Source organism: Halomonas sp. LMYGS-3, assembly GCF_059509875.1.
The window spans coordinates 1-111965 of the sequence record NZ_JCAKFQ010000003.1 but is presented as its reverse complement, the minus strand read 5'-3'; the positions used below and the strand labels follow the sequence as shown (position 1 = coordinate 111965).

At 67.9% G+C, this 111965-nt stretch carries 97 protein-coding genes and 5 tRNA genes (1 of these 102 running past the window's edge); 38 read left to right on the top strand and 64 right to left on the bottom strand.

Annotation, left to right across the window (positions count from 1 at the left end):
* On the bottom strand, positions 1 to 325 hold the 5' portion of the coding sequence (locus AC5W54_RS04085) for an NUDIX hydrolase (protein WP_495960791.1). Its footprint begins 146 nt before the window's first position; the window shows 325 of its 471 coding nt (coding positions 1–325); its start codon is at positions 323 to 325; the stop codon falls past the left edge of the window.
* A gap of 121 nt (positions 326 to 446) precedes the next feature.
* Here AC5W54_RS04085 and AC5W54_RS04080 point away from each other — a divergent pair.
* A tRNA-Ser gene (locus tag AC5W54_RS04080) sits at positions 447 to 536 on the top strand.
* 94 nt (positions 537 to 630) lie between these two features.
* On the opposite strand, the gene AC5W54_RS04075 is transcribed toward AC5W54_RS04080, so the two are convergent.
* Entirely contained in the window at positions 631 to 1281 is a 651-nt protein-coding gene (locus tag AC5W54_RS04075) for a metallophosphoesterase (protein WP_495960790.1), read from the bottom strand.
* A 163-nt stretch (positions 1282 to 1444) separates the two neighbouring features.
* On the opposite strand from AC5W54_RS04075, the gene AC5W54_RS04070 reads away from it, so the two are divergent.
* Entirely contained in the window at positions 1445 to 1999 is a 555-nt protein-coding gene (locus tag AC5W54_RS04070) for a YaeQ family protein (RefSeq protein ID WP_495960789.1), read from the top strand.
* Positions 2000 to 2015: 16 nt separating this feature from the next.
* Here the strand turns inward: AC5W54_RS04070 and AC5W54_RS04065 are convergent, their stop codons facing one another.
* Complete coding sequence (locus tag AC5W54_RS04065) at positions 2016 to 3722, bottom strand: potassium/proton antiporter (protein WP_495960788.1); 1707 nt, start codon at positions 3720 to 3722, stop codon at positions 2016 to 2018.
* Positions 3723 to 3890: 168 nt separating this feature from the next.
* Between AC5W54_RS04065 and AC5W54_RS04060 the strand changes: the two genes are divergently transcribed.
* Positions 3891 to 5159: an ABC transporter substrate-binding protein gene (locus tag AC5W54_RS04060; RefSeq protein ID WP_495960787.1), complete on the top strand. Its 1269-nt coding sequence runs from the start codon at positions 3891 to 3893 to the stop codon at positions 5157 to 5159.
* A gap of 11 nt (positions 5160 to 5170) precedes the next feature.
* On the opposite strand, the gene AC5W54_RS04055 is transcribed toward AC5W54_RS04060, so the two are convergent.
* Positions 5171 to 5947 (bottom strand): alpha/beta fold hydrolase, encoded by a 777-nt coding sequence (locus AC5W54_RS04055; RefSeq protein WP_495960940.1) that lies wholly within the window; start codon positions 5945 to 5947, stop codon positions 5171 to 5173.
* A gap of 133 nt (positions 5948 to 6080) precedes the next feature.
* A complete protein-coding gene (locus AC5W54_RS04050; RefSeq protein ID WP_495960786.1) occupies positions 6081 to 7994 on the bottom strand; it encodes a propionyl-CoA synthetase in 1914 nt (637 codons plus the stop codon).
* Positions 7995 to 8365: 371 nt separating this feature from the next.
* Here AC5W54_RS04050 and AC5W54_RS04045 point away from each other — a divergent pair, with 371 nt between their 5' ends.
* Positions 8366 to 8695, top strand: a complete 330-nt coding sequence (locus AC5W54_RS04045) for an ArsR/SmtB family transcription factor (protein WP_495960785.1) — start codon at positions 8366 to 8368, stop codon at positions 8693 to 8695.
* Between the two features lie 9 nt (positions 8696 to 8704).
* Here AC5W54_RS04045 and sohB read toward each other — a convergent pair whose 3' ends face one another.
* Entirely contained in the window at positions 8705 to 9745 is a 1041-nt protein-coding gene (sohB, locus tag AC5W54_RS04040) for a protease SohB (protein WP_495960784.1), read from the bottom strand.
* 157 nt (positions 9746 to 9902) lie between these two features.
* Between sohB and AC5W54_RS04035 the strand changes: the two genes are divergently transcribed.
* The gene (locus AC5W54_RS04035) at positions 9903 to 10214 is read left to right on the top strand and encodes an SCP2 sterol-binding domain-containing protein (protein WP_495960783.1); all 312 of its coding nucleotides are present in this window, start codon (positions 9903 to 9905) and stop codon (positions 10212 to 10214) included.
* Positions 10215 to 10260: 46 nt separating this feature from the next.
* Here AC5W54_RS04035 and nudC read toward each other — a convergent pair whose 3' ends face one another.
* The 4 genes from nudC to AC5W54_RS04015 are packed head-to-tail and all read right to left on the bottom strand — an operon-like array spanning position 10261 to position 13084.
* Positions 10261 to 11034, bottom strand: a complete 774-nt coding sequence (gene nudC / locus AC5W54_RS04030; RefSeq protein WP_495960782.1) for an NAD(+) diphosphatase — start codon at positions 11032 to 11034, stop codon at positions 10261 to 10263.
* Positions 11034 to 11786, bottom strand: coding sequence for a DNA polymerase III subunit epsilon (gene dnaQ, locus AC5W54_RS04025; RefSeq protein WP_495960781.1), 753 nt, complete (start codon positions 11784 to 11786; stop codon positions 11034 to 11036). The genes nudC and dnaQ overlap by 1 nt, the downstream gene beginning before the upstream one ends.
* Positions 11787 to 11829: 43 nt before the next feature.
* Positions 11830 to 12303, bottom strand: coding sequence for a ribonuclease HI (gene rnhA, locus AC5W54_RS04020; protein WP_495960780.1), 474 nt, complete (start codon positions 12301 to 12303; stop codon positions 11830 to 11832).
* Positions 12296 to 13084, bottom strand: a complete 789-nt coding sequence (locus AC5W54_RS04015; protein WP_495960779.1) for a class I SAM-dependent methyltransferase — start codon at positions 13082 to 13084, stop codon at positions 12296 to 12298. The genes rnhA and AC5W54_RS04015 overlap by 8 nt, the downstream gene beginning before the upstream one ends.
* 160 nt (positions 13085 to 13244) lie before the next feature.
* On the opposite strand from AC5W54_RS04015, the gene gloB reads away from it, so the two are divergent.
* From gloB to AC5W54_RS03980, 7 genes are all read left to right on the top strand, one after another.
* Positions 13245 to 14012, top strand: coding sequence for a hydroxyacylglutathione hydrolase (gloB, locus tag AC5W54_RS04010; RefSeq protein ID WP_495960778.1), 768 nt, complete (start codon positions 13245 to 13247; stop codon positions 14010 to 14012).
* Between the two features lie 76 nt (positions 14013 to 14088).
* Positions 14089 to 15270 carry a transglycosylase SLT domain-containing protein gene (locus tag AC5W54_RS04005; RefSeq protein ID WP_495960777.1) on the top strand — a complete coding sequence of 394 codons (1182 nt, stop codon included), beginning with the start codon at positions 14089 to 14091 and terminating at the stop codon, positions 15268 to 15270.
* Positions 15271 to 15388: 118 nt separating this feature from the next.
* Positions 15389 to 17227 (top strand): extracellular solute-binding protein, encoded by a 1839-nt coding sequence (locus AC5W54_RS04000; RefSeq protein ID WP_495960776.1) that lies wholly within the window; start codon positions 15389 to 15391, stop codon positions 17225 to 17227.
* Positions 17228 to 17252: 25 nt separating this feature from the next.
* The gene (locus tag AC5W54_RS03995) at positions 17253 to 18326 is read left to right on the top strand and encodes a microcin C ABC transporter permease YejB (RefSeq protein ID WP_495960775.1); all 1074 of its coding nucleotides are present in this window, start codon (positions 17253 to 17255) and stop codon (positions 18324 to 18326) included.
* Between the two features lie 4 nt (positions 18327 to 18330).
* Positions 18331 to 19410: an ABC transporter permease gene (locus AC5W54_RS03990; protein WP_495960774.1), complete on the top strand. Its 1080-nt coding sequence runs from the start codon at positions 18331 to 18333 to the stop codon at positions 19408 to 19410.
* The gene (locus tag AC5W54_RS03985) at positions 19403 to 21004 is read left to right on the top strand and encodes an ABC transporter ATP-binding protein (protein ID WP_495960773.1); all 1602 of its coding nucleotides are present in this window, start codon (positions 19403 to 19405) and stop codon (positions 21002 to 21004) included. Before AC5W54_RS03990 ends, AC5W54_RS03985 begins: the two co-directional genes overlap by 8 nt.
* Before the next feature lie 142 nt (positions 21005 to 21146).
* Entirely contained in the window at positions 21147 to 22892 is a 1746-nt protein-coding gene (locus AC5W54_RS03980; RefSeq protein WP_495960772.1) for a diguanylate cyclase, read from the top strand.
* An 8-nt stretch (positions 22893 to 22900) separates the two neighbouring features.
* On the opposite strand, the gene AC5W54_RS03975 is transcribed toward AC5W54_RS03980, so the two are convergent.
* The gene (locus AC5W54_RS03975; RefSeq protein WP_495960771.1) at positions 22901 to 23602 is read right to left on the bottom strand and encodes a pseudouridine synthase; all 702 of its coding nucleotides are present in this window, start codon (positions 23600 to 23602) and stop codon (positions 22901 to 22903) included.
* The gene (locus tag AC5W54_RS03970) at positions 23602 to 24417 is read right to left on the bottom strand and encodes an amidohydrolase (RefSeq protein ID WP_495960770.1); all 816 of its coding nucleotides are present in this window, start codon (positions 24415 to 24417) and stop codon (positions 23602 to 23604) included. Before AC5W54_RS03970 ends, AC5W54_RS03975 begins: the two co-directional genes overlap by 1 nt.
* A 130-nt stretch (positions 24418 to 24547) precedes the next feature.
* Here AC5W54_RS03970 and rarD point away from each other — a divergent pair, with 130 nt between their 5' ends.
* The gene (gene rarD / locus AC5W54_RS03965; RefSeq protein WP_495960769.1) at positions 24548 to 25456 is read left to right on the top strand and encodes an EamA family transporter RarD; all 909 of its coding nucleotides are present in this window, start codon (positions 24548 to 24550) and stop codon (positions 25454 to 25456) included.
* Between the two features lie 66 nt (positions 25457 to 25522).
* Positions 25523 to 26680: an NAD(P)/FAD-dependent oxidoreductase gene (locus tag AC5W54_RS03960; RefSeq protein ID WP_495960768.1), complete on the top strand. Its 1158-nt coding sequence runs from the start codon at positions 25523 to 25525 to the stop codon at positions 26678 to 26680.
* Between the two features lie 3 nt (positions 26681 to 26683).
* Here the strand turns inward: AC5W54_RS03960 and AC5W54_RS03955 are convergent, their stop codons facing one another.
* Together AC5W54_RS03955 and AC5W54_RS03950 are read right to left on the bottom strand one after the other, a co-directional pair.
* Positions 26684 to 28282 carry a methyl-accepting chemotaxis protein gene (locus AC5W54_RS03955; RefSeq protein ID WP_495960767.1) on the bottom strand — a complete coding sequence of 533 codons (1599 nt, stop codon included), beginning with the start codon at positions 28280 to 28282 and terminating at the stop codon, positions 26684 to 26686.
* Positions 28283 to 28493: 211 nt separating this feature from the next.
* The gene (locus AC5W54_RS03950) at positions 28494 to 29768 is read right to left on the bottom strand and encodes an O-acetylhomoserine aminocarboxypropyltransferase/cysteine synthase family protein (protein WP_495960766.1); all 1275 of its coding nucleotides are present in this window, start codon (positions 29766 to 29768) and stop codon (positions 28494 to 28496) included.
* Between the two features lie 167 nt (positions 29769 to 29935).
* On the opposite strand from AC5W54_RS03950, the gene AC5W54_RS03945 reads away from it, so the two are divergent.
* The 6 genes from AC5W54_RS03945 (at position 29936) to AC5W54_RS03920 (ending at position 39207) form a co-directional block, all read left to right on the top strand.
* Positions 29936 to 31642: a SulP family inorganic anion transporter gene (locus tag AC5W54_RS03945; RefSeq protein WP_495960765.1), complete on the top strand. Its 1707-nt coding sequence runs from the start codon at positions 29936 to 29938 to the stop codon at positions 31640 to 31642.
* 328 nt (positions 31643 to 31970) lie between these two features.
* Positions 31971 to 33134, top strand: a complete 1164-nt coding sequence (locus tag AC5W54_RS03940; protein ID WP_495960764.1) for a TAXI family TRAP transporter solute-binding subunit — start codon at positions 31971 to 31973, stop codon at positions 33132 to 33134.
* Between the two features lie 239 nt (positions 33135 to 33373).
* A complete protein-coding gene (locus AC5W54_RS03935; protein ID WP_495960763.1) occupies positions 33374 to 35398 on the top strand; it encodes a TRAP transporter permease in 2025 nt (674 codons plus the stop codon).
* Between the two features lie 44 nt (positions 35399 to 35442).
* Positions 35443 to 36882 (top strand): enoyl-CoA hydratase/isomerase family protein, encoded by a 1440-nt coding sequence (locus AC5W54_RS03930; RefSeq protein WP_495960762.1) that lies wholly within the window; start codon positions 35443 to 35445, stop codon positions 36880 to 36882.
* Positions 36879 to 38075, top strand: coding sequence for an acyl-CoA dehydrogenase family protein (locus AC5W54_RS03925; RefSeq protein WP_495960761.1), 1197 nt, complete (start codon positions 36879 to 36881; stop codon positions 38073 to 38075). The genes AC5W54_RS03930 and AC5W54_RS03925 overlap by 4 nt, the downstream gene beginning before the upstream one ends.
* A 10-nt stretch (positions 38076 to 38085) precedes the next feature.
* On the top strand, positions 38086 to 39207 hold the full coding sequence (locus tag AC5W54_RS03920; RefSeq protein WP_495960760.1) for an acyl-CoA dehydrogenase family protein: 1122 nt from the start codon (positions 38086 to 38088) through the stop codon (positions 39205 to 39207).
* A gap of 82 nt (positions 39208 to 39289) precedes the next feature.
* On the opposite strand, the gene AC5W54_RS03915 is transcribed toward AC5W54_RS03920, so the two are convergent.
* The 6 genes from AC5W54_RS03915 to AC5W54_RS03890 form a co-directional block, all read right to left on the bottom strand.
* A complete protein-coding gene (locus tag AC5W54_RS03915; RefSeq protein ID WP_495960759.1) occupies positions 39290 to 40231 on the bottom strand; it encodes an electron transfer flavoprotein subunit alpha/FixB family protein in 942 nt (313 codons plus the stop codon).
* A 14-nt stretch (positions 40232 to 40245) separates the two neighbouring features.
* Complete coding sequence (locus AC5W54_RS03910; protein WP_495960758.1) at positions 40246 to 40995, bottom strand: electron transfer flavoprotein subunit beta/FixA family protein; 750 nt, start codon at positions 40993 to 40995, stop codon at positions 40246 to 40248.
* 107 nt (positions 40996 to 41102) lie between these two features.
* Positions 41103 to 42497 (bottom strand): hypothetical protein, encoded by a 1395-nt coding sequence (locus AC5W54_RS03905; RefSeq protein WP_495960757.1) that lies wholly within the window; start codon positions 42495 to 42497, stop codon positions 41103 to 41105.
* Positions 42494 to 42925 carry a PaaI family thioesterase gene (locus AC5W54_RS03900; RefSeq protein WP_495960756.1) on the bottom strand — a complete coding sequence of 144 codons (432 nt, stop codon included), beginning with the start codon at positions 42923 to 42925 and terminating at the stop codon, positions 42494 to 42496. Before AC5W54_RS03900 ends, AC5W54_RS03905 begins: the two co-directional genes overlap by 4 nt.
* Positions 42922 to 44523, bottom strand: a complete 1602-nt coding sequence (locus AC5W54_RS03895) for a class I adenylate-forming enzyme family protein (protein ID WP_495960755.1) — start codon at positions 44521 to 44523, stop codon at positions 42922 to 42924. Before AC5W54_RS03895 ends, AC5W54_RS03900 begins: the two co-directional genes overlap by 4 nt.
* The gene (locus AC5W54_RS03890) at positions 44523 to 45674 is read right to left on the bottom strand and encodes an acyl-CoA dehydrogenase family protein (protein WP_495960754.1); all 1152 of its coding nucleotides are present in this window, start codon (positions 45672 to 45674) and stop codon (positions 44523 to 44525) included. The genes AC5W54_RS03895 and AC5W54_RS03890 overlap by 1 nt, the downstream gene beginning before the upstream one ends.
* Positions 45675 to 45883: 209 nt before the next feature.
* Here AC5W54_RS03890 and AC5W54_RS03885 point away from each other — a divergent pair, with 209 nt between their 5' ends.
* Together AC5W54_RS03885 and AC5W54_RS03880 are read left to right on the top strand one after the other, a co-directional pair.
* A complete protein-coding gene (locus AC5W54_RS03885) occupies positions 45884 to 47431 on the top strand; it encodes a 3-hydroxyacyl-CoA dehydrogenase (protein ID WP_495960753.1) in 1548 nt (515 codons plus the stop codon).
* Positions 47432 to 47443: 12 nt separating this feature from the next.
* Positions 47444 to 48652, top strand: a complete 1209-nt coding sequence (locus AC5W54_RS03880) for a 3-oxoadipyl-CoA thiolase (protein WP_495960752.1) — start codon at positions 47444 to 47446, stop codon at positions 48650 to 48652.
* Positions 48653 to 48766: 114 nt separating this feature from the next.
* On the opposite strand, the gene AC5W54_RS03875 is transcribed toward AC5W54_RS03880, so the two are convergent.
* From AC5W54_RS03875 to AC5W54_RS03860, 4 genes are read right to left on the bottom strand one after another with little or no spacing between them, the layout of a single operon-like run.
* The gene (locus AC5W54_RS03875; RefSeq protein WP_495960751.1) at positions 48767 to 50704 is read right to left on the bottom strand and encodes a TRAP transporter permease; all 1938 of its coding nucleotides are present in this window, start codon (positions 50702 to 50704) and stop codon (positions 48767 to 48769) included.
* A gap of 52 nt (positions 50705 to 50756) precedes the next feature.
* Entirely contained in the window at positions 50757 to 51887 is a 1131-nt protein-coding gene (locus tag AC5W54_RS03870; RefSeq protein WP_495960750.1) for a TAXI family TRAP transporter solute-binding subunit, read from the bottom strand.
* Between the two features lie 60 nt (positions 51888 to 51947).
* Entirely contained in the window at positions 51948 to 53141 is a 1194-nt protein-coding gene (locus tag AC5W54_RS03865) for a CaiB/BaiF CoA transferase family protein (protein WP_495960749.1), read from the bottom strand.
* Positions 53134 to 54888 (bottom strand): acyl-CoA dehydrogenase family protein, encoded by a 1755-nt coding sequence (locus tag AC5W54_RS03860; RefSeq protein ID WP_495960748.1) that lies wholly within the window; start codon positions 54886 to 54888, stop codon positions 53134 to 53136. The genes AC5W54_RS03865 and AC5W54_RS03860 overlap by 8 nt, the downstream gene beginning before the upstream one ends.
* A 141-nt stretch (positions 54889 to 55029) precedes the next feature.
* On the opposite strand from AC5W54_RS03860, the gene AC5W54_RS03855 reads away from it, so the two are divergent.
* Together AC5W54_RS03855 and AC5W54_RS03850 are read left to right on the top strand one after the other, a co-directional pair.
* A complete protein-coding gene (locus AC5W54_RS03855) occupies positions 55030 to 55941 on the top strand; it encodes a LysR family transcriptional regulator (RefSeq protein ID WP_495960747.1) in 912 nt (303 codons plus the stop codon).
* Between the two features lie 36 nt (positions 55942 to 55977).
* On the top strand, positions 55978 to 56796 hold the full coding sequence (locus AC5W54_RS03850) for an IclR family transcriptional regulator (RefSeq protein ID WP_495960746.1): 819 nt from the start codon (positions 55978 to 55980) through the stop codon (positions 56794 to 56796).
* Between the two features lie 262 nt (positions 56797 to 57058).
* On the opposite strand, the gene AC5W54_RS03845 is transcribed toward AC5W54_RS03850, so the two are convergent.
* Together AC5W54_RS03845 and lhgO are read right to left on the bottom strand one after the other, a co-directional pair.
* Positions 57059 to 57892, bottom strand: coding sequence for a universal stress protein (locus AC5W54_RS03845; RefSeq protein WP_495960745.1), 834 nt, complete (start codon positions 57890 to 57892; stop codon positions 57059 to 57061).
* Between the two features lie 156 nt (positions 57893 to 58048).
* Positions 58049 to 59248 (bottom strand): L-2-hydroxyglutarate oxidase, encoded by a 1200-nt coding sequence (gene lhgO / locus AC5W54_RS03840; RefSeq protein ID WP_495960939.1) that lies wholly within the window; start codon positions 59246 to 59248, stop codon positions 58049 to 58051.
* A 153-nt stretch (positions 59249 to 59401) separates the two neighbouring features.
* Between lhgO and csiR the strand changes: the two genes are divergently transcribed.
* Both csiR and AC5W54_RS03830 read left to right on the top strand, forming a co-directional pair.
* Positions 59402 to 60088, top strand: a complete 687-nt coding sequence (gene csiR, locus AC5W54_RS03835; RefSeq protein WP_495960938.1) for a DNA-binding transcriptional regulator CsiR — start codon at positions 59402 to 59404, stop codon at positions 60086 to 60088.
* A 182-nt stretch (positions 60089 to 60270) separates the two neighbouring features.
* On the top strand, positions 60271 to 60483 hold the full coding sequence (locus tag AC5W54_RS03830; RefSeq protein WP_495960744.1) for a hypothetical protein: 213 nt from the start codon (positions 60271 to 60273) through the stop codon (positions 60481 to 60483).
* An 18-nt stretch (positions 60484 to 60501) separates the two neighbouring features.
* Here AC5W54_RS03830 and AC5W54_RS03825 read toward each other — a convergent pair whose 3' ends face one another.
* The 3 genes from AC5W54_RS03825 to AC5W54_RS03815 are packed head-to-tail and all read right to left on the bottom strand — an operon-like array spanning position 60502 to position 62932.
* Complete coding sequence (locus AC5W54_RS03825) at positions 60502 to 61458, bottom strand: 5-oxoprolinase subunit C family protein (protein WP_495960743.1); 957 nt, start codon at positions 61456 to 61458, stop codon at positions 60502 to 60504.
* Complete coding sequence (gene pxpB, locus AC5W54_RS03820) at positions 61455 to 62189, bottom strand: 5-oxoprolinase subunit PxpB (RefSeq protein WP_495960742.1); 735 nt, start codon at positions 62187 to 62189, stop codon at positions 61455 to 61457. The genes AC5W54_RS03825 and pxpB overlap by 4 nt, the downstream gene beginning before the upstream one ends.
* Complete coding sequence (locus AC5W54_RS03815) at positions 62186 to 62932, bottom strand: 5-oxoprolinase subunit PxpA (protein WP_495960741.1); 747 nt, start codon at positions 62930 to 62932, stop codon at positions 62186 to 62188. The genes pxpB and AC5W54_RS03815 overlap by 4 nt, the downstream gene beginning before the upstream one ends.
* A gap of 229 nt (positions 62933 to 63161) precedes the next feature.
* On the opposite strand from AC5W54_RS03815, the gene AC5W54_RS03810 reads away from it, so the two are divergent.
* The 4 genes from AC5W54_RS03810 (at position 63162) to AC5W54_RS03795 (ending at position 66651) form a co-directional block, all read left to right on the top strand.
* Complete coding sequence (locus AC5W54_RS03810; protein WP_495960740.1) at positions 63162 to 64166, top strand: TRAP transporter substrate-binding protein; 1005 nt, start codon at positions 63162 to 63164, stop codon at positions 64164 to 64166.
* Positions 64167 to 64233: 67 nt separating this feature from the next.
* Entirely contained in the window at positions 64234 to 64785 is a 552-nt protein-coding gene (locus tag AC5W54_RS03805) for a TRAP transporter small permease (protein ID WP_495960739.1), read from the top strand.
* Between the two features lie 16 nt (positions 64786 to 64801).
* On the top strand, positions 64802 to 66103 hold the full coding sequence (locus AC5W54_RS03800; RefSeq protein WP_495960738.1) for a TRAP transporter large permease: 1302 nt from the start codon (positions 64802 to 64804) through the stop codon (positions 66101 to 66103).
* Positions 66104 to 66132: 29 nt separating this feature from the next.
* Complete coding sequence (locus AC5W54_RS03795; protein ID WP_495960737.1) at positions 66133 to 66651, top strand: winged helix DNA-binding protein; 519 nt, start codon at positions 66133 to 66135, stop codon at positions 66649 to 66651.
* Position 66652: 1 nt separating this feature from the next.
* Here the strand turns inward: AC5W54_RS03795 and AC5W54_RS03790 are convergent, their stop codons facing one another.
* The 14 genes from AC5W54_RS03790 to osmF all read right to left on the bottom strand — a co-directional run bounded on the left by AC5W54_RS03790 (position 66653) and on the right by osmF (position 83878).
* Positions 66653 to 68509 (bottom strand): protein kinase domain-containing protein, encoded by a 1857-nt coding sequence (locus AC5W54_RS03790; protein WP_495960736.1) that lies wholly within the window; start codon positions 68507 to 68509, stop codon positions 66653 to 66655.
* A gap of 247 nt (positions 68510 to 68756) precedes the next feature.
* Positions 68757 to 70313, bottom strand: a complete 1557-nt coding sequence (locus AC5W54_RS03785; protein ID WP_495960735.1) for a bifunctional aminoglycoside phosphotransferase/ATP-binding protein — start codon at positions 70311 to 70313, stop codon at positions 68757 to 68759.
* 90 nt (positions 70314 to 70403) lie between these two features.
* Positions 70404 to 71351 (bottom strand): methylenetetrahydrofolate reductase, encoded by a 948-nt coding sequence (locus AC5W54_RS03780; RefSeq protein WP_495960734.1) that lies wholly within the window; start codon positions 71349 to 71351, stop codon positions 70404 to 70406.
* Positions 71352 to 71429: 78 nt separating this feature from the next.
* On the bottom strand, positions 71430 to 72845 hold the full coding sequence (ahcY, locus tag AC5W54_RS03775) for an adenosylhomocysteinase (protein WP_495960733.1): 1416 nt from the start codon (positions 72843 to 72845) through the stop codon (positions 71430 to 71432).
* Between the two features lie 14 nt (positions 72846 to 72859).
* On the bottom strand, positions 72860 to 74023 hold the full coding sequence (gene metK, locus AC5W54_RS03770) for a methionine adenosyltransferase (protein ID WP_495960732.1): 1164 nt from the start codon (positions 74021 to 74023) through the stop codon (positions 72860 to 72862).
* Positions 74024 to 74114: 91 nt separating this feature from the next.
* Positions 74115 to 74978, bottom strand: coding sequence for an SAM-dependent methyltransferase (locus AC5W54_RS03765; protein ID WP_495960731.1), 864 nt, complete (start codon positions 74976 to 74978; stop codon positions 74115 to 74117).
* A gap of 2 nt (positions 74979 to 74980) precedes the next feature.
* Positions 74981 to 75790, bottom strand: a complete 810-nt coding sequence (locus tag AC5W54_RS03760; protein ID WP_495960730.1) for a glycine/sarcosine N-methyltransferase — start codon at positions 75788 to 75790, stop codon at positions 74981 to 74983.
* Between the two features lie 309 nt (positions 75791 to 76099).
* On the bottom strand, positions 76100 to 77656 hold the full coding sequence (locus AC5W54_RS03755) for a dihydrolipoyllysine-residue acetyltransferase (RefSeq protein ID WP_495960729.1): 1557 nt from the start codon (positions 77654 to 77656) through the stop codon (positions 76100 to 76102).
* 45 nt (positions 77657 to 77701) lie between these two features.
* Complete coding sequence (locus AC5W54_RS03750) at positions 77702 to 78679, bottom strand: alpha-ketoacid dehydrogenase subunit beta (protein ID WP_495960728.1); 978 nt, start codon at positions 78677 to 78679, stop codon at positions 77702 to 77704.
* A gap of 1 nt (position 78680) precedes the next feature.
* Positions 78681 to 79895, bottom strand: a complete 1215-nt coding sequence (locus AC5W54_RS03745; RefSeq protein WP_495960727.1) for a thiamine pyrophosphate-dependent dehydrogenase E1 component subunit alpha — start codon at positions 79893 to 79895, stop codon at positions 78681 to 78683.
* 207 nt (positions 79896 to 80102) lie between these two features.
* Complete coding sequence (locus tag AC5W54_RS03740; protein ID WP_495960726.1) at positions 80103 to 80858, bottom strand: ABC transporter permease; 756 nt, start codon at positions 80856 to 80858, stop codon at positions 80103 to 80105.
* Positions 80851 to 81795 carry an ABC transporter ATP-binding protein gene (locus tag AC5W54_RS03735; protein WP_495960725.1) on the bottom strand — a complete coding sequence of 315 codons (945 nt, stop codon included), beginning with the start codon at positions 81793 to 81795 and terminating at the stop codon, positions 80851 to 80853. The genes AC5W54_RS03740 and AC5W54_RS03735 overlap by 8 nt, the downstream gene beginning before the upstream one ends.
* A complete protein-coding gene (locus AC5W54_RS03730; RefSeq protein WP_495960724.1) occupies positions 81792 to 82958 on the bottom strand; it encodes an ABC transporter permease in 1167 nt (388 codons plus the stop codon). The genes AC5W54_RS03735 and AC5W54_RS03730 overlap by 4 nt, the downstream gene beginning before the upstream one ends.
* A gap of 8 nt (positions 82959 to 82966) precedes the next feature.
* The gene (gene osmF / locus AC5W54_RS03725; RefSeq protein WP_495960723.1) at positions 82967 to 83878 is read right to left on the bottom strand and encodes a glycine betaine ABC transporter substrate-binding protein OsmF; all 912 of its coding nucleotides are present in this window, start codon (positions 83876 to 83878) and stop codon (positions 82967 to 82969) included.
* Positions 83879 to 83955: 77 nt separating this feature from the next.
* Between osmF and AC5W54_RS03720 the strand changes: the two genes are divergently transcribed.
* The gene (locus AC5W54_RS03720; RefSeq protein WP_495960722.1) at positions 83956 to 84990 is read left to right on the top strand and encodes a DUF1853 family protein; all 1035 of its coding nucleotides are present in this window, start codon (positions 83956 to 83958) and stop codon (positions 84988 to 84990) included.
* Here the strand turns inward: AC5W54_RS03720 and AC5W54_RS03715 are convergent.
* From AC5W54_RS03715 to AC5W54_RS03700, 4 genes are all read right to left on the bottom strand, one after another.
* A complete protein-coding gene (locus AC5W54_RS03715; protein WP_495960721.1) occupies positions 84948 to 85259 on the bottom strand; it encodes a helix-turn-helix transcriptional regulator in 312 nt (103 codons plus the stop codon). The genes AC5W54_RS03720 and AC5W54_RS03715 overlap by 43 nt on opposite strands.
* Positions 85256 to 86602, bottom strand: a complete 1347-nt coding sequence (locus AC5W54_RS03710; RefSeq protein WP_495960720.1) for a type II toxin-antitoxin system HipA family toxin — start codon at positions 86600 to 86602, stop codon at positions 85256 to 85258. Before AC5W54_RS03710 ends, AC5W54_RS03715 begins: the two co-directional genes overlap by 4 nt.
* Before the next feature lie 194 nt (positions 86603 to 86796).
* Positions 86797 to 88203 carry a cysteine--tRNA ligase gene (gene cysS, locus AC5W54_RS03705; RefSeq protein ID WP_495960719.1) on the bottom strand — a complete coding sequence of 469 codons (1407 nt, stop codon included), beginning with the start codon at positions 88201 to 88203 and terminating at the stop codon, positions 86797 to 86799.
* 1 nt (position 88204) lies between these two features.
* A complete protein-coding gene (locus AC5W54_RS03700) occupies positions 88205 to 89917 on the bottom strand; it encodes a glutamine--tRNA ligase/YqeY domain fusion protein (protein ID WP_495960718.1) in 1713 nt (570 codons plus the stop codon).
* 287 nt (positions 89918 to 90204) lie between these two features.
* On the opposite strand from AC5W54_RS03700, the gene AC5W54_RS03695 reads away from it, so the two are divergent.
* Both AC5W54_RS03695 and AC5W54_RS03690 read left to right on the top strand, forming a co-directional pair.
* The gene (locus AC5W54_RS03695; protein WP_495960717.1) at positions 90205 to 90711 is read left to right on the top strand and encodes a peptidylprolyl isomerase; all 507 of its coding nucleotides are present in this window, start codon (positions 90205 to 90207) and stop codon (positions 90709 to 90711) included.
* A 77-nt stretch (positions 90712 to 90788) separates the two neighbouring features.
* Positions 90789 to 91547, top strand: coding sequence for a UDP-2,3-diacylglucosamine diphosphatase (locus tag AC5W54_RS03690; protein ID WP_495960716.1), 759 nt, complete (start codon positions 90789 to 90791; stop codon positions 91545 to 91547).
* Positions 91548 to 91562: 15 nt separating this feature from the next.
* Here the strand turns inward: AC5W54_RS03690 and AC5W54_RS03685 are convergent, their stop codons facing one another.
* From AC5W54_RS03685 to AC5W54_RS03635, 11 genes are all read right to left on the bottom strand, one after another.
* Entirely contained in the window at positions 91563 to 92588 is a 1026-nt protein-coding gene (locus tag AC5W54_RS03685) for a CobW family GTP-binding protein (RefSeq protein WP_495960715.1), read from the bottom strand.
* Positions 92589 to 92811: 223 nt separating this feature from the next.
* Positions 92812 to 94632, bottom strand: coding sequence for a SurA N-terminal domain-containing protein (locus AC5W54_RS03680; protein ID WP_495960714.1), 1821 nt, complete (start codon positions 94630 to 94632; stop codon positions 92812 to 92814).
* A 102-nt stretch (positions 94633 to 94734) separates the two neighbouring features.
* Complete coding sequence (locus AC5W54_RS03675) at positions 94735 to 95007, bottom strand: HU family DNA-binding protein (RefSeq protein ID WP_495960713.1); 273 nt, start codon at positions 95005 to 95007, stop codon at positions 94735 to 94737.
* A 176-nt stretch (positions 95008 to 95183) separates the two neighbouring features.
* On the bottom strand, positions 95184 to 97592 hold the full coding sequence (gene lon / locus AC5W54_RS03670; RefSeq protein WP_495960712.1) for an endopeptidase La: 2409 nt from the start codon (positions 97590 to 97592) through the stop codon (positions 95184 to 95186).
* Between the two features lie 226 nt (positions 97593 to 97818).
* The gene (clpX, locus tag AC5W54_RS03665; protein WP_495960711.1) at positions 97819 to 99099 is read right to left on the bottom strand and encodes an ATP-dependent Clp protease ATP-binding subunit ClpX; all 1281 of its coding nucleotides are present in this window, start codon (positions 99097 to 99099) and stop codon (positions 97819 to 97821) included.
* A gap of 119 nt (positions 99100 to 99218) precedes the next feature.
* Entirely contained in the window at positions 99219 to 99839 is a 621-nt protein-coding gene (gene clpP, locus AC5W54_RS03660; protein WP_495960710.1) for an ATP-dependent Clp endopeptidase proteolytic subunit ClpP, read from the bottom strand.
* Positions 99840 to 99924: 85 nt separating this feature from the next.
* Positions 99925 to 101292 carry a trigger factor gene (gene tig, locus AC5W54_RS03655; protein WP_495960709.1) on the bottom strand — a complete coding sequence of 456 codons (1368 nt, stop codon included), beginning with the start codon at positions 101290 to 101292 and terminating at the stop codon, positions 99925 to 99927.
* 335 nt (positions 101293 to 101627) lie between these two features.
* Positions 101628 to 101702: transfer RNA gene (locus tag AC5W54_RS03650), tRNA-His, on the bottom strand.
* Between the two features lie 45 nt (positions 101703 to 101747).
* A tRNA-His gene (locus AC5W54_RS03645) sits at positions 101748 to 101822 on the bottom strand.
* 42 nt (positions 101823 to 101864) lie between these two features.
* Positions 101865 to 101941, bottom strand: a tRNA-Arg gene (locus AC5W54_RS03640).
* Positions 101942 to 102009: 68 nt separating this feature from the next.
* Positions 102010 to 102086 (bottom strand) — tRNA-Pro (locus tag AC5W54_RS03635).
* 209 nt (positions 102087 to 102295) lie between these two features.
* Here AC5W54_RS03635 and folD point away from each other — a divergent pair.
* The 3 genes from folD (at position 102296) to mtnN (ending at position 104466) form a co-directional block, all read left to right on the top strand.
* On the top strand, positions 102296 to 103174 hold the full coding sequence (gene folD / locus AC5W54_RS03630) for a bifunctional methylenetetrahydrofolate dehydrogenase/methenyltetrahydrofolate cyclohydrolase FolD (protein ID WP_495960708.1): 879 nt from the start codon (positions 102296 to 102298) through the stop codon (positions 103172 to 103174).
* 90 nt (positions 103175 to 103264) lie between these two features.
* Positions 103265 to 103729, top strand: a complete 465-nt coding sequence (locus tag AC5W54_RS03625) for an S-ribosylhomocysteine lyase (protein ID WP_495960707.1) — start codon at positions 103265 to 103267, stop codon at positions 103727 to 103729.
* On the top strand, positions 103726 to 104466 hold the full coding sequence (gene mtnN, locus AC5W54_RS03620) for a 5'-methylthioadenosine/S-adenosylhomocysteine nucleosidase (protein WP_495960706.1): 741 nt from the start codon (positions 103726 to 103728) through the stop codon (positions 104464 to 104466). Before AC5W54_RS03625 ends, mtnN begins: the two co-directional genes overlap by 4 nt.
* Positions 104467 to 104468: 2 nt before the next feature.
* On the opposite strand, the gene pyrC is transcribed toward mtnN, so the two are convergent.
* Entirely contained in the window at positions 104469 to 105506 is a 1038-nt protein-coding gene (gene pyrC, locus AC5W54_RS03615) for a dihydroorotase (protein ID WP_495960705.1), read from the bottom strand.
* 146 nt (positions 105507 to 105652) lie between these two features.
* Between pyrC and AC5W54_RS03610 the strand changes: the two genes are divergently transcribed.
* Positions 105653 to 106078, top strand: a complete 426-nt coding sequence (locus AC5W54_RS03610) for a hypothetical protein (protein WP_495960704.1) — start codon at positions 105653 to 105655, stop codon at positions 106076 to 106078.
* A gap of 1 nt (position 106079) precedes the next feature.
* On the opposite strand, the gene AC5W54_RS03605 is transcribed toward AC5W54_RS03610, so the two are convergent.
* The 5 genes from AC5W54_RS03605 to AC5W54_RS03585 all read right to left on the bottom strand — a co-directional run bounded on the left by AC5W54_RS03605 (position 106080) and on the right by AC5W54_RS03585 (position 110766).
* Entirely contained in the window at positions 106080 to 107321 is a 1242-nt protein-coding gene (locus AC5W54_RS03605; RefSeq protein ID WP_495960703.1) for an NAD(P)/FAD-dependent oxidoreductase, read from the bottom strand.
* Complete coding sequence (locus AC5W54_RS03600; RefSeq protein ID WP_495960702.1) at positions 107321 to 107794, bottom strand: tellurite resistance TerB family protein; 474 nt, start codon at positions 107792 to 107794, stop codon at positions 107321 to 107323. Before AC5W54_RS03600 ends, AC5W54_RS03605 begins: the two co-directional genes overlap by 1 nt.
* 75 nt (positions 107795 to 107869) lie before the next feature.
* Positions 107870 to 109165, bottom strand: a complete 1296-nt coding sequence (locus AC5W54_RS03595; protein ID WP_495960701.1) for a TRAP transporter large permease — start codon at positions 109163 to 109165, stop codon at positions 107870 to 107872.
* Positions 109165 to 109707: a TRAP transporter small permease gene (locus AC5W54_RS03590; RefSeq protein ID WP_495960700.1), complete on the bottom strand. Its 543-nt coding sequence runs from the start codon at positions 109705 to 109707 to the stop codon at positions 109165 to 109167. Before AC5W54_RS03590 ends, AC5W54_RS03595 begins: the two co-directional genes overlap by 1 nt.
* Before the next feature lie 81 nt (positions 109708 to 109788).
* On the bottom strand, positions 109789 to 110766 hold the full coding sequence (locus AC5W54_RS03585) for a TRAP transporter substrate-binding protein (protein WP_495960699.1): 978 nt from the start codon (positions 110764 to 110766) through the stop codon (positions 109789 to 109791).
* Between the two features lie 244 nt (positions 110767 to 111010).
* Between AC5W54_RS03585 and AC5W54_RS03580 the strand changes: the two genes are divergently transcribed.
* Positions 111011 to 111793, top strand: a complete 783-nt coding sequence (locus AC5W54_RS03580) for an SDR family NAD(P)-dependent oxidoreductase (RefSeq protein WP_495960698.1) — start codon at positions 111011 to 111013, stop codon at positions 111791 to 111793.
* The last annotated feature ends 172 nt before the right edge of the window (positions 111794 to 111965 follow it).

Below are 111965 nucleotides of genomic sequence, written 5' to 3'. Positions count from 1 at the left end.
CCGCCTCGGTACCGCCCCGCCACGCCATGCGGATCACCACGATGACATAATGGGCCTGCAACCGCCCCTGGTCATCATGATCGAGCACGTCGATGGCCGTCAGCACCTCGCGCGGGGCCGCGCGGATCCCGGTCTCCTCGAGCAGCTCTCGGCCCACGGCGTCCTGCAGGCTCTCGCCGGCCTCGACCTTGCCGCCGGGCAACGCCAGGCGACCGGCATTGGGCGCGTGGCCACGGCGCACCATCAGGATCCTGCCGTCTTGCACCAGCGCCGCCGATACGGCGGCGATGGGGCGAACGCCTGTCGATGGAGGGTCGAGGGCCATGCTATCTCCCGAGGGTCGTTCGCTCTCATTCTGGCCCAAACCGGTCGAACCTGCTAACGCCTTGATCCCAAGGGGCTCTTGACCCACCGCCGAAAGCTGGTAATATGCCCCACCGTGAGCCGGAGGGATGGCAGAGCGGTTGAATGCACCGGTCTTGAAAACCGGCGAAGGTGAGAGCCTTCCCAGGGTTCGAATCCCTGTCCCTCCGCCATTATGCTCCATGAATCAAGCGCCTGCGGGCGCTTTTTTCATGTGCCCAACCTCCTTCCGATGTCCGACGACAGCCTTTCGCCTGCGCCGACTCCCTACGACAGCAGTTCCCGGGCCTCGACCAGCGTCAGGCGCCCCGTACAGAAGGCTCCCGTATCGATGTAGTGGACGTTGCCCAGGGTCAGCGGCTCGTCGACGATGGTGTGGCCGACGACGACGGCATCGATCCCCGCCACCGGCGTCTCGTCGCCGCGCCGGATCCGGGAGCGCCCCCAGACCAGTGCCTCCGGGTCGGCGTTCTCGAGGCACAACCAGTCCGCTGGCGGCTCGGCGTGCACCATGCCGATACGCCTCCCGGCGACCGCGACCTCGCGTGCATGGGGCAGGTAACGCAGCGCCTCATCCAGCGCCCTGCGCGCCTCGTCCACGCCGCTCCACATGACCCAGCCGCCACCATTGATCATCCACAGCGCCCAGGCATTCCCGCCCTCCCCCTCGAGCAGCGCCGATCGGGCCAACTCCTCATGATTGCCGCGTACGGCGTGAAACCACGGCCTGGAGGCGAGCCGCAGGCAGTCGAGCGACTCGTCACCGCGGTCGACGAGATCACCGACGCAGAACAAGCGGTCTTTCGCCGGGTCGAAGGCGACACGCCGCATCGCCTCCTGCAGCAGGCGGTACTGGCCGTGAAGGTCACCCACGAAGAAATCGCGCCCCCTGGTGTTCGCTGTGTGCTCGATCAGCATGGCCTGGCCTCCCCTTGCTCCCGACTCACGTTCGACCGTTTCCGCGCCGCGCCATTCGGACGACTCGCCGGCTTCCGATTCCATGGATCTCGCCCTCGGCGCCCCCAATCTATGTCATCATGGCCGGCACTCTCTTTTTCCAGCCAGCCGGGTACTTGGACAGATGGCATTGAAGGCAGCGATTCACAAGGTGCAGTTCCAGATCGCCGACATGGACCGGCACTACTATGCAGACCACACCCTGACCGTGGCTCGCCATCCGTCGGAAACCGATGAGCGCATGATGGTGCGACTGCTGGCGTTTGCGCTCCACGCCGATGACTCACTGGTTTTCGGCCGTGGGGTGAGTACCGAGGACGAACCCGACCTGTGGCGGAAGGACCTGACCGGCGCCATCGACCTCTGGATTCAACTGGGGCAGCCCGACGAGAAGGCCATTCGCCGCGCCTGTGGTCGAGCCGGCAGCGTGATCCTCTATACCTACAGCGGTCACGGTGCCGCGATCTGGTGGGAGCAACTCGCCGGCAAGTGCGCCACCCTCGACAACCTCACGGTCGTGGACCTCGACCCGGGGTCGGTACGCGCACTGAGCGAGTTGGCGGCGAAGAGCATGACGCTGAGCTGCACGGTGCAGGACGGCGAGCCCCGGGTGACCAGCCCGGAAGCGTCGGTGGAAATGGAGCTCACCGTACGCAAGCACCCCCGGGCACGTCGCTGAAGGAGCACGAGCCGGGTCAGTAGAAGCGCAGCCCGACCCGGGTGATCCTGTCGCCCTCGACTTCGCTGACCACCCAGTGGATGCCGTGCCAGTCGACGTCGTCGCCCACCACCGGGTGGCCGCCCACTCTCAGCGAGACGAATTCGTCCAGCGTCATCTCCTTCTCGCCGGGGCTCAGGGTCAGGCCGTAGACATCGGCGATATCCTGCATCCGGGCATCGCCGTCGAAGGTGAAGGTACCGAAGAAGGCGCGCACCTGCTTGAGCTTGGCCTCACCATTGAACAGCCGGTTGAGCGCCGGCAGATCATCGGTGCGGCCGATCACGCAGACCACGTCACCGAGCTGCAGCCGGGTGCTGCCCTTGGGGTGCAGCATGGCATGCTCGCGGAACAGCGCCGAGATCAGCGCCCCGGAAGGAAAGCGCAACAGGCGGATCGGCACGTTCTCGAGATCGGCATTCTCGATCTCGTAGATGAACATCTCGTAGTCGTTCTCCGGCAACACCCCGAGCGGACCGCGCAGGTTCGGCGTCACGCTGCGGGGCACCTCGACCTTCATCCAGCGGGCCATCCAGGAGAGCGTTCCCCCCTGGATCAACAGCGACATCAGTACCACCGCGAAGGCGACGTTGAAATAGAGCGAGGCATTCTCCACCCCCCCGATCACCGGGAAGATCGCGAGCACGATGGGCACCGCCCCGCGCAGCCCCACCCAGGCGATGAATCCCACTTCACGCCAGCGGAACTTGAAGAATGGCTTGATGGTGATCAGCACCGCCAGCGGACGCGCCACGAAGATCAATCCCAGGGCCACCAGCAAGGCCGGCAGGGCGTACTCGAGCATCTCGCTGGGGGTGACCAGCAGGCCCAGCACCAGGAACAGGCCGATCTGGCTGAGCCAGGCCAGGCCGTCATGCACCGGCAGGATGAAGTTGAGGTGGCGCCCGGGCTGATTGCCGATCATCAGGCCGGCGAGGTAGATGGCCAGGAAGCCACTGCCGCCCAGCACACTGGTCAGGCCGAAGACGCAGAATCCCAGGGCCAGGGCCAACAGCGAGTAGAGACCGGGGGCCAGGTCGACCCAGCGTAGCAGCTTGGCGATCAGCCAGCCTCCGCCCAGCCCGATCGCCAGGCCGAACCCGAACTGCTGGATCAGGAACAGGGTGGTACTCAGCGCCCCACCGATCTCACCGACCAGCAGCTCGACCAGCATGATGGTGAGGAAGATCGCCATGGGGTCGTTGGTACCGGACTCGATTTCCAGGGTGGCACCGACACGCTCATTGAGGTTGATGCCGCGGCCGCTGAGCATCGAGAACACGGCGGCGGCGTCGGTCGAGCCGACGATGGCGCCCACCAGCAACCCCTGGACCAGGGTCAGGTCGAAGACCCACATGGCCAGCGCACCGACCAGGGCACTGGTGATGAACACCCCGAAGGTGGCCAGCGAGAGCGCCGGCCGGAAGCCGACCCGGAAGGTCTTCAATCGGGTACGCAGTCCGCCGTCGAGCAGGATCATGGCCAGTGCCAGGTGGCCGATCAGGAAGGCCAGGGAATAGTCGTCGAACTGGATCCCGAGCACCCCCTCCTCTCCGGCCAGCATGCCGAGCCCGAGGAAGATCAACAGCAGCGGCAACCCCACCAGGGTGGAGAGCCGGCTGGCGAGCACGCTCAGGGCGATCAGGAATCCGCTGAGCAGAAAGAGGGTATTGATGACATCCATGGCGTCCTGCCCTGACAACTGGAGGCGCAATTATCGCATGCCGCGCTGCCCGTCGCGATGACGGGCCGTCGCGCACGGCGCCCCGAGCTGGCCACGATGAAGCGCCAGAGGCTAAACTGGCGCCGCGCCACGGGCGCACCTGCCGTGTCCAGCCGCTGGAGCTCCTCGATGATCACTCGCGCTCGCCGCCTGCCGAGCTGGGGATTCGCCTTGTCGTTCCTGGTGGCGCTGCCCCTGCTGTCCTGGCACCCCGCCGGGGGCGACGATGAGCCCTTGTCGGCTCCGGTGCCGGGTTACCCACCCCTGGAAACCGACGTGATGGTGCCCGCACTGGGCGACGCGCCCCCGGCCTCCTCGCCGTCGGTGGAGGTAATCAGTGGACGGGGCGCGCCCTCGACGGCGACCGGGCCAGCCGCACCGCCGCCGGAGGTACGACGACAGCCCGGTGAGTCGCCGAGGGGGGCACTATCCGAACGGCTCGACGAGGACCCTGTCCCGCCGGTGCCCAGCATTGCCCTGGCCCCGGCCGAACCCATCGCTCCACCGCCGATGAAGGCGCTCGAGGTGATGCTCGACTGGTACCCGAGCCCCCAGCATGCCGCCCTGATCGTCGCACGGGACAAGGGCATGTTCGCGCGACGCGGTCTCGACGTACGGCTGTCGACGCCGGCCGACCCCAACGTGCCGTCCAAGCTGCTCGCCGCCGCACGGGTGGATCTTGCCCTTGGCCGCCAACCGCTCCTCCACCTGAAGGTCGATCAGGGCCAGCCGCTGATACGGGTCGCGACCCTGGTCGACGGCTCGCTGGCCGCGCTGGTCGTCCGCGACGGCCTGGCGATCGACTCACCTGCCGACCTGGCCGGGCGGCGTATCGGTCATGCCGACGAGGACAGCCTGGAGATCCTGTTCCACATGCTGCTGCGCCCCCATGGCATCAAGCGCGCCGAGGTGGAGATGCACGACGTCAATTTCGGCCTGGGCCGGGCGATCAGCGAGGGCGAGGTGGACGGGGTGATCGGCGCCATGCGCCACTTGCTGCCCCGCCAGCTCGGCGATGAGGGGGTCAGCACCCACCTGATGCGGGTGGAGGATCACGGGATACCGCTGCACGACGGCCTGATTCTGCTCGCCAACCGCGATCGGCTGAATGGCCAGCGGGAGGCCATCCGTCAGCTGGTGGAAGCGCTGGAGGAGGCCACCGCCTGGATCCTGGAGCATCCCACCGAGGCCTGGGACCGGTTGGTGACGGCCGAGCCGGGGCTCGATACGCCGGCCAACCTGGCGGTCTGGCCGGACATCCTGATGCGTCTCAGCGCCAGCCCCGCGGCCCTGGATCATGGGCGCTACGCGCGCTTCGAGAGGTTCCTGCACGAGGCCGGCCTGGTCGAAGAGGTGACCCCGGTCGAGCGCCTGGCCGTCGACCCCGGCGCCTTCTGATCGAGTGCGGTTCAGTCCCGCTCGGCGAGAAAGGCGTCCACCTCCCGGCGGAAGGCCTCGGGTTGCTCGGCGTGCAGCCAGTGCCCGGCCTCCAGGGTCACCACCTGCGCCTCGGGCAACACCTCACGCAGCTCGGGCAGCATCGCGTCTGTGACGTAGGATGAGTGCGCTCCCCGCAGCACCAGGGTCGGCCCGGCGAAGGCGCCCTCCCCGGCCGGAGCGCCCATGATCGCTTCGTAGTCCGCCTGGATCTCGTCGAGCCCCAGGCGCAGCCGCAGCCCGCCCGCCTCGCTGCGCTCCAGATTGGTAGCGAGGAAGAGCCGCACGGCTCGCTCCTCGACATGTTCGGCGAGCAGCTCGTCGGCCTCTCGCCGGTTGGCGGGCCGCCCCTCGGCGACCCGACGCAGCGCAGCGAAGACGGTGTCGTGGTCATGTCCATAGGCGCGCGGTGCAATGTCGGCGACGATCAACGAGGCCACGCGCTCCGGGGCGAGCCGCGCCAGGCTGATCGCGACCTTGCCCCCCATGGAATGGCCCAGCAGGTGGGCCCGGGCGATGTCGAGACGGTCCAGTAGGGCGATCACGTCGGCGGCCATCTCCGCATAACCCATGCCCGCGGCATGGGGAGAGCGACCGTGGTTGCGCAGGTCCACCGTGATCACCCGGCGCCGCTCCTGCCACGCCTTCACGTGGGAGCGCCAGTTGTCGGCGCTGCCAAACAGGCCGTGGATGACCACCAGCGGGATGCCCCCTCCTCCGGTATCCACATGATTGAGTGCGATGGGCATGGCGATCTCCTCGGCGGTGGTGGCATCAGGGGCGAGCAGGGCGCGCATTATACGGCCTCGCGGCGCGCCTGGCCATGTCGCGCGTCGGCGCCGCCCACCAGGGGCGGCGCGGGTCGCACGGCCGGTCCGGCCGTCAGACCTGACGGGCCTGGTGGGCCGCCCCCACGGCGCGCACCTTCATCGCCTCATGGACGTCCTGGAGGCTTGCCGGGTCGTCGATGGTCGAGGGGACGCCGAACTCCTTGCCGTCGGCGATGTTGCGCAGCAGCTTGCGCAGGATCTTGCCGGACCGGGTCTTGGGCAGCCGATCGACCACCAGTACCTGCTTGAAGCAGGCGATGGGCCCGATCCTCTCGCGCACCAGGGCGATCAGCGCCTCTTCCAGGGCCACCTCGTCCCCGTCGAAGCCATCCTTGGGTATCACCAGGCCCACCGGCAGCTGCCCCTTGAGGGCGTCATGGATTCCGATGACCGCGCACTCGGCGACCGCCGGATGCGCGCCGACCACTTCCTCCATCTCGCCGGTGGAGAGGCGATGACCGGCAATGTTGATCACGTCATCGGTACGCCCCATGATGAAGAGATAGCCATCCTCGTCGAAGTAGCCGCCGTCGCCGGTGAGGTAGTAGCCGGGGAAGGCCGCCATGTAGGCGCTGTGGAAGCGCCGCGGGTCGCCCCACACCCCCACCAGGCACCCCGGCGGCATCGGTTGCTTGATCACCACGCTGCCCTGCTCCATGGCCGCGGCCGGCTCGCCTTCGCGATCGAGGATCTGCACGTCGAAACCGGGCACCGGCACCGTCGCCGAGCCGGCCTTGGTCGGCATCGGCTCGAGCCCCTGCAGGTTGGCAGCGATGGGCCAGCCGGTCTCGGTCTGCCACCAGTGGTCGATCACCGGCACGTCCAGCAGATCATCGAGCCAGTGAAAGGTCGGCGGGTCGAGGCGCTCGCCGGCGAGGAACAGCGACTCGAGGCAGGAGATATCGTACGCCTCGAGCAACTTGCCGTCCGGGTCCTCCTTCTTGATCGCCCGGAAGGCAGTCGGTGCGGTGAAGAAACTCTTTACCCGATACTCCGCGATCAGCCGCCAGAAGGCGCCGGCATCCGGGGTCTTCACCGGCTTGCCTTCGTAGACCACGGTGGTACAGCCGCGCAGCAGCGGCGCGTAGACAATGTAGGAGTGGCCGACCACCCAGCCCACGTCGGAAGCCGAGAAGAACACCTCGCCCGGCGCCATGTCGTAGATGGCCTCCATGGAGTAGTGCAGCGCCACGGCATAGCCCGCGGTGTCGCGCACCACACCCTTCGGCTTGCCGGTCGTCCCCGAGGTATAGAGGACATAGAGCGGGTCGCCCCCCTTCACCGGCACGCAGTCGGCCGGCTCGGCACCGGCCACCAGAACCTCCCAGTCGTGGTCGCGCCCGGCCAGCAACTCGGCGGTCTCCTGTTCGCGCTGCAGCACCACGCAGGCCTCCGGCTTGTGGGTGCTCTGTTCGATGGCAGCGTCGACGATCGGCTTGTAGGGGATGACCCGGTCGACCTCCACTCCGCAGGAGGCCACCACCACCACCCGGGGTTCGGCGTCCTCGATGCGCACCGCCAATTCGTGGGGGGCGAAACCGCCGAACACCACCGAATGCACCGCGCCGAGGCGGGCACAGGCGTACATCGCCACCAGGGCCTCCGGCACCATGGGCATGTAGATCACCACCCGGTCCCCCTTCTCGACGCCCAACGCCTTGAGCGCCCCGGCGAAGCGCGCCACCTGGTCGCGCATCTCGGCATAAGTGATGACGCGCTTGCGGCCGGTGACCGGCGAGTCCCAGAAGATGGCCGCCTGGTCGCCACGCCCCTGCTCCACGTGGTGGTCCAGGGCCGCATGGCAGAGATTGAGCTCGCCATCGACGAACCAGCGGGCATGCCCGGCCTCGTCGTACTCGAGAATGGTCGTGGGTGGCGTGAACCAGGGAACCCGACGGGCCTGCTCGGCCCAGAAGGCCTCGGGTTGGTCGATGGAGCGGCGGAATTCGCTGTGATAGGGGCTCATGGGCGTCCTGTCTGGCATCGAGTGACATCGGGAATTGTTGACACTCTAGAGGAAAATCACGGCCATGCCCTCATACCATCGGCTAATCTGCGACAAAAGATGAAGAGCTTCGGTCTGCATTGTCGACAACCGCATAGGCTGGATCACAGATTGTCCGCGCTCGCCATTGAACCATCGTTAAATCTCGGCTTGGCTTGAGCCTGCGGTGGGCTATACTTGAGCAATGGTTAAAACAGGAAATGCCTGGTTGTCAGGATAGTTCGTTGCCAGGGAGGGTCGGGGAAGCGTCAGCCACGCCTCGACCGCCGGCGATTGCCGGGTTGCAAGGCTTGGTGCCGGGGCCACAGGTCTGCCAGCGTAGGGGGATCATCATGAGCACCTCTGACAGCGTCGCCTCTCGCCTGCTCGATGGCGGGGATCCGATCATCGATCAGGCCACCACACTGCTCAAGGCCATGGCCAACGACAATCGCCTGAGGATCCTGTGCCTGCTCGACGGCAACGAACTGTCGGTGACGGAGCTCAACCAGCGGCTCAGCCTGAGCCAGTCGGCCCTCTCCCAGCACCTGGCGATCCTGCGCCGCGAAGGCCTGGTCAGCACCCGGCGAGCGTCCCAGACCATCTACTACTCACTGCAGGGCGAAAGCGCCCGCACCGTGATCGAGGCACTGGGGCGCCTGGGCTTCGACACGTCGGCATGATATGCCCTGTCAGCGCTTCTGCCAGCGACTGGCGTCGAGTACTTCGAGACCACGCTCGATGGCCCGCTCCACGCCGCGCGAGACGGCCAGACCGAGGCGCTCACCCAGCTTGCGCTTCGGCTCCAGCTTCACGCTGACCACCCGGGCATCCTGCATCCGCTCGGCCAGGTAGGCCTCGCTGGTCCCCAGGGCGTCGACCAGCCCCTGCTCGAGGGCCTCACTGCCATACCACACCTCGCCGGTGGCCACCGCCTCGATATCGAGATGCTGACGACGCTCGGCCACATGGCGCTTGAACAGCGAATGAATGGTTTCCAGGTCTTCGAGAAACTTCTCTCGCCCCTCCTCGGTGTTCTCGCCGAATACCGTCAGGGTCCGCTTGTAGCGTCCGGCGGTGAGCAACTCGACGTCGATGTCGTGGCGCTTGAGCAGCCGGTGGACATTGGGTAACTGGGCCACCACGCCGATGGAGCCGAGCACCGCGAAGGGCGCCGCGCGCAGCTGATCGGCGGCACAGGCCATCAGGTAGCCACCGCTGGCCGCCACCTTGTCGACACAGACGGTGGTGCGCAACTTCGCCTCGCGCAGACGATCGACCTCGGCGGCGGCCAGGCCATAGGCGTGCACCAGCCCCCCGGCCGACTCCAGGCGTATCACCACTTCATCCTCCTCCCTGGCGGCATCCAGCAGCGCCGAGACCTCCTGGCCGAGACGCCCGGTCGCACTGGCCCGGATGTCGCCATGGAAGTCGAGCACCCAGACCGTCTGCCGCTGCTCCCCCTTGCCCTTGCGACTGCGTCGGTCACGAGACTTGTCATCCTTGCGAAAGCCCTTGAGCAGGCGCTTGCGTTCGCCGGGCTCGCTGGCGGCCATGGTCAGGCGCCGGCGCCGATACTCGCGGCTCGTGTTGAGCTCCTCGATGCGCAGCCGGGTGCGTTCGCCCACTTCGCCACGGGCCTTCACCACGACGGCGACCACCAGGCCGCCGATCACCACCAGGCTCAACACCTGGGCCAGGAACATGCCGAAATCCGTCAACCACTCGTTCACCGGGCTCTCCTCGCGTCTCGGTTCTCTCGCCTCCCAGCCAAGCATGAAGCGACAGCGGGAGCAATGCTTGATTGAAACGTCCGTTTGAAATATTCTCGGGTACATCGACGCTGGCGACCGCGCCTCCCCCTTTCCCTACCCGATCAAGGACCTTGACATGACCCCTTCCACCCTCGACAAGCTGCAGACTCGTTTCGACGCCCAGGCCGCCGGCGGCATGGACGAGGTCTTCCAGTTCCACTTCAGCGATGCCGGCAGCCACTACCTGGTGGTGAAGGATGGCAGCCTCGCCGTCGAGCAGGGCGAACACGACGACCCCTCCGTGACCCTGAGCATGAGCACCGATACCCTCAAGGGAGTCATGAACGGCGAGATCAACGGCATGACCGCCTTCATGACCGGCAAACTCAAGGCCACCGGCAATGTCATGCTGGCGACCCGACTGGGCAGCCTTTTCCCCGCCGCCTGAGCGACACGCCAGTTCGGCGGACGGGCCGCCCACGAGCGGCCCGTCGTCATGATGCTGCCCTCACCTCATTGAGGTGCGTCTCGATCAGGGCCCGCGAGATGGAATAGAGCGGTGGCAACTGCGGCAGGCGCCGCGGGCTGAACCAGGCGGCATCGACGATCTCGACGCCGTCGATGCGGATGCGCCGGCTCGCCGCCTCGGCGAAGTAGCCCAGCATCAGCGCATGGGGAAAGGGCCAGGCCTGGCTCTTGAAATAGCGCACCCGCCCCACCGTCAGCCCCACCTCCTCGAAGATCTCGCGCCGCACCGCCTCCTCGGCAGACTCCCCCGGCTCGATGAACCCCGCCAGGGTCGAGTACCGGCCGGGGGGGAACCTCGGGCTGCGAGCCAGCAGCAGCGCGTCGCCGTGGGTCACCAGGGTGATGATGCAGGGCGAGATGCGAGGGTAGTTGCGATGGCCGCAGCGTTCGCAGTGCATGGCGAACTCGGCGTCCAGCCGGGACGCGGGGGCGCCGCAGCGACCGCAGAAGCGATGGTCGCGCAACCAGGCCCCGACCTGCAGCGCCGTGGAGAGCAGGGCGAACCGGGATTCCGGCAGGCGCGCGAGCCAACCACGCCCATCGGGCCAGGCCTCGTCGGCCGCCTCCTCGAGGCTCAGTGCCACCGGTTCATCGCCCCAGTAGCAGAGTGGTTGCATCGCCGGCAACCAGGGACACGGCGGCTGGAGGATACCGCCGTCGGGGGCCGGGGCGATGCGCCCTTCGGCCAGGCGGATGACATGGCCGCGGGTGGCCCCGGCGGGAAGTTCACGCCGCAGCATCAGCTCGTCTCTCCACCCTCGGTGAGCCGATCCCAGCGGCACTCGCCGGCGGCCTCGCGGATGCGTCCCAGCTTGGCCCGGTGGGCGTCCAGCTCAGACTCGCTCGGCCGCACGACCCGCAGCCGTCCCGGCTCCAGGGCGAGCCGGCGAATGACCAGGCCGGTGCTGCCGCTCGTCGTTCCTTCGCCGCCGGCGGAGGCATCGAGCGACAGCGCGGTCTGTCCCCCGGTCATCGCCAGATAGACATCGGCGAGGATCTCGGCGTCGAGCAGGGCACCGTGGAGTACCCGGTGGCCGTTGTCGATCTCGTAGCGCTTGCACAGGGCATCGAGGTTGTTGCGCTGGCCGGGATGCTTGTCCCGGGCCATCTGCAAGGTGTCGAGGATCCGGCAATGCGCGGCGACCGGGCCCAGCCTCGGCTCGCCGCGCTGGTCGTTGAGCATCCGGAACTCGTGATCCATGAAGCCCACGTCGAAGGGGGCGTTGTGGATCACCAGCTCCGCCCCCTCGATGAAGGCCCAGAACTCGTCGGCGATCTCGGCGAAGAGCGGCTCATCGGCGACCCGCTCATTGGTGATACCGTGGACCCCGACGGCCTCCGCCTCGATCTCGCGCTCCGGGTTGATGTACTGGTGGTAGGTATTGCCGGTGAGACGGCGATTGACCATCTCGACCGCCCCGATCTCGATCAGCCGGTGGCCGTCACGCGGGTCGATGCCGGTGGTCTCGGTATCCAGGATGATCTGGCGCATGGTGGGGTCTCGTCAGCTCGGCTTGCAATCGTGTGATAGCGTCTCAGGCGCGCGCCCGCAGGTGCAGGTCGATGGCCTCGTTGGCCAGGGCATCGGCCCGCTCATTGCCCGGGTGGCCGCTGTGGCCCTTGACCCAGTGCCATTCGATCCGATGGCGGTGGGTCTCCTCATGCAGTTCCCGCCACAGTTCGGCGTTCTTCACCGGTGCCCGGCTGGCGGTCTTCCAACCGCGCTTGATCCAGCCGTGGATCCACTCGGTGATCCCCTTGCGCAGGTACTCGGAGTCGGTCCACAGTGCCACCTCGCAGGGCCGCTTCAGCTCGCGCAGGGCCATGATCGCGGCCATCAGCTCCATGCGGTTGTTGGTGGTCGTGGCCTCGAAGCCATTGAGGGCCTTCTCGTGATGCCCGCTCACCAGCAGCGCGCCCCAGCCACCGGGGCCCGGGTTGCCGCGGCAAGCACCGTCGGTATAGATGGTCACCCGCGGCAGCACATCGGTCTGGTGTGTCTCAGTCACCCTCGGTCATCCTTTCCTGTTCCCTCTCGCGTCGCTGTGGCCCGAGCCGCGTGGCACCGCCGAGTGCCGAACTGCCGAGCGGTCGGGCGAAGGTCAGGCGGGAGCCTTGGGTCTGGACCAGCTGTGGCTTGCGTCGGGCATGGATCATGTAACTGTCGCCCAATGGCAGATTATGGCGCCGCCCCAGGGTCTCCAGCATGGCATTGCGCGGCAGGCTGCCGGGCAGATGAAAGCCACAATAGTCTACCCGGTCGATCTCGAAGTCGACAAATGCCAGCCAGTCCTTGAGCCGGCCCGGCGTGCGCCAGTGGCCGCGCCAGGGCAGGCGCCTCCGCCGCCCGGGCCAGGCCCGCGACAGACCGGCCGGACCGAGCGGCACCCAGCCGAAGATGATCAGCCGGCCGTCTTCGGCCGTGACCCTGGCCGCCTCCTGCAGCATGTGGTGGGGGTCGGGCAATACCTCCAGCAAGTGGTGAATCACCACCAGGCTGAGGCTGTCGTCGCGCAGCGGCAGGGCATCGGGAGGACAGACGAGGGTCGCCTCCTGCTCGACCAGTTCCCGGGTCGGGGCCCAACGCATGGCGTGCCGAATCGGGCACATGTCGGCCAGCTTGCTGGTCATGCCAAGCTCCAGGCTATGGGCGCCGAACAATCGCTCGCACACCGGCCCCAGGCAGGCACGCTCGGCCTGCCAGACGGCTTGTCCGGCCGGGCTCGCCCAGTAACGACGACCATCCCGCACCAGTCGGGCCAGGTCGGCAACGGGTGACGAAGTTGACATGGCGTGCGCGTCCCTCCAAGATGCAGGGTTTTGCAACCCGTTCCGATTCACGGCAGCGTCTGACCATGACGAGAGCCGGCGTGGCTCTTGCGCGTTCGCCCGTCGAGAGGCAGCCCCGGTCAGCAGCGGTGACCCATGTCCAGATCAGGACTCCATGCCTATGTTGAGCGTGACACCGATCCCCGCATTTAGCGACAACTATATCTGGCTGTTGCGCCAGGATTCGACCCCGGAAGTCTGCGTGGTCGATCCCGGCGATGCGGCCCCCGTGATCGACATACTCGAACGCGAGGGGCTCACCCTCTCCACGGTGCTGATCACCCATCATCACCATGATCATACCGGAGGGCTGGCCGAGCTGATCGAGCGCTACTCTCCCCGGGTGGTCGGGCCGGACAATCCGAGCATTGCCGGTATCGATGAGACCGTCGGCGACGGCGACGAGATCCGGGTCATGGGGCGGCTTCTCGAGGTGCATGCCGTGCCCGGCCATACCCTGGACCACATCGCCTATTTCACCGCCGGGATTCCCCCACTGCTGTTCTGCGGAGACACGCTCTTCAGCGCCGGCTGTGGGCGGCTGTTCGAGGGCACCCCCGACCAGATGCATGCCTCGTTGGCACGGCTCGCCGCACTGCCCGACGACACCCTGGTGTTCGCTGCCCACGAGTACACCCTGGCCAACCTGCGCTTCGCCAAGGCCGCCGACCCGCAGAACCCGGCTGTGGAGCAGGCCATGGAGGAGTGTCAACGGGCCCGGGAACTCGACCGCCCGACCCTGCCCAGCTCCCTGGGTCGGGAGAAACGCATCAATCCTTTCCTGCGCTGTGATGCCGACAGCGTTCGTCGGGCCGCCTCGGCCCATGGCGACACCGACACCAGCGAGGCGACCTTCGCCACCCTGCGTGCCTGGAAAGACCATTTCTAACGACGACACGCAACGGACGCCTGCCGAAGGCCCGGCCAGCCGCCGGGCCTTCCTGCGACCAGGAGGCCACATAACGATGACCTATCACACCACTCGCCGACGAATTCTCGGCCTGACCAGCACCCTCGCCCTGCTCGGGTCGCTGATGGCGACCGGCACCATCACCCAGGCCTCGCCCCTGCCGGCGGCCGGCGAGACTGGCCACAGCAGCTTCGTCGCCGGTGAGCGTTTCTGGGATGCCCTGGCGCTCGAACCACGGGATGCCTGGAGCCGCCTTCGCAGCAGCTTCCAGTGGCAGGACGAGCGACACAACGAGCGGATCCGACACTGGATCGATCACTACCGGGCCAATCCCGCGAACATCGTCGAGATCACCGAACGGGCCCGCCCGTGGCTGGCCTGGATCACCGAGCAGATCGAGTCACGCGACCTGCCCGGCGAGATCGCCCTGATCCCCTTCATCGAGAGTTCCTTCGACCCCCAGGCACGCAGCCACCGCGGTGCCGCCGGGCTCTGGCAGTTCATGCCGGGCACCGCCGATGCCCTGGGGCTGCGCCGGAATGGCGCCTACGACGGCCGGCTCGACGTGGTCAGCTCGACCAAGGCGGCGCTGGACTACATTGAGCTCCAGGCCGAACAGTGGTACGACGGCGACATCGAGCTCTCGCTGGCCGCCTACAATGCCGGTGCCGGCACCGTGAACAGGGCCCGGAACGCCGCCCTCGCCCGCGGCGAACGCGGCGACTACTGGAGCCTGCGCCTGCCCAGCGAGACCATGAACTACCTGCCCAAGCTCAAGGCCATCGCCGCGATCATCGACGATCCTGACGCGTACCAGGTCGCCCTTCCCGACATCGAGGACGCCCCGGCCTTCGCCAAGATTGCCCTGACCCGCTCCCTCGACCTGAGCGAGGCCGCCCGTCTCGCCGGCGTGAGCCGCGACGAGCTGGCCGAGCTCAATCCGGGCCTGATCAATGGCAACGCCAACCCCAGCCATGCCCGGGTGCTGCTGGTACCCGCCGACCGCGAGGAGGTGCTGATCGCCCGGCTGGAGAGCCCCGTCGGGACTCCCCGCCCGAGTGACGCCCCCGCGGGGGACGGCCGCTACGTGGTGCGCAGCGGCGACAACCTCTCGACGATCGCCTCGCGTCACGGCCTCAGCGCCGGCGAGATCCGCCAGCACAACGGCCTGAGCGGCGATGTGATCCATGCCGGCCAGGTACTCGAGATACCGCAACGCAGCCTGGCCGCGCGCTGAACCCCAGGGGAGAAGCCACGCTGATCGTGGAGGTTTACAAGATGACGGCAGCCTGACACCTTATGCCGGTACCCGCCCCGGGCCAGCCGGGGCCAGGACCCGCGCAAGGATGTCATCGATGTCGATCGCCGTACGCTGTCTCCTGATCAGTGCCCTGGCCAGCGCCTGGCCGTGTTCGGCGGCGCTGGCGGCAGACGCCGACGCAGTGCCCACCGTCCATGGCCTGGCGCTCTACGACGAACCGGCGTTGCCGGAGGATTTCCCCCACTTTCCCTATGTCGAGCCGGATGCCCCCAAGGGCGGCACCCTGACCCGCGCCGCCGTCGGCTCGAGCTTCGACTCCACCAACCCCTTCATCATCCGCGGCACCCCGGCCATCGGCATCTCCCAGATCTACGACACCCTGCTCGAGGGCAACCCCGACGAGCCCTTCAGCGCCTACGGCCTGCTCGCCGAAGGCATCCGCCTCGACCCGGAGCGGCACTGGATCGAGTTCGACCTGCGTCCCGAGGCCCGTTTCCACGACGGCGAGCCGGTGACCGCCGGCGACGTGGTGTTCAGCTTCGAGCTGCTGACCGAACAGGGCAATCCCTTCTACGGCGCCTACTATGCCGATGTCGAGAGCGTCGAGGCGCTCGACACCCATACCGTTCGTTTCGAGTTCGCCAACAATCACTCCCGCGAGCTGCCGCTGATCGTCGGTCAGTTGCCGATCCTGCCCCGGCACTACTGGGAGGAACACGACTTCAGCGCCCCGACCCTGGCGCGCCACCCTGGTTCCGGACCCTACCGCATCGCCGAGGTGGAGCCGGGACGACGCATCGTCTACCAGCGAGTCGATGAGTACTGGGGACGCGACCTGCCGGTCAATCGTGGCCGTCATAACATCGACCGGCTGGTCTACGACTACTATCGTGACCGAGACATCGCCTGGGAGGCCTTCAAGGCCGGCGTCATGGACTACCGTACCGATGCCCGGGCCGCCACCTGGGCCATCGGCTACGATTTCCCCGCCTATCGCGACGGCCTGGTCAAGCGCCTCACCGTACCCGACGGCCAACCGGCGACCATGCAGGCCTTCGTCTTCAACCTGCGGCGTGACAAGTTCGCCGATTCCCGGGTGCGCGAGGCGCTGAGCCTGACCTTCGATTTTCCCTGGCTCAACGCCAACCTCTTCTACGACACCTACCGGCGTACCGAGAGCTTCTTCCAGAATTCCGACATGGCCGCCCGGGGGCTGCCCAGCGAGGCGGAGCTCGAACGCCTCGAGCCCCACCGCGAGGCCCTGCCGGAGCGGGTCTTCGACGCCGAGGTACCCATCGACCATCCGCAGGACCTCCGCGAGCGCCTGCGCCTGGCGCTGGAGCTGCTGCGCGGGGCCGGCTACGAGGTGAAGGATGGGGAACTGGTCGACGGCGACACCGGCCGACCGTTGACCCTCGAGGTCATGCTGTTCGATACCGGCATGGAGCGGGTGGTCCAGCCGATGGTGCGCAACATGGCTCGCCTGGGCATCCAGGCCTCGATCCGCATCGTCGATATCAACCAGTACCTCAACCGCCTGCGTAGCTTCGACTTCGACATGATCATCGGGCAGTTCCCGCAATCCAACAGCCCGGGCAACGAACAACGTGAATTCTGGACCAGCGAGTTCGCCGACACCCCCCAGAGCCGCAATCTCATGGGACTGGCCAACCCGGTGGTCGACGATCTGGTCGAGCAACTGATCCGCGCCGACAGCCGGGAAGAGCTCAATACCATCACCCGGGCCCTGGACCGGGTGCTGCTGTGGGGCTTCTACGTGATTCCCCAGTATCATTCCGGGGAGACGCGGATCGCCGTATGGGACAAGTTCGCCTGGCCCGAGCCCTTCCCCGAGTACGGCATGGACCTCGCCGCCTGGTGGGTCGATGTCGACCGCGAGGCCGAGCTCAACCGTCGTCTGCGCCGTCGTTGACGCCAGCCCTGCACAAGGACGCACCGTGACCCGCTACATCCTGCGCCGCCTGCTGTTGATGATTCCCACGCTACTGGGGATCATGCTGCTCAACTTCATCATCGTCCAGGCCGCTCCCGGTGGCCCCATCGACCAGATGCTGGCCCGCTTCGAGGGCATCGACAGCATGGTCAGCACCCGCCTCGACGCCGGCGGCGGGGATGTCGTGGTACGTGACGAATCCCGCGGCGCCCGGGGCATCGATCCGCGCTTCATCGAGCAGCTCGAACAGCAGTTCGGCTTCGACCAGCCGGCCCACCTGCGTTTCGCCGGCATGATCCGCGACTACGTCACCTTCGACTTCGGCAACAGCTTCTTCCGCGACCGCCCCGTGGTCGAGCTGATGATCGAGCGGCTTCCGGTGTCGATCTCGCTGGGCCTCTGGACCACCCTGCTGGTCTACCTGATCTCGATCCCGCTGGGCATCCGCAAGGCGCTGCGCCACGGCTCGCGCTTCGATGTCTGGTCCTCGGGCCTGGTGATCGTCGGCTACGCCATCCCCGGCTTCCTGTTCGCGATCCTGCTCATCGTGCTGTTCGCCGGCGGCAGTTACTGGGACCTCTTCCCGCTGCGCGGGTTGACGTCACCGGACTTCGACGAGCTCTCGACCTGGGGCAAGATCAAGGACTACTTCTGGCATATCACCCTGCCGGTGGTGGCCATGACCATCGGCAGCTTCGCCACCCTGACCATGCTGACCAAGAACAGCTTCCTCGACGAGATCCACAAGCAGTACGTGCTGACCGCCCGGGCCAAGGGGGCGAGCGATCGCCAGGCCCTCTACGGTCACGTGTTCCGCAACGCCATGCTGATCATCATCGCCGGCCTGCCCGGCGCGCTGGTGACCATCTTCTTCACCGGATCGCTGCTGATCGAGGTGATCTTCTCGCTGGAGGGGCTCGGCCTGCTCGGCTTCGAGGCGGTGATGCAGCGCGACTATCCGGTGATCTTCGGCACGCTGTTCCTCTATACCCTGATCGGCCTGCTCCTCAAGCTGATCTCCGACCTCACCTATGTGTGGGTCGATCCGCGCATCGACTTCGAGACCCGGGAGTCCTGAGCCCATGAAACCGACCTCAAGACTGTCTCCCATCGCCCGGCGGCGGCTGTCGGTGTTCCGCCACAACCGGCGCGCCTGGGTATCGCTGTGGATCTTCCTCGTCCTGTTCGGCGTCAGCCTGGCCGCCGAACTGATCGCCAACGACAAGCCGCTCGTGATGACGATCGACGGCCAGTGGTATGCACCACTGCTGGTCGACTACCCCGAGACCGAGTTCGGCGGCTTTCTGCCCACCCGCACCGACTACCACGATCCCTTCATCCAGGCCCGGATCGCCGAACACGGCTGGGCGCTGTGGCCGCCGATCCCGTTCTCCTACCAGACCCTCGACATGCAGATGATGCGGCCATCGCCGGCGCCCCCCGATGGCCGCCACTGGCTGGGCACCGACGACCAGGGCCGCGACGTCCTGGCCCGCGTCATCTACGGCTTCCGGCTGTCGGTGGCCTTCGCCCTGGTGCTCACCGCCGGCTCCCTGGTGATGGGCGTGTTCATCGGTGGCATCCAGGGCTATTTCGGCGGCAAGACCGACCTGATCGGCCAGCGCCTCACCGAGATCTGGTCGGGGCTGCCGGTGCTCTTCCTGCTGATCATCCTGGCCAGCTTCGTGCAACCCGGCTTCTGGTGGCTGCTGGGCATCATGCTGCTGTTCTCGTGGCTGGGCCTGGTCGACGTGGTGCGCGCCGAGTTCCTCCGCGCGCGCAACCTGGAGTACGTGCGCGCCGCCAAGGCCATGGGGCTGACCCCGCGATTGATCATGTGGCGCCACGTGCTGCCCAACGCCATGGTGGCGACCCTCACCTTCATCCCCTTCCTCTTCACCGGGGCGATCACCACGCTCACGGCGTTGGACTTCCTCGGCTTCGGCCTGCCGCCGGGCTCGCCGTCGCTGGGCGAACTGGTCGCCCAGGGCAAGAACAACCTCCACGCGCCCTGGCTCGGCATCACCGCCTTCGTCAGCCTGTCGCTGATGCTCTCGTTGCTCGTGTTCATCGGTGAGGGACTGCGCGACGCCTTCGATCCGCGCCATATCCAGTACGCCGCGCCTCACGCCTCGACGCCAAGGACCCCGCCCCATGCCTGACACCCTGCTGCGCCTCGATGAACTCAGTATCGCCTTCGACGACGCCGTGGTGGTCGATCGCCTCTCGCTGGAGGTACGTCGCGGCGAGACCCTGGCCCTGGTAGGCGAATCCGGCTCCGGCAAGTCGGTCAGCGCGCTTGGCACCATGAACCTGCTGCCGGCCAACGCCCGGGTCGAGGGCGGCCGTTGGTTGGGCGATACCGACCTCACACGCCTCAGACAGCGTGACTGGCAGGCACTGCGCGGGGGGCGGGTCGGCTTCGTCTTCCAGGAGCCGATGACCTCCCTCAACCCCCTGCACACCGTGGCCAAGCAGATCGGCGAGACGCTGCGGCTGCACCAGGGGCTGAGCGGCAAGGCGGCGCGTGCCCGAGCCAGGGAGCTGCTCGTCCAGGTCAAGCTGCCGCGCCCCGACGAGTTGCTCGATGCCTGGCCTCACCAGCTTTCCGGTGGCCAGCGCCAGCGCGTGATGATCGCCATGGCCATCGCCAACGATCCGGTGCTGCTGATCGCCGACGAACCCACCACGGCGCTGGACGTCACCGTGCAGCAGGAGATCCTCGCCCTGCTCGCCGAGCTGCGCGATCGCCACGGCATGGGCATGCTGTTCATCACCCACGACCTCAACCTGGTACGTCGCCATGCCGAGCGGGTCTGCGTGCTCTACGAAGGGCGCGAGCAGGAGACCGGCCCGGTCGACGAGGTCTTTCGCTCACCGGGTAGCGACTATACGCGGCTCCTGCTCGATGCCGAACCCCGGGGGCGCCCGATCGCGCTCACCACGCGGCAGCCACTGATCGAGGCCAATCGATTGAGCGTTGCCTTCCAGCGGCCCAGGCGGCTCTTCGCCCGGCGGCCGCCCCCCTTCGTCGCCGTGCAGCCGCTGGCGCTCACCCTCGCCCGTGGCGAGACCCTGGGCATCGTCGGCGAATCCGGTTCCGGCAAGACCACCCTGGCCCTGGCCCTGCTGCGCCTGACCACGAGCGAAGGCGAGATCCATTTCGGCGAGGTCCGCCTGGATCAGCTCACCGGCAACGACCTGCGCCAACAGCGTCGCCGCCTGCAGGTGGTGTTCCAGGATCCCTACGGCTCGTTGTCGCCACGCCTGCCGGTCTCCGAGATCATCAGCGAGGGGCTGCGCTTCCACTACCCGGAACTCGACGAGGCCGAAGTGACGCGCCGCGTTCAGGCCGCGCTCGCGGAGGTCGGCTTGCCGCTCGACTGCGCCTCGCGCTATCCCCACGAATTCTCGGGCGGTCAGCGCCAGCGTATCGCGGTCGCCCGCGCCATCATTCTCGAACCCGAGGTGCTGGTGCTCGACGAGCCCACCTCGGCGCTCGATCGCACCGTCCAGAAGCAGCTCGTCGAACTGCTGCGCAACCTCCAGCAGCGGCGCGGCCTGAGTTACCTGTTCATCAGCCACGATCTGGCCGTGATCCGGGCGATGGCCCATCGTGTGATGGTGCTCAAGGAGGGCGAGGTCGTGGAACAGGGAGACTGCCTGGAGGTCCTCGGGCGACCCACGACCGACTACACTCGCGCCCTGGTCGAGGCCGCCGGGCTCTCCCCCGAGGCGTCGGAGGAGCATGCCTGAGGGGTGGGATGTGGTGTCGCCAGGAACAAATGAGATAACGGTATAATCCCCGTCCCCAGCCATGGCCGCTGCCCAACGGACAGCGGCAAGGGGATGCTCTATACTGGTCGGGCTCTTCCTTATGGCCGGCTTGCGAGTCCCGATGCGTTCGACACTCCCCCTCCTGATCCGGGTCCTGTTGCTATCGCTGCTGGCCAGCTCCCCGCTGCAGGCGGGGTCGTCGACGCTCCCCCTCGACGCCGGGTGGCAGTATCGCTGGGGCGACTCCCCCGTCGATGACACCGGCACGCCGCTCTGGACACGGGAGGAGGCGCCCGAGGCGTGGCGCCCCATCGCCTTCCCCTCCAACCCGCCGGGTCGCGAAGGGCGGCACCACGCCTGGTTCCGCATCACCCTTCCCGACGGCGACTGGCGCGACCCGGTGCTCTACATCTACAGCGTCGACCTGATCGTGCAGGTCTACCTGGAGTCGAGCCTGATCTACCAGTATGGTCACTTCGACGAACGCGGAGAGGGGCGCTTCGAGGGCTGGCCCTGGCACATGATCGAACTGCCGGAAGAGTTCGCCGGCAAGCGCCTCCATTTTCGGGTCTTCTCCGACTACACCGATATCGGGCTCTGGGGCGAGGTCAAGCTGATGGAGCGGCCCGACCTGATCCTCCATGTCCTCGAGGGATCGGCCCAGGCCCTGGTGGTCAGCGGCTTCTCGCTGTCGATTGCCCTGCTCGCCTTCTTCCTCGCGCTGCTCCAGGCCAATCGCCGCAGCTTCATCGGCATCGGCCTCTTCTCGCTCGCCTCGGGGCTGATGATCCTGGCCGAGAGCCAGGCCAGCCAACTGCTGCTCGAGGGTCCACTCCTGTGGGACACCCTCGCCGCCGTCTCCTACTTCATGTTGCCGGTGGCCATGGCGCTGCTGCTCGAGCACTGGTTCGCTCGCCGGCACCCGATGCTGATGCGCCGGCTATGGCAGGGACACCTGTGCTATGCCGTGGCCGCCCCGGGGTTGGCGATGGCGGGCGTCATCAACCTCTCCAGCACCTATCCCCCCTTCGATGCCGCCCTGCTGGTCAGCCTCGCGATCATGTTCGGGGCCACCGCCATTCAGTGGCGCGGCCTGGCCGGCGAGCACAAGGTGATCCTCGCCGCCTATGCGCTCTTCGCTCTGCTGCTGATCGTCGACATGGCGGTGGCCCACGGCGTGCTGCCCTGGCAGCGGGTCCCCGTCAGCCTCGGCGCCCTGGCCTTCTCGCTCGCCCTGGTGGCGATCTCCGGGGTCGACTATGCCCGCACCCAGCGCGAGGTCCGGCGCCTCAATCGCGAGCTGACGCAGGAAGTTGCGGCACGTACCCATGAGCTCGAGGCCATGGTGACACGGCTCAGGGAGTTCTCGTATCAGGATCCACTCACCGGCCTGAAGAACCGTCGCCACTTCGACGAGCTTCTCAGCCACGAAGCCGCCGCCGCCCGGCGCAGCGACACGCCCCTGGCGCTGGTGATGGTCGACATCGACCACTTCAAGCGTTTCAACGATCGGCATGGCCACGAGGCCGGGGATGCGGTGCTGGCCGCGGTGGGCGCCCTGCTGCGAGACCATTTCCGCGATGCCGACGTGGTCTGCCGGCTGGGTGGCGAGGAGTTCGTGGTGGTCATGCCCGGCGCCACCGCGGCCAGGGCCGAGGCGCGCATCCGGGACCTGTTGCACGGCATCCGCGAGTGCCGCTTCCGGCATCGCGACACCGAGTTGGACGGCATCACCCTCTCCTGCGGCATCGCCGCCTGGCCCCAACATACCGAGGACCCGCTGGCGCTCACCCGGCTCGCCGATGCGGCGCTCTATCGCGCCAAGCGCCGCGGGCGTGACCGCAGCGAGATCTACGCCGTCTCGTGACCATCGGCTCAGAACAGCGCCACCTCCGCCTCGGTGAGTTCGCGCCATTCGCCCGGCGCCAAGCGCTCGTCGAGCACCAGCGGACCGATCGACTCCCGGTGAAGGGCCTCCACGTGGTGGCCGATGGCGGCAAACATGCGCTTCACCTGATGGTACTTGCCCTCGTGGAGGGTCAGCTCGGCCTCCGTCGGCGAGCGCATGACCAGCTCGGCGGGACGCGTCGGCTTCTCCTCGCCCTCGAGCTCGATCCCCTCGGCGAAACGCGCCGTGGCCTGCGCCAGGGCGTCGCCCTCCAGGGCATCGGCCAGCCTCACCCGGTAGACCTTGGCGCAGCGGCGGCGCGGCGAGGTGACCCGGTGAGACCACTGGCCATCGTCGGTGAGCAGCACCAGGCCGGTGGTGTCGACGTCCAGGCGCCCCACGGTCTGCAACCGCTCGACATGGGGCAGGTCGACCAGTTCCCTGACCAGCGGATAGAGACCGCGCCGGGCGCTGCACTCCACCCCCGGCGGCTTGTGGAGCATCACGTAGCGCAGCCCCACCAGCGCCAGGCGCTCGTCCTTCCAGGTGACCACGCTGCGCTCGTCGACCCGGGTCGCGGGGTTCTTGACCACCTCACCATCTACCCGGACCTCCTCACGGTGCATCGCCTTCTTGGCCAGGCTGCGCGTCAGCTCGGTGGTCTCGGTGAGGAAGCGATCCAGCCGCATCAGAAGCCGACCCCATCGGCGAGGCCGAAGTGGTCGGCATCGCGCCAGGCGGGAAACTTCTCGCGGAAGGCGTCGAGCTCGTCCCGATCGAGGCTCGCGGTCCGCACGAAGGGCGTGTCCCTCGGCTCGTCGATCAGCGCCTCGCCCTTGAAGTCGACGAGCATGGAATCGCCGGCATAGGCCAGCCCCTTGGCGTCCTCGCCGACCCGGTTGACGCCGATCACCGGGCAGAGGTTCTCGATCGCCCGGGCCTGCAGCAGGATGCGCCAGGGGTGGCGCCGCGGCGCCGGCCAGTTGGCCACGCAGAGCAGCAGGTCGTACTCGAAATGTTCGCCGGGCGCCGGCTGCTGCCGTAGCCAGACCGGGAAGCGCAGGTCATAGCAGACGCTGAGCAGGACCCGAAAGCCCTTGAGCTCGACGATCACGCGCTCATGCCCCATGGCGTAGCGCTCGTGTTCCCCCGCCATGCGAAAGAGATGGCGCTTGTCGTAGTGCACCAGGCTGCCGTCGGGCCGCGCCCATACCAGCCGGTTGAAGTAGTCGCCGTTCTCCACCACGGCGACGCTACCGGTGACCACGCAACCGCGACGGCGCGCCTGGTCCTGGAGCCAGGCCACGGTGGCGCTTTCCGCCATCGGCTCGGCCATCTCCCGGGAATTCATGGTGAAACCGGTGGCGAACATCTCCGGCAGCACGATCAGGTCGGTGTCGTCGCCCCCCAACTCACCCAGGGTCTCTTCCAGCATCCGGCAGTTGGCTTCGGGATCTTCCCAGCGCAGGTCACACTGCACCAGGGTGGTTCTCAATTCGCTCATGAGGGGGACTCCCGTCGTCCAGGTGAAGTGGCACGACCCCAGCGTAACCCAGTGGTGAGCCGACGTCAGCCGGCATGGCAGTCAGGCCAATAGCCTGCTAAGTTAACGCTTTTCTTCCGTCGAGGCCTGCATGTCCGCCACCCCCACCCCCGCCCAGGAAACCGGCAAGGGCGTCGCCTTCGGGCTGACCGCCTACGTCCTGTGGGGCTGTTTCCCGCTGTTCTTCGCCCTGTTCGAAGGCGTGCCCGCGTTCGAGGTGCTGATTCATCGGGTGATCTGGTCCTGCCTCTTCCTGGTCGGGCTGGTCACCCTGCTTGGCCGCTGGACGCCCATCCGCCTGGCGCTGCGCAAGCCTCGCCGGCTGGGCCGGGTGCTGGGCTGCGCCCTGCTGATTGCGCTCAACTGGGGGCTCTACATCTACGCCGTGGAGACCCGCCAGGTGTTCCAGGCGAGCCTCGGCTACTTCATGACCCCCCTGGTCAACGTCGCCCTCGGCGTGCTGGTGCTGCGCGAGGCGATGCACCGGTTGCAGGCCGTGGCCGTGGGGCTGGCCACCCTGGCCATCGCCATCCAGCTGGCACTGCTCGGCGAGTTGCCCTGGATCAGCCTGACCCTGGCACTCTCCTTCGGCACCTACGGCCTGCTGCGCAAGCAGGTACCGCTCGATGGGCTCTCGGGGCTGTTCGTCGAGACCCTGTTGCTGCTGCCGCTGGGGCTGCTGGCCCTGGCCTGGCTCAGCCAGGCCGGCCTCTCCCATTTCCTGGCCGGCACCGGGGTCAGCCTGCTGCTGATCGCCAGCGGCGTGATCACCGCCCTGCCCCTGCTGGCCTTCGCCGGTGCGGCACGGCGCCTGCGCCTCGCCACCCTGGGCTTTCTGATGTACCTCAACCCCAGCATCCAGTTCTTCATCGCCCTGCTGGTGTTCCGCGAGCCGCTCTCGCCGGTGCAACTCGTGACCTTCCTGCTGATCTGGGCCGGGCTCGCCCTCTACTCCTGGTCGGCGTGGCGCTCCCGCCCGCGGGAGGCGGCACCCGCCTGACCCTCACCGGCCACGGTCGAGGAGGGGGCACTCGCCCCTCCCCTCCCATTGGGCTACTATCGCGCCATGCCCTACGTCGCCGATTCGCCCCCGGTTCCGCCGTTGCGCCAGTTGCTGCTGATGGGCGCGGGCCATGCCCACCTCCATGTGGTGAGCCAGCGTCATCGCCTCGGCGACATCGGGGTGACCCTGCTCGATCCCGGCGGCTTCTGGTACTCGGGCATGGCCAATGGCGTGCTCGGCGGTCGCCTCTCCCCCGCCGAGGACCGCCTCGACCCGGCGCGACTGGCCGGACGGCATGGCGTCGCGCTGCTACGCGGGCGCCTGGGCGGTCTCGATCTCGCGGGCCGTCGCGCGCTACTCGAGGACGGCCGCGCCCTCCCCTTCGACCTGCTCTCGCTCAATCTCGGCTCCGTCTGCCAGGCGCCGCCCAGGCGGCATCCGGGACCGAAGGTCTGGACCGTCAAGCCGATTCCCTGCCTGGTGGCGCTGCGCCGCTGCCTCGAAGCCGACTTTCGCCGTGGGGCCAGGCCGCGCCTGGTCGTGGTAGGCGGTGGGGCCAGCGGTGTCGAGGTGGCCTGCAACCTCGCGGCGCTCGGCCGGCGTCATGGTGCCGCCAGCACGCTCACCCTGGTGACCCGGGGAGAACGCCTGCTCGAGGATGCCCCTCACGGCGCCAGCCGCTGGCTGTCACGCCTGCTGGCACGCCGCAGCATTCGGGTACTCACCGGTACCAGCGTCCACGGCCATGCGGCCGGCGGAGTGATGGTCTGTACCGACGAAACCCTCAGCGGCGAGGACAGCCTGTCACTGATCGAGGCCGATCACGTGATCCACGCCAGCGGCCTGACGCCCCCCGCCGTCATCGAACGGCTGGGCCTGCCGGTGCTTCCGGGCCGTGGACTGGCGGTGGAGGCGACCCTCCAGAGCAGCGGCGACCCGGACGTCTTCGCCGCCGGCGATTGCGCCGCCCTGATCAGTCATCGGCTGCCACGGCTCGGCGTCTACGGCGTGCGTCAGGGTTCGGTACTGCTCGACAACCTGGCCGCCAGGCTCGCAGGCCGCCCTCTCCGGGAGTATGTCCCGCACTCGCGGGCACTGGCGATCCTCGACCTCGGCGACGGGCTCGGTCTGGCGATCCGAGGCCAGCGCTGGTGGGCCGGACGCCTGGCACTGCACTGGAAACGCTGGCTGGATCGCCGCTTCATGGCCCGCTACCGCTGAGCCTCAGGCGGCACTGCCCTCCGGCTGATAGCCGATACGAAAGCCCCCCCAGTGGCGGCCGTTGACGAACACCGGCACCGAGAGGTCGTGCATGATCTCGCCGGTGTCGCGCTTGTAGGTCTGCAGCAGCAGGGTATCCTGATGCGCGCCGCAACGCCGCCCGGTGGGATCGTCGAAGATCCGCTTGCTGCGGCTGAACTGCAGGTCGTGTTCGGGGTCGCCGGTCGGCGGCTGGCTGACCTTCAGGTTGTGGGTCGGCACATAGCCGTGGCGGTCGCAACTGATCGCGTAGGCGAGGCGCAGACGCTCCAGCAGGGGCTCCTGGATCGCCGGCAGGTGCTCGTCGGTGAAGGCATCGAAGCCGGTACGGTACTTGGGTGGCCGGGTGTCCGGCACGGGGTCGTAGCGGGGCTCGAACAGCGCCGCCAGGGACAGCTCGCCACGCTGGACGGCCGTCTCCAGCAGGCGACCGAGCTGGTCGGCAGCCTCCCGTGCCGCCCGGAACACCTGCTGGTGACGCCCCTCGAGCCGCTGCTGGGCGAGGGCGGCATCCACGGCCTCGGCCGCCGCCATCAGGGCGCGAGCCTGGCTGGCCAGGTCGTGCATGTCGCGATTGCCCTCGTCGACATCCCCCTCGAGCGATGCCAGGGTGCCGGCGACGCGACGGCTGTGCCGGCGGGTGTCCTCCATCGCCTCGGCGATGCCGGCGATCTCGCCCTCGACACGATCGAAGTCCCCGGTCATCGTCGTGAGCTGCTCGCCCACCTGCTGCATCTCGGCGGCACGATCCCCCACCCGGGCCATCAGATGGCCGATGGTATCCACCACCTGGTGGCTGCTGCCGCCGATGTCCCCCACCAGCGACTCCACGCTGCGCGTCGCCTCGGCGGTCCGCCGCGCCAGCTCGCGCACCTCGCCGGCGACCACGGCGAAGCCGCGCCCATGCTCGCCGGCACGGGCCGCCTCGATGGAGGCGTTCAACGACAGCAGGTTGGTCTGCTCGGCGATCTCCTCGATCAGCGAGGTCACGCTGCGCACGCTGTCGGCCTTCTGCTCCAGCGCCGCGAGCAGCCCCAGGGCCTCACGCGAGCGCTCGGCCAGTGCCTGCATGTCCACCACCACCCGGCCGAGGGCTTCGCGGCTTTCGTGGCTGGAGGCGCGGGAGCGGCTGGCCACCGTCGCCAGCTCGGCGGTGCCACTGGCGACCTGCTCGATGGCGCTGGTGATGGCGCTCATGCTCGCGGAGGCCTCGCGGACCACCTCCTCCTGGCGCGCCAGGCGCTGGTCCATGCGATCGGCATGATGCGACACCTCCGCCGAGGCGATGGCCGTGCTGCCGGCACGCGCCACCAGGTCGTGGGCCATGCGGCGCAGCGACAGGTAGTCGCGCACCGGCGGCAGCCAGCCGCGCGGCCCGCCCTGCTTCAGGGCATCGGCACCGGCGGCATGCACGGCCGCCATGCCCGTGGTGAACAGCAGCCCCCCGGACAGCCAGGCAAGCCCCAGGGCGAGGTAGAACGGCCAGTCGGCGTTCAGAAGGAGCAGCGGCAGGAGAGCCGCCACGGCCGTCACCAGGGCGGCCAGAAGCATCAGGATACGCATGGTGGTCGAGACTCGATCATGAATTGGAAGGCTTGTTGTTGGAACGGTCTTCACGCATGAAGCATAACGCCTTGCCGCGCAGAGCTGTCCTGCACTTTGGCCTGACACACCATGGTCGCACTCAAGGTATCGCCGAGCCGGCCGATAACCGCCGGCTCGGGTACCCGAAACGACAGCGCCGCTGGCGTCGGCGCTGCCGGGCGGGGAGGTTTCACGCCTGGCTGGCCGCCAGGGCCTGCTCCAGGTCCTCGAGGATGTCGTCGACGTGCTCGATGCCGATGGATAGGCGCACCATGTCCGCCGTCACCCCGGCGGACTCGAGCTCCTCGTCGTTGAGCTGGCGGTGGGTGGTGGATGCCGGGATCGACGAGCAGGTCTTGGCGTCGCCGATATTGACCAGTCGCAGGATCATGCCCAGCGCATCGTAGAAGCGGGTGCCCGCCTCCCGTCCGCCCTGGATGCCGAAGCTGAGGATGCCCGAGGCACGCCCGCCCATGTACTCGCGAGCCAGGCCGTGGTCCTTGTGGCTCGGCAGGCCGGCATACTTGACCCAGGTCACCGCGGGGTGCTCTTCCAGGTACTCCGCCACCCGCAGGGTGTTGTCACAGACCCGTTCGATGCGCAGCGACAGGGTCTCCAGGCCCTGCAGCAGGTTCCATGCCGCCTGCGCCGAGAGCGCCGCCCCCATGTTGCGCAGTGGCACCACCCGGGCGCGGCCGATGAAGGCGGCCTCGCCCAGGTCCCGTGTGTAGCAGACACCATGGTAGGAGACGTCCGGCTCGTTGAGCAGCGGGAACCGCTCGGCATGCTCGGCCCAGGGAAACTTGCCCGAGTCGATGATCACCCCGCCCACGGTGGTGCCGTGGCCGCCGATGTACTTGGTCGCGGAGTGGATCACGATGTCGGCCCCCTGCTCGATGGGGCGCCACAGGAACGGGGTGGGCACGGTGTTGTCGACGATCACCGGCACCCCGTGGCGATGGGCCACCTCGGCGAGCCTCGCCATGTCCACCACGCTGCCCGAGGGATTGCCGACACTCTCGCAGAATACTGCCTTGGTGCGTGCATCGATGAGCGACTCTATACCGGCCACGTCGTCCTTGTCGGCGAAGCGGACCTCGATCCCCTGCCGCGGCAGGGTGTGGGCGAAGAGGTTGTAGGTGCCGCCATAGAGCTCGCTGATCGAGACGATGTTGTCGCCCGCCTCGGCGATGGTCTGGATGGCATAGGTGATCGCCGCCATCCCGGAGGCCACCGCCAGGCCGGCAATGCCCCCCTCCAGGGCCGCGAGGCGCTGCTCGAGCACTGCACAGGTGGGGTTCATGATGCGCGAATAGATGTTGCCCTCGACCTTGAGGTCGAACAGGTCGGCCGCATGCTGGGCACTGTCGAAGGAGAAGGAGGTGGTCTGGTGGATCGGCACCGCCACGGCGTGCTGGTCATCGGGGGCGTAGCCGTGGTGCAGGGCAATGGTTGCGGGCTTCATGGCGCGTCCTTTTGCGATGTGATGGCGCGGAGGATCATTTCGGGAGAACCGACATGATTCACCGGAAGATGCTAACCAAGTCTCAACCCGCCCACCAATATCGTTTAGTCTGGTAGCCGTTCAGCGGCCCGCGGGGCCGGGTGTTCCTTCGACGACGACGAGACCGGATGCTCAAGCGCTATCTGCCGATCCTCACCTGGCTGCCCCACTACAACCGCCGACTCTGCGGTGCCGACCTGCTCGCCGGCATCATCGTCACTATCATGGTGATCCCCCAGTCGCTGGCCTACGCCATCCTCGCCGGCCTGCCCGCGGTGGTCGGCCTCTACGCCAGCATCCTGCCGCTGCTCGCCTACACCCTGCTCGGCACCAGCAGCACCCTGGCGGTGGGGCCGGTGGCGATCATCGCCCTGATGACCGGCGCCGCCCTGGCCGGCGTCGCCACCCCCGGTACGCCGGAGTATCTCCAGGCCGCCCTGGTGCTGTCACTGCTCTCGGGCGGCATGCTCACCCTCATGGGGCTGATGCGGATGGGCTTCTTCACCAACTTCCTGAGCCACCCGGTGATCGCTGGCTTCCTTTCCGCCTCGGGGATCCTGATCGCCGCCAGCCAGGCGGCCCACCTGCTCGGCATCGAGGCCAACGGCTATACCGTGGCCAAGCTCGGGCTGAGCCTGGCCGGCAACCTCGCCGACACCCACTGGCAGACGCTGGCCATCGGCGCCGGCAGCCTGGTCTTCCTGGTCGCGGTACGCCGGCAGGGCAAGGCGACGCTGCAACGCCTGGGGCTGCCCGAGAGCCTCGCCGCCCTGCTCGCCAAGGCTGGCCCGGTGCTCGCCGTGGTCGTCACCACCCTGCTCACCTGGCAGCTCGACCTGGCGAGCAAGGGCGTGGCGGTGGTGGGCGACCTCCCCCGGGGGCTGCCCCCGCTGACCCTGCCGGGCTTCGATGCCTCGCTGTGGCGTGCCCTGCTGGTGCCGGCGCTGCTGATCAGCCTGGTGGGCTTCGTGGAGTCGGTCTCCATGGCGCAGATGCTCGCCGCCAAGCGACGCCAACGGATCTCGCCCAACCAGGAGCTGATCGGCCTGGGCGGCGCCAACCTCGCCGCCGCCTTCTCCGCCGGCATGCCGGTGACCGGCGGGCTGTCACGCACGGTGATCAACTTCGAGGCCGGCGCCCAGACCCCCATGGCCGGCGTCTTCGCGGCCCTGGGGATCGGCCTGGTGACCCTGGCCCTGACCCCGCTGCTCCATCACCTGCCGATCGCCACCCTGGCCGCCACCATCACGGTGGCGGTCCTGACGCTGGTCGACATCCCCATGATCCGCCAGACCTGGCGCTACTCGCGCAGCGACTTCTCGGCCATGGCGGCGACCATCCTGCTGACCCTGGTGGAGGGCGTGGAGGCCGGCATCGTCGCCGGGGTGCTGCTCTCCATCGCGCTCTTCCTCTACCGCACCAGCCGGCCCCACAGCGCCCTGGTCGGCCGCATTCCCGGCACCGAGCACTTCCGCAACATCGAGCGCCACGACACCGAGACGGCCAGCCATGTTGCCCTGCTGCGCATCGACGAGAGCCTCTACTTCGCCAACGCCCGCTACCTCGAGGACACCGTCTATGCCCTGGTGGCGAGCCGCCCGGAGCTCGAGCACGTGGTGCTGATCTGCTCGGCGGTCAACCTCATCGACGCCTCGGCGCTGGAGAGCCTGGACGCCATCAACGCCCGCCTCAAGGACTCCGGCGTCACCCTGCACCTGGCCGAGGTCAAGGGCCCGGTGATGGACCAGCTGAAGAACAGCGACTTCCTCGACGACATTACCGGGCGGGTCTTTCTCAGCACCTATGCCGCCTGGAGCGAGCTCAAGCGCAGCTGAATCTCCCCCCGAAGCAGGCTGCCACGCTCGCCTCCCCGTGACGCCTGCCGCCCGCCCCATCGGCGGCACGGCACTAGACCTTGGTCGCAGTTCTCCTCGCACGACGCTCGGCTCGCCTCTCCGGCGCTCCCGGGAATCACTTCAGATTCATCGGGTTAATTCACCCGTTTCGCCTGGCAGACGGCACGCTTCCCGTGAGTCGCCGAACAGGCGTTGACACCCGCGGCTCCGCTTCCCTAGTATCGACCTGTATTCGGAACAACATACCGCATAGCAAAACACCAGATATCGAGAACAACAACCCCAGCCAAGACACAGGAGCGCCCCCATGCGTCAGCTCGCCCGACACCTCGTCATTGCCACGCTTCCGCTCTCGCTGCTCACCGCCGCCGTCGGCCAGGCCAGCGAGGAAGTGGAACTGCCGCGCACCATGGCCTGGACCGCCTACGGCACCAACTCCAGCGGCTATGCCCAGGCCGTGGCCATCGGCGGCATGCTGCAGAACCACTACGACACCTCGGTGCGCATCCTGCCCGGCGATAACGATGTCTCGCGCATGACCCCGCTCAAGCAGGGGCGCGTCGACCTCTGTGCCTGCGGCATCGCCAGCTACTACGGCGCCGAGGGCGTGATGATGTTCGCCCATCCCGACTGGGGGCCCCAGCCACTGCGGGTGATCACCACCTCCACGGCCTCCTTCGGCCTCTCGCTGGCGGTGGCAGGCGACCTGGAAGTGAAGACGCCGGCCGACCTCAAGGGCAAGCGCGTCGCCTATATCCGCGGTGACGACGCCCTGAACAAGGGCACCGAGGCCTATCTGGCCTTCGGCGGCCTGACCTGGGACGACGTCGAGCGCGTCGATTACCCCGGCTACGCCCGCTCCTTCGACGGCATCATCGCCGGCAACGTCGACGCCTCCTTCACCACCACCGTCACGCCCCCCGCCCAGCAACTCGCCAGCAGCCCGCGAGGCATCAGCTGGCCGGTGCTCGATCCCGACGACGCCGAGGGCTGGGAGCGCATGACGGCGATCGCTCCCTACTTCCGCCCCCATGAAGTCACCTCCGGCGCCGGCGGCGTCAGCGCCGACAATCCGGTGCCCAGCGCCAGCTACCCCTATCCCATCGTGGTCGCCAACCAGGACCTCGACGACAAGGTCGCCTACGGACTGATCAAGGCCCTGCAGGACAACTACGACGACTACAAGGACGCGGCGCCGGGCGCGGTGGGCTACGCCCTCGAGTACCAGGACCTGCAGTGGGTGATCCCCTTCCACGACGCCGTGGTGGACTACTACGAGGAGATCGGCGTCTGGACCGAGGAGATGCAGGCGCACCAGGAATCCCTGGTCGAGCGCCAGGCCGTGCTGCTCGAGGCCTGGAACGCCTTCCTCGACGGCGCCCCCGACGACGAGGCCGCCTTCCGCGAGGCCTGGATGACCGCACGGGCCGATGCCCTGCGTGACGCCGGTTTCGACCCCGTCTTCGAGTGACCCCTCGCCGGGGCGGCTAGGAGCCCGTCGGATTTGACCGATCGTCGCGAGAGAGCCGGATTTCGAGACAAGTTTATCGATCTGATGAGGCGAATAGCGAGCTATTTAACGAATCAGATCGAATGAAATTGGCCGGAAGACCGGATCTCGCAGTAGAACAGCGTTAAGTCCGACAGGCTCCTATGGCCGCCCCGGTTCGTCCTTCCCGACAGTACCGCTCCAACGCCCTGGACCCCGACATGACCACAGCGAACACACAAGGCGGCTCGCCGCCGCAGGTCAGGGAGAAGATCAGCCAGATTCGCCGACTCCCACCCGGCCTGGGATGGCTTCCGGGTGCCGTCACGATCGCGCTGATGCTGATGACCCTGGACTACCTGTTCAATCTCGGCTGGCTGCGCTTCGTCACGGGCCTCGAGACCCGGTTCTACTATGCGGTGGTGGCGCTGCTGCTGCCCCTGGTCTACCTGCTCTGGCCGCTCCGGGCCGGCGCACAGCACGGGCCCTTGCCCTGGCCCATTCCCTGGTACGACTACCTGCTCAGTGCCGTGACCCTGGTCGTCGGCGGCTATTTCGTCTTCCACGCCGAGTCCATCCTCGAGCGCGGCTGGGCCTTTGCCGCCCCGGACACCGCCATCTGGGCCAGCTACGCCTACTGGCTGCTGATCATCGAGGCCGCGCGTCGCGCCGGCGGCTGGCCCATCGCCGTGATCGTCACCGCCTTCTCGCTCTATCCCCTGGTCGCCGATGTCATGCCGGGGCCGATCCAGGCCTTCCCCTCCTCCCTCGAGGAGACGGCCATGTACCACACCATGAGCACCGAGAGCATCATGGGGGTGCCGCTGCAGGCCTTCGCCGGCCTGGTGATCGGCTTTCTGGTGTTCGGGGTGGTGCTGCAGAAGAGCGGCGGCGGCAAGTTCTTCATCAACCTGGCCTTCGCCCTGCTCGGCCATGTGCGGGGCGGCCCGGCCAAGGTGTCGATCTTTTCCAGCGGCCTGATGGGCTCGATGAGCGGCAGCGTGATCAGCAACGTGCTGACCACCGGCGTGCTGTCGATTCCCGCCATGCGGCGCATCGGCATGAGCCGCTCCTTCGCCGGCGGGGTCGAGGCCTGTGCCTCCACCGGCGGGGTACTGATGCCACCGGTGATGGGTGCCACGGCCTTCGTCATGGCCATGTTCCTCGACGTGCCCTACGCCGCCGTGGCCCTGGCCGCGGTGATCCCGTCCGTCCTCTACTTCCTGGGTCTGTTCATCCAGATCGACGCCTATGCCGCGCGCCACCACATCGAGGGGCTCCCGGAGGCCGAGCTGCCCTCGCTGTGGGCCACCCTCAAGGAGGGCTGGTACTTCATCTTCGTCTTCGCCTTGCTGGTATGGATGCTGCTGGTGATGCAGCGCGAGGCCGTCGCACCCTTCTACGCCACCGCCCTGCTGCTGGTGCTCAACCAGCTCTCGAAGCACAACCGCTGGAACTGGCGGGACCTCGGCGACGCCCTGTCGGGGGCGGCCAAGCTGTTCGCCGAGCTGGTCGCCATCCTCGCCGGGGTCGGCATGCTCGTCGGCGCCCTGTCGATGACCGGTCTCTCCGGCACCATCGCCAACGACTTCATCCACCTGGCGGGGGGCAGCGTGCCGCTGCTGCTGATCATGGGCGCCCTGACCAGCTTCGTGCTGGGCATCGGCATGACCGTGACCGCCGCCTACATCTTCCTGGCGGTGGCCCTGGCGCCGGCCCTGATCCAGGGCGGCGGCCTCGATCCCATGGCGGTGCACATGTTCATCCTCTACTGGGGCATGCTCAGCTTCATCACCCCGCCGGTGGCGCTGGGTGCCTTCGCCGCCGCCACCGTCGCCGGGGCGCGGCCGATGGCGACCGGCCTGCAGGCCATGCGACTGGGCAGCGTGATCTACTTCATTCCCTTCCTGTTCGTGCTCAATCCGGCGCTGATCATGCAGGGCGAGCCGCTGCAGATCCTGCTGGTGTTCGTCCAGGCACTGATCGGCATCGTGCTGTTCGCCTCGGCCATGCAGGGCTACCTGATCGGGGTCGGGCGACTGGGCCAGGGCGCGATCCAGGAAACAGCGATTCGTGGGCTGGTGCTGATCTCGGGGCTGACCCTGGCCCTGCCCGGGGGCGGCATGGTGCCGCTCGGTCAGTTCGAGCTGCTCGGCATCTCGCTGGCCGCCCTGGTGCCCGCCGTGCTGCTGGCCCGCTGGAGTCGACGCCACCCTCGCAACGGCTCGCCCCAGCCGGGCCTGTGAAGCGGCCCCGCCCCACACCATGACCATCACCTGGAGCCCATTGCATGCCAGCCTGTGTTCACTACCAGCGCCATGACGACATCGGCGTGATCCGCATCGACAATCCCCCCGTCAACGCCCTCGGCCATGCCGTGCGCAGCGGCCTTCTCGAAGCGCTCGACCAGGGCCTGGCCGATGACGGCGCACGTGCCCTGGTGCTGATGGCCGACGGCCGTACCTTCATCGCCGGCGCCGATATCCGCGAGTTCGGCCAGCCTCCCCGGCCACCGCTACTGCCGGAGGTCATCGCATGCCTCGAGGCCAGCACCAAGCCTCTGGTGGCAGTACTGCATGGCACCGCCCTGGGCGGCGGCCTCGAGGTGGCACTGGGCTGCCACTACCGTGTGGCCCTCCCGGGGACCCGGGTCGGCCTGCCCGAGGTCAAGCTCGGCCTGCTGCCCGGTGCCGGCGGGACCCAGCGGCTGCCCCGCCTGGTCGGTGTGGACAGCGCCCTGGAACTGATCACCAGCGGGCGTTTCGTGCCCGCCGACGAGGCATTGACGCTGGGCATCCTCGATGCCATCGACGCGACCGATGCCCCGCTCGAGGCCGGCCTCGGCGCCGCCCGCGCCCTCCTGGCGGGCCGGCGCACCGCCCGCCGGACCGGCGAGCTGCCCGCGCCCGCCACCGACGCCGGGGCCATCGCCCGCCATCGGGCCCGGCTCGAGGCCGAGGAGCCCGACCTGTTCTCGCCATTCCGCTGCATCGAGGCCGTCGCGGCCAGCACCGAAAGCAGCCTGGCCGAGGGGCTGCGCCGCGAGCGCGAGCTGTTCCTCGCCTGCATGGACTCCCCCCAGCGGGCCGGCCTGATCCACGCCTTCTTCGCCGCCCGCGCCCCGCACCGGGTACCCGAGGCCGGCGAGCCTCCGGCGCTGACCCGCATCGCCCTGCTCGGCGAGCATCCGCTCTTCGAGCGCCTCGAGGGCCACGCCGGACGCACCGGCATCGCGCTCACCGACCGGCCGGACGCGTCGACACAGGCCTGCCTGATCGCCCCCGGCGACGCGGCTCCCGCTTGCCCGGCGGCTTGCCTGCGTATCGCCCTGCGGCCGGCCGATGCCGACGGCCGGCCGGACGACCTGGACGCCGACCTGGTCCTGGTCACGCCGCCGCAGGGCGCGCTGGCGGAGCTGGTCGCCACTCGCGCCAGCGCCGAGCAGCAGCAGGCCGCGGCCACTGCTCTCAAGGCACTGCGACAGGGCGTCGTGGTGAGCCGCCGCGACAGCCTGCTCGCCGCGTTGTACCGGGCGGCGAACGCCTCGCCCGACGACCGGTGCGCTGCCATGGAAGCGGCCAGCCTGGTCCTCGCCGAGCAGGGGTTCTGCTACCGCACCAGCGATATCGACCTGCTGGCCGTCGAGGTCCTGGGCTACCCGCGACACCTGGGCGGTCCCCACCGCCAGGCCACTCTCGATGCATCCGCCACCCCGGAGACGTCCCCATGAACCTGACCTACAGTGCCGAGGAGCAGGCGTTCCGCCAGGAGGTACGGGACTTTCTCGCCACGTCTCTCCCCGACGACATCCGCGAACGCGTGCGCCTCGGCCGGCGGATCTCCGCCGACGACCACGTACGCTGGCAGACGATTCTCGGCGAGCGTGGCTGGCTGGCCGCCAACTGGCCCAAGGAGCATGGCGGCCCAGGCTGGGGCCCCGTGCAACGGCACATCTTCGACGAGGAGTGCGCCGCCGCCCACGCCCCGACCGTGGTGCCGTTCGGCGTCAACATGGTCGCTCCGGTGGTCATGAAATTCGGTAGCGAGGCGCAGCAGCGCCACTACCTGCCGCGCATCCTCGCCAACCGCGACTGGTGGTGCCAGGGCTACTCAGAACCCGGTGCCGGTTCCGACCTGGCCAGCCTCCAGACCCGCGCGGTGCGCGACGGTGACCACTACGTCGTCATCGGGCAGAAGACCTGGACCACCCTGGGCCAGCACGCCAACATGATGTTCTGCCTGGTGCGTACCGACCCCGACGCCAGGAAGCAGGCCGGCATCAGCTTCCTGCTGATCGACATGGCGAGTCCGGGCATCACGGTGCGCCCGATCATCACCCTGGATGGCGCCCACGAGGTCAACGAGGTCTTCCTCGACGAGGTCCGCGTGCCGGTGGCCAACCGCATCGGCGAGGAGGGCCAGGGCTGGACCTGCGCCAAGTTCCTGCTGACCCACGAACGCACCGGTATCGCCGGGCTCGGCCACGCCAAGCAGGCGCTGCGCCATCTCAAGTCGCTGGCCACCCGGATGCAGCACCGCGGCCGCCCGCTGCTCGAGCTGGCGAGCTTCCGTCAGCGGGTGGTGAAGGCCGAGCTCGAGCTGATGGCCCTGGAGGTCACCAACCTGCGGGTCATCGCCGCGGCCCGGGATGGTGGCGTACCGGGGGCGGAGAGCTCGCTGCTCAAGGTGCGCGGCTCGGAGCTGCGCCAGGAGCTCAGTGACCTGACCCGCCGCGCCCTGGGGCCGGCCGCGCTGCCCTTCTTCCCTGACTTCCTCCACGGCGACGGCGAGCTCGACGATCCGGCCCTGGCCGAGAGTGCCTCGGGCGCCGCCCAGTACTTCAACCGCCGCAAGCTCTCGATCTATGGCGGTGCCAACGAGATCCAGAAGAGCATCGTCGCCAAGACAATACTCGGCATGTAAGGAACCGCCCATGGACTTTTCCCTGACCGACGAGCAGCGCATGCTCGCCGACACCCTCGACCGCCTGATTGCCGACCGGGTCGCCCCCGATCAGCGCCGTCTCATGCTCGAGGCACCGGCCAATGAACGTTCGGCGCTGTGGCAGACCTTCGCCGAACTGGGCCTGCTGCACATGCCCTTCGCCGAGGAGGTCGGCGGCCTCGGTGGTGACGGCACCGACCTGATGCTCATCATGCAGGCGCTGGGACGCGGCCTGGTGCCCGAGGCCTACCTGTCCGGCCTGGTGCTGCCCGGCGACCTGCTGGCCCGGCTCGGCGATACCGGCCAGCGGGAGCGCTGGCTGGCCCCCCTGCTGGAAGGCGAACATCAGCTGGCGTTGGCCTGGCAGGAGAGCGACGCCCGCTACGATGTCCATGGCATCGCCACCACCGCGCGTCGGGTGGGGGATGACTGGCGCCTCGATGGCGACAAGCAACTGGTGCTCAATGCCGCCTCGGCCCTCGCCCTGCTCGTCACCGCCCGCCTCGACGACGGGCGCCTGGGGCTGTTCGTGGTCCCCGCCGACGCCGCCGGCCTGTCGCGTCGCGACTACCGCACCATCGACGATCAGTCGGCCAGCGACCTGACCCTGGACGCCGTGACGTTGCGCGACGACGCCTGTCTCGGCCTGGACGCCGTCCAGGCCCTCGATGCCACCCTGGCACTCGGCCGCGCGGCGCTGTGTGCCGAGGCGGTCGGCGCCATGGAGGTCGCCTGCGAGCAGACCCTCGCCTACCTCAAGGAGCGCCGGCAGTTCGGCACCCCCCTGTCGGCGTTCCAGAGCCTGCAGCACCGCATGGTCGACATGCACCTGCACCTCGAGCAGGCCCGCTCCATGGCGATTCTCGCCGCCACCAGCCTCGATCGCCCCGCCGCCGAACGCGACTATCGCCTCGCCGCGGCCAAGGCCTACTGCGGCGAGGCCGCCCGCTTCGTCGCCGAACAGGCCATCCAGTTGCATGGCGGCATGGGCATGACCGAAGAGTGCCATGTCTCCCACTACGCCAAGCACCTGGTGATGTTCGACCACTACCTCGGCGACAGCGACCACCACCTGGAGCATGTCAGCGACCACCTCGAGACCGCTGCCTGACGGCCCATGGTGTCGGCATCGAGAAACCGGCCCCCGCGAGGGCCGGTTTCTGTTTCTTACGTCGGGAAGATCGCGATCTTCGTTACAGCTTGCTCTCGAGTTCCGGCAGCGCCTCGAACAGATCCGCCACCAATCCATAGTCCGCGACCTGGAAGATCGGCGCCTCCTCGTCCTTGTTGATCGCCACGATCACCTTGGAGTCCTTCATCCCCGCCAGGTGCTGGATCGCCCCCGAGATACCCACGGCAATGTAGAGCTCGGGCGCGACGATCTTGCCGGTCTGGCCGACCTGCATGTCGTTGGGCACGAAGCCGGCGTCCACCGCGGCACGCGAGGCGCCGATGGCCGCGCCCAGCTTGTCGGCGATGCCCTCGAGCAGTTGGAAGTTCTCGCCGCTGCCCATGCCGCGGCCGCCGGAGATCACCACCTTGGCGGCCCCCAGCTCGGGCCGGTCGCTCTGGGCGAGCGCTTCCTCGACGAAGGTCGACTGGGTGTTCTCGGCCACGAAGTCGACCGCCTCGACAGCGGCATTGCCCCCTTCGGCCGCCACCGCATCGAAGCCGGTGGTGCGCACGGTGATCACCTTGAGCGGATCGACGCTCTGCACCGTGGCGATGGCGTTGCCGGCGTAGATCGGGCGCTGGAAGGTGTCGGCGCTCTCCACGGCGATGATCTCGGAGAGCTGCGACACGTCCTTCAGGGCGGCGAGGCGCGGCAGCACGTTCTTGCCGGTGGTGGAGGCCGCCGCGAGCACGTGGCCGTAGTCGTCGGCGAGCTCAGCGAGCAGCGCGCTCAGCGGTTCGGCCAGCTGGTGGGCGTAGACGGCGTGGTCGGCGACGCGCACGCGGCTCACACCATCGAGTTTCGCGGCGGCCTCGGCGATGGCGCCGAGGCCTTCGCCGGCCACCAGGATATCGATCTCGCCGCCGCTGTCCTTCTGGATCAGCTGCGCCGCCGCGACCACCTGGGCGGTGGCGCCGGCCAGGGCGCCGTCGTGATGTTCGGCGAGGACCAGGATGCTCATGAAATCAGCTCCTTTCAAAGCACTTTGGCTTCGTTCTTCAGTTTGTCGACGAGCTCGTCCACCGAGCCCACCTTGATGCCGCCCTGGCGCTCGGGGGGCGGCGCGACCTTGAGCAGCGTGACCTTCGCGGCCACCTCGACACCCAGCTCGGCCGGGGTCTTGACGTCGAGCGGCTTCTTCTTGGCCTTCATGATGTCGGGCAGCTTGGCGTAGCGCGGCTCGTTGAGGCGCAGGTCGGTGGTGACGATGGCGGGCAGGGTCAGCTCCACGGTCTGCAGGCCGCCGTCGATCTCGCGGGTCACCCGCGCCTTGTCGTTCTCGATGACCACCTCGGAGGCGAAGGTGCCCTGGGGCAGGCCGGTCAGGGCGGCGAGCATCTGGCCGGTCTGGTTGTTGTCGGTGTCGATGGCCTGCTTGCCGAGGATGACCAGCCCCGGTTGCTCGGCCTCCACCACCTTGGCCAGCAGCTTGGCGGCGGCCAGGGACTCGACGCGTTCGTCGGTCTCGACATGCACGGCGCGATCGGCGCCCAGCGCCAGGGCGGTGCGCAACTGCTCCTGGGCGGCCTTGGGACCGACGGTCACGGCAACCACCTCGGTGGCCACCCCCCTTTCCTTCAGGCGCACCGCCTCTTCCACGGCGATCTCGCAGAAGGGGTTCATGGCCATCTTGACGTTGGTGAGGTCGACGTCGGAGTGGTCCGGCTTGACGCGGATCTTGACGTTGTAGTCGATGACGCGTTTCACCGCGACGAGGATCTTCATGGCTGTTCTCCCATGGTTTGCTCCCTATTATTTCGCTTGTCGAAATTTGATTTCACTATAATCCATAGACGATACGAAGCCCTGCCACCGGCGTCAAGCCCGACGCCTCAGCTACCGAAGCGTGCCAGCAGGAACCAGCCGGCCAGCAGCGGGATGGCCGTGCACAGAAAGGCACCGTTCCAGCGATAGCCGATCCGGGTCGAGGGCACGCCGGTGAAGCGTGACAGGATCAGCATGGAGGCCGTCATCGGCGAGGACATCAGCGCCAGCGCCCAGCCGACCATCAGCGAGGCGCCGATCAACGGTGGCGCCAGCCCCTCGATGGCCAGGGCCGGCAGGATCCCGGCCAGCAGGGTGACGGTGACGATGGGATTGATGCCGACCTGCGCCAGCACCAGGACCAGCAGCATGGCCAGCACCGCATTCCAGCCCCCCAGGGTATCGAGGAAGGTCAACCCTGCGGCCAGGCTCGCCGTGTCCACCAGGCCCACGCAGAGGTGGCCCAGGTAGCCCGCCGCCCCCAGCACCACGATCTCGTTGCGGGTCGGCGCCAGCAGCCAGGGCAACTGGCGGTGCAGGCTGCGCCCCGCGGCAACCAGCCCCAGGCCGCCGAGACGACGCCGCTGCCAGGCCAGCCATCCGAAGGCGCCCAGCGGCGCCCCCAGCAGAGCGGCGATCGGCAGGCGCACCTCGAGCCACCCGGCGAGGCAGAACACCAGCGTCACGATGCCGGCCAGCAGCAGGGCGAACCGGGCCAGCGGCAACAGGGAAGGCGCGTCATGGCCGGAGCCGGCTGCCGCAGGGTGGGGGCCGGTGAGCCGGTCGACCAGCCAGCCGGCCAGGAAGATCAGCACCGCCGCGCCCAGCACATAGGGCGCCAGCTCGCGCCACGCCACCTCGGGCATGCTGGAGAGCACCACGGCCACGCCGATGCCCATGGGCGAGATCAGCGGTGCCAGGGAAAAGCCCCGCAACAGGGCCAGCATCATCCGTCGGCGGCGCGCCCGCTGCACCCAGGCACGCCCCTGGGCGGCGCGGAGGGTGTTGCTCTTCTCGATCATCGCGGCGAAGAGGTTGAGCACGCCGATATTGAGAATGATGCCGAACAGCGCCGCGCCCAGCGACAGCATCGGATAGCGCCGACCCGGCGGCTGCAGCAGCATGCTATGCCCGCAGCGGCGCACCAGTCGCGAGCGGTAGGCGGGCAGCCGCAACAGGCCCAGCGCCACCACGAAGGTGGCGAAGAAGGCGAAACGCCCCGCCGCTTCGAACAGCAGCCGGCCCGGCGCCTCCGCGTACCAGGCGGCGACCAGCGTCAGGCCGGCGGCGACCCAGAGCAGCCCGCGCGCCATGCCCGACAACCGCCCCCGCAGGGACATCAGGTAACCACCGAGCGCCCCGATCCCGACACACTGCGCCAGTACACTGCCCCCCACCAGGGCCGTCAGGGTGGCCAGCGTCACGACCAGCAGCAGCGATGCCCGCAGCCGGTCGGCAGTCACTCGGCCACGCCCTCCGGCGACTCGCTGCCGCCGCGGCGGCGAAACGAGCCCTCCCCCAGGGCCACCAGCCGGCCATCGCCATCGACCACTTCGCCGCTGGCCATGAAGGTCCTGCGACCTCCGCCGCGCAGCGCTCCGGTGGCGTGGAGCACTCCCTGGCGCGCCGGCCCCACGAAGGTGGTGGTCAGCGACAGCGTCATCGCCTTGCGCAGCCGATCCGAAGCCTCGCAATGCAAGCCCGAAAAGCTCATGGCCACATCCAGCAGGGTGCTGAGGACGCCGCCATGCACGATCCCGCTACGGTTGAGGTGATGTGCCTCCACCACCAGCTCGAGCGTCACCCGATCCGGCTCCCAGTCGACGACGCGAATTCCCAGAAAGTCCTGGAAACCCACCATCCGCCATGACAACGGCAAGGCATCACTCATGACGGGTCCTGCCCTTGCGCCATGTCACGCAGCCGGCCCTTGAGGATCTTGCCGCTGGCCGTGGCGGGCAGGCTATCCATCAGCACGATCCGGGTGGGCCGCTTGTAGGGCGCCAGCCGCTCGGCAATGAATGCCCCGAGCGCTGCCTCATCGAGGTCCGCGCCCGGCTCGCGCTGCACGAAGGCCACGACCTCCTCGTTGCCCGCCACCTGACGCCCCACCACGGCCGACAGCGTCACGTCGGGGTGCTCGTTGATCACCGCCTCCACGTCGGGCGGGTAGATATTGAACCCGGAGCGGATGATCAGCTCCTTGCTGCGCCCCACGATGTAGAGCTGGTCGTCCTCGTCGAAGCGCGCGATATCGCCGGTGTTGAGCCAGCCGTCGCCGCTGAGACAGGCCCGCGTGGCCTCGGGCTGGCGGAAGTAGCCCTTCATCACGTTGGGGCCGCGTACCCAGAGCTCGCCCACCTCGTCACCGTCGTCGGCGGCATCGCCGCTCGCCTCCAGCGGCTCGAGGCGATACTCCAGCAGCGGCAGCACGCGGCCCACGGTATTGCTGGCATGGCGGTCGTTGATGCGGGTCTGGCTGATGGTCGGGCTGGCCTCGGTCAGGCCGTAGCCGTTGTGCAGGGTCAGGCCGAAGACCGCCTCCACCCGCCGCTTGGTATCCCCGTCCAGGGGCGCCCCCCCCGCGGAGATGTAGATCAGCGCCGGGGCCTCGAGCTTCCGGCCCTGCCGGCGCAGGAATTCCAGGGTGCGCGCGTACATCGCCGGCACCCCCTGCAGCACGGTGATCCGCTCCTCGGCCAGGGCCTCGAGCATCGCCGAGGCCTCGAAACGCGGCACCGTGTAGAGGCAGGCGCCGTTGTAGAGGGACCCCAGGCACACCGAGGAGAGACCGAAGACGTGGGACATCGGCAACACGCCGTAGACGCGCTGCCCCTCGCCGAGGTGACGCATGCCACCGGAGATCGAGGCGATGTAGAGAATGCCGCGGTGGGTCAGCATCACGCCCTTGGGCGTGCCGGTGGTGCCTGAGGTGTAGATCATCGCCGCGACCTGCTCGGCGCCACTGGCCTCGACCGGTTCCGGCTCGCTGGCGGCCAGCGCCCCCACCCGCAGCGTCCCCAGGCCGGGATGCACCAGGCGTTCGGCGCCGTGACGGTGGCCGTGGGCCTCGGCATCGGGCGATGCCTCGCTGGTATAGAAGATGCGCCGCGGCTGGCAGTCGTCGCGGATCAGGTCGACCTCCCTGGCCGACAGGCGCGAGTTGACGATAGCCACCCAGGCATCGAGCTCGCTGGCCGCCAGCAGCAACACGACCAGGGCACGGCTGTTCTCGCCGACGGTCATCAGGCGATCACCCGGGCGAATGCCCAGCGAAGCCAGCCACGCCCGGGCCTCGCGGATCTCGCGGCCCAGCTCGGCATAGCTCCAGCGCACCTCGCCATCGACCAGTGCCGCCTGGTCGGGAATGCGCCGGGCATTGTCGAGCACCCGGGTACTCAGGCGCTCGGGCAGCTCCGCCACCAAGTCGCTTGCCAGGCGTCCGAAGATGCGCTCGTCGGGTGCCCGGCGTGTCACGGACAGGACCATCAGGACGCCTCCCGTACCATGTTGCGGGCGATCACCAGTTGCTGGATCTGGGTGGTACCCTCGTAGATGCGGAACAGCCGCACGTCGCGGTAGAAGCGCTCGACGGCGTACTCCGCCATATAGCCCGAGCCACCATGGATCTGCACCGCCCGGTCGGCCACCCGGCCGACCATCTCGGCGCAGAACAGCTTGGCGCACGACGCCAGGGTCGAGACATCCTCGCCGGCGTCCTTGCGGCGCGCCGCATCGAGCACCATGGTTCGCCCGGCGTAGGCTTCGGTCTTGCTGTCGGCGAGCATCGCCTGGATCAGCTGGTGGCTGGACAGCGGCACGCCGAACTGCCGGCGCTCCATGGCGTAGCTCAGCGACTCCTCCACCAGCCGCTCGGCGACGCCGACACAGACCGCGGAGATATGCAGGCGGCCCCGGTCGAGCACCTTCATGGCGGTCTTGAAGCCCTGCCCCTCCAGGCCGCCGATGATGTTCTCCGCCGGCACCCGACAGTCGTCGAAGATGATGTCGCAGGTATGGGCGCCCTTCTGGCCCATCTTCCTGTCGGCCGGGCCGCGCTGGAGCCCCGGGGTGTCGCCTTCGACGATGAAGGCCGAGATCCCCCCGGCGCCCTTGTCGGCCGGGTCGGTGCGCGCCATCACGGTGAACAGGTCCGCCTCGGGGCCGTTGGTGATGAAGCGCTTGGTGCCGTTGAGCACATAGTGATCGCCGTCGCGCACGGCGGTGGTGCGCAGGCTGGCGGCGTCGGAGCCGGCATCGGGCTCGGTCAGGCAGAAGGCGCTGAGGAGCTCGCCGGTCGCCAGGCGTGGCACGTAGCGGGCCTTCTGCTCCGGGGTGCCGTCGATGAGGATACCCTGGGCACCGATGCCGTTGTTGGTGCCGAAGATCGAGCGAAACGCCGGCGAGGTCTTGCCGATCGTCATCGCCACCAGCGCCTCCTCCTCCATGGTCAGCCCGAGGCCGCCATACGCTTCCGGTATCGACAGGCCGAACAGGCCCATCTCCTGCATTTCCTGGCGCAGCTCGGGCGACACGGCGTCCTCCTCGGCCAGGCGTGCCTCGTTGGGAATCAGGCGTTCACTCACGAAACGTGAAAGGGTATCGAGAAGCTGATTCAGGAGTTCCGGATCGCGAATCATGGCGTGTCCTCACGGGTGAAGTGGCAGGTGGGTCTCAGGGAGTCGGCAACGTCAGGCGCAGCGGTTCTGCATCATGGAATTGACGTTCGCATCTATTGCCAGGCACTTTTGCATAGCCTAGGATGGCAGTCAATAAACGAAATCGTGTTTTGCTTTGCGAAATACAAACGCCTACTGTCCCGATACCCGAACATGAGGAGACCCTTGCCATGTCGACCGACGCCCCCCCGGAGCCCACGCCGGCCACGCCTTTCCGTCGCCTCGGCCTCGTCGGCACCGGCGCCATGGGCCGTGGCATCGCCCAGCTGGCCGCCCAGGCCGGCCTCGAGGTCATCCTCCACGATGCCCGCACGGGTGCGGTGGATGAGGCCCGTGACTTCATCGCCGGCGTCTGGTCACGCGGGGTGGCGAAGGGGCGCCTGAGCGAGGACGCCCCGGCGCGCTACCGGGGCCGACTGCACGAGGCCGCCGATCTGGCCGACCTGGCGGGCTGTGACGTCGTGGTGGAGGCCATCGTCGAGAACCTCGAGGCCAAGCAGGACCTCTTCGCTCGCCTGGAAGCGATCCTGGGCGACGACGCCGTGCTCGCCACCAACACTTCGTCGCTGTCGGTGACGGCGATCGCCTCCGCCTGCCGGGTGCCGCAGCGGGTGATCGGCTTCCACTTCTTCAACCCCGTCCCGCTGATGAAGATCGTCGAGGTGATTCCCGGCCTGCGGACCTCGCCCGACGTCGTCGCGCGCATCGAGGCGCTGGGACAGGCCATGGGCCATTTCACCGCGCGCGCCACCGATACCCCGGGCTTCCTGGTCAACCATGCCGGGCGCGCCTTCGGCACCGAGGCCCTGAGGATTCTCGGCGAGAGCGTCACCGATCACGCCACCATCGACCGCATCCTGGTCGACCAGGGCGGGTTTCGCATGGGCCCCTTCACCCTGCTGGATCTGACCGGTCTCGATGTCTCCCACGCGGTGATGGAGTCGATCTATCACCAATACTACGAAGAGGCGCGTTTCCGGCCGTCGCCCCTGACCCGGTCGCGCCTCGCCGCCGGCCTGCTGGGCCGCAAGAGCGGCGAGGGCTTCTATCGCTACGAGGAGGGCAAGGCGCTGGTGACGGAGGAACCGGCGCCGCCGGCATCCGCCCCCCTGCCGGTGTGGATCAGCCCCGAAGACCCCGAGGCCGTCCAGGCGCTCTCGGCACTCGTCGCCGCCGCCGACTGGCCGCTGGACCGTGGCGAGCGGCCCGCTGCCGAGTCGTTGTGCCTGCTCACCCCGCTGGGCGAGGACGCCACCCAGGCCGCCCTGCGGCAGGGTCTCGAGGCCCGCCGCTGCGTGGCCGTCGACACGCTGGCCGGCCTCGACAGGCGCCGTTGCCTGATGACCACCCCGGCCACCGAGCCCCGCTTCCGGGATGCTGCCTGGGCCCTGCTCGGCCATGACGGCACGCCGGTGAGCCCGCTCCACGACAGCAACGGCTTCGTGCTCCAGCGCGTGGTCGCCTGCATCGTCAACGTCGGCGCCGAGATCGCCCAGCAGGGCGTGGCCGAACCCACCACCCTCGACCGCGCCGTGGAGCTGGGGCTGGGCTATCCCCGTGGCCCGCTGGCCATGGGCGATCACTACGGGAGCCAACGCATCCTCACGATCCTCGACAACCTCTTCGCCGCCACCCGCGATCCTCGCTATCGCCCCAGCCCCTGGCTGCGCCGCCGCGCCGCCCTGGGCCTGCCGCTGGCCACCACCGAACCGACCTGACAGGAGCGCCCCATGCAAGACGCCTATATCTACGACGGCATTCGTACCCCCTTCGGCCGCCATGGTGGCAGCCTCGCCGGTGTGCGACCCGATGACCTGCTGGGCCATGTGCTCGCGGCCCTGGTCGAGCGCAACGGCTTCGCCCCCGGCGCCTACGAGGAGGTGCTGGCCGGCTGCACCAACCAGGCCGGCGAGGATTCGCGCAACGTGGCCCGCCACGGCGCCCTGCTGGCCGGCCTGCCCGTCGAGGTCGCCGGACAGACCGTCAATCGCCTGTGCGGCAGCGGCCTGGCCGCGGTGATCGACGCCGCCCGCGCTACCCGCCTCGGCGAGGGCGAGCTGTTCCTCGCCGGCGGGGTGGAGTCGATGTCGCGGGCGCCCTATGTGCTGGGCAAGGCCGACGCCGCCTTCGCCCGCAACCAGCCGCTGTATGACACCGTGATCGGCTCGCGCTTCCCCAACCCCTGGATCGCCAAGGCGTTCGGCAGCCACAGCATGCCGGAAACGGCCGACAACGTGGCCCACGACCTGGGCCTGGGCCGCGACCAGAGCGACGCCTTCGCGGCCCGCTCCCAGGCCCGCTACGACGATGCCCTGGCCCGCGGCTTCTACGCTGACGAGATCCTCGGCATCGAGGTGCCCCAGGGGCGCAAGCAGCCCCCGCTGCTGGTCGACAGGGACGAGCACCCGCGGCCCGGCACCGACGCCACCAAGCTGGCCAAGCTCAACCCGCTGTTCGAGGACGGCGTGGTCACCGCCGGCAACGCCTCGGGCCTCAACGACGGCGCCGCCGCCCTGGTCGTCGGCAGCCACGCCGCCGGCGAGCGGGCCGGGGTCCGGCCGCGGGCACGGATCCTGGCCGGCGCGGTGGCCGGCGTGGCGCCGCGGGTCATGGGCCTGGGACCGGTACCCGCCTCGCAGAAGGTGCTGGCGCGGGCCGGGCTGACGCTCGACCAGATGGATGTGATCGAGATCAACGAGGCCTTTGCCGTCCAGGTGCTGGGCTGCATCCACCAGCTCGGGCTGTCCGCCGACGACTCGCGCCTGAATGCCAACGGCGGCGCCATCGCCATCGGCCATCCCCTGGGCGCCTCCGGGGCTCGCCTGGCGCTCACCGCCCTGCGCCAGCTCGAGGCCAGCGGCGGCCGATACGCCCTGGTGACCATGTGCATCGGCGTGGGCCAGGGCATCGCCGCCATCCTCGAGCGGCTGGACGACTGATCCCGACGACGAGCCGGCCGGGCGTCTCGACACCAGGAACACCGAATGAAGCCGCCGCCCCTCTCGGGGCGGCGGCTTCTTTCCGGCCTGCACTTTCCGCTCCCGGGGGCGCCATCAGCGACCTTCGACCTGGCCCTCGAGCCGGTCGCGGGGGCGGGCCGCGGTCGGCCGGCGCCAGGCACCGCGATGGGCCAGGTAGCAGAGCCCCAGCAGCGTCAGCCCGACCGCGTCACTGCGCCACTCGGGGTAGATCAGCAGTGCCGCCGGCACCAGCAAGACCAGGCGAGTCACAGGCTTGATACAGCCGACCCGATACAGGTAGCCCTCCATGGCCGAGGCCACCAGCCAGATGGCGGTGATGGCGGTGAGCGACGACAGCAGTATGCGATCCAGGGGTCCCTGCAGGATCAGCGCCGGGTTGAGCACGAACAGGAACGGCAGCACGAAGAGCACCCCGCCCAGGCGCACGGCATGCAGGCTGGTGCGGGTATTGCTGGCCCCCGCCACGCCCGCGGCGGTGATCGCTGCCAGGGCCACCGGCGGGGTGATGTAGGAGAGCATGCCCCAGTAGAGGATGAACAGGTGGCTGCCCAGGGGGTCGAGCCCCGCCGCCACCAGCGCAGGCGCCAGCAGGATCGACAGGAAGATATAGCAGGCACTCACCGTCATGCCCATGCCCAGCACGAAGCTGGTCACCGCGCCCGCAGCCAGCATCAGCGGAATGCTGCCACCGGCATAGAGCAGCAGTTCCCGGGAGAAGGAACCGGCGACCCCGGTATAGGAGAGGCCACCCACCACCAGGCCGATGCCCGCCAGGATCGCCACCAGATTGCCGATGTTGTGGGCGAGCCGGTAGATGAAGTCGAGCCCCTTGCGGACACTCAGGCGCTGCTGGCGTCGGAACAGCGAGATCACCAGCAGCACCAGGGTGGCGTAATAGGGAGCATGGCTCTCCAGGCGCATCACCAGCAGCATGTAGATCAGCACCGCCAGGCTCAGCAGGTAGGGCCAGCCGGACTTCAGGGTCTCCAGTACCCGGGGGATTTCCGCGGGCCGCATTCCCTTGAGCCCCTGACGGGCCGCATAGTGATCGACCTGCAGCAACAGCGCCAGATAGAAGAGAATGGCCGGCAGCAGTGCCGCCATCATCACCTCGGCATAGCTCACCCCCAGGAAGGAGGCCATGATGAAGGCCACCGCGCCCATCACCGGCGGCATCAGGGTGCCCCCGGTGGAGGAGCAGGCCTCCACGGCGGCGGCATACTCGGAGGAGTAGCCGCTACGCTTCATGGCCGGAATGGTGATCGTGCCGGTCGTCAGGATATTGGAGACCGCACTGCCCGAGAGGCTGCCCATGAAGGCACTCGAGATCACCGCCACCTTGGCCGGGCCGCCGCGACTCCGGCCCATCAGGGCGGTGGCGAAGTTCATGAAGAACTCGCCGCCGCCGGTGACGGTCAGGGCGATGCCGAACACCACGAAACCGATGATCAGGTTGGCCACCACCTGCATGGGCACGCCGATGATGCTCTCGGCGCCCATCACATGGGCACGGATCGTCTCGTCCAGGGCGAAGGGGTTGCTCCACAGGAACCCCGGCATATGGCCGGCGTAGAGGGGATAGAGACCGAACACCAGGGCCACAGCGAAGATCGCCCAGCCGCCGCAGCGCCTGACCCCTTCCAGCACCAGCAACAGCGTCAGTGAGGCGACGAGGGTGGCCTCGATCGGGGCGAAGAACTCCCAGCCCTCCTGGGTCATGCGCAGGCCGTTGACACCCAGGTAGATGGCGCAGCCCAGGGCGGTTGTGGCGAGCCCCCAGTCGTACCAGGGCAGGCGACGGGCATCGGCGGCCCGGGCGGGAAAGCAGAGCAGCGCCGCGGCGAGGAAGATGCCGATCAGATAGTAGAGGAATGCATTGCCGATCGGGTAGAAACCGAACAGCTTCAGGGCGAAGGTCTGGTTGATGGCCATCAGCAGGCCGGTGAGGCCCAGGGCCATCACCACCCCCCGAGACAAGCCGCGCAACCGCAGGTTACTGATATCGCTCATGGTCATGACCCTTGAAGAGGAAGGGCCGGGCGGCAGGCGCCCGGCCATGGCATCACTGCAGTTCCGTCAGTGCCTGCTGGCGGTGCTCGTTCCACAGTGCGGCAAAGGCTTCGTCGTCCAGGTCATCGCCCTCCACCCGGGCCTGCGACCAGGCCTCGCTCAAGGCCTCCAGCCTGGCCAGGCGAGCATCGTTCCAGGCCTGCATCTCCTCGTTCCAGATACCCTGCTCCTCCAGGTAGCGCACCGCGCCGGGATGGAAGGGAATGTCGATGGGCGGCGCTCCGGCATCGGTGATGGTCCAACGATGGATCGCCGAGGTGGCATCCTTGTAGAGGTCGTAGGTCTCGTCCAGAGCCTTGATGAACGCATACACCTCGTCATCGCTCTTGTTGCCCAGGGCCACGATGATCGGGTAGCGATAGGCCAGCATGTTCGCCGGCGACGCTTCCGAGAGCCCCGCACCGATGGTCTCCTGGAAAGGCTGGAACACTGGCGCCACCCGATTCATACGCTGCCAGCCCTGTTCGTCGTCCGCCGGGATATCGACCCAGCGGATGCCGCGGGAGGACTCTTCCAGCTCATAGAGCTGACTGGCGGTGGTGGTGGTACAGGCGGCATCCGCCTGGTTCTGGACCAGGGAGCTCATGGCGGCTCCATGGGTGGGGAACATCACCGCCTCGACGTCTTCTCGGGTGAGACCACCAAAGGCGAGGATGGCGTCGCACTTGACGTTCACCGAGGGGTTGCCGGCCACATAGGCGACCCGCTTGTCACGCAGGTCTTCCAGGGTGTGGATGTCGGCATCAGCCGCCGTGGGCACCCCGAAGGTGGAGGGGCGTCCGGCCACGGCGCGCAGGTCCTGGGGCCCCCAGCGCCGCTCGGCGAAGTCGTGGATGCCTTCCGAGGCGAAGAAGGATTCGGTGGCCAGGTAGGCGTAGTCGGCACGTCCAGCCAGCAGCGGCTGCAGGCGGCCGATGGCCGAGCCGGCGGGCTGGATGCGCACCCGGGTGCCAAACTCCTTGCCGAAGGCATCGGCAATGGCAGAGGCCTCGGAGTGGCCCTGGGAGCCCACGTCGTAGGCGGTCCAGGTCATGGTGTCGGGCAGGCCCTCGGCCTGGGCGTTGCCGCCCAGGGCGATCAGGGAGGCCAGGGCGATGCTTGCCGGGAGTGTCTTGTAGTTCATGTTGTATTCCTCTCGCGGGGTCATTGTTGGTGATGGTTTGCCTTCCGGCCGGACCGGCCGTCAGGCATGGGGTTCGGGTAGCACGCCGCTCTCGCGCAGACCGGCCAATTCCGCCGCGGAGAGGCCGAGCTCGCCGGCGATCTCCTCGGTATGCTCGGCGAAGCGCGGGGGCGAGCGCCGATAGGTGCAGGGCGTGCGTCCCAGCTTGACCGGCGAACCGGTACCCCGGTACTCGCCGATGCTCACGATCATCTCGCGGTGCGCGGTGTGCGGATGGGCCAGCACCTCCGAGGTCTCCAGCACCGGGCCGCAGGGCACGCCCGCCCGGATCAGCCGCTCGGCCAGAGCGTCGCCCGGCTGGTCGGCCATGGTCGCCTCCAGCGCCTCGCGCAGGGCCTCGCGGTGCCCCAGGCGCGCCCCGTTGTCGGCGAAGCGGGGATCTGCGAGCAGCTCGGGGCAGCCCAGTTCCTCGCACAGCCTGGTGAACTGGCCGTTGTTGCCCACCGACAGGAAGAGCGGCTGGGTGGCGGTGTGGTAGACCTCGTAGGGCGCGATGTTGGGATGGGCATTGCCGGTGCGCCGCGGTGCCGGCCCCCCATAGAAGACGTTGGGGAAATGCGGGTGCATCAGCGACAGGCCGGAATCGAACAGCGCCGCCTCGACGAACTGCCCCCGCCCGCTGCGCTGGCGCTCCTGGAGCGCCAGGGTGATGCCGATCACCGCGTTCAGCCCGGTGACGATGTCGACGATGGGCAGGCCGACCCGCAGCGGATCGCCGTCCGCCTCGCCGTTGACGCTCATTAGCCCGGCCATGGCCTGGATCACCGCATCGTAGCCCGGCAGGCCGCCCAGGGGGCCGTCGGCGCCGAAGCCGCTGATCCGACAATGGATCAGCCGCGGGAAGCGGGCCTCGAGGATGTCGTAGCCCAGCCCCCACTTCTCAAGGGTCCCCGGCTTGAAGTTCTCCACCAGCACGTCCGCCTCCTCGAGCAGGCGCAGCAGCACCTCCTTGCCCGCCGCCTGGCGCAGGTCCAGCGCCATGCCGCGCTTGCTGCGGTTGAGGCCATGGAAGTAGGAGGCCGCGTCCCCGGCGAAGGGGGGCCCCCAGCCGCGGGTCTCGTCGCCGCCGGGTGGCTCGACCTTGATCACGTCGGCGCCGTGGTCGCCCAGCACCTGGGTGCAGTAGGGCCCGCCCAGCACCCGGCTGAGGTCGACGACCCGGATCCCCTGCAGTGCGCCACCCTGTTCACTCATGGTCGCCTCCCACCGCAGACGCAGACGGCCTCAGGCCGGCCGCCTGCTCGCGGGACAGCGGAGTCTCCTCGAGAAGCGCGGCGAGCAGCGCGGGGGCGGGCGCCTCGCTCACCGCCAGGGGGTCGGCGGGCAGCAGCTTGTGGCGTACCACCAGGTGCGCCAGGGCCAGGCGGCGCCAGTCGTCGCCGAGCTGACTGGCCTCCCAGGCGAGGAAGACCGCCGACACCAGGTGATAGAGGCTGCTGGCGATGCGCCGCACCTCGGCCTCGTTGTCCGGCGAGTCGGCCACCCGCTCGGCGGTGGCCACGCCCTTCGCCAACAGGGTCGTGAAGACCGCGCGCTCCCGCTCGGTCAGCGCCGCCTCCTCCAGCAACCGCTGCAGGTAGTCCCGCAGCACCGGCAGGGTCCGCTCGCGGCGAATGGCACGGAACACGTCCAGGGCCACGATGTTGCTGGTGCCTTCCCATATCGACCCCAGGTGGGCATCCCGCAGTACCCGGGCATCCGACCACTCCTCGATGTAGCCGCATCCGCCGCGCACCTCCATGCCGTCGCCGGCGACCTGACGGGCGTCGCGGGTGGTGCGAAACTTGATCAGGGGCGTCAGGATGCGCAGCAGCTTGGCCGCCTCGGGGTCGCCGGCGTCGGCCCGGCGCAGGCAGTCGGCGGTATGGAAGACCATGCTGCGGCCCTGCTCGGCGGGGAGCATCATCTTGATCAGCTGGCGCTGCATCAGCGGCATCTCGATCAGTCGCCGGCCGAAGGCCTCGCGGTGGCGGGCGATGAACAACGCCTCGTTGAGCGAACGGCGCATCAGGCCGGCGGAGCGCACCCCGTTGGACAGCCGCGACATGTTGATCATGTCGGTCATGTGCTTGAAGCCCTTGCCGGGCTCGCCGACCACATGGGCCTCGGCGCCTTCCATGACGATCTCCCCGCTGGCCATGGAACGGGTGCCCAGCTTGTCCTTGAGGCGCAGGATCCGGTAGTGGTTGAGGCTGCCGTCCTCCCGGTGGCGCGGCAGCAGGAAGAGCGTCAGGCCCTTGGTGCCGGCCTCCCCGCCCTCGGGACGCGCCAGCACCATGGCCAGCCCGGCGTCGGGGTTGGAGCAGAACCACTTGTCGCCATACAGCCGCCAGACGCCGTCCTCGTAGCGGGCCTCGGTGGTGATGGCACCCACGTCGGAGCCGGCATCCTGCTCGGTCATGAACATGGCGCCCTGGTACTGGACCTCGGGATCCTGGGAGGTGAGACGATCGAGGAAGCGCTCGACCAGCGCCGGGTCACCGAACTTGCGCAGGGTACGGGTCAGCGCATCGGTCATGCTCAGCGGGCAGCAGAGGCCGAATTCCGCCTGGACGAAGAGATAGGTCAGGCCGTACTTGACGATGGGCGGCATCGGCTCCGGCCAGCCCAGTACCCCGGCCCGATGGGACATCGCCGCCAGGCCGAAGTGGGAGTAGGCATAGTACTCGAGGCGACGGTAGGAGGGATGCTTGTGGATGCGCTGGGCATCGGCGCCGTTGCGGTGGCGGAGTTCCAGGGTCGGCGGGTTCTTGTCGGCCTCCAGCGCCAGGGTCTCCAGTTCGCCGCCGGCCAGTTCGCCCATCTGCACGAAGTGCGGCTCGACCTGATCGCGCAGTGCCGACGGCAGGTAGAGGTCCAGCAGGCGCGAGAAGCCGGGGTCGCTGCGGTAGGCGTTGTGGCCCCAGGCGTCGGGAATGTTGCGGTGGTTGGGCTCGGACACGGTATTGTTCTCCTTCTGGCTCTCGATATGCTATTGCGCATCCTAGAAGCCAATTTCCCCCACCTGCCAATACCCCTTTCCGATCCTTTGATACTATTTATCGTATCGCCCCCCCCCCGACTCGAGTCACAGGGAGACCCTATGGCCCTGACCTTTCGCCAGCTGCGCTACTTCCTGGTGCTCGCCGAGGAGCTGCACTTCGGCCGCGCCGCCCATCGGCTGCACATCTCACAGCCGCCGCTGAGCGCCAGCCTGCGCCAGCTCGAGGAGGAGCTCGGCGTGCAGCTGCTTGAGCGCAGCAGCAAGCATGTCGCCCTGACCACGGCGGGTGACGCCTTCCAGCGTCAGGTGCGACGCCTGCTGGAGCATCTGGATGAATCCCGTGCCCTGGTCCGGCGCATCGACGCCAGCGCCTCGGGCCTGGTGCGGGTCGGCTTCACGCCGGCGATGCTCTTTCGCCAGTTGCCGGCAGCCCTCAAGGCCCTGCAGGCGTCGCATCCTGGCATCGAGATCCAGCTGATGGAGCGCAATTCCGCCGACCAGGTCGAGGCCATCGAGGCCGGCCAGCTGGATATCGGCTTCATCCACTCGATGCCGCTCCCCCCGACCCTGTCCACCTTGACCATCGCCGACGAGGAGTTCCTCTGCTGCCTGCCCCTGTACCATCCGCTGGCCTCGCGCGAGGCCCTGGGTATTCGCGACCTGGCCGACGAGCCGCTGGTGATGTTCAACCGCAACCTGGCGCCCCACTACTACGATCGCATCGTCAGCCTGTTTCATGTCACCGACCAGGAGCCGTCCATCAAGCACGAGGTCTCCCACTGGCTGACCATTGTCGCCCTGATCGCCCATGGCATGGGCGTGGCCCTGGTGCCCAGGGCGCTGGCGGGAGCGATGTTCTCGAACGTGGTCTTCCGGCCCCTGGCCGACATGAACGTCAGGCATCGGTCGCACTGCATCTGGCTCACCGATACCGTCAACGCCAACCGCGATCTGCTGATCGACAGCGTCAGGGCAACGTGCAGGCAAACACCGTCTGATATGCGATACTAGATTCCGCAATTCGTGACTCGGCTCAGGACATACTGCATGAAGCACCCAACTGTCACCGATGATGACGCTGGCTCCCCCGGCAAGGATCGCAACTTCGTCACGGCCCTGGGCCGTGGCCTGGAGCTGTTGCGTGCCTTCGGAGCCGGCGAGGAGTATCTCGGCAATGCCGAACTCTCCCGGCGGACTGGCATCCCCCGCCCGACGGTCTCGCGGCTGACCTACACCCTGACACTGCTGGGTTATCTGCAACACGATCGGCATCTCGAGAAATACCGCCTGGGGGCCGGCGTGCTCGCCCTGGGCTATCGCTACCTGGCCAACATGGGCATTCGCGATATCGCCCGCCCTCACCTGCAGCGGCTGGCCGACGCCACCGACTGCAACGTCAGCCTGGGCACCGCCGATCGCACCTCGATGATGTACCTGGAGACCTGCCACGGCAGCGGTCCGCTGATCATGCGCCTCGAGGTCGGCTCGCGACTGCCCATGGCGACCTCGGCCATCGGCCGTGCCTGGCTATGCGGCATCTCCGCCGAGCGTCGCCGGCAGGTATTGGGCGAGTTGAAGGAAACCCATCGCGATGACTGGCCACGCATCGAGGCCGGTATCAACAAGAGCCTGGCGGAGTACGAGCGCCACGGTTTCTGCCTCTCCGAGGGAGACTGGCAGAAGGAGGTCAGCGCCGTGGCCCTGCCGCTGGTCCTCGAGGGCGGGGCCGAGGTCATGGCCATCAACTGCGGGGGGTCCGGCTTGAGGCTGACGCACGAGGTGCTGGTGGAGAATCTCGGCCCGCGGCTGATCCAGGTCGCCGAGCGGATCCGGCGGGAGTTCGAGCCCGCCAGGATGCCACGCTGAAAGGGGGCACCCCGGCGGGGTAACCCACGGGGCCGATCATCGACCACGGGCGGGTGACGCCGGTGCGCGGCGCCACCCGGCGCTTCTAGGAGCCTGTCGGATTTGACCGATCGTCGCGAGGAACACGGATTTCGAGACAAGTTTATCGATCTGATGAGGCGAATAGCGCGCTATTTAACGAATCAGATCGAATGAAATTGGCCGAAAGCCCGGGTTTCGTAGCAGATCAGCGTTAAGTCCGACAGGCTCCTGGTCACAGCATTCAACGATGCAACAATACCGGCTGCGCCGCCGAACGCAGGATCGTCTCGGTGGTCGAGCCCAGCAGCCACTCACGAATGCGCCCCTCGCCGAAGGCGCCGATGGTGATCAGGTCGCCCGGCCGTGCCATGTCCAGGATCACATCGGCCGGATCCCCCTTGCGTACCTCGCTGTCGACCCTGACCTTGTGGCTCGACGCATAGTGCGCCACGGTCTCCAGATGACGATGGGCGATACCGTCATCGTGATGCACGCTCACCGCCATCACCGGCAACGCGAGCCGCTGGGCCAGCTCGACGGCATAGACCATCGCCTCACGGGCCGGCTTGGAGCCATCGAAACCGAGCAGGATGCGCGCGATATCCTCCGGCTCGTCTCCGACGAGCAGCACTGGCTGGTCGGCCGTGCGCAATACCCTCTCGACCACTTCGCCCAGTCCCTTGGTGTCGCCGAGCCCCGCGGACTCGCCGCGTCGCCCCATGACGATCAGGTCGCAATCGACCGCCGCATCGAGCAGCCGCACGGCCGGGACGCCGCTGAGCCTGTCGACACGACACTCGAGGCCCGCCGCTTCGATCTCGCCCTTGACCGATGCCAGCAGCGCATCGCCTTGCTCCTCGAGCTGCTGCTCGGTCAGCCGACGCAGTTTCATGGCCTCCTGAACCACCTCCGGGCGGACGTCCTCGCCATAGAAGCCGATCTCCACCACGCGGGAATCGACCACATAGACGGCGTGGATGCCCCCCTCCAGGCGACGGGCCAGGTCACTGGCATAATGGGTCGCCACCTTGGCGGACGGTGAACCGTCCACGGCCAACAACATCGACTGAATCATGGTTATGCCTCCTGCCGGCAACGGGCATGGATGGGTGCCTCTCATCGAAGCGTAGTACTACTGCGTCAATGCACGGCAACATCTGCTCTCCGCGTCGCCGGATCAAGGCAGTGAGTGGGATGCGCCCATGACGGGTGCTTTCAGCACCGCTGGCTCTCAGGTAAAGCTCACCTGCTCCTTCACCTTGTCGACGATATGTGCACCGATGGGGATCGCCGAGGTGGCCGCCGGCGACGGGGCGTTGCAGACGTTGACGGTGCGTCGCGTGTTGACGAACAGGAAGTCGTCGATGAGTCTGCCGTCGCGGGATACCGCCTGGGCCCGCACCCCGGCCGGCCAGGGCCCCAGGTCCTCGAGGGTCAGGCTCGGGCAGTACTTGCGCACCTGTTGCAGGTAGCTCCGCTTGAACAGCGAATTCTTCATTTCCGACAGCCCCGGTCCCAGGCTCCGCCCAAGCGCCTTGAGAATGCCCGGGTTGCTGAACATCCGTGCCATGTCGGTCAACGAGACGTCTCGCTTGTGATAGCCCTCGCGCTTGAGCGCCAGTACGGCATTGGGACCGACGGTCACGCTGCCATCGATCATGCGCGTCAGGTGCACGCCGAGAAACGGCATCGACGGGTCGGGAATCGGATAGATCAGGTGATTGACGATGCGGTCATGCTTCGCAGCCAATCGGTAGTACTCGCCGCGGAAGGGGCAGATGGTGAAGCCGGGATTGCGGCCCAGCATGCGGACCACCCGATCGGACATCAGGCCGCAGCAGGTGATCAGGTAGCGAGTGGAGAACTCCCCCCGGGAGGTGCTCACCACCACTTCGCCGGGGCGCTCGTCCAGCCCGGTGACTCGATACCCGTAGCGCAGCTGGCCGCCGCGACGCTCGAACTCGCTGGCCATCGCCTCGGTGACCCGGGCGAAGTCGACGATGCCGCTCGACGGCACGAAGATGGCACCCAGCCCGGTGATATTGGGCTCCCGCTCGCGCAGCGCGCCGGTATCGAGCCACTCGCGCTCCAGCCCGTTGGCCGCGGTGCGCTCCCAGAGCGCCTCCATGCGCTCCATCTCGATCTCGTTGGTCGCCACCAGCAGCTTCCCGCACGCGTCGTAGGCGATGCCATGGGTATCACAGAAGGCCTTGGTCGCGCGGTTGCCCTCGAGGCAGAAACGCGCCTTGAGGCTGCCCGGCGTATAGTAGACGCCGGCGTGGATCACCCCGCTGTTGTGGCCGGACTGGTGGCGAGCCGGGCCCTCTTCCTTCTCCAGCAGCAGCAAGCGGCGATCGGGAAACGCCTCGGCCAGCTGCATGGCGGTGGACATGCCGAGGATGCCGCCACCGATAATGATGAAGTCGAACACTACGCACCTCGAGGGTCGGGAGTCGCGAATGGGCAACACCGGCAGAATATCCATCATCTGCCCGAGTTTCCATTATCCTGTTGAAGTGACCACGATTATCGCGAGTGGCGACGATCGGGTATCATGGCCCGCGAATCACGGAATGGCGACATCATGGAGAGCACCCCTCGACAGAACCTGGGCATCAGCGCCTATCACTGGCTCAAGCGCGACATCATCCGGGGGGCCTTCCAGCCCGGCGAGAAGCTGCTGATGAGCCGGCTCAAGGAGCGCTACGACCTGGGCATCGGCCCCCTGCGGGAGGCCCTCTCGCAACTGGTGGCCGAGCGGCTGGTGGTCGCCATCAGTCAGCGTGGCTACCGGGTAGCACCGATGTCGCTGGCCGAACTGATGGACCTCTATGATGCCCGCGCCCAGCTCGAGGCAATGATGCTGCGCCTGGCCATCGTGCGTGGCGACGACGCCTGGGAGGCCGGTATCCTCGGCCGCGCCCATACACTGGCCAAGGTGATGGAGGTGAACAGCCCCGACGAACTGCTGGACGTCTGGGATACCCGCCACAAGGACTTCCACACCGCCATCGTCGGCGGATGCAATTCGCCTCACCTGCTGCAGGCACGCGAGACCCTGTTCAACCAGGTGGAGCGCTATCGGCATCTCTGGCTACGCGAGACGGTCTTCTCCGACGAGGCCCTGGAGCGCAAGCGCCAGGAGCACGCCGCCCTGGTGGAGGTCATCCTGGCCCGCGACGCCGATCGCGCCGCCGCGATGATGCGCGAGCACCTGATGACCCCGGTTCCCATCATCACCGAGGTGATGCGCAGCCGCGGTCTGGCCTGAAAGAGGCGGTCAGCCCCAGGACTGAGCAAAGCGACGTCGGCTGTCACACTCGCGTCATCCCCGGGCATGAAACTGCTCCACAGGCATCGCCGGGGCGATCGGCGGTGTTAGACTTCGAGACAAGACCCGGTGCGCCATCGCAACGCGGCGCCAGCCGAAGGCCGGACCCTGGAGACATGCCCATGCCTCACCTGCTGCGATTTTCCCGTGACCTCGAAGCGCGCCTCGAACGGCTCAGCCGGCAGACCGGGCTGAGCAAGGCGGAACTGATCGAGCGCTGTGTCAGCGACGGCGTCGCCTCGCTCGAAGCGCAGCTGCTGCTCGAGACCGCCGGCGCCGCGCGAGTGGAGCGCCCCATCGATCAGTTGCTGCGCGAGAGCGGCCTCGGTGCCTGAGCCAACCGACGGCGCGCGTCACCCCGCGAAGCCGGCGCGAAAGCGCCGGTAGTCGGCCAGCGCCCGTTCCCGCGAGACCGCCACCAGGCGCACCTCCTGGCCCGGCAGGCACTGGGCCAGACGGCTCGCAGCCAATGGCGACAAGGCCCCCAGCCGCGGGTAGCCGCCGATGGTCTGACGGTCGTTGAGCAGGGCAATGGGCTGGCCGTCGGGCGGTACCTGGACCGCCCCCAGGCCGATCCCCTCCGAGATCATGCTGGTCACCCGGCAATGCAGCCGTGGCCCGGTCAACCGCACCCCCATGCGATCGGCGCGGTCGTCCACTCGCCAGGGGGCATTGAAGGCGGCGAACAGGCTCGCCCCGCGGAACTCACCGATCTGCGCCCCGGGCAGCAGCGCCAGCCGTGCGGCGCCTCGGTAGTCGGGGCGCTCGATCGCCGGCGTCTCTCGCTCCGACACCGCCCGGCCGGCCTCCTCTCCGACCCTCAGCCGGTCGCCCTCGGCCAGCTTGTGCCCCAGGCCATCATGGCCCCCCAGCCCCTCGCGCACCACGCAGGCGACACTGCCCAGTACCGGCTCGGCCGAGAAGCCGCCGGCCACCGCCAGGTAGGCGCGCAGGCCATGGAGCGGCTGCGCGAAGGCCAGCGCCTGCCCCTCACGGATCGCGACCGGCCGCCAGCCCGGCAGCGTCTCGCCGTCGAGGGTCGCCCCGAGGTCTGCCCCGGCGACCGCCACCGTCAGTCCGCACTCGGCGACCAGCTCGAGCCCCCCGAAGGTGATCTCCAGCGCCGCGGCCCCCCAGGGGTTGCCGACCAGGCGGTTGGCCCAGGCCCAGCCGTGCAGGTCGGCCGGGCCGCCCTGGGTCACCCCCAGGTGACGCACCCCGAAGCGCCCGGCATCCTGCAGCAGCGCCAGCGGGCCGGCACGACATACCCGCAGACCGGTCACGCCCTCGATTGCCGTTACCTGACTCATCGCTTGCCCTCCGGCGCCAGTGGCGTGGGATCGCCACCCTCGCGCTCGAATCGCCCCCGGTCGATGGGCACGAAGCGCACCCGGTCGCCCACCTGCAGCAGGCTGAAGCCCTCGCGGTCGCGGTCGAAGAGCCGGGCCGAGGTACGCCCGATCAGGTTCCAGCCGCCGGGCGTGACCGCCGGGTAGGCGGCGGTCTGCTGCCCCGCCACCGCCACGCTGCCCAGCGGTACCCGCTGGCGCGGCGTGTCCAGCCGCGGGCACTCGAGCCGCTCGTCGAGCAGCCCCATGAAGGCGAAACCGGGCGCAAACCCCAGGGCAAAGACCCGGTAGAGCCGCTCGCTGTGGCAGTCGATCACCTCCGCCACCGACATGCCGGCACGCTCGGCCAGCCGGGCAAGCTCCGGCCCGACGCTCTCGTCATACCAGGTAGGCAGCTCGCGGAGCTCGCCGCCCACGGTGGCGGCATCCGGGGTGAGCCCGGCGAGCACTTCCCCGAGGCGACGCCGGGCCAGCTCGGGGTCGATCCTGAGCGGGTCGAAGATCACCAGCAGGGTGGTATAGGACGGCACCAGGTCCACCAGGGCCTCGCCGAACGCCGCCTCGCACTGCCGGGTCAGGGCGGTGAGCCAGGGCAGGTTGGCCTCGTCGATGGTATCGAAGAGCCGCACCATCCAGCCATCCAGGCCGGCGGACTCGAGGCGCGGCAGCCGGTTCACCCGGGAGCGACTCATGACCCGTCCTCGAGCGCCGCGCGGATCGCCTTGACCGCGGCGATGGACTCGGGATTGTCGCCGTGCACGCAGAGGGTATCGGCCGCCAGCACCAGCTCGCTGCCATCGCTGGCAGTGAGGGGCTGGCCACGGGCGATGCGCCTGGCCTGGTCGACGATCACCGCCGGGTCGTGGTGCACCGCCCCGGGCTCGCGGCGCGAGACCAGCCGCCCCTCGCCATCGTAGGCACGATCGGCGAAGGCCTCGAACCACAGCGTCACGCCTTGCTGTTCGGCCTGGGCGCGCATCGCCGCGGTGTCGCGGGTCGCCATCGCCATCAGCGGCAGAGCGGGATCGTAGGCGTGCACCGCCCGCATCACCGCCGCGAGGATCCCGGGGTCGCGGGCCATGTCGTTGTAGAGGGCACCGTGGGGCTTCACGTAGCCCACCGCGAGCCCCTCGGCCCGGGCGATACCGGCCAGGGCGCCGAGCTGGTAGAGCACCAGGTTCTCGATCTCCTCGGCGGAGCAGGCCAGCGAGCGCCGGCCGAAGCCGACCAGATCCGGGTAGGCGGGATGCGCCCCCACGCTGACGCCATGCTCCCTGGCCAGGCGAACCGTCCGGCGCATCACGTCCGGGTCGGAGGCGTGGAAGCCGCAGGCGATGTTGGCGAGGTCCACATAAGGCATCACCTCGTGGTCGAGCCCCATCACCCAGGGGCCGAGGCTCTCTCCCATGTCGGCGTTGAGCAGCAGTCGTGCCATGGCGATCTCCTGAGGAGTGGTGGTGTCGGTCGAGCCATTAAAAGTAATTTATCAATAAATTGACAATACAACATAAACATTTAGGATTAAAAACGTTGATGTAACGTTCACCTTGCATGCGTGCCCCAGCGAAAAGGCCACTATGCTCAGGATGGACCCGAGCGGGCGGTGCCGCGAGTGCACTCCCGCTCATCAGCCGACAACAAGACCTCTTGAAGGAGACTCCATCATGACTGCCAGGACATCGCTGCTGGCCGGCCTCACCTCGGCCACCGCCCTGGGCCTCGGCCTGACCACCCTGAGCGTCTCGGCCCAGGCCGCCACCGAGTGGGACATGCCCACGCCCTACGGCGACCGGACCTTCCATACCGTGAACATCCGCGAGTTCGCCGACGACGTGCGCGAGCGCACCGACGGTGAGCTCGACATCACCGTGCACTCCAACGGCTCGCTGATCGGCCACCCCGAGATCAAGAACTCCGTGCGGCGCGGCATCGTGCCCATCGGCGAGCTGATCATGTCGCGACTGGCCAACGAGAACCCGATCTACGAGGTGGACTCGGTACCCTATCTGGCGGCCAGCTACGAGGAGGCCTGGGCGCTATGGGAAGCCTCCCGCGAGATCATCGCCGAGGAGCTCGCCCAGCAGGGCCTGCGGATCCTCTTCGCCGTGCCCTGGCCGCCCCAGGGGATCTACACCCAGCAGGCGCTGGAAGGCCCGGATGACCTGCGCCACCTCAGCATGCGCGCCTACAACACCGCCAGCGAGCGGCTGGCCCAGCTCGCTGGCGCCGTGCCCACCCAGGTCGAGGTGCCCGACATTCCCACCGCCTTCAGCACCGGGCGTGTCGATGCCATGGTCACCTCCCCGGCCACCGGTGCCGATACCAAGGCCTGGGACTACCTGAGCCACTTCAACCATGCCCAGCTGTGGCTGCCCAAGAACATGGTGATCGTCAGCGAGCAGGCCTTCTCGCGCCTCGACGAAGCGACGCAACAGGCGGTGCTCGAGGCCGCCGCGGCCGCCGAGGAGCGCGGCTGGGCGATGAGCCGCCAGGAGACCGACGACGCCCTCGCGGTGCTGCGCGAGAACGGCATCGAGGTCAGTGAGCCGACTCCCGAGCTGGCAGAGCTGCTCGCCGAGATCGGCGACACCATGACCGAGGAGTGGGCCGAGCGTGCCGGCGATCAGGGCGCCGCCATTCTCGAGGCCTACGAAGCCGCCCGTCCCTGATCCCACCCCGACCGCCCCGGTGCCCGCCACCGGGGTGGCCTCCGGTCCTCGCACAGGGTGAACCGCCATGCGTTACCGACTCCGTCCGCTCTACGACCTGGGCGGCTACCTGGCCGCCACCTGCCTCTGCCTGATCTGCGGCCTGATCACCGCCCAGATCCTGGGGCGCATCATCGACCGTATCGTTACCCAGTTGGGCGGCGACCGCATCGGCCTGGCCATTCCCGGCCTCGCCGAGATCTCCGGCTTCCTGCTGGTCGGCGCCACCTTCCTCGGGCTGGCCTATACCTTCATTCACGGCGGCCATATCCGCGTGACCCTGCTGATCGGCCGGCTCCCGCCCGCCCATCGGGTCTTCGTCGAGCTCTTCTGCCTGAGCATTGCCCTGGTGCTCTGTCTCTATCTCGGCTGGTACCTCTACTGGCTGCTCGAGGACAGCATCGCCTTCAACGAGACCTCCTATGGCCTGCTGCGCATTCCGCTGTGGATTCCCCAGTCGGCGATGCTCGCCGGGGTAACACTGTTCTGCCTGGCGCTGGCCGAGGCCTGGCTGGCCACGCTGCGTACCGCCGTAACCCGGCCCTCCACCTTCACCATCGACGACAGCGGCCACGAGTGAGCCCCGGAGACCGACCATGCTCCTGATGATGACGATCCTCTTCGCCACCCTGCTGCTGCTGCTCGGCAGCGGCGTCTGGGTGGCCTTCTCCCTGCTCGGGCTGGGCTGGCTGGGGCTCTCGCAGTTCACCTCGGTGCCGACCGGCGACGTGCTTGCCTCCAACGTCTGGGGCGAAAGCTACAGCTGGGAGCTCACCGCCCTGCCGATGTTCATCTGGATGGGCGAGATCCTGTTCCGCTCGCGGCTGGCCGACGACATGTTCACCGGGCTTTCGCCGTGGATGCAGCGCATCCCCGGCCGGCTGCTGCACACCAATGTGGTGGGCTGTGGCCTGTTCGCCGCCGTCTCCGGTTCCTCGGCGGCGACCTGCGCCACCATGGGCAGGATGACCATCCCCGAGCTGACCCGCCGCGGCTACGACGAACAGCTGGTCATCGGCACCCTGGCCGGCTCGGCGACCCTCGGCCTGCTGATCCCGCCCTCGATCATCCTGATCGTCTACGGCGTGGCCACCGACCAGTCCATCGCCCGGTTGTTCATCGCCGGCATCTTCCCCGGCCTGCTGCTGATCGGGCTATTCGCCGCCTACCTGATGCTCTGGGCCTGGCGCTTCCCGGACAAGATCCCCCCCGCCGACACCGGCCTGCCGCTGGGAGAGAAGCTGCGCCGGGCGCGCCGCCTGATTCCCCTGCTGGCGCTGATCGTCGGGGTCATCGGCTCGATCTATGCCGGCCTGGCCTCCCCCACCGAGGCCGCCGCCGTGGGCGTCGTGCTCTCGCTGCTGCTCGCCAGGACGCAGGGCAGCATGAACGGGCTGGTGTTCCGCGACGCCCTGCTCGGGGCGGTACGCACCTCCTGCATGATCGCCTTCATCCTGGCAGGCGCCGCCTTCCTCACCGCCGCCATGGGCTTCACCGGCCTGCCCCGGGAACTCGCCGCATGGATCGGCACCATGGGCCTGTCGCCCTTCATGCTGCTGGCAGCGCTGACCCTCCTGTTCATCCTGCTGGGCTGCTTCCTGGACGGCATCTCGGTGGTGGTGCTGACCACCTCCATCCTACTGCCCATGGTGGAGGCGGCCGCGATCGACCTGATCTGGTTCGGCATCTACCTGGTGATCGTGGTGGAGATGTCACAGATCACCCCGCCGATCGGCTTCAACCTCTTCGTGCTGCAGGGCATGACCGGCCGTAATATCCTCAGCATCGCCTGGGCGGCGATGCCGTTCTTCTTCCTGATGATGCTCGGGGTGGTCCTGATCTCGCTGTTTCCCGAGATCGTCACCTACCTGCCCGAGGCCATGGGCAGCCGCCGATGAGCGTCGTCGCCTGATCAGAGGAGTACCGAATGACCAGTCAGCACACGCCGCGCGGCCCCATCGTCTCCTCGGAGCACCTGTCGCGCAGTGCCCAGGAGCTCTCGGAGTTCGAGTTCGGCCTGATCATCGCCGGGCATGCCTTCCACCGCTGGATGGTGCGCTGCATGACCGCCACCGGCTACCCGGAGCTCGGCTCCCTGGACGTGCTGGTGCTGCACAGCGTCAACCATCGCGAGCGCGCCAAGCGCCAGGCGGACATCTGTCTGGTGCTCAACGTGGAGGACACCCACACCGTGACTTACGCCCTGAAGAAGCTTGCCCGACTGGGCCTGGTGGTCGGCGAGAAGCAGGGCAAGGAGATCTTCTTCCGCACCAGCGAGGTGGGCCGCGAGGCGTGCACCCGCTACGCCGAGATCCGCGAGGCCTGCCTGGTCGACTCGCTCTCCTCCATGGGCATCGAGCGCGAGGAGATGAGCCGCCTGGCGGGGATGCTGCGCGCCATGTCCGGGCTCTACGACCAGGCCGCGCGGTCCGCCGCCTCGCTGTGACTCAGCGCTCCCGGCCGGGCGTCGCGGCCGCCGAGTCGCCCAGTACCGCACGGGGGTCTCGGGGGTAGAAGCGCTCGGGCTGGCGCTCGACATGGGCGAAGAAGCGCGTGTCCTTGTAGGGCATCTTCATGAAGCCCGACACCCCCAGCCCCTCGATCAGACCCACCGCGGCGAGGATCTCCTCGAGGCGGCGGCGAAACTCCTCCTCCCGGGAGGGATCGAGCAACCGGTAGTAGCTGTGGATCTTGAGGTGCTCGGGCAGCGCCTCGAAGATGATCATGCCGGTGTGGTGGATCTCGTTGAGCGCCTCCAGCGAGGCGATGATCGCCTCGGGCAGCACCAGGAACTCCTCGGGGTCGGGCCCGTCCTCGAAGTAGCTGTGCAGGCGGGCGCGATCCTCGAGCTCGGGCACCGCGCTCACCTCGTAGGCCAGGCGCATGCCCGGTTCGACGACGAAGGGACGCTCCGGCCCCTCCCGATCCAGGTGCAGGGTGTCGCGGGCGTTGAACAGGCAGCTCTTGAAGATGCCCTGGCGATAGATCGCCCGGGCCAGGTGCACCATGTTGTTCACCGCGGCGACGAAGGCCGGCTTCAGCGCCGGGTCATGCAGGTTGAGCGAGGTGTCGATATAGACGCCGTCGGCCTCCCAGCGCACCGCCAGCCCGCCCACCACCGGGTAGCGACCCAGCCGACTCACCGCGGCGAGGAAGGCCTTCTCGGTCTCGCCCATGCCCTGCATGAAGTTCTTGTAGTAGCGATCGAGCTGGACGTCGTTGACGTCGTTGAGCGTCTCGCGCCCGCCCTCCTCGCGCAGGAACTCCTTGCGCGAGCTGTAGACCACGGTGTCGATCTCCCGCTCGGCCGTCCGCACCCATACCGGCACCAGCGCCGTCGCCGGGGGCGCGGGCAGGTCGAGCATCACCAGCCTGGCGAGCCGCGGCATCTCGCGGATGAAGTGATCCCCCGCCTTCATGCGCACCCGCGGGTCGGGGTCGAGCATGCCGTCGAGCATGCGGGCGAACTCCATGGGCAGCCCCAGCGAGGTGGCGGGAATCGCCCGGTGGCCGAAGCGACACGACTGGGCCGAGGCCAGGGCGTAGAGGGTGCCGGCGGCGCCCTGCTCGTCGAAGCGCGGCGACGACAGCGCCCCGTTCAGTTGCTCGTCACCGATGAAGTAGACGTCGCCCAGCCGGGCATTGGTCTGCTGCAGGTTGTCCGACATCAGTTCCATGACATTGGCCGCCACGAACTGCTGGTTGGCGTCGAGCTGGGCGAACACCGACGATCCCCAGTCGATCAGGGCCACGCGCTCGCCGGCGGCATCGAACACCAGATTGGAGGGCTTGATGTCGCCGTGCACGATGGGCCGCCCGGCGGGGCCGGACTCCCGACGCAGGCCGCGCAGGATATCGGCCAGCTGGTCGGCGATGCGCACCACCAGGCGCGGCGACAGCCGTCCCTCGCGCAGCGAGACCTCCTCCAGGTTGAGCCCCGGCGCGCGCTGCATCACCAGGATCGCCTGGTGGCGCACCCGCTGGAAGGCGATCAGCTTCGGCACCCGCGGGTGGTCGACCTGCTCGAGCATGAAGGCCTCCTCCTCGAGGCGGTCCTGCAGGTGCTGGGGCAGGTTGACCCGGGTGAACTTGAAGACGTACTCGTCGCCCAGCGCCGTCACCCCGGCGAAGACGAAGCCGTAGGCCCCCTTGCCGATCAGCTCGATGTCCCGATAGCCCAACTGCTCGAGCTGGGCCTGGCACAAGGCCACCCACTCCTTGAGCTTGCGGGCATCGTCATGGCTGAGCAGGTAGATCGACTGCTCTTCCGGGATATAGAACTGCTGCAGGGGAGCCTGGGTCATGTCACGGCATCGGTGGTGAGGCAGGAATGCTCCCCATACCTTGCAACAGCGCCGGCCGGCCCGCAATCCATCACGATCAGGCCACAGGGCTACCGCAGATAACCGCATCGCTCGGAGCTGATCCGTCGACAAGCCTGAGAGGAGGCGCTGTGAACACCTCCCTGGGCGCTACCGGCGCCATCCCTGGCGCAGGACCTCCTCTTCGGCTTGTCCCCGGCGCCCCTCGCTAAGGGCAACTGCACCTGTCCTAGACCAGGCGTTCGCGGATCCGGCGGGCCAGCCGATCGACCTCGGCCGAGGCGGCCGTGTCCACCGCGAGACGGTAGGCCTGCTCCGCCTCGGCCAGGGGACAGGCCTCGGCCTGCTGGCGCTCCATGACACACTCGTCCGCCTCGGAGGGGTCACTGCCTTCGGTCGCCCTGGCGCGCAGCCACTGCCGCCGCTGCGCTTCGGGGGCCGTGCAGTCGATCAGCAGGTAGGGAAGGTCCCGCGAGGCAGCCACCCGGATCAGCTCGTCCCGCTGTGACCGGGCGAGAGCCGTGGAATCGACGATGACGGGGTAGCCGGCCGCCAGGGCGTCGGCCGCCAGGGCGGCCAGGCGCCGATAGGTAGCGCGGCTGGCTGCCGGGGTGTAGAGGTCCACGTCGGGCCGGGCATGGCTGTCGGCCAGGGGCTTCAGCCCGAACAGGCGCTTGCGCTCCACATCGGACCGCAGCCAGAGCAGGTCGAGCGCTGCCGCCAGCCGCTGGCTCAGCCAGCTCTTGCCGCTGCCGGAGACGCCGGTGGTCGCCAGCAGGTAGGGGCTGCGCCGCCGGGTGGCGCCCTCCGCCAGCGTCAGGTAGGCCTCGTAGCGCGCGAACAGCGCCTGCTTCTCGGCGTCGCCCAGGTCGGGGCTGGCACGGGTCAGCAGGGCGATCTTGGCGCGCACGATGGCCCGGTAGGCCTTGTAGAAGTCCAGCAGCGGCAGGCAGTCGAAGTCGCCGGTGAGTTGCAGGTAACGATTCAGGAGCCGGTTGGCCAGCTGCGGGGCATCGCGAAACTCCAGGTCCATGAGCAGGAAGGCCAGGTCATTGCAGGTGTCGATCCAGCGCATGCGCTCGTTGAACTCGATGCAGTCGAACACCGTGACGCGATCGCGGAACAGGGTGATGTTGGACAAGTGCAGGTCGCCGTGGCACTCACGGACATGGCCTTCGCGATGGCGGCGGGCCAGGTGGGACTCCAGCCGCTCGAAGCTTTCGCGACTCCAGGCGGCGAACCGGTCGAGCCGCTCGCGCTGGGCGTCCGTCTCCAGCAGCGGGCGGATCTGCTCGAAGTTCTCCTCGGCGTCATGCAGGACCGCCGCCGGCGTCCCCAGTTCGCCGTGGGTGGCGGGGAGGCTCTCGTGAAATTCGGCGACCTGGTCGGCCAGCTCGTCCAGGTGCGCGGCCGTGAGGCGCCCCTGGTCATGCAGCCGATCGAGCATCTGCCCCGTATCGAACTGATGCATGCGGATCGCGTACTCGAACGCCTCGCCCTCGCCGCCCAGGCGCGGGGCGTCGAGGCTACCGGTGATGGGCACGACATCCAGGTAGAGCGCCGGCGCCAGGCGGCGATTGAGGCGGACCTCCTCGGCACAGAAATGGCGGCGCTGCGCCAGCGTGGAGAAGTCGAGGAAGCCGAAATCCATGGGCTTCTTGATCTTGTAGGCGTAATCGCCGGTGAGCAACACCCAGGAAATGTGCGTCTCGTGCAGTTCGAAGCCGCGCGCCGGGTGGTCATAACACTCGGGATCCTGCAGTGCCTGGATCAGTTCACGACTCATGGACAGTCTCCTTCTCGGGCTTGGACGCAGCGTGGGCTCCGTACAGGGGAGGTTTCCGGCCGCCGGCGCGGCGGCTGAGCGCGTGGATCATCACGCCGGGTGTTCATCGCGGTGCCGCATGCCTAGCCCACCGTTACGCAGTGCCTGGCTGAGCGCGATGGTGGTCGCCGGCGGGATACTCCCGATGGGGGCGATGTTGGCCCCGAGCGGAAAGCCCGAACCGCGGGTGATGGCGTGGTCGGCGATGCGGTGCCAGGTCGCGCAGAGATGGGCCAGCGACCGTTCGGTCACCGACTCGCCACCGGCGGTAAGCCACGCCTCCAGCTCGCTGGAGAGGCTCACGCCGAGCCAGTACAGGAAGCGGATGTTGCGCGGGGAGCGCACCGGTGCCAGCGACAGCAGGATGGAGGGGGCGGGGGTGCTGCCCAGGCGCGGACCGAGTGCATCGAGCAGCGCCGTGACCTCCTCGGCATGGAAGATGACCTGGGTGGTGAAGAAGTCCACCCCGGACTGCAGCTTGCGCTGCATACGCTCCACCTCCCCCTGCCGGGAGGGGATGCAGATGTTGCCGATACGCCGACCGGGGATCGCGAGGCGCTCGCGCAGCAGGGTATTGGCTTCCGTGACCGAGGGCCCGGGATAGCGCCTGGCGCTGGTCTCCCCCCCGACGAGCACGAAGCGCCGGATACCGTAGCGTTCCCAGGTCTCACGGAACCAGTCGAGCTGTCGCTCGCGTTCGAGATGCACCACCACGCGATTGACGATGCAGGGGATGCCGAGCCGCTCCTGGATGCTGGCGGCCAGGACACGGGGTTCCACACGCGGCAGGAAGGGACGGCGCCGCTCCCCTTTGCGGCTCCTCCCGCCCTCCTCGCGGATCTCGGGGATATTGACGGCATCCAGCCCCAGGGCCGCGTCCAGCTCGGCGATACGCTCCAGTACCGCGTCAAGGCCGGCGGCCCCCTGGCCGAGTTCCGGCGGTACGGCCTCCACGACGAGTTCGACCGGGGCAGCCGCGCGGTGCGCCATGCTTTCCATCCGACACCCTCCTCCACTGGCCGGGTTGACGCCGCCTCCGGGACGGCTGGCGAGCCTCGCCCGGAGGCTGGCACTGCCTCAGTAGCGGTAGTAGTCGGGCTTGAAGGGCCCGTCCACCGGCACACCGAGGTAACGCGCCTGGTCCTCGCGCAGGCGGGTGAGATGGGCCCCGATCTTCTCCAGGTGCAGCCGTGCCACCTCCTCGTCGAGGGACTTGGGCAGAACATGGACCGCCGTGCCGTACTCCCCGCGGTTGTGCAGCAGCGTCATCTGCGCCAGCACCTGGTTGGTGAAGCTGGCCGACATCACGAAGCTCGGGTGACCGGTGGCGCACCCCAGGTTCACCAGGCGTCCCTCGGCGAGCAGCAGCAGGCGCTTGCCGTCCGGGAAGGTGACGTGATCGACCTGCGGCTTGATGGTCTCCCACGGGTACTGGCGCAGGCTCGCCACGTCGATCTCGTTGTCGAAGTGGCCAATGTTGCAGACGATCGCCTCGTGCTTCATGGCCAGCATGTGGTCGTGGGTAATGACATGATAGTTGCCCGTGGCAGTGACGAAGATGTCCGCCTGGGGAGCGGCCTCCTCCATGGTCACCACGCGGTAGCCCTCCATGGCCGCCTGCAGGGCACAGATGGGATCGACCTCGGTGACCCAGACCGTGGCGCCGAGCGCCTTCAGGCTCTGGGCGCAACCCTTGCCCACGTCACCGTAACCGGCCACCACGGCGATCTTGCCGGCGACCATCACGTCGGTGGCACGCTTGATGCCATCCACCAGTGACTCCCGGCAGCCGTAGAGGTTGTCGAACTTGGACTTGGTCACCGAATCGTTGACGTTGATCGCCGGGAAGGGCAGCGTGCCCTGCTGCTCCATGGCGTAGAGGCGCTTGACGCCGGTGGTGGTCTCCTCGCTGACCCCGAGCAGCGCCTCCTGGATCCGGGTGTAGAAGCCGGGGCGCTCGCCAAGGCACCGGTGGATGGCGGCGAACAGGGCACGCTCCTCGTCGCTGCCGGGGTCGTCGAGTATCGCCGGGTCATGCTCCGCCCGGGCGCCCAGGGTCACGACGAGGGTGGCATCGCCGCCGTCGTCGAGGATCAGGTTGGGCTCGCCATCGGGCCACTCCAGGATGCGATGGGTGAACTCCCAGTACTCCTCCAGGCTCTCGCCCTTGTAGGCGAACACCGGCACGCCACGCTCGGCGATCGCCGCGGCGGCGTGATCCTGGGTCGAGTAGATGTTGCACGAGGCCCAGCGCACCTCGGCCCCGAGCGCGAGCAGGGTCTCGATCAGTACCGCGGTCTGAATGGTCATGTGCAGCGAGCCGGCGATGCGTGCACCGGCGAGCGGCTGCTCGGCCGCGTACTTCTCGCGCAGCGCCATCAGGCCGGGCATCTCGGTCTCGGCGATAGCGATTTCCTTGCGCCCCCAGGGCGCCAGGGCAGGATCGGCGATGGCGTGCTCCGTCTGCGCTTCAGCTTCGGCAATCGGGTTCATGATGTCACTCCGTCTTACAGCGTAGTGGCGGCCTCGCGCAACTGCTCGGCCTTGTCCGTACGCTCCCAGGTGAAGGTCTCCTCGGCACGCCCGAAATGGCCATACACCGCGGTGGGCCGGTAGATGGGACGCACCAGGTCGAGCATCTCGAGGATGCCGTACGGCCGCAGGTCGAAGAGCTCCCGCACCAGCTCCACCAGCCGCGCCTCGGCGACCTGGCCGGTGCCGAAGGTCTCGATGCTGATGGAGGTGGGATGGTCCACGCCAATGGCGTAGGAGAGCTGAATCTCGCACTTGTCGGCGAGCCCGGCGGCGACGATGTTCTTGGCCACGTAGCGACAGGCATAGGCCGCGGAGCGATCCACCTTGGAGGGATCCTTGCCCGAGAAGGCGCCCCCGCCATGGCGCGCCATGCCGCCGTAGGTGTCGACGATGATCTTGCGTCCGGTGAGCCCGCAGTCGCCCACCGGCCCGCCGATGACGAAATTGCCCGTGGGGTTGATGAAGTAGCGGGTGCGCTCGCCGAGCCACTCGGCGGGCAGCACCGGCTTGATGATCTCCTCCATTACCGCCTCCTCGAGGTCGGCCGGGGCGATGCTCGCGGCGTGCTGGGTGGAGAGCACCACGGTGTCCACCGCCACCGGCACCCCGTCCTCGTACACCAGGGTGACCTGGCTCTTGGCGTCCGGGCGCAGCCAGGGCAGGACGCCACGCCGCCGCACCTCGCTCTGGCGCTGCATCAGGCGGTGCGCGTAGGTGATGGGGGCCGGCATCAACACCTCGGTCTCGTTGCAGGCGTAACCGAACATCATGCCCTGGTCGCCGGCCCCCTGGGCTTCCTCGGACGCCCGATCCACCCCCTGGGCGATGTCGACGCTCTGCTTGCCGATGGCATTGAGCACGGCACAGGTCGCCCCGTCGAAGCCCACCTCGGCGCTGTCGTAGCCGATGTCGCAAACCGTGCGCCGGGTGAGCTCCTCGAGATCGACCCAGGCGGAGGTGGTGATCTCGCCGGCGATGATCACCATGCCGGTCTTGACCAGCGTCTCGCACGCCACCCGTGCCCGCGGGTCCTGCTCGATGATGGCGTCGAGCACGGCATCCGAGATCTGGTCGGCCACCTTGTCCGGGTGCCCTTCGCAAACCGACTCCGAAGTGAACAGATACTGTCTGGTCATGGTGTCCTCTCCGTCACAGGGTCCGGCCGTGGCATCAGGGATGACGCGGCGGCACTCACGAGGGTTCCGCGTGCCGATGACGCGGCTTGGGTCAGGCAGCGTCGCCCTGGGGCTTGTGGAACAGGAAGATCCCCCAGCGCAGGTGCCCCCTGTGTCCCCCGTCGACCCAGTGCTGCAGGCCCCGCTTCATACGCTCGATGTAGTCGCGGCTGACCGCACGCGCCACCTCGTCCTCGTGCTCGATGAGCAGGTCGCGGATTCGCCCGTAGTGGGTAGCGATCATCCCGGAGGCGTCATCGAAGCCCATCTCCTCGAGCCCGAGCACCTCGAGCGTCTCGCGGTAGAAGCCCGGCGAGCCCAGCGTGTCCAGGTGGATCCGCGCCAGGATCGGCTCCAGCACCTCCACCGGGCAGTCGTCGGCCTGCATCGGATCGGTGAAGATGAAGTGGCCGCCGGGTCGCAGCACCCGCACCGCCTCCTCCAGGACGCGCCGCCGGTCGCCGCTGTGCAGGATGGCATCCTGCGACCACACCACGTCGAAGGCGCTGTCCCCGAAGGGCAGCTCCTCGAAGCTGCCGTCGATGATCGTCACCAGTCGATCCACCCCCTGCTCGCGATTCATCCGGCGGCCGCGCTCGTTCTCGCGCTCGCTGATGTTGAGCGCCGTCACCCGGCAGCCGAACTCATGGGCCAGGAAACGCGCCGAGCCACCGTAGCCGGCACCGATGTCCAGGACCCGGGTATCGGCGCTCAGGTGCGGCAGGCGCCGGGCCATCTCGGCGATGGTGCGCCGGCTGGCATCGAAGACCGCTTCCCGGGGATGCCGGTAGAGTCCGACATGGATGTCCTCGCCGCCCCAGACCAGGGTGTAGAAGTTGTCGGCGTCGTCGCTGTTGTAGTAATCCCGCGCCGTCGCCACCGCCGTTGCATGAGCGCTGTTCATCATCTTGTTCATGGTCATGCCTCCCGATAGCGCTTGTGCGCCACGTGGATGAAGAAGTCCGGCTGCGTCTCCCGGTAGGTCTCCTGGAAGTCGCCATAGGTATCCACCCGCTGGAACCCCACCTCCTCCAGCAGCCGCCGGGTGTACGCCTTGCGCAGCGGAAACATGTTCAGGTGGTAGGTGGAATCGTCCGGAAAGGCATAGCGGAAACGGGCCAGCCCATTGTCCACGTACTCCGGGGAGACGGAGACATGGGTGCCGCAGTAGTAATAGGTGTGCCGAGTCGAATACCCCACGTCGAGGATGGCGTCATAGTTGCGCTGGTCGAGAATCAGCAAGCCATCGTGCTTGAGAGTGGCATAGAACTCGGCAAGCGCCTTGCGCCGGTCATGCTCGGAGAACAGGTGGGTGAAGGAGTTGCCCAGGCAGATGATCGCGTCGTAGTGGTCATGAATGTCGCGCGTGAGCCAGCGCCAGTCCACGTGCACGGTGCGCAGGATGTGGCCGTGGACGCAGCCGTTCTCGAAGGCCTTGGCCAGCATCTCGGGACTGCCGTCGGCGCTGACGACCTCGAAGCCCGCCTCGAGCAGCCGCACCGAATGGAAGCCCGTGCCGGTCGCCACGTCGAGCACGCGTCGCACGCCGTGCTCGCGCAGCATGTCGATGAAGAAGGCTCCTTCGCTGCGGGCCCGGCTTTCCCAGTCGATCAGCTCGTCCCATTTGTTGACGAAGCCCTCGATGTACTCCCGCTGATAGTGGCTCGTCTCGCGACAGGCCAGGGGGTCCTCCCCGAAGTCCTGGTGGTGCTTGACTGTTAGCTTCATGCAACGCCCCTCCTGTGAACCGGGAAGGCCGGCACTGCTTCGCAGGCACACTGGACCTCGACCATCCCGACGAATGCGCCGTGGCGTGCGTGTTGGTGTACTCGGTATCGGTTGCCGACGCGCCCCCGCGCACGGGGCCCTGTCAATCGGGACCGAACAGGGAGCGATGCCGTCGCAAATAGAAAGATAGACGTCGTCAAAGGATAAGCAAGAAAGTAGACTTCGTATTTCCGAGACAGGGCCAGAGGGACGGGAGGGGCCCTGCCTCGGCACCTTGCGCCCGTGGTCGGCCCCGGGCGCAAGGCAGGTTCAGCCCAGATGCAGGAGCATGGTCTCCGGCGACTCGAGATAGCCCTTCCAGGCGTTGCAGAAGCGCGCGATGGTGCCGCCGTCGATGAGGCGATGATCGCCCGCCCAGGTGACGGTCATGATCGCCCGCCGCGTCACGTCGCCGTGCGCGTCGAAGCGCGGCAGCCACTGGCTCTTGCCGATCGCGACGATCGCCACCTCGGGTGCATTGATGATCGGCGCGGCATAGGTGCCACCCAGCGCCCCGATGTTGGAAATGCTGATGGTTCCGCCCTTGAGGTCGGATGCCGCCACCCGCCCTTCCCGGGCATCGCCGGTCAGACGCTGGATCTCGCGGGCCACGTCGAGCAGGGTGCGACGCTCCACGCCCTTGACGTTGGGCACGATCAGCCCCGAGCGACTGTCCACCGCCATGCCGATGTTGACCGACGGCTGGTAGTGGATCTCGCTGACGTCGTCGTTCAGCTGCGCGTTGAGGATCGGCTCCTCGCGCACCGCCAGGGCCATGGCCTTCATGAAGAAGGGCATCAGCGTCAGGCGCGTGCCCTGGGCCTCGGCGCTGGGCTTCAACCGCTCGCGCAGCGCCAGCAGCTCGGTGACGTCGATCTCCTCGCCATACTGGAAGTGGGGAATGGTCGTGGCCGCCTCCACCATGCGACGCGCCATCACGGCGCGGACGCCACGCAGCGGCTCGACCCGGACCTCCCCGGTCACCGGCCCCTCGCGGGCGCCCTCGTCGGCCGCCGGGCGCCCCGCTTCGGTGGTTTCCGGCCGGCGCCGATCGGGACCGCCCGCGTCGAGCACGCGCAGCACATCCTCCTTGAGTACGCGACCGTCCTTGCCGGACCCCGGCACCGACTCCAGCGCCAGGCCGTGCTCGCGCAGCAGGCGGCGCACGGCGGGGCTGGCGGGAATCCGCCCATAGGGCCCACGCCCCCCGGTGGCGACCGGTGCCACCGCCGGCGCCGGACGCTCGGTCGCCGCGGATGGCCTGGCCTCGGCCTCCTCGGCCTCCTCGGCCTGGGCCGGCACATAGGCGAACAGCGGGGCGTGGACCTTGGCGATCTCGCCCTTGGGCACATGGAGCTTGCTGATCGTGCCCGCCTCGGGGGCGGTGATCTCCACCATGGCCTTGTCGGTCATGACGTCGACCAGCGGCTGATCCTCCTCGATGGCGTCGCCCTCGGCCACGCGCCACTCGACCACCTCGCACTCGACGATGCCCTCGCCGATGTCAGGCAGGATAAACTCCTTGGCGGCGGCCGCGGGCGGTGCCGTGGTCGCCGCCTCCCCGACGGCCGGCGGCGCTACGCCCGCCTCGTCTTCGCTCTCGTAGGCGAACAGCGGCTCGTGCACCTTGGCGATCTCGCCCTTGGGCACATAGAGCCGCGTGATCCGCCCCGCCTCCGGGGCGGTGATCTCCACCAGCGCCTTGTCGGTCATCACCTCGACCACGGGCTGGTCCTCCTCGATGGCGTCGCCCTCGGCGACCCGCCACTCGACCACCTCGCATTCCACGATACCTTCGCCGATATCGGGCAGCATGAAGTCACTCATCTCGTCCTCTCCTGTCCTGGCTCTCGCCTGTGCTGATAGCGGCCGTCAGTAGGCCAGGGTGGCCTTGATCGCCTCGAAGATCTTCAGGTGGTCCGGCAGGTACTCCTTCTCCAGGGTCAGCGGGAAGGGCGTATCCAGGCCGGTCACCCGGGCAATGGGCGACTCCAGGTACAGGAAGCAGCGCTCGGCGACGGTGGCCGCGATCTCGCCGGCGAAGCCGCCGGTGAGCGGCGCCTCGTGGGTGATCACCAGGCGGCCGGTCTTGAGCACCGACTCGACCACGGTATCCTCGTCCCAGGGCAGGATCGCGCGCAGGTCGATCACCTCGCAGGAGATACCCTCCTTCTCGGCGAGCGCGACGGCGCGATCGATCACCTCCATCTGCGCCCCCCAGCCGAGCACGGTGATATCGGCGCCCTCCTTGGTCACCTCGGCCTCGCCGATGGGCAGCTGGTAGTCCTCCTCGGGCACCTCGCCGGTGGCGGCACGGTAGAGCCGCTTGGGCTCGAAGAACAGCACCGGGTCCGGGTCGCGGATCGCCGCCAGCAGCAGGCCCTTGGCCTGGTAGGGATTGCGTGGCACCACGATCTTGAGACCCGGCGTGTGGGCGAAGTAGGCCTCGGGTGACTGGGAGTGGTAGTGCCCCCCCGAGATGCCGCCGCCATAGGGGGCGCGGATGGTCAGGCCGCCGACGTTGAACAGGTCCCCGGAGCGGTAGCGGAACTTGGCGGTCTCGTTGACGATCTGGTCGAAGGCCGGAAAGATGTAGTCGGCGAACTGGATCTCGGCCACCGGCACCGACCCCTGGGCGGCCAGGCCATTGGCGAAGCCGATGATCCCCTGCTCCACCAGCGGGGTATTGAAACAGCGCGCCTTGCCGTACTTCTCCTGCAGGTGGCTGGTGGCACGGAAGACGCCGCCGAAGAAGCCCACGTCCTCGCCGAAGCAGATCACCTTCTCGTCCTCGGCCATGGCGATGTCCAGGGCGTTGTTGATCGCCTGCAGCATGTTCATGTTCGGCATCTCACTCCCCTCCCTTGGCGGCTGCATCATCGCCGACGACCACGTCGGGGTCGAGTGACCGTGCCCCTCGCGGATAGGCGTCCGGGTACTTGCGGATATGGGTCTTGAGATGATCGAGCTGGCGCTGCAGTGCCGGGGTGACGTCGGCATAGACGTCGGTGACCAGGCTGTCGAGCGGCGGCGGCGGGCGCTTCTCGGCACGCTTCATGGTCTCCAGCACCTCGCGGCGCAGGCGCTCCTGGAGCGCCTTCTCCTCGTCCTCGCTCCACCACTCCCGGCCGCTCAGCCAGCGCTGCATGCGCAGGATGGGATCCTTCTCGCGCCAGGCCTCCTCCTCCTTTCGCGAGCGATAGCCGGAGGGGTCGTCCGACGAGGAGTGGGCCGCCAGGCGATAGGTCATGGCCTCGATCAGCACCGGCTGGTTGTGCTCGACGGCGAGGCGACGCGCCTCGCGGGTGGCCTGGTAGACCGCCAGGATGTCGTTGCCGTCGACGCGGATCACGTGCATGCGATAGCCGAAGGCCCGCGGCGCCACGCCGTCGGCGGCGAACTGCTCGACGGCGGGGGTGGAGATGGCGTAGCCGTTGTTGCGGCAGAAGAAGATCACCGGGACCTTGTGCACCGCCGCCATGTTGAGGGCGGCGTGGAAGTCGCCCTCCGAGGCCGCCCCCTCGCCGAAGAACACCGTGGTGCAGTGGCCGTCGCCGGCCAGCTTCTGGCCATAGGCGTAGCCGGTCGCCTGGGGAATCTGGGTGGCCAGCGGCGAGGAGATGGTCATGTAGTGGAGCTTGCGCGACCCGTAGTGGATCGGCATCTGGCGCCCCTTGCCGTAGTCCAGCTCGTTGCCGAACAGCTGGTTCATGAACTCGTCGAAGGTGAAGCCGCGGTAGGCCAGCGCGCCCTGCTCGCGGTACTGGGCCATGATCATGTCGGCGTCGTCCAGCGCCGCCGTGGCCCCGATCACCGCGGCCTCCTCCCCGGTACACTGCATGTAGAAGGAGAGCCGCCCCTGGCGCTGGGCGGCCATCATGCGCTCGTCGAGCACCCGGGTGAAGACCATCGCGTGATAGATGCGGCGTGCCTTGTCGCGATCCAGCTCGGGCGGCTCGGCGCCCTCGAACAGGGTGCCGTCCTGCTGCAACAGGCGAAAGGTGGGGATCGTGAACTCGTCGCCGGCCAGGAAGTCCGGCGAATGGATGTCTTGTGTGGTTGTCATCGTCCTGATCCTTGGGTGGTGGCAGGAGCTCAACCGCCCCTCGTGAGGGCAGTGTCATCTCTAATGTAGCCAGGCGCCAGAGGTTTGCTCCAGCGCACCGCCAACGTCTGACAGTTGACGTTAACGTAAGATTGCCATCAAACGCCCCCATCTTGCCAGCCCTGAGGCAAATTCCAAGCGAAAACACTGCCGTCGTCGATATTTGCCCTAGCGCTCGCTGCGCAGCAGGCGTTCGAAGGCACTGTCGACGGTGAGCGCCAGCAGCCCGATCAACAGCGCGCCCTGGACGATGTAGGCGGTATTGCCGTTGACGATGCCGGAGATGATGGGATCGCCGAGGTTACTCGCCCCCACGGTCGCCCCGAGAGCAGCGGTGGCGATGTTGATGGTCACCGAGGTCCGCACCCCGGCCAGGATCACCGGCGCGGCCAGCGGCAGCTCCACCTGCCGCAGCACCTGCCGCCGGCTCATGCCCATGCCGCGGGCCGCCTCGTGGACCGACGGGTCGATGCCCTGGAGCCCGGCCAGGCCGTTGCGGACGATGGGCAGCAGGCCATAGAGCACCAGAGCGACGATGATCGGCAGGGTGCCGAAGCCGAGCACCGGTACCGCCAGGGCCAGCACCGCCACCGGCGGAAAGGTCTGGCCCATGGAGGCGAGCTGGGCCACCAGCGGCAGAAAGTCACGACCGAACGGGCGCGTGACCAGCACCGCCGCCCCTACCCCGGCCAGTGCCGCCAGCAGCGAGGCCACTCCGACCACCAACAGGTGACGACCGAGCAGCGTCAGGAACTCGGTACGCCGATAGATCACCTCGCGCGAGTCCGGTTCGAGCCAGCGGAACCCGGCCTCCAGTTCGCCCATGCCAAGGCTCGCCAGCAGCAGCAGACCGAGCCACACGAGGGGCAGTCGCCAGCGCCGCAGCCCGGCGGCGAGACCCGACATCAGTGCCGCCTCACTCATGCTGCCGGGCCCCCACCAGGCGCCGCAGCGACAACTCCCCCACCGCCATGTCCTCGTCGTCGACCACCGTGAGCCGCTCGGCATGCTCACGGAACATCACCGCCAGTGCCTGGCGCAGGGTGGCCTCGCGGTGCACCCGCGCCCTGGAGATCAACCGCGGCGAGAGCGGCAGCATCCGCTCGGCGACCCGGGTCAACGCCGCCTCCTTGAGGCCACGATCATCGCCCCCCAGCAACGAGGCGACGAAGTCGTCCGCGGGTTCGCGCAACAGGTCGAGCGGGGCTCCCTGCTGGACGATGCGTCCGGCGTCCATCACCACCAGTCGATCGGCCAGGCGCAACGCCTCGTCCATGTCATGGGTGACGAAGACGATGGTCTTGTGCAGCCGCGACTGGAGCGCGCGCAGTTCCTCCTGCAGCGTGTCCCGGGTGATGGGATCCAGCGCGCCGAAGGGCTCGTCCATCAGCAGGATCTCGGGGTCGGCCGCCAGGGCACGGGCGACACCGACGCGCTGGGCCTGGCCGCCGGAGAGCTGGTGGGGATACTTGTCGGCGAAGCTCTCCATCGGCAGGCCCAGCAGCGTCATCAGTTCCTCGATCCGTGACTGGATCCTGGCCCGGGGCCATTTCAGCAGGCGCGGCACCAGGCCGATGTTGCGGGCCACCGTCCAGTGGGGAAAGAGGCCGGTGCTCTGGATGACGTAACCGATGCGTCGACGCAGGGTCTGTTCGTCGAAGTCGCGGACCGGCTGGCCATCGAGATGGATTTCGCCCTCGCTGTGCTCGAGCAGGCGGTTGATCATGCGCAGGGTGGTCGACTTGCCGCAGCCGGAGGTGCCCACCAGGGCACAGAGTTCGCCCCGCTCGACACGCAGCGAGATGCCATCCACGGCGGACTCGTTACCGAAACGCTTGGTCACGCCGAACAGTTCGATCATCTCGCCCCTCCCGGGTGCAGTCGTGCGGTCAGGGCCCCCAGCAAGGCATCGGCCACCAGCGCCATCAAGAGGATCGGCAGGGCCCCCAGCAGCACCAGGTCCATGGCCGCCTGCCCCAGCCCCTGGAAGATGAAGCGGCCCAGCCCACCGGCACCGATCAGGGCCGCCACGGCCGTGAGGCCGATGGCCTGCACCGTGGTGATGCGCAGCCCCTCGAGCATCACCGGCAAGGCCAGGGGCAGGCGGACCTGCAGGAATACCTGGTACCGGCTCATGCCCATGCCCCGGGCCGACTCGATCACCGCCGGGTCCACCCCCTCCAGGGCCACGCAGGTGTTGCGCACCATGGGCAGCAGGCTGTAGCCGACCAGGGCAAGGAAGGCCGGCGCCCAGCCGATCCCCCGCACACCGAGTGCCGCCAACCACTCGACATTGGCCGCCAGCCAGGCCAGCGGCGCCAGCAGCAGACCGAACAGGGCCAGGCTGGGGATGGTCTGCAGGAAGTTGAGCATGCCGAAGCCGGCCTTCTGCAGACCGGCATGGCGGCGCATGGCGAGCGCCAGGGCGACCCCGAGCAACAGGCTCGCGCCCACCGCCGCCCCGACCAGGGCAAGGTGGTACAGCACGGCCTCGGCGAACTGGTCGCTGCGCCCCCGATACTCCTGCAGCAGCGCCAGGGGCGTCAGCCAGGATGACAGGGCGAACCACCAGGCGAACAGCACCGGCAGCAGCAAGGCCCAGCCCGCGAGCCGCGGCAGGGTCAGGCGGGAGCGCAGCTCGATCAGGGCCAGCAGCAGCAGGAACAGCACCACCCAGAAGGCGGGACCGAGGCCCAGCCGCGCCTGGGGCAGCGCCGGGTCGACGAGATACAGCGCGGCGAGGCCCAGCCAGGCCGGCATCGCCATCAACAGCAGCACGACCAGGGCCAGGGCGACTCGCAGCCGTCTCGTCGTCGGTCGCCAGGCGAGGGCCACCACCGCCACTAGCGGCAGGCCGGCGGCGAATGCGCCGGCCCAGCCGATCACTTCATGGGCGCGAAAGCCGGTACCGGGCACGATGCGGTTGGGCGCCACGCTGACCCCATCCAGCCCCAGCCAGGCGGCCAGGACGACCAGCATCAGCAGCGGCAATACCCGGTTGGGGCGTGGCGCCTCCCTGCGCATGCCGACGTTCAATCGTCCAGGTCGTCGAGGAAGTCCGCCGCCACCTGACGGGGATCGAGGCCGTTGACCGCCACGTCACCGTTGAGCCGCTGCAGGGTCGCGAGGTCCAGGGCCGCGAAGACCGGCGCCAGCAGCGTCTCGATCTCGGGGTAGACCGCGAGCACCTCTTCGCGCACCACCGGGGCGGGCTGGTAGACCGGCTGCACGCCCAGGGTATCCTCCAGCACCACCAGGCCCAGTGCCCCGAGACCGCCGTCGGTGCCGTACGTCATCGCCGCGTTGACGCCGCTGGTCTGCTGGGCAGCGGCACGCATGGTAGCCGCGGTGTTGCCGCCGGAGAGCACCAGCAGCTGCTGTTCGGAGAGCGCGAAGCCATAGGCTTGCTGGAAGGCGGGCAGAGCCTGCTCGGACTCGACGAACTCGGCACTGGCGGCGAACTTGAACTCGCCCCCATCGGCCAGGTAATCGGCCAGGTCCTCGAGGGTCGCGAGGCCGTGCTCCCGGGCCAGATCGCCACGCACGCTCATCGCCCAGGTATTGTTGGCATTGGCCGGGGTCAGCCACACCAGGCCGTTGTCGGCGTCGCGCTCGCGCACCGTCTCGAAGGCCCGCTCGGCATCGTGCCAGACGTCGCTGTCGGTCATGTCGAAGAAGAAGGCCCCGTTCCCGGTGTACTCCGGGTAGAGATCGATCTCGCCGGCCAGCAGCGCCTCGCGCACGATGCTGGTGCCCCCCAGTTGCAGGCGATCCTGGACCTCGATACCACCGGCCTCGAGGCGCTGCAGGATCAGTTGACCCAGCACCGAGCCTTCGGTATCGATCTTCGAGGAGACCACGACCGGCTCATCGGCGTGGACCGCGGATAGCGTCAGCAGGGTGCCGGTGGCCAGTGCGGCGAGTCCGTTCAGGGTGCGGTTCATGCGTACCACCCGTATGCTGGTGAATGTAGCCAGAGTATAAGGCCTGTATAGCTTGGCTGTCAGACAGCGGACTCAACGTGAAAGACTCGACCATGATCCCGCCGCCCCACGACCTCCTCGATCGCTGCCACGCCCCGCTGGTGCGGGACCTGGCCTGGATCCTGCTGGCACCGGACCTGCTCGACATGCCCTGGCGCGGGCGGCCGACCCGCGACGAGCTGGGGCTCGCCGACGACGCGGCCCTGGCCGGTTGGCTCGATGCGCTGGAGGCGAATCCCGAGGCGCTGACACGCCGCATCGGCGAGTCGCTCAGGGGCCGCATGGGCCTCTACCATGAATGCCTCTGGCAGTTCCTGCTGGAAACCGCGCCGGATACCCGACTGCTGGCCCACAACCTGCGCATCCACCGCGACAAGGTGACGCTGGGCGAACTCGACCTGCTCTATCGCTACCGCGAGGATCCGACCCCGGTCCACCTGGAAGTCGCCATCAAGTTCTACCTCGGCCTGCCGGAGGGGCCCGGCGCCCCCGACGACCAGTCGCGCTGGATCGGTCCCGGCGGTGCCGACAGCCTCGCCACCAAGCGCGAGCACCTGCACCGGCATCAATTGCGGCTGACCGAGACCCTCGAGGCCCGGGAGGCCATCCGCGCCCTGATGCTGCCCGACATGTCCGGCACCAGCCGGGCACCGGCCCTCCACCGGCGGCTGGCCATCCCCGGGGTGCTCTTCTATCCCTGGCACGCCCCCCTGCCTCCGCCGCGAGAGGCTACCGACGACCACCTGCGTGGCACCTGGTTGTTCTGGCACCACTGGCGACGCTTCCGCGACGGCCTGTCGCGCGGCACCCGCGGCGCCTGGCTGCACAAGCCCCACTGGTTCGCCCTGCCCCGCCCCGAGGCCCTGCTGCCGCTGCGGACCCTCGAGTCGCAGCTGGCGGAGCACTTCGGCCGCACCGCCTCGCCGGTGCAGGTCGCGCTGCACCACCCCAAGGCCGGCTGGCGGCGCCTCTTCCTGGTCGACGACGACTGGCCCCGCCAGATCCCGCTGCCGCCACTGCCCGTTAACGGCTACGCTTCCTCCTCCAACGCCCTGCGCAGCAGTGACGGCTGACGGGGCAGCAGGCCGACGCGCAGCCCGAGAGGCCGGTAGACCCGGTTCATCACCGCCACCGAGACATTGCCCTTGTCGCCTTCCATGTCCGACAGGGTCCGGCGACTGACGCCCACCAACCTGGCGTACTCTTCCTGCGAAAGGCCCAGTACCTCACGCCGCAGCGTGCTCAGCAGCCGTCCCTCGCTGATCTCGCCGGCGAGCAGCCGGCGCACCAGCGCCAGCAGCCTCGCTTCCCGGTCCTCGCTTGCCGACTTCGAGCGGTTCATGACAGCCCCCAACGTTCCAGGCGCGCCTCCAGCGTCTTCAGCCCCACCGCCGGCATCGTCAGGATACGGTCCGGCACGCCCCTCTCCCTCAGCCGCCCGTCCAGCCCGACGAGCCCCCCGGCCAGGGCACGGAGTTCGTGCATCAGGCGTTCGGCGGGTACCAGGTCGGCCAGCGCCTCGGCAATGGCCCGCCAATCGAACTCCCCCCCCTCTTCGAAGGGCGCCCCCCAGCGGGTCGTCCGCGTCACGCCTTCGGGATCCGCCTTCATGGGAGCGAAGTCGAAGACCGGGGATAGCCAGATACCGTCGGGGCGCTTGAGCAACACCGTATTGCGGCCGTGATTGTCCGAGTTCCCGAAGGCCACGTTGAGCAGGTCGCGCTTGACCCACTCGGTGACGAAGCCTTCCCGGTCGAAGGGCTCACCGAGTTCAACCACCCGGTACTGGGCCTCGAGGCGTGCCACGAGATGACGAATGACCCGGAAATGATCCAGGTGGGTGCCCGGTGCGACTCCCAGCAGGGAGTAGACCGACTCCAGGCCATGGCGCACCAGCTTGTCCTCGCGCCACGCCACGTCGAAGCGTGGCAGCCACAGCGACGGATAGCGCTCGCCTTCCATCAGTCGCATCGCCGACGTCTCGATGGTATCGACACCCAGCGTCGCCAGTTCCTGATAGTAGTGATACTCGGCACGCAGGATGTCGCAATCGTCGCGGCTGCGGCGCCTCCGGGGAAACTTCACCAGCAGGTGTTCATCGGGCTGGCGGGGATCATCCTGCCAGGTATCGATCCAGACCCGGTCGTCCGGACCGCACCGCAGCAGCAGCTTGGGGGCCTCGCCGCCGGCCCCCGTGGCCCCCCCGCTGGCGGCGCCCATCTGCTGGGCATACTCCAGGAAATCGGCATGCCGCTCGACCACGCTATTCAGGTCGAAGCGCTGCTCACGCAACCGAGAGCCGGCCGGTGCCGGGGGTATCGCCTCCTTGATCCGCAGATTGCCGACCGGCGCAATGGTGCCGCGGGCCAGTAGCTCAGTGTCCTGTCGACCTACCGGCATGTCCTGAAGACCGAGATGCGCGATCCAGAAGCGACGACTGGCCCCGGCCGGCATGATGTCTTCCAGGAAGCCGAACCAGCGCGGCTCCTGGTGCGTCATCATCAACTCCACGGGCAGCGCCAGGCTGCAGGCATGCTCATCGTCCCGAAACATCCAGCTCAACGCATGATCCTGCAGGTATGCCAGTCTGGCCGGCCCCCGCACCCCCTGGTCCGGCGCCGGCAGTTCCAGCACGGCGGCATCCCGCCACTCATGGGCCAGGTGGATCTGAATGGTCAGTCGCATGGAGGCCCCTTTTGAGAGCTATTTTGCTCAAAGCTTAGCAGAAGGCCGCCATGATGAGAAAAATATCGCTCAAAAAAGGGAGGTATCATCATGGATGTGCAGAATACTGCGCACCGTGATACGAACGCCCATGCAAGACGCCCGGCCACCGAGAGGCGGACCGGGCGTCATGCTGCGGTCGGACGGAAACGACGTCAGGCGTCGGGCTTCTCCAGCACCCAGGTCGTGCCCTCGCGGGAATCCTTGAGCACGATGCCGAGTGCGGCCAGCTCGTCGCGGATGGCGTCGGCGGCGGCGTAGTCCCTGGCCTGCTTGGCTTCGGCACGGGCCGCGATCTTCGCCTCGATCTCGGTCTCGGGGAGCGGCAGATCCCCCGTCCCGCCCTTGAGGAAAGCCGCCGGGTCCTGGGTGAGCAGCCCGAGGATGCCACCCAGGCGGCGGAGTTCGCGGACCAGCGCCGGCGCCTGCTCGGGGGCCTCCTTCTTCGTCCGGTTGAGCTCACGGGTCAGGTCGAAGAGCACCGAGAGCGCCTCCGCCGTATTGAAGTCGTCGTCCATGGCGGCGACGAAGCGCTCGGTAAAGCGCGAATCCACCTCGCCCGTGGCGGCATCGGCGCCCTCCGGCGCCACGCCGTCGAGGGCATTGTAGAAGCGCTCCAGCGACTTGCGCGCCTCCGAGAGCGACTCCGGCGCATAGTTGATCGGGCTGCGGTAGTGGCTCGCCACCAGCAGGTAGCGCACCACCTCCGGGTCGTGCACCTCGAGCACCTCGCGGATGGTGAAGAAGTTGCCCAGCGACTTGGACATCTTCTCCTGGTCCACCCGCACCGCCCCGGCGTGCATCCAGGTGTTGACGTAGGGCTTGCCGGTGGCCGCCTCGCTCTGGGCGATCTCGTTCTCGTGGTGGGGGAAGGTCAGGTCCGGCCCGCCGCCGTGGATGTCGAAGGTCTCGCCGAGGCAGCAGGTCGACATCGCCGAGCACTCGATGTGCCAGCCCGGACGCCCCTCGCCCCAGGGCGACGGCCAGCTCGCCTCCCCCGGCTTGGCCGCCTTCCACAGCACGAAATCGAGCGGATCCTCCTTGTGCTCGTCGACCTCGACCCGGGCGCCGGCGCGCATCTCGTCGAGGTCACGGTTGTTGAGCTTGCCGTAGCCCGCGAACCGGCGCACCCGGTAGTAGACGTCGCCGTTGTCCGCCGCATAGGCGTAGCCCTTGTCGATCAGCGTCTCGATCATGGCGACGATCTCGCCGATATGGCCGGTGGCGCGGGGCTCGCGATCCGGGCGCAGCACGAACAGGCGCGCCTCGTCCTCGTGCATGGCATCGATCATGCGCGTGGTGAGCGAATCGATCGACTCGCCGTTCTCGTCGGCGCGCTTGAGGATCTTGTCGTCGATGTCGGTGATGTTGCGCACATAGGTGACATCGAAGCCGCGCCAGCGCAGGTAGCGGGTAATGACGTCGAAGGCCACCATCACCCGGGCGTGACCCAGGTGGCAGTAGTCGTAGACGGTCATGCCGCAGACGTACATGCGGATCCGGCCCGGTTCGATGGGCGTGAAGGCTTCCTTGCGGCGCGTGAGCGTGTTGTAGATCTGCATGTCACCCCTTCTTCTGGCCTTGCTCTTTCTTCTCGGCTTCTTGCTTCTGAACCTTGGCCCAGCTGTCCTTCAGCCCCACGGTGCGGTTGAACACCAGCGCCTCGCCCCGGCTGGCATGGCGGTCGGCACAGAAGTAGCCCACCCGCTCGAACTGGAAACGCGACTCGGGGTCGGCATCGGCCAGGCTCGGCTCGCCGATCGCCCGGCACACCACCAGCGACTCGGGGTTGAGGTGGTCGAGGAAGTCGGCATCCTTGTCCTTGTCGGGCTGCTCGACCTGGAAGAGGTTGTCGTAGAGGCGCACCTCCATGGGCACGCCATGGGCGGCGCTGACCCAGTGGATCACGCCCTTCACCTTGCGGCCTTCGGGGTTTTTGCCCAGGGTGTCGAAGTCCACCGAGCAGTGAAGCGCCTCGATCTCGCCGGCCGCGTTCTTGATCACCTCGTCGCAGCGGATGACATAGCTGTTGCGCAGGCGCACCTCCTGGCCCGGCGCCAGGCGGAAGAACTTCCTGGGCGGCGCCTCCATGAAGTCGTCCCGATCGATGTACAGCTCCCGGGTCAACGGAACCCGGCGCACGGCCATGTCGTCGCGGGCCGGGTGGCCGGGTACCTCGTAGACCTCCTCGAAGTCTTCGGCCACGTTGGTCAGCACCACCTTGAGGGGCTTGAGCACGGCCATGGCGCGCGGGGCGTTGTCCTCGAGATCCGAGCGGATGGCGTGGTAGAGCATGGCGATATCCACCAGGCCGCCGTCGGCGCGCGTCACGCCGATCATCTCGCAGAACCTGCGGATCGATGCCGGGGTATAACCGCGGCGGCGCATGCCGGAGATCGTCGGCAGGCGCGGGTCGTCCCAGCCGTCGACGATGCCCTCGTCCACCAGCAGCTTGAGCTTGCGCTTGGAGGTCAGGGTGTAGTTGAGGTTGAGCCGGGCGAACTCGATCTGGCGCGGGATCACCGGCACCGGCAGGTTGTCGAGGAACCACTCGTAGAGCGGGCGGTGGTCCTCGAACTCCAGGGTACAGATCGAGTGGGTCACGCCCTCGATGGCATCCGACTGGCCGTGGGTGAAGTCATAGGAGGGATAGATCTTCCACTTGTCGCCGGTCTGGTGATGGTGGGCATGGCGGATCCGGTAGAGGATCGGGTCGCGCAGGTTGATGTTCGGCGCCGCCATGTCGATCTTCGCCCGCAGCACCTTTTCGCCCTCGGCGAACTCGCCGACGCGCATGCGCTCGAGCAGGTCGAGGTTCTCGGCGGCACTGCGCTCGCGGTAGGGGCTGGGGCGCCCCGGCTCGGTGAGGGTGCCGCGGTATTCACGGATCTCCTCGGGCGACAGGTCGTCGACATAGGCCTTGCCCTCGCGCACCAGGTGCTGGGCCCAGGCGTAGAGCTGGTCGAAGTAGTCGGAGGCGAAGCGTACCGGCCCGGCCCACTCGAACCCCAGCCAGGCGACGTCCTCCTTGATGGCATCGATGTAGGCCTGCTCCTCCTTCGCCGGGTTGGTGTCGTCGAAGCGCAGGTGACAGTCACCACCGAACTGCTCGGCGAGCCCGAAATTCAGGCAGATCGACTTGGCGTGGCCGATGTGCAGGAAGCCATTGGGCTCCGGCGGGAAGCGGGTCACGATCTTGCCGGTTCGCCCGGCTTCGATCTCCTCGCGGATCTGGTGACGGATGAAGTTCGGCGCGCTGGTGGTATCGGTGGTCATGTTGAGAAGAACAGCCTCTGGTTGAAGGTGCGGGCCTGGCGGCATGAGCGATGACGACGCGTCTCTGAGAGGGGCGCCGGGGGCAGGCCGAAGAGGAGGTCCTACGCCAGGGATGGCGTCGGTAGCGCCCAGGGAAGGGTTCACAGCGCCTCCTCGCAGGCCTGCCGCCGGATCAGCCCCGAGCGATGCTGCCGCTCGCTTCGCGCATCGAAGCAAAACCGGTATTATAGCGCCACGCCCATGGGCAACGCCAAGGCAACGCCCCTTTATCGTACAGGAACTTATCGATGATCATTCTGCAGACCAATTTCGGTGACATCACCATCGCCCTGAACCGCGAGAAGGCACCGAAGACCGCAGCCAATTTCGAGCAGTACGTGCGCGACGGGCACTACGACAACACTCTCTTCCACCGCGTGATCGACGGCTTCATGATCCAGGGCGGCGGCTTCGACACCGACTTCAACCAGAAGCCGACCCGCGACCCGATCGAGAACGAGGCCGACAACGGCCTGGTCAACGCCACCGGGACCCTGGCCATGGCGCGCACCCAGGACCCCCACTCGGCCACCGCCCAGTTCTTCATCAACGTGGGCGACAACGACTTCCTCAACCACAGCGGCAAGTCGATCCAGGGCTGGGGCTACTGCGTGTTCGGCGAAGTGGTCGAGGGTATGGATGTGGTCGAGAAGATCAAGGCCGTGCCCACTACCCGGCGCGGCATGCACGCCGACGTGCCCACCGACGACGTCATCATCCAGCGCGCCTATTTCAAGGACGAGGCCGACGCCTGAGCCTTGTCGCCGTCCCGCCGCACGCCCGCCTCCCGCGGGCGTGTTGCGTTACGTCCCAGCCCCCGCGAGAGCCGACCATGACCACCCTGCTGATATCCGACCTGCACCTGCACCCCGGCGCCCCCGAGGTCACCGAAGGCTTCCTGAGCTGGCTCGAGGCGCGCGCCGACGGCGTCGACGCCCTCTATATCCTCGGCGACTTCTTCGAAGCCTGGATCGGCGACGACCTGCTCGACCTGGGCGACGCCGACCCCACCGGCAACGCCACCCTGGCACTACGGGTGGCGGAGGCGCTGCGCCGCCTGGCCGATGGCGGCACCGCGATCCGGCTGATGCACGGCAACCGCGACTTCCTCCTCGGCGAGCGCTTCGCCCGCGACGCCGGGGCCGAACTCCTGACCGACCCCGCGGTGGTCGAGCTCGGCAGCGAGCGGGTCCTGCTGATGCATGGCGACAGCCTCTGTACCCGCGACGAGGCCTACATGGCCTTCCGGACCCAGGCCCGCAATCCCCAGTGGCAGCAGCAGGTCCTGGCCATGCCGATCCAGGACCGCCTCACCCTGGCGCAGTCGCTGCGCCAGCAGTCCGGCGAGGCCACCTCCAACAAGGCCGACGACATCATGGACGTCACCCCCGAGGAGGTAATCCGGGCGATGCGCGACCACGGCGTCACCACCCTGGTCCACGGCCACACCCACCGCCCCGCCGTGCACGCGCTGGAGATCGACGGCCGGCCCGCCCGGCGCTACGTCCTCGGCGACTGGCGACCCGATCGGGGCTGGGAGATCGTGGTCGAGGACCGCGCCGAGCCGGAGCTTCGCGAATTCAGCTTCTAGACGCTGGTGCCGCCTTCAGCTCAGGCACGCCTGAAGCGCGGCTTCCAGCCCTTCCTCCTCGGGCAGGCGGCCCGCCTCGCCGATCACCTCCAGCCGCGAATCCTGCCGCCAGCCGCTGGTGGTCAGGCTCACCGTGCCCTCGGCGCGGTTGTAGAGCCGCCAGCCGGCCTCGGTGTGCAGCACCCCCTTGATCCGCAGCCCGCGCGGCAGCCGACCCAACAAGGCGGTAACCCGGTCCAGGTCGAAGATATCGTCGGGATGCCACCGCCAGCCCAGGGTGGCATAGCCGAGCGATTCCCCGACCTCGCGCTGTGGCCGCCCCGGCTCGGGGCGCAGCGCGGCAAAGTCGTCGAGCATCAGCACATGACTCGCCGCGTCACGCAGCTCACGATGCTCGCGGCTGCCCTTCTCCCCGATCTCGCCGCGGCGGGCCCCGCTCTCCAGCAGCAGCGTCACCGGCAAGTCCCCATGGGGCGCCTCGGCGATCCAGCGCCGAGGCGGCCAGTGCCGTTCCATCCGCTCCCGGGCGGCCGCGACCTGCGCCGGGGTCGACAGGTCGGTCATCGTCAGGGCCACCGCATCGGCCATCTCCAGCTGGTCGCGGAAGGTCTCGTGCTCCCGGGCACGAGAATCGTCCAGCCGCCGTGGATCGAGCACCGCGATGATGTCGCGCACCTCCAGCACGCTCTGGAAGGCCTCCCCACGCAGTACCTCGAGCAGCCCGGCCGGGTGACCGAGCCCCGATGGCTCGATGATCAGGCGATCGGGACGATGCCGGTGCAGCAGGTTGACCAGGGTCGCCTGCATCACGAAGGCAAGCTGGCAGCAGAGGCACCCCCCGGGCAGCCCCTTGACCACCAGGTCGTCGCGTTCGTTGAACATCGCCTGGTCGATGCCCACCTGGCCAAACTCGTTGATCAGTACCGCCCAGCGCTCCTCGGCGGGCTTCTGCTCGATCAGGCGATGAATCAGTGAACTCTTGCCACTACCGAGAAAACCGGTGATCAGGTGGACGGCGACGTTGGAGACGGGGGTCGACATACGACGGGAGCCCTGGCGAGACGTTGATTGTTACAAGATAACATTACCATCCCTGCGACGTCACCGTCGGCGAGCCCCCGTCTCGCCGAGCATGACCGGTCCGCAGGGGATGAGGATAACCGGTCCGCAGGGGATGTGGCGGGCCTTCGGGAAGATAACGGTATAAAAACGAAGACGGAAAAGAGGGGCGCCACAGCGCCCCTCCCTGGTTCCCGCCTTCGGCTCAGAGCCGCTCGATCTCGGCCCTGTCGCGCAGGTCGTCGAGCAGCCCCTGGATGGCCGCCTGGGCGCGCAGTCGCTCGGCCATACGCGCCACGAAGAGCTCGACCTCGCTGTCGACCTCTCCCGCCTCGACACGATCCAGGGCGATGAGCACGACCCGGTCGCCGGCGACGGCATGGCCGTAGACCGGCTCGTCGTTCTCGGGCGCCGGCAGGCGGAAGGCGGTCTGCACTACCGCCTGGGGGAGCTCGCCGACCGCCTGGCGGCTGACCCCCTCGGCCTGTTGCCACTCGATCTCGGGCGCCTCGCCGGCACGCAACTGCTCGACCCGCTCGGCCGCGAGCTCCGTCAGCGCCTCGCGGCGCAGGTTCGCCGCGACGCTGGCCCGCACCCTGTCCCGCACCTCATCGAGCTCGAGCACGGTCGCCTCGCGATGGTCCGCCACCCTCAGCACCATGCGACGGTCCTCGTCGAGCTCGATGACCTCGCTGTTGTAGCCTTCCTCGAGCACATCGGTCGTGAACGCCTCGGCCATCACCCCCGGCTCGGAGAGGACGCCTTCGGCCCCGTCGCGCGAGGTCCAGTCGCTTTCGTGAAGCGTCAGACCGATATCGTCGGCGACGCTACGCAGATCATCGGCGGCGAAGCTCTCGTCGATCAGGCGCTGGACGCGCTCATTGAACTCACCGGACACCCGCGACAATGCCAATTCGCGGCGCAATTCGTCGCGCACCCGCTCGAAGGGCTCGCGCTCCAGCGCCGTGACCTTGAGCAGGTGCAGGCCATTGTCGGTCTCGACGATGTCCGAGACCTGGCCCGCGTCCAGCGCGAAGGCGGCGCTCTCGAACTCCTCGCCGAAGAAGCCGCGGCTGATCACGCCGAGATCCCCGCCCTGCTCGGCCGAGACGGCATCATCGGAGAGCTCGGCGGCCAGATCGGCGAAGGCCTCGCCTGCGAGCAGGCGCTCGCGCGCGGCCTCGAGTTCGGCCACGGCCTCCTCGCGGGAGCGCTCGCCGTTGAAGGTCAGCATGATATGCGAGACTCGACGATCGGCGTCGCGCCCCCGCTCCCGCCATAGCGCCCGCAGCTCCTCCTCCTCGACCTCGATCTCGTCGGCCATCTGCTGGCGATCGATGATCACGTATTCCAGGCGAACCTGCTCGGGACGCTGATAGCGCTCGGCATTGGCCTCGTAGTAGCGCTGCATCGCCTCCTCGGTGACCTCCGGCTCGTCGTCGAGGTCGGCGGCCGAGAGGGCATGATGGCGGAAGCTGCGAGTCTGGCGCTGCAGCGCTCCCAGGGTCTCCCGCTCGGAAGGGAGGGTGAAGTCGCTGAAGGCCAGCCCCTGCTGCAACTGCTGGCGCTTCATGTCGACGCGCAGTTCCTCGCGGAAGGAGAGCGGCGTATAGCCGGCACCGGCGAGTCGATTGCGGAACAGTTCGCTGGAGAAGCGCCCCTCCTGGTCCTGGAACTCCGGCAGCGAGACGATCAGCTGGTCGAGCTGCTCCTCGGAGAGGTACAGCCCGCCCTCCTCGGCATACTGGGTCAGCAGACGATCCGTGATCAACTGGTCGAGCATCTGATTGCGCAGGGCTCGCTCCTGCTCCGGTGGCACCTGGCCACTGCGGATGGCGCGCTGCACCTCCATCTCGAGCTGCTGGCGGGTGATCGGCTCGCCGTTGACCTTGACGATATCGTCACCACCGCCGCCGAACAGTCCCACCAGGGACTCCACGCCGAACAGCGCCATGGTCACGACCACGGCGGCGACGATGATCTTGGCACCCCAACTCCTGGAGCGATCTCGAATACTTTGCAGCATGCAGGCCTCGGCAAAGTGCTGTGGTAAACGAAGACAGGCGCACCGCCGGGGCGATGCGCCTGTAGGAGATCAACCGTCAGTGGTGCGGACGCCACCGTCCACTCAGTTGACGGAATCCTTGAGCGCCTTGCCGGCCTTGAAGCTCGGCACCTTGGCAGCGCTGATCTGGATCGGCTGGCCGGTCTGCGGGTTGCGGCCGGTACGGGCGGCGCGCTCCTTCACGGCGAAGGTACCAAAGCCCACCAGAGAGACGCTCTCGCCCTTCTTGAGGCTCTCGGCCACGGTCTCGACCATGGCATCCAGAGCACGGGAAGCGGCTGCCTTGGGAATATCGGCAGACGCAGCGATGGCTTCGATCAGCTCGGACTTGTTCACACTTCACCCCTTGACTGTTTCAGAAAATGACTCTAATCGACGCGACTTTCGGCTGGCTAACGCGATCAAAGCATGGCGCAATTTATAGCAATGCGATGAAACATCTGTCAAGCAACCTCACGCGCCAAACCCCATCATGTCGGGCTTTTCACTCCGGCATGATGGACTTTTTGTCGTTAATGCGTGCTGATCATCGGGTGCGAAGAGGTTGAATCGTCCGGTCGAGATTCCTCGCTTGCTGCATCCGGCTTCTCCGCCAGCGCCACCTCCATGACCTCATCGATCCAGCGCACAGGCCTGATGTCGAGTGCTTCCTTGATATTGTCCGGAACCTCCTTGAGGTCCCGGCGATTCTCTTCGGGCACAAGCACGATCTTTATACCACCGCGCCGAGCAGCCAGCAATTTCTCCTTTAGCCCACCGATCGGCAATACCTCGCCGCGCAAGTTGACCTCACCGGTCATGGCCACGTCGCAGCGCACCGGGCGCCCGGTATAGGCCGAGATCATGGCCGTCACCATGGCGATGCCGGCACTCGGCCCGTCCTTGGGGGTGGCGCCCTCGGGCACGTGGATGTGCAGGTCCTCCTTCTCGAAGCGCTCCGGGTCGATCCCCAGCGCCAGGGCGCGGGCACGCACCACGGTATGGGCGGCGCTCACCGACTCCTTCATCACGTCGCCCAGCGAGCCGGTCTTGTTGATGCGCCCCTTGCCGGGGGTGACCACCGACTCGATGTTGAGCAACTCGCCACCCACCGAGGTCCAGGCCAGGCCGGTCACGCGCCCCACCTGATCCTCCTGGTCGGCCAGGCCGTAGCTGTAACGACGCACCCCGGCGTAGGGCTCGATGTCCGCCGCCGCCAGCACCACCGGTGCCTGGGCGCCCTCCTTGACCTCGCGTTCGAGACGCTCGCGCAGCACCTTGCGACACACCTTGGCGATCTGCCGCTCCAGCTCGCGCACCCCGGCCTCGCGGCTGTAGTAGCGGATCAATTCGAGCAGCGCCTCGTCGGAGAAGGCGAGCTCCTCGTCCTTGAAGCCGTTGGCCTTGAGCTGCTTGGGCACCAGGTAGCGCCGCGCGATGGCCAGCTTCTCGTCCTCGGTGTAGCCCGGCAGGCGGATCACCTCCATGCGATCGAGCAGCGGTCCGGGAATGTTCATCGAGTTGGCGGTGCAGATGAACAGGGTCTCGGAGAGGTCGTAGTCGAGCTCCAGGTAGTGGTCGCTGAAGGTATCGTTCTGTTCCGGGTCGAGCACCTCGAGCAGCGCCGACGCCGGATCACCGCGATGATCCATGCCGATCTTGTCGACCTCGTCGAGCAGGAACAGCGGGTTCTTGACCCCGGCCTTGGCCATGCGCTGGATCAACTTGCCGGGCAGCGAGCCGATGTAGGTGCGACGGTGACCGCGGATCTCGGACTCGTCACGCACCCCGCCGAGCGCCAGTCGCACATACTTGCGGTTGGTGGCCCGGGCGATGGATTGCCCCAGCGACGTCTTGCCGACCCCGGGCGGCCCCACCAGGCAGAGCACCGGCCCCTTGAGCTTCTTGACCCGCTTGTGCACGGCGAGGTACTCGAGGATGCGCGCCTTGACCTCGTCGAGGCCGTAGTGGTCCTCGTCGAGCACCTGCTGGGCGTGGACCAGGTCGTGCCTGACCCGGGTGCGTTTCTTCCACGGCACCGACACCAGCCAGTCGAGGTAGGAGCGCACCACGGTGGCCTCGGCCGACGACGGCGACATCATCTTCAGCTTGCCGAGCTCCTGGTTCGCCTTGTCGGCCGCCTCCTTGGGCATGCCGGATTCCTTGATCGCCTGCTCGTACTTGTCGGCCTCGTTGGGCACGTTCTCGAGCTCGCCCATCTCCTTCTGGATGGCCTTCATCTGCTCGTTGAGGTAGTACTCGCGCTGGGACTTCTCCATCTGGTCCTTGACCCGCGAGCGGATGCGCTTCTCGACCTGCAGCAGATCGATCTCGGACTCGATCAGCGCCATCAGATGCTCGATGCGATCGCGCACCCGATCCATCTCCAGCAGTTGCTGCTTGTCGCCGATCTTCAGCGACAGATGGGCGCAGATGGTGTCGACCAGGCGGCTCGGGTCCTCGATCCCGGAGAGGGAGTTGAGCACCTCGTTGGGCACCTTCCGCGACATCTTGACGTACTGCTCGAACTGGTTGAGCAGCACCCGAACCAGGGCCTCCTGCTCCCGGGCGGTGAGCGGCTCGCTCTCGCGCAGTGTCAACTCGGCCCGGCTGTAGCCCTCGTCGACGACCAGGATCTCGCCGACATCGGCACGCGACGTGCCCTCGATCAGCACCTTGACGGTGCCATCGGGCAGCTTGAGCAGTTGCATGATCTCGGCCACGGTGCCGATGGAGAATAGATCCTCCCCGTCCGGATCATCCTTGCTGGCCTCGCGCTGGGCCACCAGCAGGACACGCTTGTCGGCAGCCATGGCCGCCTCGAGGGCCTGGATCGACTTTTCCCGGCCGACGAACAACGGAATGACCATCTGCGGGTAGACGACCACGTCCCGCAGCGGCAAAAGGGGCAGACTCAGGGTCTGTTCGGCGTTCTGCTGCATCGCAGACGTTCCTCAAACGAAATCGGATGAATACGGACTCTATCGGACACTTGTATCGGATACTTGGGGGAGTGGGGGCGACGGAGCGGCTTTGCAAGGCGCAGGCGCCGGAAACGAAACGGGAGCCAATCCAACGCGAGAGGTGTCGGGCAGGCGCCGCAAGGGCGCCCCACTCGGCACATCACGACTGAATTCGCTCCCACATCAGGCGCGGGCGGACCCGCGCCTAACCGTCGGTACCGTCGCTGCGCGACTCTTCCTGCTGCGAATAGATCAACAGCGGCTCGCTATCGCCGTCGATCACCGAGGCGTCGATGACCACCTTGCTCACCCCCTCCAGCGAGGGAATCTCGTACATGGTGTCGAGCAGCACCGACTCGAGGATCGAGCGCAGACCGCGGGCCCCGGTCTTGCGCGCCATGGCCTTGCCCGCCACCGCACGCAGGGCATCGTCGCGGAACTCGAGCTCGACGCCCTCCATCTCGAACAGCCGGGCGTACTGCTTGATCAGCGAGTTCTTGGGCTCGGTGAGGATCTGGATCAGGGCATCCTCGGAGAGCTCGGTGAGGGTGGCGATGACCGGCAGGCGGCCGACGAACTCGGGAATGAGGCCGAACTTGACCAGGTCCTCGGGCTCCACGTCGGCCAGCAGGGCCCCGACGCCCTTGGCCTCGTCCTTGCTCTTGACGGTGGCATTGAAACCGATGCCGCCCTTCTCGGCGCGATCGCGGATCACCTTGTCCAGACCGGCGAAGGCACCACCGACGATGAACAGGATGTTACCGGTATCGACCTGCAGGAACTCCTGCTGCGGGTGCTTGCGCCCTCCCTGGGGCGGCACCGAGGCGGTAGTCCCCTCGATCAGCTTCAAGAGCGCCTGCTGCACGCCCTCCCCCGACACATCCCGGGTGATGGAGGGGTTGTCCGACTTGCGCGAGATCTTGTCGATCTCGTCGATGTAGACGATGCCGCGCTGGGCCTTCTCCACATCGTAGTCACACTTCTGCAGCAGCTTCTGGATGATGTTCTCGACATCCTCGCCCACGTAGCCAGCCTCGGTGAGGGTGGTGGCGTCGGCAATGGTGAAGGGCACGTTGAGCAGTCGTGCCAAGGTCTCGGCCAACAGGGTCTTGCCGCTGCCGGTGGGACCGATCAGCAGGATGTTCGACTTGCCGAGTTCCACGTCGTCGCCCTTCACGTCGGAACGCAGGCGCTTGTAGTGGTTATAGACCGCCACGGACAGCACCATCTTGGCGCGGTCCTGGCCGATCACGTAATCGTCGAGGGTGTGACGAATCTCGCGGGGTACGGGCAGACGCTCCTCGTCGCTCTCGGCATCGGCATCGAGAACCTCCTCGCGAATGATGTCGTTGCACAGATCGACACACTCATCGCAGATATAGACGGACGGGCCGGCAATCAGCTTGCGCACCTCGTTCTGGTTCTTGCCGCAGAACGAACAATAGAGCAGCTTGCCGCCTTCGTCCTTGCCTTTGCCGTCGGCCATTCGCGTACCTCTCTCGCTTCGGCGACCAGCTGTCGCCGTATTCTCGCCGGTGACCTCGGGCCGCCGGGAATCATGTGAATCGCGCCTGAATCGAGCGTGCGTGGATAAGTTTCACGCTATCAGGATGTCGGCCGCTTATCCAGCACGGCATCGATCAGGCCGTACTCGGCGGCCTGGGCACCGTTCATGAAGTTGTCGCGGTCGGTATCCTTGGCGATAGTCTCGATGTCCTGGCCGGTATGGTGCGCCAGGATCTGGTTGAGCCTGTCGCGGATACCGAGGATCTCGCGGGTGTGGATCTCGATGTCCGAGGCCTGGCCCTGGTAACCCCCCAGCGGCTGGTGGATCATCATCCGCGAGTTGGGCAGACAGAACCGCTTGCCCGCCGCCCCCCCGGCCAGCAGCAGCGCGCCCATGCTCGCCGCCTGGCCGATACAGACGGTGGAGACATCGGGCTTGACGAACTGCATGGTGTCGTAGATCGACATGCCGGCGGTGACGCCCCCCCCCGGGGAGTTGATGTAGAGGTGGATGTCCTTGTCCGGGTTCTCGGATTCCAGGAACAGCAGCTGTGCCACGATCAGGTTGGCCATGTAGTCTTCCACCGGACCCACCAGGAAGATCACACGCTCCTTGAGCAGGCGGGAATAGATGTCGTAGGCCCGCTCGCCACGCGCGCTCTGCTCGACCACCATCGGCACCAGGCCGCCGGCATTGTGGATATCGAAGTCGTTGCTCATCAGTGTGATGTCCTTGCATCCGATGAATGGAAGCGTAACGCCCCGCCGGCCTCGCCGGCGGGGAAGGGACACGGGGAGAAGGCGATCAGGCCTTGCTCTCCTCGCCATTCTCCTCGGTCTCTTCGGCCTCTTCGGCTTCGCCGCTCTCGGCCTGCTGGGCAGCGGCCAGGACCTCCTGATAGCTCATCTCCGCCTCCTTGACCGTGGCCTGCTCGAGCAGCTTGTCGACGGCCTTCTCCTCGAGGATAGCGGACTTGACCTGGGTCTTGAGCTGATCGTTGCCCAGGTAGTACTCGACCACCTGCTCCGGCTCCTGATATTGCTGGGCCAGCTCCTCGACCTTGGCCTTGATCTCGTCGTCGGAGGCGTCGAGCTCATGGGACTTGATCACCTCGGCCAGCAGCAGGCCGACCTGCACGCGGCTCTTCGCCTGCTCGGCGAACAGCTCGTTGGGCAGCTGAGAGACATCGAAGTCCTCCCCCAGGCCGAACTGCTGGGCCGCCTGGCGCTTGAGACCGTCGGTCTCCTGCTGCACCAGTGACTGGGGCACCGGGATGTCGTTGGCCTGCTTGAGCGCCTCGAGCACCTGCTGCTTGACGCGGTTGTCCACTGCCTGCTTGGCTTCGCGCCCCATGTTCCGGGTGACCTCGGCGCGGAACTTCTCCAGGTCGCCATCCTCGACGCCGAACTTCTTGACGAACTCGGCATCCACCTCGGGCAGGGCCTGGGCACTGACCTGGTGCACCTTGACCTTGAAGGTCGCCTCCTGGCCTGCCAGGTTCTCGGCCTGATAGTCCTCGGGGAAGGTAACCTTGAGCTCCCGCTCCTCTCCCGCCTTGGCCCCGATCAGCTGCTCCTCGAAGCCGGGGATGAAATTGCCGGAACCCAGCACCAGGCTGTGCCCCTCGGCACTGCCCCCCTCGAAGGGCTCGTCACCCAGGAACCCCTGGAAGTCGATGGTCACCTGATCGCCGTCCTCGGCACCGCGCTCCACCGCCTCCCAGGCAGCGTTCTGCTTGCGCAGGGTCTCGACCATCTCGTCGACGTCCGCTTCGGTCACCTCGACCACCGGACGCTCGACCTCGACGCCCTCGATGGAAGCCAGCTCTATCTCTGGGTAGACCTCGAGCGTGGCGGTGAATTCCAGATCCTTGCCCGATTCGTTGACGGTCGCCTCGATCTCCGGGTAACCGGCCGGGTTGAGGTTCTCCTCGGTAATGGCGCGCACGTAGCGCTCGCGCATCACCTCGCCCACCACCTCATTGCGCACGTCGCGGCCGTAGCGCTGACGAATCACCGACATCGGTACCTTGCCCTTGCGGAAGCCGTCCATGCGGACGTTCTTGGCGGCGTCCTTGAGACGGGCGGCGACGGCCTCGTCGACCTCGGCGGCCGGCACCTGCACGGTGATGCGGCGTTCGATCTGGGAGGTCGTATCGACGGAAACTTGCATGAATTGTCCTCTACCGACTGGGGGCGTTCTGATGAAAGCGTGAATAGGATCAAGGGGGAGATTCTAAGAATCCCGCCCGGCACTGGCAAGCACCATACCCGCCAGATGGGGGCAGCGGGGCGCATTGCAAGGCATGCCGGTGAAAAAGATAGTCACCGTGACGGCACCACCGGCGCGAGTGTCGCAACGACGCAGGAGAACCGAATGCTGGAAAAACGAGAAACCCGGGCGCCGAACGGCAGCCCGTGATGCGCAACGATCCGGAGAGAAGCGCCTGCTCCACAGTATAGAAAAAACGCACGGAGAAGACGATGAAGAACGGGGGCGACAAGGAGTGGGGTGGATGATGGGGATCGAACCCACGACCACCGGAGCCACAATCCGGGGCTCTACCACTGAGCTACATCCACCACTGCCTTGCGTGCCGGGTACCGCTTGTACTGACTGCGTCGGAATGGGGTGGATGATGGGGATCGAACCCACGACCACCGGAGCCACAATCCGGGGCTCTACCACTGAGCTACATCCACCACTTCGACACTCGCTCGACCGAGACTCGTCGCCACCGCAGGTGGCGCGCCCAGCAGGACTCGAACCTGCAACCTACGGCTTAGAAGGCCGTTGCTCTATCCGGTTGAGCTATAGGCGCATTCTACGTTCCAGGCCTCATGACCGCAACCCATGAAAGAAAAATAAATCAATTCAATCAATGAGTTGTGGTCGGGGTGGAGGGATTCGAACCCCCGACATCCTGCTCCCAAAGCAGGCGCGCTACCAGACTGCGCTACACCCCGCCGGTGATCAAGCGACCCTGGCGCCGCCGCAGGGGCCTCGCCAAGCGCTGCGTATTCTACGGAACTTTCCCCCGGGGTCAAGTGCGAAGGGCGTCACGACGGGCCCGGCGCTTTGCCTCGGCGGCCTGTCATGCGAAAATCGACGCCTCCACGACTCCTGCGGACGTCGCCGTCCGCGCCGCCCACCGCTCACCACCAGGGGAAGTTCGATGACAGCCCAACTGATCGATGGCAAGGCCATTGCCGCCCGCGTCCGCCAGCAGGTCGCCCGCCAGGTGCAGGTGCGCCACGCCGCCGGCGCTCGCCCCCCCGGGCTGGCCGTGGTGCTGGTGGGCGAGGACCCCGCCTCGTCGGTCTATGTGCGCAACAAGCACAACGCCTGCGTGGAGGCCGGCATCGAGTCCTTTCGCCATCAGCTGCCGGCCTCGACCTCCCAGGAGCAGCTCGAGGCCCTGGTCGACCGCCTCAACGCCGACCCACGAGTCGACGGCATCCTGGTCCAGCTGCCGCTTCCGGAGCATCTCGACGCCCGCCCGATCCTCGAGCGCATCCTGCCCCACAAGGACGTCGACGGCTTCCATCCCTACAACCTGGGCCGCCTGGCCCAGCGCCTGCCGATGCTGCGTCCCTGCACCCCCAAGGGCGTGATGACCCTGCTGGCCGAGAGCGGCCTGAAAGTGCGCGGGCTGGATGCCACCGTGGTGGGCGCCTCCAACATCGTCGGCCGCCCCATGGCCCTCGAACTGATGCTCGCCGGCTGCACCACCACCGTCTGTCACCGCTTCACCCGCCACCTCGAGGAGCACGTCAGGCGCGCCGAACTGCTGGTGGTGGCGGTGGGTCGGCCCGGCCTGGTCAAGGGCGAGTGGGTGCGCGACGGCGCCATCGTCATCGATGTGGGCATCAACCGCGAGGAGGACGGCCGCCTGGTCGGCGACGTGGAGTTCGAGCCGGCGGCCGAGCGCGCCAGCTGGATCACCCCGGTGCCCGGTGGCGTCGGCCCCATGACCGTGGCCTCGCTGCTGGAAAACACCCTGGTCGCGGCGGAACTGCACGACGCCATGGCGGCCGCCCATCAGCCGGCCTGACGGCCGACACATGCACGACGGCGCGCAGTCGGCTAGAATGCGCGCCCGACTCTCCCGAGACGCCCACCCACCGCAGCGAGAGACCCGTCGATGAGCGACAAGATGAACGTGGAAAGCTTCAACCTGGATCACACCAAGGTGAAGGCCCCCTATGTCCGCCTGGCCGATGTCAAGATCGGCGACAACGGCGATCGCATCCACAAGTACGACATGCGCATCTGCCAGCCCAACCGCGAGCACATGGAGATGCCGGCGCTGCACTCCCTGGAGCACCTGATGGCGGAGCTGTCGCGCAACCACTCCGATCGCATCATCGACATCAGCCCCATGGGCTGCCAGACCGGCTTCTACGTGGCGCTGATCAACCACGACGACTACGACGACGTGCTGACCCTGCTGCAGAAGACCCTCGAGGACGTGCTGGAAGCCGATGAGGTCCCCGCCTGCAACGAGATGCAGTGCGGCTGGGCCGCCAGCCACAGCCTGGAGGGCGCCAAACGGATCGCCCGCGGCTTCCTCGCCAAGCGCCAGGAGTGGACGGACGTCTTCGCATGAAGCGGATCGGCATCATCGGCGCCATGACCCAGGAGGTCGAGCACCTCGCCTCCCTGCTGGAGGAGCGCCGCACGCGCTCCCACGTCGGCTGCACCTTCCATCAGGGCCGCCTGCACGGCGTCGAGGTGGTGATCCTGCAATCCGGCATCGGCAAGGTGAACGCCGCCATCGGCACCACCCTGCTGCTCGACGTCTACCGGCCCGAGGCGATCATCAACACCGGCTCGGCAGGCGGCTTCGCCGAAGGGCTCGAGATCGGCGACGTCGTGGTCTCCAGCGAGGTGCGCCACCACGACGTCGATGCGGTGGTGTTCGGCTACGAGCACGGCCAGGTGCCTCGGATGCCCGCCGCCTACCTGCCCGACGAACGCCTGGTGACGGTGGCCCGTGAGTGCGTCGAGTCCCTGGGCGAAGTGAGGGTCGTCGAAGGCCTGATCGCCACCGGCGACGTCTTCATGGCCTGCCCCGACCTGGTGTCGAGGACACGCTCGCGCTTCCCCACCATGCTCGCCGCCGAGATGGAGGCCGCGGCCATCGCCCAGACCTGTCACCTCTACGGCTGCCCGTTCGTGGTGATTCGCGCGCTCTCCGACATCGCCGGCGGTGGCGACAACCACCTCTCCTTCGAGCAGTTCCTGGACAAGGCCGCCAACCACTCGGCCCGCATGGTCGAGGCGATGGTCAAGCGGCTGGCCAGCCCGGTCGCCCAGGCACGTCCGCAGCCGCTCGCCAACTAACTTCACCCCTTCAGCTTCCACGCCAGCGTCTCGCCGGCCATCAGCGGCACGATGCGCTGGCCGCCCGCAAAGGGCAGCGACTCGGGCAGGGTCCAGGGCTCGCGTACCAGGGTGACGCTGTCGGCGTTGCGCGCCAGGCCATAGAAGTCCGGGCCGAAATGACTGGCGAAGCCCTCGAGACGCGCCAGGGCGCCGACCTGCTCGAACGCCGTGGCGTAGAGCTCGATGGCCGCCGGGGCGGTGTAGGCGCCGGCACAGCCGCAGGCGCTCTCCTTGTCGCCGCGGGCATGGGGGGCGCTGTCGGTGCCGAGGAAGAACTTCGGGCTGCCCGAGGTGGCCGCCGCCAGCAGCGCCTCGCGATGGCGTTCGCGCTTGAGGATCGGCAGGCAGTAGTAGTGCGGGCGGATGCCTCCCACCAGCATGTGGTTGCGGTTGAACAGCAGATGGTGGGCGGTGATGGTGGCCCCCACGCTGGCCGGTGTCGCGGCGACGAACTCGGCGGCATCGGCCGTGGTGATGTGCTCGAAGACCACCTTGAGGTCGGGATGGCGGTCGAGCAGCGGCTTCATGACCCGCTCGATGAACACCGCCTCGCGGTCGAAGATATCGATCTCGGCACTGGTCACCTCGCCATGCACCAGCAGCGGCACGCCCAGGCGTGCCATGGCGGCGACGGCGGCATCGCAGTGAGCCAGGTCGGTGACCCCGGAGTCGGAATTGGTGGTGGCCCCGGCGGGATAGAGCTTCACCGCCTGCACCAGACCGCTGGCCGCGGCCCGCTCGATCTCCTCGGCCGGCGTGTTGTCGGTGAGGTAGAGCGTCATCAACGGCTCGAAGCGACTGCCCCCGGGCAGGGCCGACAGGATCCGTTCGCGGTACGCCCGGGCCTGTTCGGTGGTGGTCACCGGCGGCTGGAGGTTGGGCATGATGATGGCCCGCCCCATCTGGCGGGCGGTGGCGGCCACCACGGCCGCGAGCGCCTCACCGTCGCGCAGGTGCAGGTGCCAGTCGTCGGGGCGGGTCAGGGTGATCGAATTCACGGCGCGTCCTGTATCGGCAAGTGGGTAGGTCTTGAGCCGCGCCATTATACCAGCAAGCCCCGCGCCGGAAGGAACGCGGGCGACGCAACGCTTCATCGCCGACCGAATTGCCGTATCATGCCGGCAGATCCATCGAGGGGGACATCATGCCGAAGGTGCGTCACTATGCCGACCTGGTCGCCACCCTGGCCGGACTCATGTGGCTGGCGGTGTTCTGGTCGGTCAGCATCTCCGTGCGGATCGGCAGCATCGAGCCCACCCTGGCGGCGGTGCTGGCGCTGGGCAGCATGATCCTGGTGAGCTTCGTGCACCGTCCCATCCGGGTCCTGCTGAGCCGCTATCACGTGCGCAAGCGACGCACCGAGATGTGGATGCACATCCTCGCCCTGCCGCTCACCCTGGCCTTCCTCATCGCCTTCGTCATCGAGGCGCTACTGCGGCCCCTGAGCGGTGAGCAGAAGATGCTGCTGTTCAACGTGCTCGCCACCGCCGGTTGGGGAGTCTTCGTCCTGACCCTGCTGGTCAAGTGGCTCATCCATCGCTTCTACGGGCGCCGCCAGAACAGCGCCTGACTCAGAATCGGTCGACGCGAAACGGCGCCATGTCGATCGACGTCGGCTCACCGTCGATCATCTCGGCCAGCAATCGGCCGGTCGCCGGCCCCAGGGTGAAGCCCTGGTGGCCATGCCCGAAGGCGAGCCAGAGCCCCTCACGGTCGGGCACCGGCCCGATCACCGGCTTCATGTCCGGGGTACAGGGGCGAGCCCCCTTCCAGGGCTCGGGGTCGAGCCGCTCGCCCAGCGGGAAGAAGCGCCGCGCCGCGCGCTCCGCCGCCGCCAGCTGACCATGGTGCGGCGGGGCCTCGCGGCGCGCCAGTTCGGCGCCGGTGGTCAGGCGAATGCCCGCTCGCATCGGGGCCAGCAGGTAGCCCACCTCGGCATCCATGACCCAGTGGCCCAGGCGCGCCTCCCCTTCCGCCGCGTAGTGCATGTGATAACCGCGCTTGACGAACAGCGGGACCGACACCCCCTGACGCGCCAGCCAGTCGCCGGACCAGGGCCCCATGGCCAGCACCAGCTCGCCGGCCTCCAGCGCCCCCTGATCGGTGCCGACCCGCCAGCCCCGGCCCGCCCGCGCGATGTCACTCACCTCGGCGCGCATCACCCGCCCGCCCTCGGCCTCGACGGCGGCGGCATAGGCCTGCACCAGGGCCCCGGGGTCGGCCACTGTCCAGGAGTCGAGCCAGTGGATGGCCCCGGCCAGCCCGCCGGTGAGATGCGGCTCCAGGGCGTGCAGGGCGGCCGCGTCCAGCAGTCGATGGCTGACGCCGAAGCGCTCGGCCGCCTCCTCGGCCTCCCGCCGCTCGGTATCCAGCCCCTCGGCGGTGCGATAGACCTCGAGCCAGCCCTCCTTGCGCACCAGCGCCCCGGCGCCGGCGGCCTCGATCATCGGCGCATGGGTGTCGAGGGCCAGCGAGATCAGCGAGGCATACTCGGGCACGATGCTGTCGTAGCGTCGCGGGGAAGAGTGCTGCCAGTAGTGCAGCAGCGGCCCCGCCGCCCGCATCACGCCACCGAAGCGGTAGCGGATGTCCACTGCCCGATTCGGCAGTACCCGCGCCAGCGTGCCCAGGTCGCGGGGAAAGGGATAGGGCTTCACCGCCTCGCGCTGGATGATCCCGGCATTGCCGAAGGAGGTCTCGCGCCCCGGCTCGCGGCGATCCACCAGCACCACCGAGTGGCCGCGCCGGGCCAGATGCCAGGCGATCGAAACGCCGACCATGCCGGCCCCCAGTACGATGATCTCGCGAGACATCAGCCTCTCCCTGTCGTCGATGATGGCCGCGCCCTGAGCTTGGCACGGATGAAGTCCGCATGGCCGACGTGCAGCAGGTCGGCCAGCCGACGGATGCGGTGCTCCTCCAGGGCGTTGTGGCCGCCGTCGGCACTGGCCAGCAGCCACATCATGTAGACCAGCTCGCAGCGCTGCTCGTAGGCGTAGTGCTGCTTGACCAGGCTGACGAACTGGTAGTGGTCCACCGAGGTCTCGACCTCCTCGCGGGCCATCTCCATCAACTCATCCAGCGACATGTCGTCCAGCCTGAAGCGCTGCTCGAGCTGCCCGCGCAGCACCGCCAGTTCGCGATCGTCGAGGTGGTAGTCGGCACGGGCCACCTCGAACAGCAGGGCGGCCGTGGCGAGCTCCAGGGTGGGAGCGGGCCCGGTGGTGGAGTCGGTCCCGGGCTCGGCCAGGGCCTGCTGGAAGAAACGCTGGATACTCGCGAGCATATCGGGCTCCCGGCAAGTTCATGCTGGTCAGACCCGCGGCGGCCGCGGGCGTTCACGCCACCACGGGCTGCCCTGTCAGTAGCCCAGTCGCAGCGGCAGCCAGGTAGCGAGGGCCGGCACCGCGATCAGGATCAGGATGGTGGCCAGGATCGGAATCAGGAACGGCATCACCGCCGTCACCACCTGGCTGTAGCGCAGCCGGGTGATCCCCACCATCAGGAACAGCACGTTGCCGAAGGGGGGCGTGATGACGCCAACCGACAGGGTGATGACCATGACGATGCCGAAATGGATCGGGTCGAGCCCCGCCGCCAGCGCCGCCGGCACCACGATGGGCGTGAAGATCAGGATGCTCTCGACCACCGACATGAAGCAGCCGATCAGCAGGAAGAACAGCGCGAAGGCCAGCAGCAGCAGGATGGTCGGCATGTCGACGCCGGCGACCTGGGCGGCCAGCGCCTGAGGGATGCCGATGCGCACCAGGATCCAGCCATAGAAGCTCGACACGGCGATGATCAGCAGGATCGCCACGCTGAACATCAGCGTCCGCCGAAACGCCAGGTAGAGATCCCGCAGCCCCAGGTCCCGATAGACCAGCCCCCCCAGGACGATGGCGTAGATCGAGGCCACCGCACCCGCCTCGGTGGGCGTGAAGAAGCCGGTCCAGATGCCGCCGACGATGATCGCCGGCATCACCAGCGGCAGGATGGCCCGGCGGCCGGTGCGCAGCACCTCGCGGCCATCGAAGGGGGTGGGGGGCGGCATGGCCACCCGCTTGCCGGCGCCCAGCACCAGGGTCATGCCCATCAGCAGCAGCGCCATGAGGATCCCCGGCAACAGCCCCGCCATGAACAGCGCGCCGATGCTGACGTTGGCCAACCAGCCATAGACCACCAGGGCGATACTCGGCGGCAGGATCGGCCCGATCACGCTGGAGGCCGCGGTCACCCCGGTGGAATAGCCGAGGTCGTAGCCGCGCTCCTTCATGGCCTTGATCTCGATGCTGCCGAGGCCTGCGGCATCGGCCACCGCGGTGCCCGACATGGTGGCGAAGATCGAACTCGCCACCACGTTGGCGTGCCCCAATCCGCCCTTGGTGAACCCCACCAGCGCCGTGGCGAAGTCGAAGATCCGCGTCGTGGTCGAACCGGTGTTCATGACATTGGCGGCGAGGATGAACAGCGGGATCGCCAGCAGGGTGAAGTTGTTGAGCGTCTGCACCATGCGCAGCGACATCAGCTCCACCGGCAGGCCGCTGGCACTGGTCACCGCCAGGGCAAGGAAGGAGGTGATGCCGATGGCCACCACCACCGGCAACCCGATGATCATCAGCACCAGCAGGCCACCCACGAAGATCAGCAGTTCCAGCATCAGCGGTTCTCCCCGTCCGAGCCGCTCACCGGCCGCCAGTCGACCCTGCCGCGCAGGGCCTGCCAGGCCGACAGCACGGCCATGCCGGCGAAGCCGATGAAGATGCCGTAGTAGAGGTAGCTGAAGCTGATGCCCAGCGACACCGTGCGGTTGTTGGCGCTCACCTCCGACATGATCCAGGCCCCCCAGGCGGCCAGCACGAAGAAGCCACAGGAGATCACCGCGACCAGGCGATACTGCAGTGCCAGGGCGACGCGCGACAGGCGATGGCTGAACAGGTCCACCAGCAGGTGCTCGCCACGCACCCAGGCCGACAGCGAGCCGAAGCCCACCGCATAGATGGTCAGCAGCGACGCCATCTCCTCGGCCCAGGGCAGGCCGGCCCCGATGAGATCGCGTACCACCACGGCGCCGACGATCATGAACAGCACGCTGGCCAGCAACAACACGCCGAGGGCGTCACAGGCCAGGGTCACGCCCCTGAGCAGGTAGAAGGCCGCACGATCGGTGCGCCCCCTCGGTATCCCGGAATCTTGCAACACTTGGGGTATCCTTCATCCACGAAGCAGCGGCGCCTCGGGGCGCCGCTGCGGTGCTTCCTGCGCCGGACAGGCACCCGGCGCTCAGTCGTCGTTGCCCAGGGCGTCTTCCATCACGCCATCGGCCATCTCGGAGAGAATGCGCTCGATGGCCGGCCGCGCCGCCTGGCGGAAAGGCTCGACATCGGGCTCGATGATGGTCATGCCCTCCTTCTGCAGCTCCTCGAGATAGAACGCGTCGAGCTCGCGTTCCCGCTCGGTGCCATGCTCGCGCGCCACATGGATCGCCTCGGTGATCAGCGCCTGGTCCTCCTCGTCCAGGCCCTCCCACCAGCGCTTGCTGGCCACCCAATTCCACGGGAACATCACGTGGCTGGTCATGATGATGTGGTCCTGTACCTCCCACAGGCGACGCGTATAGGGCGAGGAGAGCGAATTCTCGTGGCCGTCGACCTGGCCGGTCTGCATCGCCAGGTAGATCTCGGGAGCCGGCACATTGACCACCTGGGCGCCGATCTCCTCCCACACCTCGAGCCACACCGGCAGCGACGGCAGGCGCAGGCGGAACCCCTGCAGGTCCTCGGGCGAGTGGATCGCCTGGTTGGCGGTCATGTGCCGCGGCCCGCGGTGCTGGGTGCCGAAATACTTGAGGCCGCCCTTCTCCTCGGCGATCTCGATCAGCCGCTGGCCGGACGGGCTCTCCATGTAGGCGTCGACCTCTTCCCAGGTGGAGAAGACGAAGGGCACGGTGATGGCGTCGTACTCCGGGGCATACTGCTGGCGCCAGTTGCCCCCGGTGATGGAGAGCTGGGTCTGACCCAGGTTGAGCAACTCGAGCACGGCGTTCTCGCCGCCCAGCGAGCCGGCCAGGAAGGGCCGCACGTTGAACCGCCCCGGCGCCTGCTCCTCGAGATACTCGGCGAAGCGCTCGACGGCAGCACTCTCCGAGCCGCCCTCGCTCATGGTGTTGTTGACCTGGATCTCGATGGTATCGGCCAGCGCGAAGGGCGCCGCCGCAGCGAGGCCCAGGGAGGTCAGCGTGGCGAGCAGTGTCTTCCGCATCGGGTTCTCCTTACGGTTCGTTATTGTCACTTGATAGTGAGACAAGCCCGGAGGTTGCTCAAATCGGCGTTGATGAAGGCAGACTTCGTCAATCGCGATACCTGACGATACCCCCGGGGAGCCGGGAATCCCGAGCGGATTCGGGCTCGATACGACCAAAGATCAATACCACCGAGCAATAGCGAGCCCCTTCACTGACGTGACACATGATCCGCCATCGCCCCGTCCCGCAGGAGAATTCACCATGCACGAAGCCACACCCGTCGCCTTCCTCACCGGCGCCACCTCGGGGATCGGCGAGGCCTGCGCCCGTCGCTTCGCCGCCGCCGGCTGGGCCCTGGTGCTCACCGGCCGTCGTGGCGACCGGCTCACGGCCCTGCAGCGGGAGCTCGGGAGCGCCGTGCCGGTCCATGTCGCCGAGCTCGACGTCACCGACCACGCGGCCGTGGCGCGCGCCATCGAGGCACTGCCGGCCCCCTTCACCGGCGTTCGGCTGCTGCTCAACGCCGCCGGGCTGGCACTGGGCAAGGGGCCGGCCCAGGACGCCGACCTCGCCGACTGGCACCGCATGATCGACACCAACATCAAGGGGCTCGTTACCGTCACCCGCCTGCTGCTGCCACGGTTGATCGCGACCGGCCCCGGCGCCACGGTGATCAACATCGGCTCCATCGCCGGCCACACGCCCTACCCCGGCGGCCACGTCTATGGCGCCACCAAGGCCTTCGTCGAACAGTTCAGCTACAACCTGCGCTGCGACGTCAGTGGCCAGGGGGTGCGCGTCACCGATCTAGCGCCAGGCATGACCGAGAGCGAGTTCACCCTGGTGCGCATGAAGGGCGACCACGCCGCCGCCGACGACTACTATCGCGGCACCCGCGCCCTGCGCCCCGCGGACGTGGCCGAGCAGGCCCTGCACATCGCCGAGCTACCGCCCCACGTCAACATCACCCGGCTCGAGGTCGCGCCGCTGTGCCAGCAGTGGTCGCCGTTCACCATCCTGCGCGAGGATAGCGACGACACCTGAGCGCCTTCATTGGCGATCGACGCCACCTCCTTGTCCCCTTGGGGTCAGACCCTGACCCATCCCCACGAACTACCCACTGGCTTGTCCCTCCGCTTCCTGGCGCATGAGCCGTATCAGCCCGTCCGTTCGGCCCACCGGACATCGCGCCAGGATGGCTTCGCAGCCGAGCCGC

What these genes read in the sequence shown, in the direction of transcription:
- AC5W54_RS03740 (WP_495960726.1), bottom strand. Translation starts at nt 80,858, where the DNA reads ATGAGTGAGGCGGCACTGATGTCGGGTCTCGCCGCCGGGCTGCGGCGC.
- csiR (WP_495960938.1), top strand. Translation starts at nt 59,402, where the DNA reads ATGGAGAGCACCCCTCGACAGAACCTGGGCATCAGCGCCTATCACTGG.
- AC5W54_RS03580 (WP_495960698.1), top strand. Translation starts at nt 111,011, where the DNA reads ATGCACGAAGCCACACCCGTCGCCTTCCTCACCGGCGCCACCTCGGGG.
- clpP (WP_495960710.1), bottom strand. Translation starts at nt 99,839, where the DNA reads ATGAGCAACGACTTCGATATCCACAATGCCGGCGGCCTGGTGCCGATG.
- AC5W54_RS03830 (WP_495960744.1), top strand. Translation starts at nt 60,271, where the DNA reads ATGCCTCACCTGCTGCGATTTTCCCGTGACCTCGAAGCGCGCCTCGAA.
- AC5W54_RS03875 (WP_495960751.1), bottom strand. Translation starts at nt 50,704, where the DNA reads ATGAGCGATATCAGTAACCTGCGGTTGCGCGGCTTGTCTCGGGGGGTG.
- AC5W54_RS03990 (WP_495960774.1), top strand. Translation starts at nt 18,331, where the DNA reads ATGAAACCGACCTCAAGACTGTCTCCCATCGCCCGGCGGCGGCTGTCG.
- AC5W54_RS03825 (WP_495960743.1), bottom strand. Translation starts at nt 61,458, where the DNA reads ATGAGTCAGGTAACGGCAATCGAGGGCGTGACCGGTCTGCGGGTATGT.
- AC5W54_RS03785 (WP_495960735.1), bottom strand. Translation starts at nt 70,313, where the DNA reads ATGAGTCGTGAACTGATCCAGGCACTGCAGGATCCCGAGTGTTATGAC.
- AC5W54_RS04015 (WP_495960779.1), bottom strand. Translation starts at nt 13,084, where the DNA reads ATGTCAACTTCGTCACCCGTTGCCGACCTGGCCCGACTGGTGCGGGAT.
- folD (WP_495960708.1), top strand. Translation starts at nt 102,296, where the DNA reads ATGACAGCCCAACTGATCGATGGCAAGGCCATTGCCGCCCGCGTCCGC.
- AC5W54_RS03985 (WP_495960773.1), top strand. Translation starts at nt 19,403, where the DNA reads ATGCCTGACACCCTGCTGCGCCTCGATGAACTCAGTATCGCCTTCGAC.
- AC5W54_RS03790 (WP_495960736.1), bottom strand. Translation starts at nt 68,509, where the DNA reads ATGACCCAGGCTCCCCTGCAGCAGTTCTATATCCCGGAAGAGCAGTCG.
- dnaQ (WP_495960781.1), bottom strand. Translation starts at nt 11,786, where the DNA reads ATGCGCCAGATCATCCTGGATACCGAGACCACCGGCATCGACCCGCGT.
- AC5W54_RS03930 (WP_495960762.1), top strand. Translation starts at nt 35,443, where the DNA reads ATGCCAGCCTGTGTTCACTACCAGCGCCATGACGACATCGGCGTGATC.
- AC5W54_RS03975 (WP_495960771.1), bottom strand. Translation starts at nt 23,602, where the DNA reads ATGCGGCTGGATCGCTTCCTCACCGAGACCACCGAGCTGACGCGCAGC.
- AC5W54_RS04045 (WP_495960785.1), top strand. Translation starts at nt 8,366, where the DNA reads ATGAGCACCTCTGACAGCGTCGCCTCTCGCCTGCTCGATGGCGGGGAT.
- AC5W54_RS03805 (WP_495960739.1), top strand. Translation starts at nt 64,234, where the DNA reads ATGCGTTACCGACTCCGTCCGCTCTACGACCTGGGCGGCTACCTGGCC.
- AC5W54_RS03910 (WP_495960758.1), bottom strand. Translation starts at nt 40,995, where the DNA reads ATGAAGATCCTCGTCGCGGTGAAACGCGTCATCGACTACAACGTCAAG.
- AC5W54_RS03885 (WP_495960753.1), top strand. Translation starts at nt 45,884, where the DNA reads ATGTCGACCGACGCCCCCCCGGAGCCCACGCCGGCCACGCCTTTCCGT.
- AC5W54_RS03865 (WP_495960749.1), bottom strand. Translation starts at nt 53,141, where the DNA reads ATGAGTGAACAGGGTGGCGCACTGCAGGGGATCCGGGTCGTCGACCTC.
- AC5W54_RS03960 (WP_495960768.1), top strand. Translation starts at nt 25,523, where the DNA reads ATGCCCTACGTCGCCGATTCGCCCCCGGTTCCGCCGTTGCGCCAGTTG.
- AC5W54_RS03625 (WP_495960707.1), top strand. Translation starts at nt 103,265, where the DNA reads ATGAGCGACAAGATGAACGTGGAAAGCTTCAACCTGGATCACACCAAG.
- AC5W54_RS03855 (WP_495960747.1), top strand. Translation starts at nt 55,030, where the DNA reads ATGGCCCTGACCTTTCGCCAGCTGCGCTACTTCCTGGTGCTCGCCGAG.
- AC5W54_RS04035 (WP_495960783.1), top strand. Translation starts at nt 9,903, where the DNA reads ATGACCCCTTCCACCCTCGACAAGCTGCAGACTCGTTTCGACGCCCAG.
- AC5W54_RS03900 (WP_495960756.1), bottom strand. Translation starts at nt 42,925, where the DNA reads ATGAGTGATGCCTTGCCGTTGTCATGGCGGATGGTGGGTTTCCAGGAC.
- AC5W54_RS03795 (WP_495960737.1), top strand. Translation starts at nt 66,133, where the DNA reads ATGACCAGTCAGCACACGCCGCGCGGCCCCATCGTCTCCTCGGAGCAC.
- AC5W54_RS03605 (WP_495960703.1), bottom strand. Translation starts at nt 107,321, where the DNA reads ATGTCTCGCGAGATCATCGTACTGGGGGCCGGCATGGTCGGCGTTTCG.
- AC5W54_RS03870 (WP_495960750.1), bottom strand. Translation starts at nt 51,887, where the DNA reads ATGAACTACAAGACACTCCCGGCAAGCATCGCCCTGGCCTCCCTGATC.
- AC5W54_RS03695 (WP_495960717.1), top strand. Translation starts at nt 90,205, where the DNA reads ATGATCATTCTGCAGACCAATTTCGGTGACATCACCATCGCCCTGAAC.
- AC5W54_RS03755 (WP_495960729.1), bottom strand. Translation starts at nt 77,656, where the DNA reads ATGAGTGACTTCATGCTGCCCGATATCGGCGAAGGTATCGTGGAATGC.
- AC5W54_RS03730 (WP_495960724.1), bottom strand. Translation starts at nt 82,958, where the DNA reads ATGCGCAGGGAGGCGCCACGCCCCAACCGGGTATTGCCGCTGCTGATG.
- AC5W54_RS04005 (WP_495960777.1), top strand. Translation starts at nt 14,089, where the DNA reads ATGACCTATCACACCACTCGCCGACGAATTCTCGGCCTGACCAGCACC.
- AC5W54_RS03915 (WP_495960759.1), bottom strand. Translation starts at nt 40,231, where the DNA reads ATGAGCATCCTGGTCCTCGCCGAACATCACGACGGCGCCCTGGCCGGC.
- AC5W54_RS03950 (WP_495960766.1), bottom strand. Translation starts at nt 29,768, where the DNA reads ATGAAGCCCGCAACCATTGCCCTGCACCACGGCTACGCCCCCGATGAC.
- AC5W54_RS03680 (WP_495960714.1), bottom strand. Translation starts at nt 94,632, where the DNA reads ATGCTGCAAAGTATTCGAGATCGCTCCAGGAGTTGGGGTGCCAAGATC.
- AC5W54_RS04065 (WP_495960788.1), bottom strand. Translation starts at nt 3,722, where the DNA reads ATGGATGTCATCAATACCCTCTTTCTGCTCAGCGGATTCCTGATCGCC.
- AC5W54_RS03935 (WP_495960763.1), top strand. Translation starts at nt 33,374, where the DNA reads ATGACCACAGCGAACACACAAGGCGGCTCGCCGCCGCAGGTCAGGGAG.
- AC5W54_RS04075 (WP_495960790.1), bottom strand. Translation starts at nt 1,281, where the DNA reads ATGCTGATCGAGCACACAGCGAACACCAGGGGGCGCGATTTCTTCGTG.
- AC5W54_RS03955 (WP_495960767.1), bottom strand. Translation starts at nt 28,282, where the DNA reads ATGCGTATCCTGATGCTTCTGGCCGCCCTGGTGACGGCCGTGGCGGCT.
- AC5W54_RS04055 (WP_495960940.1), bottom strand. Translation starts at nt 5,947, where the DNA reads ATGCCCATCGCACTCAATCATGTGGATACCGGAGGAGGGGGCATCCCG.
- AC5W54_RS03750 (WP_495960728.1), bottom strand. Translation starts at nt 78,679, where the DNA reads ATGCCGAACATGAACATGCTGCAGGCGATCAACAACGCCCTGGACATC.
- metK (WP_495960732.1), bottom strand. Translation starts at nt 74,023, where the DNA reads ATGACCAGACAGTATCTGTTCACTTCGGAGTCGGTTTGCGAAGGGCAC.
- AC5W54_RS03685 (WP_495960715.1), bottom strand. Translation starts at nt 92,588, where the DNA reads ATGTCGACCCCCGTCTCCAACGTCGCCGTCCACCTGATCACCGGTTTT.
- AC5W54_RS03735 (WP_495960725.1), bottom strand. Translation starts at nt 81,795, where the DNA reads ATGATCGAACTGTTCGGCGTGACCAAGCGTTTCGGTAACGAGTCCGCC.
- AC5W54_RS03815 (WP_495960741.1), bottom strand. Translation starts at nt 62,932, where the DNA reads ATGGCACGACTGCTGCTCAACGCCGACATGGGAGAGAGCCTCGGCCCC.
- mtnN (WP_495960706.1), top strand. Translation starts at nt 103,726, where the DNA reads ATGAAGCGGATCGGCATCATCGGCGCCATGACCCAGGAGGTCGAGCAC.
- AC5W54_RS03980 (WP_495960772.1), top strand. Translation starts at nt 21,147, where the DNA reads ATGCGTTCGACACTCCCCCTCCTGATCCGGGTCCTGTTGCTATCGCTG.
- AC5W54_RS03765 (WP_495960731.1), bottom strand. Translation starts at nt 74,978, where the DNA reads ATGAACAAGATGATGAACAGCGCTCATGCAACGGCGGTGGCGACGGCG.
- ahcY (WP_495960733.1), bottom strand. Translation starts at nt 72,845, where the DNA reads ATGAACCCGATTGCCGAAGCTGAAGCGCAGACGGAGCACGCCATCGCC.
- AC5W54_RS03610 (WP_495960704.1), top strand. Translation starts at nt 105,653, where the DNA reads ATGCCGAAGGTGCGTCACTATGCCGACCTGGTCGCCACCCTGGCCGGA.
- rarD (WP_495960769.1), top strand. Translation starts at nt 24,548, where the DNA reads ATGTCCGCCACCCCCACCCCCGCCCAGGAAACCGGCAAGGGCGTCGCC.
- AC5W54_RS03710 (WP_495960720.1), bottom strand. Translation starts at nt 86,602, where the DNA reads ATGCGACTGACCATTCAGATCCACCTGGCCCATGAGTGGCGGGATGCC.
- AC5W54_RS03920 (WP_495960760.1), top strand. Translation starts at nt 38,086, where the DNA reads ATGGACTTTTCCCTGACCGACGAGCAGCGCATGCTCGCCGACACCCTC.
- osmF (WP_495960723.1), bottom strand. Translation starts at nt 83,878, where the DNA reads ATGAACCGCACCCTGAACGGACTCGCCGCACTGGCCACCGGCACCCTG.
- AC5W54_RS03780 (WP_495960734.1), bottom strand. Translation starts at nt 71,351, where the DNA reads ATGGAAAGCATGGCGCACCGCGCGGCTGCCCCGGTCGAACTCGTCGTG.
- AC5W54_RS03600 (WP_495960702.1), bottom strand. Translation starts at nt 107,794, where the DNA reads ATGCTCGCGAGTATCCAGCGTTTCTTCCAGCAGGCCCTGGCCGAGCCC.
- AC5W54_RS04050 (WP_495960786.1), bottom strand. Translation starts at nt 7,994, where the DNA reads ATGAGCCCCTATCACAGCGAATTCCGCCGCTCCATCGACCAACCCGAG.
- gloB (WP_495960778.1), top strand. Translation starts at nt 13,245, where the DNA reads ATGTTGAGCGTGACACCGATCCCCGCATTTAGCGACAACTATATCTGG.
- AC5W54_RS04070 (WP_495960789.1), top strand. Translation starts at nt 1,445, where the DNA reads ATGGCATTGAAGGCAGCGATTCACAAGGTGCAGTTCCAGATCGCCGAC.
- AC5W54_RS03880 (WP_495960752.1), top strand. Translation starts at nt 47,444, where the DNA reads ATGCAAGACGCCTATATCTACGACGGCATTCGTACCCCCTTCGGCCGC.
- cysS (WP_495960719.1), bottom strand. Translation starts at nt 88,203, where the DNA reads ATGCAGATCTACAACACGCTCACGCGCCGCAAGGAAGCCTTCACGCCC.
- AC5W54_RS03760 (WP_495960730.1), bottom strand. Translation starts at nt 75,790, where the DNA reads ATGAAGCTAACAGTCAAGCACCACCAGGACTTCGGGGAGGACCCCCTG.
- pxpB (WP_495960742.1), bottom strand. Translation starts at nt 62,189, where the DNA reads ATGAGTCGCTCCCGGGTGAACCGGCTGCCGCGCCTCGAGTCCGCCGGC.
- AC5W54_RS03800 (WP_495960738.1), top strand. Translation starts at nt 64,802, where the DNA reads ATGCTCCTGATGATGACGATCCTCTTCGCCACCCTGCTGCTGCTGCTC.
- AC5W54_RS03970 (WP_495960770.1), bottom strand. Translation starts at nt 24,417, where the DNA reads ATGAGCGAATTGAGAACCACCCTGGTGCAGTGTGACCTGCGCTGGGAA.
- tig (WP_495960709.1), bottom strand. Translation starts at nt 101,292, where the DNA reads ATGCAAGTTTCCGTCGATACGACCTCCCAGATCGAACGCCGCATCACC.
- AC5W54_RS03700 (WP_495960718.1), bottom strand. Translation starts at nt 89,917, where the DNA reads ATGACCACCGATACCACCAGCGCGCCGAACTTCATCCGTCACCAGATC.
- AC5W54_RS03810 (WP_495960740.1), top strand. Translation starts at nt 63,162, where the DNA reads ATGACTGCCAGGACATCGCTGCTGGCCGGCCTCACCTCGGCCACCGCC.
- AC5W54_RS03690 (WP_495960716.1), top strand. Translation starts at nt 90,789, where the DNA reads ATGACCACCCTGCTGATATCCGACCTGCACCTGCACCCCGGCGCCCCC.
- AC5W54_RS03945 (WP_495960765.1), top strand. Translation starts at nt 29,936, where the DNA reads ATGCTCAAGCGCTATCTGCCGATCCTCACCTGGCTGCCCCACTACAAC.
- AC5W54_RS03745 (WP_495960727.1), bottom strand. Translation starts at nt 79,895, where the DNA reads ATGACAACCACACAAGACATCCATTCGCCGGACTTCCTGGCCGGCGAC.
- clpX (WP_495960711.1), bottom strand. Translation starts at nt 99,099, where the DNA reads ATGGCCGACGGCAAAGGCAAGGACGAAGGCGGCAAGCTGCTCTATTGT.
- AC5W54_RS04000 (WP_495960776.1), top strand. Translation starts at nt 15,389, where the DNA reads ATGTCGATCGCCGTACGCTGTCTCCTGATCAGTGCCCTGGCCAGCGCC.
- AC5W54_RS03850 (WP_495960746.1), top strand. Translation starts at nt 55,978, where the DNA reads ATGAAGCACCCAACTGTCACCGATGATGACGCTGGCTCCCCCGGCAAG.
- AC5W54_RS03940 (WP_495960764.1), top strand. Translation starts at nt 31,971, where the DNA reads ATGCGTCAGCTCGCCCGACACCTCGTCATTGCCACGCTTCCGCTCTCG.
- lon (WP_495960712.1), bottom strand. Translation starts at nt 97,592, where the DNA reads ATGCAGCAGAACGCCGAACAGACCCTGAGTCTGCCCCTTTTGCCGCTG.
- AC5W54_RS03595 (WP_495960701.1), bottom strand. Translation starts at nt 109,165, where the DNA reads ATGCTGGAACTGCTGATCTTCGTGGGTGGCCTGCTGGTGCTGATGATC.
- AC5W54_RS04060 (WP_495960787.1), top strand. Translation starts at nt 3,891, where the DNA reads ATGATCACTCGCGCTCGCCGCCTGCCGAGCTGGGGATTCGCCTTGTCG.
- AC5W54_RS03845 (WP_495960745.1), bottom strand. Translation starts at nt 57,892, where the DNA reads ATGATTCAGTCGATGTTGTTGGCCGTGGACGGTTCACCGTCCGCCAAG.
- AC5W54_RS03925 (WP_495960761.1), top strand. Translation starts at nt 36,879, where the DNA reads ATGAACCTGACCTACAGTGCCGAGGAGCAGGCGTTCCGCCAGGAGGTA.
- AC5W54_RS03890 (WP_495960754.1), bottom strand. Translation starts at nt 45,674, where the DNA reads ATGATTCGCGATCCGGAACTCCTGAATCAGCTTCTCGATACCCTTTCA.
- AC5W54_RS03895 (WP_495960755.1), bottom strand. Translation starts at nt 44,523, where the DNA reads ATGGTCCTGTCCGTGACACGCCGGGCACCCGACGAGCGCATCTTCGGA.
- AC5W54_RS03715 (WP_495960721.1), bottom strand. Translation starts at nt 85,259, where the DNA reads ATGAACCGCTCGAAGTCGGCAAGCGAGGACCGGGAAGCGAGGCTGCTG.
- AC5W54_RS03585 (WP_495960699.1), bottom strand. Translation starts at nt 110,766, where the DNA reads ATGCGGAAGACACTGCTCGCCACGCTGACCTCCCTGGGCCTCGCTGCG.
- nudC (WP_495960782.1), bottom strand. Translation starts at nt 11,034, where the DNA reads ATGCTGCGGCGTGAACTTCCCGCCGGGGCCACCCGCGGCCATGTCATC.